Source organism: Psychrobacter sp. L7 (assembly GCF_002810365.1).
GTDB lineage: Bacteria > Pseudomonadota > Gammaproteobacteria > Pseudomonadales > Moraxellaceae > Psychrobacter > Psychrobacter celer.
The window spans coordinates 288,358-403,700 of record NZ_NEXR01000010.1; the positions used below are offsets into that span (position 1 = coordinate 288,358).

General features: G+C 48.1%; 102 protein-coding genes, 1 tRNA gene and 1 pseudogene (1 of these 104 running past the window's edge). 51 read left to right on the forward strand and 53 right to left on the reverse strand.

What is annotated here, in order from left to right:
* Positions 1 to 196 precede the first annotated feature (196 nt).
* The 3 genes from nadR (at position 197) to CAP50_RS10930 (ending at position 3,030) form a co-directional block, all read left to right on the forward strand.
* A complete protein-coding gene (gene nadR, locus CAP50_RS10920) occupies positions 197 to 1,243 on the forward strand; it encodes a multifunctional transcriptional regulator/nicotinamide-nucleotide adenylyltransferase/ribosylnicotinamide kinase NadR (RefSeq protein WP_100750007.1) in 1,047 nt (348 codons plus the stop codon).
* Between the two features lie 342 nt (positions 1,244 to 1,585).
* Positions 1,586 to 2,317, forward strand: coding sequence for a nicotinamide riboside transporter PnuC (pnuC, locus tag CAP50_RS10925; RefSeq protein ID WP_075100428.1), 732 nt, complete (start codon positions 1,586 to 1,588; stop codon positions 2,315 to 2,317).
* Between the two features lie 266 nt (positions 2,318 to 2,583).
* A complete protein-coding gene (locus CAP50_RS10930; protein ID WP_172953124.1) occupies positions 2,584 to 3,030 on the forward strand; it encodes an Mpo1 family 2-hydroxy fatty acid dioxygenase in 447 nt (148 codons plus the stop codon).
* Between the two features lie 205 nt (positions 3,031 to 3,235).
* Here CAP50_RS10930 and CAP50_RS10935 read toward each other — a convergent pair whose 3' ends face one another.
* From CAP50_RS10935 to CAP50_RS10950, 4 genes are all read right to left on the reverse strand, one after another.
* The gene (locus CAP50_RS10935; RefSeq protein ID WP_100750009.1) at positions 3,236 to 3,847 is read right to left on the reverse strand and encodes a nitroreductase family protein; all 612 of its coding nucleotides are present in this window, start codon (positions 3,845 to 3,847) and stop codon (positions 3,236 to 3,238) included.
* Between the two features lie 200 nt (positions 3,848 to 4,047).
* Entirely contained in the window at positions 4,048 to 4,986 is a 939-nt protein-coding gene (locus tag CAP50_RS10940) for a pirin family protein (protein WP_100750010.1), read from the reverse strand.
* An 88-nt stretch (positions 4,987 to 5,074) separates the two neighbouring features.
* Positions 5,075 to 5,788: a pirin family protein gene (locus tag CAP50_RS10945; protein WP_100750011.1), complete on the reverse strand. Its 714-nt coding sequence runs from the start codon at positions 5,786 to 5,788 to the stop codon at positions 5,075 to 5,077.
* 285 nt (positions 5,789 to 6,073) lie between these two features.
* Entirely contained in the window at positions 6,074 to 6,661 is a 588-nt protein-coding gene (locus CAP50_RS10950; RefSeq protein WP_100750012.1) for a YoaK family protein, read from the reverse strand.
* A 223-nt stretch (positions 6,662 to 6,884) separates the two neighbouring features.
* Between CAP50_RS10950 and CAP50_RS10955 the strand changes: the two genes are divergently transcribed.
* The 4 genes from CAP50_RS10955 to CAP50_RS10970 all read left to right on the forward strand — a co-directional run bounded on the left by CAP50_RS10955 (position 6,885) and on the right by CAP50_RS10970 (position 10,819).
* Positions 6,885 to 7,493, forward strand: a complete 609-nt coding sequence (locus CAP50_RS10955) for a YceI family protein (protein ID WP_241900749.1) — start codon at positions 6,885 to 6,887, stop codon at positions 7,491 to 7,493.
* A 391-nt stretch (positions 7,494 to 7,884) separates the two neighbouring features.
* The gene (locus tag CAP50_RS10960; protein ID WP_100750013.1) at positions 7,885 to 8,811 is read left to right on the forward strand and encodes a LysR family transcriptional regulator; all 927 of its coding nucleotides are present in this window, start codon (positions 7,885 to 7,887) and stop codon (positions 8,809 to 8,811) included.
* 83 nt (positions 8,812 to 8,894) lie between these two features.
* A complete protein-coding gene (locus CAP50_RS10965; RefSeq protein WP_100750014.1) occupies positions 8,895 to 10,016 on the forward strand; it encodes a hypothetical protein in 1,122 nt (373 codons plus the stop codon).
* Positions 10,016 to 10,819, forward strand: a complete 804-nt coding sequence (locus tag CAP50_RS10970) for an SDR family NAD(P)-dependent oxidoreductase (protein ID WP_100750015.1) — start codon at positions 10,016 to 10,018, stop codon at positions 10,817 to 10,819. The genes CAP50_RS10965 and CAP50_RS10970 overlap by 1 nt, the downstream gene beginning before the upstream one ends.
* Before the next feature lie 118 nt (positions 10,820 to 10,937).
* On the opposite strand, the gene CAP50_RS10975 is transcribed toward CAP50_RS10970, so the two are convergent.
* Together CAP50_RS10975 and CAP50_RS10980 are read right to left on the reverse strand one after the other, a co-directional pair.
* Positions 10,938 to 11,729: a glucose 1-dehydrogenase gene (locus tag CAP50_RS10975; protein ID WP_100750016.1), complete on the reverse strand. Its 792-nt coding sequence runs from the start codon at positions 11,727 to 11,729 to the stop codon at positions 10,938 to 10,940.
* A gap of 204 nt (positions 11,730 to 11,933) precedes the next feature.
* A tRNA-Gly gene (locus CAP50_RS10980) sits at positions 11,934 to 12,008 on the reverse strand.
* Positions 12,009 to 12,646: 638 nt separating this feature from the next.
* On the opposite strand from CAP50_RS10980, the gene CAP50_RS10985 reads away from it, so the two are divergent.
* The 4 genes from CAP50_RS10985 to CAP50_RS11000 all read left to right on the forward strand — a co-directional run bounded on the left by CAP50_RS10985 (position 12,647) and on the right by CAP50_RS11000 (position 15,102).
* Positions 12,647 to 13,459, forward strand: a complete 813-nt coding sequence (locus CAP50_RS10985; protein WP_100750017.1) for a M48 family metallopeptidase — start codon at positions 12,647 to 12,649, stop codon at positions 13,457 to 13,459.
* A 251-nt stretch (positions 13,460 to 13,710) separates the two neighbouring features.
* Entirely contained in the window at positions 13,711 to 14,031 is a 321-nt protein-coding gene (locus CAP50_RS10990) for a BolA family protein (RefSeq protein ID WP_172953125.1), read from the forward strand.
* A gap of 95 nt (positions 14,032 to 14,126) precedes the next feature.
* A complete protein-coding gene (locus CAP50_RS10995; RefSeq protein ID WP_100750019.1) occupies positions 14,127 to 14,486 on the forward strand; it encodes a SirB2 family protein in 360 nt (119 codons plus the stop codon).
* A 214-nt stretch (positions 14,487 to 14,700) separates the two neighbouring features.
* Complete coding sequence (locus CAP50_RS11000) at positions 14,701 to 15,102, forward strand: hypothetical protein (protein ID WP_100750020.1); 402 nt, start codon at positions 14,701 to 14,703, stop codon at positions 15,100 to 15,102.
* 125 nt (positions 15,103 to 15,227) lie between these two features.
* Here the strand turns inward: CAP50_RS11000 and trxC are convergent, their stop codons facing one another.
* Both trxC and CAP50_RS11010 read right to left on the reverse strand, forming a co-directional pair.
* On the reverse strand, positions 15,228 to 15,665 hold the full coding sequence (gene trxC, locus CAP50_RS11005; RefSeq protein WP_075100416.1) for a thioredoxin TrxC: 438 nt from the start codon (positions 15,663 to 15,665) through the stop codon (positions 15,228 to 15,230).
* A gap of 85 nt (positions 15,666 to 15,750) precedes the next feature.
* Positions 15,751 to 16,620, reverse strand: coding sequence for an MBL fold metallo-hydrolase (locus CAP50_RS11010; protein ID WP_100750100.1), 870 nt, complete (start codon positions 16,618 to 16,620; stop codon positions 15,751 to 15,753).
* 235 nt (positions 16,621 to 16,855) lie between these two features.
* Here CAP50_RS11010 and CAP50_RS11015 point away from each other — a divergent pair, with 235 nt between their 5' ends.
* The 4 genes from CAP50_RS11015 to CAP50_RS11030 all read left to right on the forward strand — a co-directional run bounded on the left by CAP50_RS11015 (position 16,856) and on the right by CAP50_RS11030 (position 20,198).
* Positions 16,856 to 17,269 (forward strand): ArsR/SmtB family transcription factor, encoded by a 414-nt coding sequence (locus CAP50_RS11015; RefSeq protein ID WP_424108359.1) that lies wholly within the window; start codon positions 16,856 to 16,858, stop codon positions 17,267 to 17,269.
* A 102-nt stretch (positions 17,270 to 17,371) separates the two neighbouring features.
* Positions 17,372 to 19,081, forward strand: coding sequence for a SulP family inorganic anion transporter (locus tag CAP50_RS11020; protein WP_100750022.1), 1,710 nt, complete (start codon positions 17,372 to 17,374; stop codon positions 19,079 to 19,081).
* 258 nt (positions 19,082 to 19,339) lie between these two features.
* Complete coding sequence (locus CAP50_RS11025; RefSeq protein ID WP_100750023.1) at positions 19,340 to 19,666, forward strand: beta-lactamase hydrolase domain-containing protein; 327 nt, start codon at positions 19,340 to 19,342, stop codon at positions 19,664 to 19,666.
* Between the two features lie 199 nt (positions 19,667 to 19,865).
* Entirely contained in the window at positions 19,866 to 20,198 is a 333-nt protein-coding gene (locus tag CAP50_RS11030) for a TIGR01244 family sulfur transferase (protein WP_100750024.1), read from the forward strand.
* A 176-nt stretch (positions 20,199 to 20,374) separates the two neighbouring features.
* Here CAP50_RS11030 and ahpF read toward each other — a convergent pair whose 3' ends face one another.
* A complete protein-coding gene (ahpF, locus tag CAP50_RS11035; RefSeq protein ID WP_100750025.1) occupies positions 20,375 to 21,952 on the reverse strand; it encodes an alkyl hydroperoxide reductase subunit F in 1,578 nt (525 codons plus the stop codon).
* Between the two features lie 411 nt (positions 21,953 to 22,363).
* Here ahpF and CAP50_RS11040 point away from each other — a divergent pair, with 411 nt between their 5' ends.
* Positions 22,364 to 22,612: a YdcH family protein gene (locus CAP50_RS11040; protein ID WP_075100410.1), complete on the forward strand. Its 249-nt coding sequence runs from the start codon at positions 22,364 to 22,366 to the stop codon at positions 22,610 to 22,612.
* Between the two features lie 538 nt (positions 22,613 to 23,150).
* On the opposite strand, the gene ahpC is transcribed toward CAP50_RS11040, so the two are convergent.
* A complete protein-coding gene (gene ahpC / locus CAP50_RS11045; protein WP_075100409.1) occupies positions 23,151 to 23,717 on the reverse strand; it encodes an alkyl hydroperoxide reductase subunit C in 567 nt (188 codons plus the stop codon).
* 293 nt (positions 23,718 to 24,010) lie between these two features.
* On the opposite strand from ahpC, the gene CAP50_RS11050 reads away from it, so the two are divergent.
* Entirely contained in the window at positions 24,011 to 24,919 is a 909-nt protein-coding gene (locus CAP50_RS11050; protein WP_075100408.1) for a hydrogen peroxide-inducible genes activator, read from the forward strand.
* 54 nt (positions 24,920 to 24,973) lie between these two features.
* The gene (locus CAP50_RS11055) at positions 24,974 to 25,642 is read left to right on the forward strand and encodes an HD domain-containing protein (protein WP_100750026.1); all 669 of its coding nucleotides are present in this window, start codon (positions 24,974 to 24,976) and stop codon (positions 25,640 to 25,642) included.
* Here the strand turns inward: CAP50_RS11055 and CAP50_RS11060 are convergent.
* From CAP50_RS11060 to CAP50_RS11090, 7 genes are all read right to left on the reverse strand, one after another.
* Complete coding sequence (locus CAP50_RS11060) at positions 25,623 to 26,225, reverse strand: methyltransferase domain-containing protein (protein ID WP_100750027.1); 603 nt, start codon at positions 26,223 to 26,225, stop codon at positions 25,623 to 25,625. The genes CAP50_RS11055 and CAP50_RS11060 overlap by 20 nt on opposite strands.
* Before the next feature lie 114 nt (positions 26,226 to 26,339).
* Positions 26,340 to 26,966 carry a M48 family metallopeptidase gene (locus CAP50_RS11065; RefSeq protein WP_241900750.1) on the reverse strand — a complete coding sequence of 209 codons (627 nt, stop codon included), beginning with the start codon at positions 26,964 to 26,966 and terminating at the stop codon, positions 26,340 to 26,342.
* Positions 26,967 to 27,028: 62 nt separating this feature from the next.
* Positions 27,029 to 28,657, reverse strand: a complete 1,629-nt coding sequence (locus tag CAP50_RS11070) for a DUF1513 domain-containing protein (RefSeq protein ID WP_100750028.1) — start codon at positions 28,655 to 28,657, stop codon at positions 27,029 to 27,031.
* Positions 28,658 to 28,660: 3 nt separating this feature from the next.
* The gene (locus tag CAP50_RS11075; protein ID WP_100750029.1) at positions 28,661 to 29,809 is read right to left on the reverse strand and encodes an imelysin family protein; all 1,149 of its coding nucleotides are present in this window, start codon (positions 29,807 to 29,809) and stop codon (positions 28,661 to 28,663) included.
* Between the two features lie 95 nt (positions 29,810 to 29,904).
* Positions 29,905 to 31,566: a di-heme oxidoreductase family protein gene (locus CAP50_RS11080; RefSeq protein WP_100750030.1), complete on the reverse strand. Its 1,662-nt coding sequence runs from the start codon at positions 31,564 to 31,566 to the stop codon at positions 29,905 to 29,907.
* A 272-nt stretch (positions 31,567 to 31,838) separates the two neighbouring features.
* Positions 31,839 to 33,299, reverse strand: coding sequence for an imelysin family protein (locus tag CAP50_RS11085; RefSeq protein ID WP_100750031.1), 1,461 nt, complete (start codon positions 33,297 to 33,299; stop codon positions 31,839 to 31,841).
* Between the two features lie 304 nt (positions 33,300 to 33,603).
* Positions 33,604 to 34,260, reverse strand: coding sequence for an OmpA family protein (locus CAP50_RS11090; protein WP_075100400.1), 657 nt, complete (start codon positions 34,258 to 34,260; stop codon positions 33,604 to 33,606).
* 456 nt (positions 34,261 to 34,716) lie between these two features.
* Here CAP50_RS11090 and CAP50_RS11095 point away from each other — a divergent pair, with 456 nt between their 5' ends.
* The 5 genes from CAP50_RS11095 to minE all read left to right on the forward strand — a co-directional run bounded on the left by CAP50_RS11095 (position 34,717) and on the right by minE (position 39,702).
* Entirely contained in the window at positions 34,717 to 35,682 is a 966-nt protein-coding gene (locus tag CAP50_RS11095; RefSeq protein WP_075100399.1) for an acyltransferase, read from the forward strand.
* Between the two features lie 321 nt (positions 35,683 to 36,003).
* A complete protein-coding gene (locus CAP50_RS11100; protein WP_100750032.1) occupies positions 36,004 to 37,101 on the forward strand; it encodes a hypothetical protein in 1,098 nt (365 codons plus the stop codon).
* A gap of 135 nt (positions 37,102 to 37,236) precedes the next feature.
* Positions 37,237 to 38,073 carry a septum site-determining protein MinC gene (gene minC, locus CAP50_RS11105; RefSeq protein WP_075100397.1) on the forward strand — a complete coding sequence of 279 codons (837 nt, stop codon included), beginning with the start codon at positions 37,237 to 37,239 and terminating at the stop codon, positions 38,071 to 38,073.
* A gap of 523 nt (positions 38,074 to 38,596) precedes the next feature.
* On the forward strand, positions 38,597 to 39,409 hold the full coding sequence (gene minD / locus CAP50_RS11110) for a septum site-determining protein MinD (RefSeq protein WP_075100396.1): 813 nt from the start codon (positions 38,597 to 38,599) through the stop codon (positions 39,407 to 39,409).
* Between the two features lie 2 nt (positions 39,410 to 39,411).
* The gene (minE, locus tag CAP50_RS11115; protein WP_075100395.1) at positions 39,412 to 39,702 is read left to right on the forward strand and encodes a cell division topological specificity factor MinE; all 291 of its coding nucleotides are present in this window, start codon (positions 39,412 to 39,414) and stop codon (positions 39,700 to 39,702) included.
* 210 nt (positions 39,703 to 39,912) lie between these two features.
* Here the strand turns inward: minE and CAP50_RS11120 are convergent, their stop codons facing one another.
* The 9 genes and pseudogenes from CAP50_RS11120 to pilG all read right to left on the reverse strand — a co-directional run bounded on the left by CAP50_RS11120 (position 39,913) and on the right by pilG (position 53,245).
* The gene (locus tag CAP50_RS11120; protein WP_100750033.1) at positions 39,913 to 40,440 is read right to left on the reverse strand and encodes a cytochrome b; all 528 of its coding nucleotides are present in this window, start codon (positions 40,438 to 40,440) and stop codon (positions 39,913 to 39,915) included.
* A gap of 121 nt (positions 40,441 to 40,561) precedes the next feature.
* Positions 40,562 to 41,068 carry a hypothetical protein gene (locus tag CAP50_RS11125; RefSeq protein ID WP_075100393.1) on the reverse strand — a complete coding sequence of 169 codons (507 nt, stop codon included), beginning with the start codon at positions 41,066 to 41,068 and terminating at the stop codon, positions 40,562 to 40,564.
* Positions 41,069 to 41,085: 17 nt separating this feature from the next.
* On the reverse strand, positions 41,086 to 42,087 hold the full coding sequence (locus CAP50_RS11130; RefSeq protein ID WP_075100392.1) for a chemotaxis protein CheB: 1,002 nt from the start codon (positions 42,085 to 42,087) through the stop codon (positions 41,086 to 41,088).
* Positions 42,077 to 49,042, reverse strand: a complete 6,966-nt coding sequence (locus CAP50_RS11135) for an Hpt domain-containing protein (protein ID WP_100750034.1) — start codon at positions 49,040 to 49,042, stop codon at positions 42,077 to 42,079. The genes CAP50_RS11130 and CAP50_RS11135 overlap by 11 nt, the downstream gene beginning before the upstream one ends.
* Positions 49,043 to 49,097: 55 nt before the next feature.
* On the reverse strand, positions 49,098 to 50,063 hold the full coding sequence (locus CAP50_RS11140; protein ID WP_241900751.1) for a CheR family methyltransferase: 966 nt from the start codon (positions 50,061 to 50,063) through the stop codon (positions 49,098 to 49,100).
* 72 nt (positions 50,064 to 50,135) lie between these two features.
* Positions 50,136 to 51,209, reverse strand: a pseudogene (locus CAP50_RS11145) (methyl-accepting chemotaxis protein); the annotation flags it as partial.
* 516 nt (positions 51,210 to 51,725) lie between these two features.
* Positions 51,726 to 52,256, reverse strand: a complete 531-nt coding sequence (locus CAP50_RS11150; protein WP_100750037.1) for a chemotaxis protein CheW — start codon at positions 52,254 to 52,256, stop codon at positions 51,726 to 51,728.
* Positions 52,257 to 52,259: 3 nt separating this feature from the next.
* The gene (locus CAP50_RS11155; protein WP_100750038.1) at positions 52,260 to 52,622 is read right to left on the reverse strand and encodes a response regulator; all 363 of its coding nucleotides are present in this window, start codon (positions 52,620 to 52,622) and stop codon (positions 52,260 to 52,262) included.
* A 245-nt stretch (positions 52,623 to 52,867) separates the two neighbouring features.
* On the reverse strand, positions 52,868 to 53,245 hold the full coding sequence (gene pilG, locus CAP50_RS11160) for a twitching motility response regulator PilG (RefSeq protein ID WP_075100386.1): 378 nt from the start codon (positions 53,243 to 53,245) through the stop codon (positions 52,868 to 52,870).
* A gap of 747 nt (positions 53,246 to 53,992) precedes the next feature.
* Between pilG and CAP50_RS11165 the strand changes: the two genes are divergently transcribed.
* The 7 genes from CAP50_RS11165 to CAP50_RS11195 all read left to right on the forward strand — a co-directional run bounded on the left by CAP50_RS11165 (position 53,993) and on the right by CAP50_RS11195 (position 62,969).
* Entirely contained in the window at positions 53,993 to 55,294 is a 1,302-nt protein-coding gene (locus CAP50_RS11165) for an efflux RND transporter periplasmic adaptor subunit (RefSeq protein WP_100750039.1), read from the forward strand.
* A gap of 317 nt (positions 55,295 to 55,611) precedes the next feature.
* Positions 55,612 to 56,334: a response regulator transcription factor gene (locus CAP50_RS11170; protein ID WP_100750040.1), complete on the forward strand. Its 723-nt coding sequence runs from the start codon at positions 55,612 to 55,614 to the stop codon at positions 56,332 to 56,334.
* Positions 56,335 to 56,432: 98 nt separating this feature from the next.
* Positions 56,433 to 58,718, forward strand: a complete 2,286-nt coding sequence (locus tag CAP50_RS11175) for a HAMP domain-containing sensor histidine kinase (protein ID WP_100750041.1) — start codon at positions 56,433 to 56,435, stop codon at positions 58,716 to 58,718.
* A 287-nt stretch (positions 58,719 to 59,005) separates the two neighbouring features.
* Positions 59,006 to 59,776 (forward strand): methionine ABC transporter ATP-binding protein, encoded by a 771-nt coding sequence (locus tag CAP50_RS11180; RefSeq protein WP_172953126.1) that lies wholly within the window; start codon positions 59,006 to 59,008, stop codon positions 59,774 to 59,776.
* An 18-nt stretch (positions 59,777 to 59,794) separates the two neighbouring features.
* Complete coding sequence (locus CAP50_RS11185) at positions 59,795 to 60,481, forward strand: methionine ABC transporter permease (protein ID WP_100750042.1); 687 nt, start codon at positions 59,795 to 59,797, stop codon at positions 60,479 to 60,481.
* Between the two features lie 168 nt (positions 60,482 to 60,649).
* Positions 60,650 to 61,609: a MetQ/NlpA family ABC transporter substrate-binding protein gene (locus CAP50_RS11190; RefSeq protein WP_100750043.1), complete on the forward strand. Its 960-nt coding sequence runs from the start codon at positions 60,650 to 60,652 to the stop codon at positions 61,607 to 61,609.
* 511 nt (positions 61,610 to 62,120) lie between these two features.
* Complete coding sequence (locus CAP50_RS11195; protein WP_100750044.1) at positions 62,121 to 62,969, forward strand: aldo/keto reductase; 849 nt, start codon at positions 62,121 to 62,123, stop codon at positions 62,967 to 62,969.
* A 256-nt stretch (positions 62,970 to 63,225) separates the two neighbouring features.
* Here the strand turns inward: CAP50_RS11195 and ccmE are convergent, their stop codons facing one another.
* The 5 genes from ccmE to ccmA all read right to left on the reverse strand — a co-directional run bounded on the left by ccmE (position 63,226) and on the right by ccmA (position 66,738).
* A complete protein-coding gene (gene ccmE / locus CAP50_RS11200; RefSeq protein WP_075100381.1) occupies positions 63,226 to 63,726 on the reverse strand; it encodes a cytochrome c maturation protein CcmE in 501 nt (166 codons plus the stop codon).
* Positions 63,727 to 64,118: 392 nt separating this feature from the next.
* The gene (ccmD, locus tag CAP50_RS11205; RefSeq protein ID WP_075100380.1) at positions 64,119 to 64,331 is read right to left on the reverse strand and encodes a heme exporter protein CcmD; all 213 of its coding nucleotides are present in this window, start codon (positions 64,329 to 64,331) and stop codon (positions 64,119 to 64,121) included.
* A 16-nt stretch (positions 64,332 to 64,347) separates the two neighbouring features.
* Positions 64,348 to 65,136 carry a heme ABC transporter permease CcmC gene (ccmC, locus tag CAP50_RS11210; protein WP_100750045.1) on the reverse strand — a complete coding sequence of 263 codons (789 nt, stop codon included), beginning with the start codon at positions 65,134 to 65,136 and terminating at the stop codon, positions 64,348 to 64,350.
* A gap of 198 nt (positions 65,137 to 65,334) precedes the next feature.
* Positions 65,335 to 66,048 carry a heme exporter protein CcmB gene (locus CAP50_RS11215; RefSeq protein WP_446737512.1) on the reverse strand — a complete coding sequence of 238 codons (714 nt, stop codon included), beginning with the start codon at positions 66,046 to 66,048 and terminating at the stop codon, positions 65,335 to 65,337.
* A gap of 60 nt (positions 66,049 to 66,108) precedes the next feature.
* A complete protein-coding gene (ccmA, locus tag CAP50_RS11220) occupies positions 66,109 to 66,738 on the reverse strand; it encodes a heme ABC exporter ATP-binding protein CcmA (protein ID WP_100750046.1) in 630 nt (209 codons plus the stop codon).
* Between the two features lie 212 nt (positions 66,739 to 66,950).
* Here ccmA and CAP50_RS11225 point away from each other — a divergent pair, with 212 nt between their 5' ends.
* The 4 genes from CAP50_RS11225 (at position 66,951) to CAP50_RS11240 (ending at position 70,333) form a co-directional block, all read left to right on the forward strand.
* Positions 66,951 to 68,078: a hypothetical protein gene (locus tag CAP50_RS11225; RefSeq protein ID WP_241900753.1), complete on the forward strand. Its 1,128-nt coding sequence runs from the start codon at positions 66,951 to 66,953 to the stop codon at positions 68,076 to 68,078.
* A 142-nt stretch (positions 68,079 to 68,220) separates the two neighbouring features.
* Positions 68,221 to 69,033: a YbjN domain-containing protein gene (locus CAP50_RS11230; protein ID WP_100750047.1), complete on the forward strand. Its 813-nt coding sequence runs from the start codon at positions 68,221 to 68,223 to the stop codon at positions 69,031 to 69,033.
* Positions 69,034 to 69,152: 119 nt separating this feature from the next.
* Positions 69,153 to 70,070 (forward strand): histone deacetylase family protein, encoded by a 918-nt coding sequence (locus CAP50_RS11235; protein ID WP_100750048.1) that lies wholly within the window; start codon positions 69,153 to 69,155, stop codon positions 70,068 to 70,070.
* A gap of 56 nt (positions 70,071 to 70,126) precedes the next feature.
* The gene (locus tag CAP50_RS11240) at positions 70,127 to 70,333 is read left to right on the forward strand and encodes a DUF2905 domain-containing protein (protein ID WP_075100375.1); all 207 of its coding nucleotides are present in this window, start codon (positions 70,127 to 70,129) and stop codon (positions 70,331 to 70,333) included.
* 149 nt (positions 70,334 to 70,482) lie between these two features.
* On the opposite strand, the gene CAP50_RS11245 is transcribed toward CAP50_RS11240, so the two are convergent.
* Both CAP50_RS11245 and coaBC read right to left on the reverse strand, forming a co-directional pair.
* Complete coding sequence (locus tag CAP50_RS11245; RefSeq protein ID WP_100750049.1) at positions 70,483 to 71,256, reverse strand: sulfite exporter TauE/SafE family protein; 774 nt, start codon at positions 71,254 to 71,256, stop codon at positions 70,483 to 70,485.
* A 107-nt stretch (positions 71,257 to 71,363) separates the two neighbouring features.
* Complete coding sequence (coaBC, locus tag CAP50_RS11250; RefSeq protein ID WP_100750104.1) at positions 71,364 to 72,761, reverse strand: bifunctional phosphopantothenoylcysteine decarboxylase/phosphopantothenate--cysteine ligase CoaBC; 1,398 nt, start codon at positions 72,759 to 72,761, stop codon at positions 71,364 to 71,366.
* Between the two features lie 141 nt (positions 72,762 to 72,902).
* On the opposite strand from coaBC, the gene radC reads away from it, so the two are divergent.
* The 3 genes from radC (at position 72,903) to CAP50_RS11265 (ending at position 78,972) form a co-directional block, all read left to right on the forward strand.
* Positions 72,903 to 73,586 (forward strand): RadC family protein, encoded by a 684-nt coding sequence (gene radC, locus CAP50_RS11255; RefSeq protein ID WP_100750050.1) that lies wholly within the window; start codon positions 72,903 to 72,905, stop codon positions 73,584 to 73,586.
* 292 nt (positions 73,587 to 73,878) lie between these two features.
* Positions 73,879 to 76,959 (forward strand): acyl-CoA dehydrogenase, encoded by a 3,081-nt coding sequence (locus CAP50_RS11260; RefSeq protein WP_100750051.1) that lies wholly within the window; start codon positions 73,879 to 73,881, stop codon positions 76,957 to 76,959.
* Positions 76,960 to 77,595: 636 nt separating this feature from the next.
* Complete coding sequence (locus tag CAP50_RS11265; protein WP_100750052.1) at positions 77,596 to 78,972, forward strand: dicarboxylate/amino acid:cation symporter; 1,377 nt, start codon at positions 77,596 to 77,598, stop codon at positions 78,970 to 78,972.
* A 79-nt stretch (positions 78,973 to 79,051) separates the two neighbouring features.
* On the opposite strand, the gene CAP50_RS11270 is transcribed toward CAP50_RS11265, so the two are convergent.
* The 3 genes from CAP50_RS11270 to CAP50_RS11280 form a co-directional block, all read right to left on the reverse strand.
* On the reverse strand, positions 79,052 to 79,978 hold the full coding sequence (locus CAP50_RS11270; RefSeq protein ID WP_153045446.1) for an IS3 family transposase: 927 nt from the start codon (positions 79,976 to 79,978) through the stop codon (positions 79,052 to 79,054).
* Entirely contained in the window at positions 79,879 to 80,400 is a 522-nt protein-coding gene (locus CAP50_RS11275; protein ID WP_100750054.1) for a helix-turn-helix domain-containing protein, read from the reverse strand. Before CAP50_RS11275 ends, CAP50_RS11270 begins: the two co-directional genes overlap by 100 nt.
* 268 nt (positions 80,401 to 80,668) lie before the next feature.
* Positions 80,669 to 81,424, reverse strand: a complete 756-nt coding sequence (locus tag CAP50_RS11280) for a TSUP family transporter (protein WP_075100371.1) — start codon at positions 81,422 to 81,424, stop codon at positions 80,669 to 80,671.
* Between the two features lie 498 nt (positions 81,425 to 81,922).
* Here CAP50_RS11280 and nhaA point away from each other — a divergent pair, with 498 nt between their 5' ends.
* The 3 genes from nhaA (at position 81,923) to CAP50_RS11295 (ending at position 85,327) form a co-directional block, all read left to right on the forward strand.
* Positions 81,923 to 83,128, forward strand: coding sequence for a Na+/H+ antiporter NhaA (gene nhaA, locus CAP50_RS11285; protein WP_075100370.1), 1,206 nt, complete (start codon positions 81,923 to 81,925; stop codon positions 83,126 to 83,128).
* Positions 83,129 to 83,346: 218 nt separating this feature from the next.
* Positions 83,347 to 83,928, forward strand: coding sequence for a DUF2799 domain-containing protein (locus CAP50_RS11290; protein ID WP_172953127.1), 582 nt, complete (start codon positions 83,347 to 83,349; stop codon positions 83,926 to 83,928).
* 40 nt (positions 83,929 to 83,968) lie between these two features.
* Entirely contained in the window at positions 83,969 to 85,327 is a 1,359-nt protein-coding gene (locus CAP50_RS11295) for an oxygenase MpaB family protein (protein ID WP_100750055.1), read from the forward strand.
* Positions 85,328 to 85,359: 32 nt separating this feature from the next.
* Here CAP50_RS11295 and CAP50_RS11300 read toward each other — a convergent pair whose 3' ends face one another.
* Positions 85,360 to 86,097 (reverse strand): NUDIX hydrolase, encoded by a 738-nt coding sequence (locus CAP50_RS11300; protein ID WP_100750056.1) that lies wholly within the window; start codon positions 86,095 to 86,097, stop codon positions 85,360 to 85,362.
* A 528-nt stretch (positions 86,098 to 86,625) separates the two neighbouring features.
* Here CAP50_RS11300 and CAP50_RS11305 point away from each other — a divergent pair.
* Positions 86,626 to 87,189, forward strand: a complete 564-nt coding sequence (locus CAP50_RS11305) for an NUDIX hydrolase (RefSeq protein WP_075100367.1) — start codon at positions 86,626 to 86,628, stop codon at positions 87,187 to 87,189.
* A 126-nt stretch (positions 87,190 to 87,315) separates the two neighbouring features.
* Here the strand turns inward: CAP50_RS11305 and CAP50_RS11310 are convergent, their stop codons facing one another.
* The gene (locus CAP50_RS11310) at positions 87,316 to 90,393 is read right to left on the reverse strand and encodes an insulinase family protein (protein ID WP_100750057.1); all 3,078 of its coding nucleotides are present in this window, start codon (positions 90,391 to 90,393) and stop codon (positions 87,316 to 87,318) included.
* A gap of 304 nt (positions 90,394 to 90,697) precedes the next feature.
* Between CAP50_RS11310 and CAP50_RS11315 the strand changes: the two genes are divergently transcribed.
* Together CAP50_RS11315 and CAP50_RS11320 are read left to right on the forward strand one after the other, a co-directional pair.
* Entirely contained in the window at positions 90,698 to 91,159 is a 462-nt protein-coding gene (locus tag CAP50_RS11315) for a universal stress protein (protein WP_075100365.1), read from the forward strand.
* A 99-nt stretch (positions 91,160 to 91,258) separates the two neighbouring features.
* A complete protein-coding gene (locus CAP50_RS11320) occupies positions 91,259 to 91,720 on the forward strand; it encodes a universal stress protein (RefSeq protein WP_075100364.1) in 462 nt (153 codons plus the stop codon).
* 131 nt (positions 91,721 to 91,851) lie between these two features.
* On the opposite strand, the gene CAP50_RS11325 is transcribed toward CAP50_RS11320, so the two are convergent.
* Positions 91,852 to 92,787, reverse strand: coding sequence for a LysR substrate-binding domain-containing protein (locus CAP50_RS11325; protein ID WP_075100363.1), 936 nt, complete (start codon positions 92,785 to 92,787; stop codon positions 91,852 to 91,854).
* Between the two features lie 283 nt (positions 92,788 to 93,070).
* Between CAP50_RS11325 and CAP50_RS11330 the strand changes: the two genes are divergently transcribed.
* A complete protein-coding gene (locus CAP50_RS11330) occupies positions 93,071 to 94,156 on the forward strand; it encodes a YeiH family protein (RefSeq protein WP_100750058.1) in 1,086 nt (361 codons plus the stop codon).
* Between the two features lie 206 nt (positions 94,157 to 94,362).
* On the opposite strand, the gene cspE is transcribed toward CAP50_RS11330, so the two are convergent.
* The 4 genes from cspE to CAP50_RS11350 all read right to left on the reverse strand — a co-directional run bounded on the left by cspE (position 94,363) and on the right by CAP50_RS11350 (position 99,184).
* Positions 94,363 to 94,572, reverse strand: coding sequence for a transcription antiterminator/RNA stability regulator CspE (cspE, locus tag CAP50_RS11335; RefSeq protein WP_025644841.1), 210 nt, complete (start codon positions 94,570 to 94,572; stop codon positions 94,363 to 94,365).
* Positions 94,573 to 94,805: 233 nt separating this feature from the next.
* Complete coding sequence (locus CAP50_RS11340) at positions 94,806 to 95,228, reverse strand: YbaN family protein (RefSeq protein WP_100750059.1); 423 nt, start codon at positions 95,226 to 95,228, stop codon at positions 94,806 to 94,808.
* A gap of 310 nt (positions 95,229 to 95,538) precedes the next feature.
* Entirely contained in the window at positions 95,539 to 96,021 is a 483-nt protein-coding gene (locus CAP50_RS11345) for a hypothetical protein (protein WP_100750060.1), read from the reverse strand.
* Positions 96,022 to 96,226: 205 nt separating this feature from the next.
* Positions 96,227 to 99,184: a valine--tRNA ligase gene (locus tag CAP50_RS11350; protein ID WP_100750061.1), complete on the reverse strand. Its 2,958-nt coding sequence runs from the start codon at positions 99,182 to 99,184 to the stop codon at positions 96,227 to 96,229.
* Between the two features lie 295 nt (positions 99,185 to 99,479).
* Here CAP50_RS11350 and CAP50_RS11355 point away from each other — a divergent pair, with 295 nt between their 5' ends.
* Positions 99,480 to 100,526: a formate/nitrite transporter family protein gene (locus tag CAP50_RS11355; RefSeq protein ID WP_100750062.1), complete on the forward strand. Its 1,047-nt coding sequence runs from the start codon at positions 99,480 to 99,482 to the stop codon at positions 100,524 to 100,526.
* A gap of 178 nt (positions 100,527 to 100,704) precedes the next feature.
* Here CAP50_RS11355 and CAP50_RS11360 read toward each other — a convergent pair whose 3' ends face one another.
* The 6 genes from CAP50_RS11360 to CAP50_RS11385 all read right to left on the reverse strand — a co-directional run bounded on the left by CAP50_RS11360 (position 100,705) and on the right by CAP50_RS11385 (position 105,796).
* Positions 100,705 to 101,628 (reverse strand): bile acid:sodium symporter family protein, encoded by a 924-nt coding sequence (locus CAP50_RS11360; RefSeq protein ID WP_100750105.1) that lies wholly within the window; start codon positions 101,626 to 101,628, stop codon positions 100,705 to 100,707.
* A gap of 300 nt (positions 101,629 to 101,928) precedes the next feature.
* Complete coding sequence (locus CAP50_RS11365; RefSeq protein WP_100750063.1) at positions 101,929 to 102,402, reverse strand: YbjQ family protein; 474 nt, start codon at positions 102,400 to 102,402, stop codon at positions 101,929 to 101,931.
* A 44-nt stretch (positions 102,403 to 102,446) separates the two neighbouring features.
* Positions 102,447 to 102,893, reverse strand: a complete 447-nt coding sequence (locus CAP50_RS11370) for a YbjQ family protein (protein WP_075100355.1) — start codon at positions 102,891 to 102,893, stop codon at positions 102,447 to 102,449.
* Positions 102,894 to 102,988: 95 nt separating this feature from the next.
* Positions 102,989 to 103,546 (reverse strand): YecA/YgfB family protein, encoded by a 558-nt coding sequence (locus CAP50_RS11375; protein WP_075100354.1) that lies wholly within the window; start codon positions 103,544 to 103,546, stop codon positions 102,989 to 102,991.
* 264 nt (positions 103,547 to 103,810) lie between these two features.
* Positions 103,811 to 104,047 (reverse strand): PA3496 family putative envelope integrity protein, encoded by a 237-nt coding sequence (locus CAP50_RS11380; RefSeq protein WP_075100353.1) that lies wholly within the window; start codon positions 104,045 to 104,047, stop codon positions 103,811 to 103,813.
* 204 nt (positions 104,048 to 104,251) lie between these two features.
* Positions 104,252 to 105,796 (reverse strand): hypothetical protein, encoded by a 1,545-nt coding sequence (locus tag CAP50_RS11385; RefSeq protein WP_075100352.1) that lies wholly within the window; start codon positions 105,794 to 105,796, stop codon positions 104,252 to 104,254.
* 349 nt (positions 105,797 to 106,145) lie between these two features.
* Here CAP50_RS11385 and serB point away from each other — a divergent pair, with 349 nt between their 5' ends.
* The 6 genes from serB to hemJ all read left to right on the forward strand — a co-directional run bounded on the left by serB (position 106,146) and on the right by hemJ (position 111,814).
* Complete coding sequence (serB, locus tag CAP50_RS11390; protein ID WP_075100351.1) at positions 106,146 to 107,342, forward strand: phosphoserine phosphatase SerB; 1,197 nt, start codon at positions 106,146 to 106,148, stop codon at positions 107,340 to 107,342.
* 319 nt (positions 107,343 to 107,661) lie between these two features.
* A complete protein-coding gene (locus CAP50_RS11395) occupies positions 107,662 to 108,618 on the forward strand; it encodes a DUF368 domain-containing protein (RefSeq protein WP_100750064.1) in 957 nt (318 codons plus the stop codon).
* Positions 108,619 to 108,783: 165 nt separating this feature from the next.
* Positions 108,784 to 109,176 carry an AciT family ciprofloxacin tolerance protein gene (aciT, locus tag CAP50_RS11400; protein WP_241900754.1) on the forward strand — a complete coding sequence of 131 codons (393 nt, stop codon included), beginning with the start codon at positions 108,784 to 108,786 and terminating at the stop codon, positions 109,174 to 109,176.
* 148 nt (positions 109,177 to 109,324) lie between these two features.
* Positions 109,325 to 109,834 carry an SCP2 sterol-binding domain-containing protein gene (locus tag CAP50_RS11405; protein WP_227697328.1) on the forward strand — a complete coding sequence of 170 codons (510 nt, stop codon included), beginning with the start codon at positions 109,325 to 109,327 and terminating at the stop codon, positions 109,832 to 109,834.
* Between the two features lie 244 nt (positions 109,835 to 110,078).
* Positions 110,079 to 111,227: a biotin synthase BioB gene (gene bioB, locus CAP50_RS11410; RefSeq protein ID WP_100750066.1), complete on the forward strand. Its 1,149-nt coding sequence runs from the start codon at positions 110,079 to 110,081 to the stop codon at positions 111,225 to 111,227.
* A 152-nt stretch (positions 111,228 to 111,379) separates the two neighbouring features.
* Entirely contained in the window at positions 111,380 to 111,814 is a 435-nt protein-coding gene (gene hemJ / locus CAP50_RS11415) for a protoporphyrinogen oxidase HemJ (protein WP_100750067.1), read from the forward strand.
* A gap of 168 nt (positions 111,815 to 111,982) precedes the next feature.
* Here the strand turns inward: hemJ and CAP50_RS11420 are convergent, their stop codons facing one another.
* From CAP50_RS11420 to CAP50_RS11435, 4 genes are all read right to left on the reverse strand, one after another.
* Complete coding sequence (locus tag CAP50_RS11420; RefSeq protein ID WP_172953128.1) at positions 111,983 to 112,759, reverse strand: hypothetical protein; 777 nt, start codon at positions 112,757 to 112,759, stop codon at positions 111,983 to 111,985.
* Positions 112,760 to 112,979: 220 nt separating this feature from the next.
* Positions 112,980 to 113,483: a hypothetical protein gene (locus CAP50_RS11425; RefSeq protein WP_100750068.1), complete on the reverse strand. Its 504-nt coding sequence runs from the start codon at positions 113,481 to 113,483 to the stop codon at positions 112,980 to 112,982.
* Positions 113,484 to 113,559: 76 nt separating this feature from the next.
* The gene (gene rph, locus CAP50_RS11430; protein ID WP_100750069.1) at positions 113,560 to 114,276 is read right to left on the reverse strand and encodes a ribonuclease PH; all 717 of its coding nucleotides are present in this window, start codon (positions 114,274 to 114,276) and stop codon (positions 113,560 to 113,562) included.
* Positions 114,277 to 114,479: 203 nt separating this feature from the next.
* A protein-coding gene (locus CAP50_RS11435; protein ID WP_100750070.1) for an AMP-binding protein crosses the window boundary here: on the reverse strand, positions 114,480 to 115,343 show its final stretch. Its footprint extends 927 nt past the window's final position; only the last 864 of its 1,791 coding nucleotides appear in the window; its start codon lies beyond the right edge, outside the window; its stop codon occupies positions 114,480 to 114,482.

A 115,343-nucleotide genomic window follows, 5' to 3' on the forward strand; every position in this document is an offset into this window, starting at 1 on the left:
GAGCGTATCGATTTTATTTTAAACTGACGATACCCTAGCCATATTGTTTTATCACCGCTTAACGCCTGTTTAATAAAAACAACCTTTATCAGCGCTTGTTTACAATAACCTACCTGCAAATCGACCAAAACCTTTATACCATGCAGATTGTCTTACTTTTATAAAAACGCTTACTAAAAAACCAACAAGGATTGCTATGTACGATACGGGGTTGATGATTGGTCATTTTGAGCCACTACATTTGGGGCAAATGCGCAGTATTTTGGAGGCCGCAGGGCAAGCTAAAATACTGCATATCGTCATCACAGCACACCCGACGCCGCATCCAGACTTTAGTATTACGCTACAAGATAAGGCACGCTGGCTACAGATGGCCTGTGCTGACCTGCCTTTTATTCATATTCATACCACCCATGAGATTGCCCTGCCGCTTCATGATAGCTTTGATGAAGTGCACATCGACATCCCAGCCAGCAATGCCAAGCTGCATCGTCTGAGCCAAGCGCTCGCGTTGCCTGCAGAAGCGGTGCTGTTTGTGGCACAAAACCATCCTTTAGCCCAACCCCATATCACAGAACACCTGCAGATGCCCGTGGTGACGACGGCGCTACAGCCCGCGTTTGACTCATATGCCATCGCTCGCGATCCTATCGCCCATTGGTCAGCGATTCACCCTCAAGCGCGCAGTGATTACACAAAGACGGTCGCGATCGTCGGCGGTGAAAGCTCAGGGAAAACAACCTTGGTACATAAGCTTGCCAACTATTATGGCGCAAGCTTTGCGTTAGAGATGGGACGTTTATACGTCGGTACGGACTTGGGTGGTAGCGAGATTGGGCTGCAGTACAGTGACTATGGCCCCATCGCCCTCAATCATGCTCAGGCGATTCGAGAGGCCGCAGCCGTAGCGACTGCCCCTGTGACCATTGTCGATACTGATTTTGTGACCACGCAGGCGTTTTGTGAAGAGTACGAAGGTCGTAGCCACCCGTTTGTGGCCGCATGTATCGATGAGTTTCGCTTGGACCATACCATCATGCTAGACAACAATACGCCATGGGTAGATGACGGCATGCGCTCACTGGGCACCCCTGAGGCGCGCGGGCGCTTTGAGCAGCGGCTGGTCGATATCTTTACCCGCCATGGTATCGAGCCGCATTTGATCGATGCGCCTGATTATGATGCTCGCTATCGGCAAGCGTTACGTTTTATCGATCGATATGTCTATAACAAAAACCAATAAACAAAGCGCGGTGAGTCAACGCCAAATAAAAAACAGATAAAGTAAAAGACAGATAAAGTAAAAGACAGATGAAGTAAAAGACAGATAAAGTAAAAGACAGATGAAGTAAAAGACAGATGAAGTAAAAGACAGATGAAGTAAAAGACAGATGAAGTAAAAGACAGATGAAGTAAAAGACAGATGAAGTAAAAGACAGATGAAGTAAAAGACAGATGAAGTAAAAGACAAGCAAAGTAAAAATACAGAATAAAAACAGCATATTATAAAAGAAGTGGCTTGTAAAAGAGTCAAAACCACAACAGTCAAACAAGCCGCTCCCAACATTTATTTTAGGAAAAACCTATGCGTATTCAGCTATTAGACAATATCACTGGTAAGTGGGCCATGCAGTGGATCATCACTTGGTTTATCTGCGGCGTGATTGCTTTATCAGCAGGCTTTTGGTTGACCACCGATCATACTACCCTAGATTGGTTTTATTTGGCGGTGTCCTTTATCGGCTTGATTTGTGTGGTATCGCTATCATTTCGCAAAAACGTCTTGGGCAATGGCTTTGGCATGGCCGCTACTGCAGGTGAAGTGGTGGTGCAGGCAACCTCGGGCGCGGTGGGTTTGATGCTGGCGCCTCTGTTTAACTTTTTTACCCATGTCTATGGTATTTTTTATTGGTCAAAGCACACCGACCCTGACGGCGACATGATACCCAAGTCTGCCAGCAAAGCCGTTTGGCTGATTACAATTGCCTTTATTGTGATTGGGCTGGCGCTATTTCCTACCGTCAACGACCTTTTAGCCAGCTATGGTTATGCGGTGGTTGAAGACGACAACAGTCTATTTTTAGGCTTTATTTCTTTTTTTTGGATCAATGTCCTCGCCTTTGTGCTCTCGATCACCGCCCAAGCCGCCATGATTTTGCGCTATTCGTTTAACTGGTGGCTGTGGATTATCGTCAATTTTGTTTGGCTCATTGTCAATCTTATGTCTGGCAACTACATTTTTGCCATTCAGACCATGATCTATCAAGTCAACTCCTTTATCGGTCTGTATGAATGGCATCGTAGCGAGAGAAGCTAATATACTGAAATAATAGGGCTCAGATGACTTAGATATATGGCTTAGACGCTTTTGATAAACCCTATCGCATCTAGGATAAAGCTGACAGACCTGACAGACTAAAGAACCGCCATAGTAAAGCCAAAAGTGAGAGAAATGCTCAGCGCTGACTGAACCGTCTATCAGATACTATGGTAGAGAAGCCCAATTAGTGCTACAAATGATACTAGAGACGCTCTGATGTGGGAGAGGAGTGTCGTATCTTAATGACTAACAAGGAGGTTAGTATGTCTCGTCGTCCACCCCGCATGTCAAAACGCACACTTGAGCAGTGGCTCAGTGAGTACTCTGTCAGCCACCAAAACCTAATCAACAAAAAAATACATTGGCTCTGCGTGCCGACCATCTTTGTCAGTTTACTTGGGATGGGTATGTCGCTATCCGTTTGGTTTACCTTAGTGCTTAGTGCCTTGGTCTTGCTGTTCTACATGCGTTTGTCCACGCCGTTATTTTTGGCGATGGGCATGTTTATCCTTATCTGCCTGTCTGTCATGACCTTACTACCGTGGGGCTTTAAGGTCTGGGCAGGTGTCTTTGTTGTGGCTTGGATTGGGCAGTTTATCGGTCATAAAATCGAAGGCAAAAAACCCTCATTTTTTGAAGATTTACAGTTTTTATTAATTGGGCCTGCATGGGTGGCCAATAGCCTGATGGGTGACAAAACCAGTAGCTAACTCTCCGGTGGAGCGCGTTATGTGCTCAGGGTTGGTGTTCTGACGGTTTTTATACCGGTTATTTTCGTTTATATGGCTTTATCCTTACTCTAGCCATGCTGTACGACGATAAATCACTTGATTTCTTCACCCTAAAAAAGCGCCACCCATGAGCTGGATGGCGCTTTTTTGGTTTTTTATCTCTTACACTACCGAGCTTTGGTGCTTATTTACCAAACACCTTCATACGCTCTTCTACTGGCTTAAACTCTTTGTCACCAGCTGGCTGCTCGATGGCACCAAATACCATCTGCGCGTTTAGTTCCCAATCATCAGCGATATTCCAAGTATTGGCAACTTGCTGGTCAATCACTGGATTATAATGCTGCAAGTTGGCGCCAACATCGATGCTTGCCAATGCCGTCCAAATCACATACTGATGCATGGCGCTGGTCTGATGTGCCCAGATTGGGAATTTGTCCGCATATAAAGGGGCCGCTTCTTGCATGCTTCTGACTACACCTTTGTCTTCAAAAAACAATATCGTACCAGCACCGGCTTTAAAGCCTGCGATTTTATCTTTTGTACCTTGAAATTTCTCGTCGTCACCCACGATGACCTTCAATGTCTCTTCGGTGATGTCCCACAGTTTTTGATGATCCTCATCGAACAAGACAACGATACGAGCTGACTGAGAGTTGAAGGAGGAAGGCGTGTGTAAAATAGCGTGCTCTACCAATTTTACAATCTCATCCTTAGAGACTGGTAGTTGATCGCTCAAGGCATAGATAGAGCGGCGTTTTTCGGCAAGATTTTGTAAGGTGGTTAGGTCTGACATAATAAGACTCCGTCGGGTTAAATATTTAGGTTGTATATAAAGTATGTGTTTTAAAATGAGTCGATAGTAAAAATATTAAAACTTGCTTAATCATCATTTGATTGTAAAAGCCACACCGAGCGATCTATATTCAAATTTTGTAAAAAATCTTCACAATAACGTGAACTATAAAAGATAAATTAACAATTCGTATTGTCAAATCATCCTTTAAAACCGTCAGGCAGCGCTGGGGCGGGCAGACGTTTCATATCAGAGTCGACATTACCAAAGCGCTCGTGGCCGTTGTTCCAATCGATGATAGACTGCTCAATCTCTTCTTTATTATCAGCGACAAAGTTCCACCACAGCAGCACTTGATTGTTTAATGGCTCACCGCCGATAAACATTACCCGTGTGCCTTTTTTGGCGACCAGCTTGATGCTTTCGTTATTTTCGACATCACTATCGTGGAAGCGAAATAGCTGATCTTGCTCACAGATTTTGCCTTCAGACTCAATCTGCCCTTCGCTGACCAAGATACCGTATTCAAAACCAGGCTCTAGCGTTAGGGTGACCTCGCCATCCTCTAGCCAGTACACATCGATACCGACCATTTTGGAGTACTGTATCGTTGGCGCTTCGTAGCGCTCGCCTGTGACGCTGGTGTAGTTGCCCGTGGTCAATATCATCTCTACATTATTTTCCGTCCACATCGGTAGCTCTGGATAGTGATGAAAGCCGCGCTCGATTTTTTGGTCTGTCGGTAGAGCAATCCACAGCTGCACCATACTCAGCGCACGCGCCGCATCTGGCGAGCCGCCCGTATCAGGAAAGACACTTTGCTCGGTATGACTGATGCCTTGCGTTAAACCGGTACCTGCGGTCATGACGTTGACTTGGTTTTTGGTAATTACTTGCTCGTTGCCCAAGCTGTCTTTATGCAGCACTTCGCCATCTAACATCCAGCTAAAGGTTTGCAAATTGGTATGCGGATGACGACCCACTTGCATGCCAGCCTCACCGTCCTCAAACTCAGCAGGGCCTGCGTGATCCAAAAAGCACCACGCACCGATCGGTTTTTTGCCAGTATTAGGTAACAGACGGGCGATAGGAATACCGCCAACATCGGCCAAACGCGGCTCTAGGGTTTTAATACTCATGACTCACCTCTTATTATCAATTTATCAATGATGTGTGTTAGCTGGTGTCAAAGATGATGACCATAGCGCCGCCACCTTTTTAAAGCTTCTAAAAGCTCATAGGTACTTCCATGACAAGGACTTTAGCGTCTTCAGCGACATCCATCGTAAAACTTTTAGTATCCCAAACACCAAGGCCATCGCGGGTATCTAAAGTGTTACTGTTTACCACAACCTGACCACTAATGACAAAGACATACACGCCGTTGTTAGGGTCTTTTAAGTCATAGGTCTGTGTCACACCTTTGTCAAAGTCGCCGATGCTAAACCACGCATTTTGATGAATCCACACGCCAGCATCGTCGGCATTGGGTGACAGCACTTGGTTAAACTCATTTGGCTGCAGGATGTCATCCATGCGCAACTGCTGATAGCGCGGCGTGACATTCATTTTGTTTGGAATGACCCAAATCTGTAAAAACTTCACAGGCTCATTGGCATCGCCGTTCATCTCACTATGAGTGATACCCGTGCCTGCCGACATCACTTGGATTTCGCCTGTTTCGATGATGCCTTCGTTGCCGATATTGTCGCCATGACCGAGCTTGCCCGATAATGGGATGCTGATGATTTCCATACCACGATGTGAGTGTCTGCCAAAACCTTGACCACCGATGACAAAATCATCGTTGATGACACGTAGCGCGCCAAAACCCATACGCGCTGGATTATGATAGTTGGCAAAGCTAAACGTGTGACGGCTTTTGAGCCAGCCGTGGTCGGCATCGCCGCGAGAGTCTGCTGCATGATAGATAGTTTGCATAACAAAGCCTTATATCGTCGTACGTTAACTGGTTCAATACTGCTCATTAACGCGCTTGTCTAAGTAATGATTTTATTATAATTGTTGTCTTATAATAGATAAACAAAGCTAATTGCAAATCACTATTCTTATATTTAGAACAATAAAAGCTACTAATACTGACCTTAATACGAACCTATTAGAAACGTTAGCAGAAGTTGTTATAGTCGATTTTAAATAAAAGAGTCAGGCGTTTTTTTAAGGTGCGGTAGCGCGGAGTGCCAAGTGAATTTGACGCTTAGAGTCTTAGCCTATATTTTGTAAAAAGCTTTTGTCACGAGCCAGCCATGCTAAATACAGCACAGGCAATACAAATAGACCGACAGCCCAGTAGCTTAATTTGACATAAAGCAGTGCACCCAATAATGCGCCAATGACAAAACTGCTCACTAGCGCTGAGCTATGCGCAAGTTTTTTGGCGTTATCGAGTGTTCTATTGGCAAGATAGTCTGATAAATTAATGCCTAACTGAGTGGTATTACCCGTCATCAGCACCGTTGGACTCATGTGCTTGATGACAGTTTTGCTGGCTGTATTGCGAATCGCCAAGGCCGTCAGACCCAAGCCGCCGGTAATCGCAACGGTGATACTATTGCCATCAGTAAACGGCTGGAAGGACAATCCTGCTATCATAAACGCGGTGAGAAACACCGCCTCTGCCAATAGCAAATGAGTCAGTATCAGCCGCTGCTGGCGACTGTTATCGATATAGATTTTGGTCACAACAACCGTCAAAACAAACAGCGGCACAGAAGCCAGCTTGATCCACAGGCCGTCCTCGCCTTTGACCAAACCACTGCCTGCCAATACCAAGTTGCCGATATAATTCGGCATAACGATGGTAGCGGCCTTCTCTATTTATACAGCATGCAAGCGTTACAAAAAGCAACGAAGAGACACATTTATAATAGACAGTGGCACTCAAATGTCCTGTTTTCTTGCTAAACTTAACCATGACACCTATAAGCACTACTTAACGGAAATAAATGAAAAAACGTTAAGCCAATGCGCTCTTTTCTCTACCATAATTCTCGATCACAAATAAGGATAATGAACCATGATGCTCCCCTCTCTCAAACAAGCCAATCGTGCCTTCGCCTTCGCTGCTATCAGCGCCCTTGGCATGATGAGCACTGTCGGTCAGGCAGCGACCTATGAGCTGGACCCTAAGCATACCGCGGTGCGCTTTTTTGTCGATCATTTTGGCACCTCGACCAATACTGGTGGCTTTTATAACCTCTCAGGCATTCTGGAGTACGCACCCAAAGAGCAAAAAGGCTTTATCGGCATCACCATTCCGATGGGCAGCTTGAGCACAGGTATCAAAGAGTTTGATGGTCATTTAAAATCTGCGGATTTCTTTAATGTCAAAGAGCATCCAACCGCTTATTTTAAATCTACCAATTGGCAGTTTGATGGTAATAAAGTCAAATCAGTCACAGGCGACTTAACACTACTGGGTCAGACGCATCCTGTGACACTGACAGCCACTAAGTTTAACTGCTATGACAGCCCAATGCTAAACGCTGAAGTGTGCGGCGGCGATTTTGAAACCACCATCGACAGAACCAAGTGGGGTATCGATACTTATACCGAGGGCGGTATGATGAAAAACATCAAACTGGTCGTTCAAGTAGAAGGCAGTAAAAAGGCCGATCTCAAGTAACGACCGCTTGTCTTATAAAGATCATATAGTCGATTAGAGATAAAACAGATACACGATATATACTACAATTAAGCTGAGTTTTTAACTCAGCTTTTTTGACGGTATAAAGATTTTAATGAGCGCTGTTGGCGTTTGTATATAGTGAGTTCAGTATAAAAACGATACAGTGGGACTGGGATAAATTTTACGCAGCATCGAGCGGCGCAGGCACAGCACGCAAGGAAAATTTATACCAGTTCCACGTTGATATATAATGTATCTGTTTTATTTAGAATCAACTATAGTCGAATCCAAATAATTCAGATACCTAACTATCCTGCCGCTCAATGTATCGTTGTTTTCTTGGAATGGCCATAAAACGGTGCGTCAAAACAACAAGAGGACAATTAGGATGGGACAGCTAGAAGATATGGCAATGTTTGTACGCATTGTCGAAGCGGGCAGTATCACCAAAGCTGCCGAGCAGCTCAATATTGCCAAATCAGCCGTCAGCCGCCGCTTAAAGGAGTTAGAAACTCGCCTCGGCAGTCAGCTGATCAGCCGCACCACGCGCCAGTCCAATTTGACGCAAGCAGGTGAGCAGTATTATCAGCAGGTGATGCATATACTCAGTGAAGTAGATGCGCTCAATGGGCAAACCAGCGGCGCGCCCACTCGCATCGAGGGCACCTTAAAAATGACGGCACCGCTGTCCTTTGGCTTGATGCACCTCAACGCGGTGATTGATGATTATGCCAATCTACATCCCAACCTAAGTTTTGAGCTGGATTTTTCTGATCGGCATGTCGACTTGATCGAAGAAGGCTATGAGCTGGCCATCCGTATCAGAGAGCTACAAGACTCGAGTTATCAGGCCAAGCGTCTGGCGCTGATTCGTTACGCCCTCTGCGCCAGCCCTGACTATCTGAGCAAAACGGGCACACCTAAGACTTTGGCTGACTTGGCGACCCATGAGTTTTTACAATACGGTCTGAGTAAAACCAGTCATTTAGAGCTGACGGACGCTCAAGGCAAAAAACACACCCATACTATCGATGCCAAAATAAAAGCCACCAATGGCGAGTTTTTGGTCGATTTGGCAGTAAAGGGTCATGGCATTGTGTTTATGCCGACTTTTATCGCCTATCAAAGGCTGGCTCGCGGCGAGCTGGTGCCGATCCTACCACAGTATCAACTGCCGACACTCAGCGCTTATGCCGTGTATCCAAAAAACCGTTTTTTATCACAGCGCTGTCGCTATTTGATTGACTTCATTGCCGAGCGGTTCGGTGATGACCCGTATTGGGATAATTTTTCTGAAAGGCTTACACAAACTTAGCCGTCTAGCAAAGCTGCTATAAACCTTAAAACAATACTGCTAGTATTATCTAACGATATCCATCCGTCATAAGGAGATGCATTATGGATTTATCATCGTTAGGTATCAAGGCCGTCCACGAGTTTGATGGTATTCATCAAAGCCCATTACCACAAGAGCGCCTAAAGGCCGCGCGCAAACAAGCAAGCGCGTTTCGAGAGCGCTTGATGTCTGAGCCACCGGTGCAGTTTTATCAAAGCGCCGATATGGTCAGAGTGCCCTATCCCACGTGGTACGCCTACAGCGGTGTCTATACCCAAAGCACGTATAAATTCCCCTATATCCATATCTTAAACCGTATTTTTATCATTCAGTATCATGACTTTTTGGGTGAGCTAAAGACCCTGCTGTTCTCTCCTTCTGATATCGAAGCGGATCGTGAGACGCCTTTTTTTAAGCGTTTGACGGATAAAATGCCGAATTGGTCACCGCTTGAAAATGTGGTCGCGCCTGTTATTCGTGATGTGGCAGGTGCCCTCGCAGAGGTGGGTCTCATGCCCGAAGACGTGGATTATATCAGCTATGATCATCTACACACCCAAGACATCCGCCGCTGGCTCGGTACGAAAGGCTCGAAAAAAGACCAAGCCGCCTACTTTCCTAATGCAAAGATTTTGGTGCATGAGCGTGAGTGGCAAAGCGCCAGTGCTTTATTGCCCGTACAAGCAGACTGGTATTGCCCTAATGGTATCGATGGCATCGACCCTGACAAGGTGATTCGATTTACCGGTAGTATCCAATTGGGTGAAGGTCTGGCGCTGGTACATACCCCAGGCCATACTGAGGGCAACCACTCACTCGTCGCCCGCGTGCCCGATGGCATCAGAGTCACCTCAGAAAACGGCGTGGGCGCAGACGCTTATGCGCCAATGTACTCGACCGTCGACGCCATCCGCCGTTATGCAAAAGAGACCGGTATGGAGGTTATCTTAAACGGCAACACCCTAGAAGGCAGTAACGAGCAATATATCTCCATGGTCATCGAAAAGACCATCGCAGGCCCCTCCCAAAACCCCGACTTCCCTAACTGTGCCTCGAGCAGTGAAGCGACGCCTTATTGGCTAATTCCTGGTCATAAAGTCAGTCACCTGATCGGTGAGGCCACCTTTGGTACACTACAAGCGGGCTCGATGAAACATAACGCCGCACAAAAGGCAGGTGCCTGATGCGTTATTTCTCCGACAAGACCATATATATCACTGGCGCTGCTTCTGGTATCGGCTTTGAGAGTGCCAAGCAGCTCATCAAGCAAGGCGCGCACTTAGTATTGTTTGATGTGCAGCCGCTTGATGATGCCTTATCGGCGTTACAAGGGCTAAATAAGCACAATGCCTCAATCAGCACCTATGAGCTGGATGTCACTGATGCTGAGATGACCTGTACAAAAATTGCTACCGCAGCGGCTCAGTGCCCGCCAGATATTTTGATGCATTTTGTGGGTATCACAGGTCCATGGACGTTTGATAAGATGAGTCAAGCACAGTTTGAGCGCGTGATGCACATCAACTTATTTGGCACGCGCAACGTCCTTGCGGCGGTGCGGCCGTTTTTGGAGCGTGGCGATCAGGTCATGGTCACCGCTTCTATGTCGTCGTTTACAGGCAGTTATGGCTATAGCTCTTATAGTGCTTCTAAATTTGCCATTTGGGGCATGATGCAGTCATTAAACTACGAATGGAAACCGCTAGGCATTGATATCACGGTCTTTGCACCGCCGCCGATTGACACACCGCTGACCCAGTCTGAGGTCGGCGTCATGGATGCAGCAGGCGTCGGTATGAAAAAACTGGCAGGCGAATTAAATATCGAAGAGGCAGTCAAATCCATGCTAAAGGGTGTGGAAAACCGATCGTTTTTGGTGGTGCCAGGCGTGATGGCAAACCTCATCAGACTGCAGCTGCGTTTTTTTCCAGTCAGCTGGGTCAATTGGATAGGCAACAAGGCCGCGGCGTTTTCGGCCAAAAAATAATGGCTAAGTAAAAAGAATACAGCTATGCAGCCTGATAATGAGTTCTGAGTAATAAAAAGCGTCATCCAGTGGTTGGATGACGCTTTTTTATCTTGAACAATTACGTGCTAGGCGCCCGTTAATCTAAGGTTTGTACGCCGCCGCCATTGACAAACAACGTCTGACCACTTACCCACTCAGAGATAGGTGAGGCAAAATACAGCATGGCGCCTGCGATATCATCTGCCTCGCCCAAACGCTTGATGGGTGTGTGCGACAGCATGCGCGCTTCGATCTCAGGCGTCAGCACACTCTGCAATGCCGCTGTACGCGTAGCACCTGGGCCAACCGCGTTGATACGCACCTCAGGACCAAAATCGTGCGCCAGATTTGCCACCATGTGATTGACTGCCGCTTTTGATGCAGCGTAGCCACTCATGTCAGGGCTCTTATTGATACTCGACATCGAGGTGGTGATGACGATTGAGCCGTAGCCGGATTTTTTCATGTGCGGCACACACAGCTGACACAGACGCCAAGCGCTAAAGACATTTAGCTCAAAATCACGGCGAAAATCATCCACTGAGATTTTAGACGGATCTTCTTGCCCGCCGCCACCGCCGCCAGCGTTGCTGATCAATATGTTGACCGTGCCAAAAGTTGCCACCGTTTTATCGACCATGGCCACCAAATCATCGTCTTTTAAAATATTACACTCTACGGCCAAAGCCTTGACCCCAAAGCTTTCGACTTCTTTGGCCGCCGACTTGGCATCTTCTATCTTCAGATCGGCGATGACGATGTTGGCGCCAGCTTGTGCCAGTCGCAGCGCAGTGGCTTTACCAATACCATTGGCACCGCCAGTGACGATGGCAGTTTTACCTGTCAAATCAAACAATGCCGAAAAGGCTTTGGGTTGAAACGCTTGCATACTCATTCCTTATCATTGTTATTTATGATGTCTCGTGTGTTACCTCGTATGTTACTTAGTATGCGCGCTTACTCTAAAATACGTGTATCAATTCATCCGTATTTTGTAATCGTTTATGCGTAAGATTTGACCAGCTACCAGATTTCACCCATAAAAAAAGCCTCACAATAATGTGAGGCTTTAGTGCTCTAACAGAGCCATATTTGGAGCGGGATAAGAGATTCGAACTCTCGACCCCAACCTTGGCAAGGTTATGCTCTACCACTGAGCTAATCCCGCTAAACATCGAATCGCGTTATTGTTAACAACAACTCCGTCTCGATAGGCTGGCTATTTTAGCAAAAATTCTAAGCCTGTCAACACCTTTTTCTGCATTTTTTGCAAATATTTTCGCTGACAGCCTTTATTTACCAGCGATTCTGCTATAAGCGTTTGATTTTACAATGAGTATTATCGGCCAGTTTTTCTAAAATATTTTAGCAAATCAAGGGCTGTATTTGCTGGGCTCACGGCTATGCATGTCTATCACTGTGTTTGGGCGCGCTGTTTACTTACAATCATAGGGTGTACTGTTACTTTTTCTGTCTTGGTTTTGGCTTATTAACATTATTATACTTATGCTAAACCATGGTTCGGGTAAAATCTTAAGCAGTATGGCTCGGTTCGATACTAGGGCATGTCCTCAATCAAGCGATTGTATCTCAATGGGCTAAACCCGTTGTCCATCAGCCAAGCTTTGCGGTTTTAAATAACTATAGTCCATTTAAGACAAAACGGTTATAAAGTTTAAACGCGCTATGTTCTGTTTAAAATGCATTGACCATGACTATAGCCTGTACCATTTTAGCGCCAATACCTGACCAATAACGCAACACTTTGTGCAACTTTATTTATTATTTACAGTGAGGATGTTTATTATGAAAAAATTACTGACCACAACTGTCATGGCCGCGTCTTTATCGGCGCTGACACTGACTGGCTGTAGTAGCACCACCAATACTGGCGCGGTGGGCGTTGATCGTCAGCAGTTGCTCTTGGTCTCTAATGAGCAGGTGTTACAATTATCAGCGCAAAGCTATGCAAAGACCTTGCAAGAAGCAAAAGCTCGCGGCTTGCTCGATACCAATAGAGCCCAGCTCAATCGCCTCAAAAACATCTCCAATCGTCTAATCGGGCAAGTCGGCGTCTATCGTCCTGATGCGGCAAAATGGCCATGGGAAGTACACACGATCAAATCAAATCAGCTCAACGCTTTTGTGATGCCAGGTGGCAAAATCATGTTTTATTCAGGCATCATCGATCGCCTCAATCTGACCGACGATGAAATCGCCGCCATCATGGGACATGAGATGTCTCACGCATTGCGTGAGCACTCACGCGAGCGTATCTCCCGCCAATACGCTACTCAAACGGGCATTGGCGTCGCCGCTAGCATCTTTGGTCTCTCGCAAGGTCAGGCGGAGCTGGCCAATGTCGCCGGTGACCTAGGCCTGAGTCGTCCGCACGGCCGTACTCAAGAAGCAGAAGCCGACCAGATTGGCCTTGAGCTAATGGCTCGCGCAGGCTACAACCCGCAGGCCGCGATTAGCTTATGGCAAAAAATGCAGCGCGCCAGCCAAGGCGAGCCGCCGCAGTTTTTGAGCACTCACCCAAGCAGCAGCAATCGCATTGCCCAGTTGCAGTCATTGATGCCCAAAGTCATGCCGCTTTACCAAAAAGCACGCCGCTAATCATCATTTAGCATGACTGATTAGATTGACTGTCAAGCAGAGTACAGACCACGGTTTGTATTCTGCTTTTTTATAAAAGTGGCCATACTCCATTGTCTGCTGAATGATAAGGCTTGCGCATCAGTGTCTGCTATAATCGGCGTCTGCTATAATAACCTCAAGCATCGCTGCAAGACGCTAGTACGTCATCGGTGCCCATACCTCATTAAACACCACCTTATCAAACAATATCGCGTAAAAGGATGCTATCCATGAGTACCACGCCTACCGCTGATGCCCTCTATGCTGAGCTACAGAGCTTGCAGCCGCAGCATATCGAGCTGATTAACGAATCGATGAATCATGCAGGCTACTTTGATGACAAAGAAAGCCATTTTAAGCTCACTATCGTAAGCGATGCCTTCGAGAGCAAGCGTTTGGTCGCTCGCCATCAACTGGTTTACGGCTTGGTAGTGCCCCTACTGACCTCGCAAGGAGGCTCGGTGCATGCCTTAGCCATACATGCCTATACGCCAACAGAATGGCAAGGGCAAAGCCCAGATAGCCCCTTGTGTGCTGGTCAAAACAGCTAAGCCATCGACAGAATAATCAACCATGACTGCGCGTCGTATGAACGTTGTGACGGTAGCGCTGCGTGATTGGATCACCTCAGAGGGAAGGATATTTAATGAAACATTTACATATGCTGATGGCCGTCCTGACCATCGTTCTGTTTTTATATCAAAGCTATCTGGTATTGAGTGCCAATAGACGCGCCCCAAAGGCGGTGAAGATAGCCACTCACATCATTTATGCGCTTGTCATCGGCTCAGGTGCCATCATGTTGATGCAGCTAATGAGTGCCAACGCCCCTGTGCAGTGGGTGTTTGCCAAGATTATTTTGCTAGTCGCTGCCATCAGTGCCAGCATAAAAGCCTTTAACAACCATGCAACGCTCGGCCAAAGGAAAACGGGGATTTTGATCTCGGCGATCGCCTATGCAGGTATCGTGATACTTGCTGTGGTCAAACCAGCCAACTTATTTTAAGGCGCTGTTTACGGAGGCTGCGAAAAACTCATCCCAGTAGCGCTTTGGAACTTATGACAGTTTTGTTTGCAACTGACTATAGCCGGCATATTTCATAAATGACATATTTTTCAATATCTTAATCTGTTTATTTTTGCTATCTTAAATATAAACAACGGCGTTTATAGCAGATATTGCTGTTTATATGACCCCCATCTTGCCTTATGGAGCCACTATGAAAACTCTATTTTCCGCGACATTACTGGCCTCAGCAGGCATTTTTGCGCTTGCAGGCTGCGCCTCGACTGGCAATATCACTCCGCAGTATGTGCCGCCCAGCACCTACCAAAACTATGACTGCCAAGCGCTGAGCCAAGAGTACAACCGTATCAATCGTTATGTCGAGACTGCGCGCAATCAGCAGTCGACCATCGCTGCCTCTGGCGTGGGGGTCGGCGTCTCAGCGGGCCGCTGGGGTATCTCACCCAATATCAGCTTTGGCGTGGGAAAAAGCAACAACACCAAAGCCCGCGATGCCAAGCTATCACGGCTCTACGGCGAGCGTGATGCCGTTGTTCAGTCCGCGCGCATCCAGCGCTGCAGCTTTGCCAGTGGCATCAAGATATATGGCGAATAGATAAACAAACAAACTATGGTGAGTTGATAGAGGTCAAATCGATAAAATACCATCGTTGCTCGTACGACCATAAAAAAGCCAATACGCGATCAACGTATTGGCTTTTTGATGAGAACATCTAGTGGTTATGATTGCAGGCTTTGTACCCACTGCACGATTTGCTGACTGGGCAACGCGCCTGACTGCCGCGCAATCTCTTTACCACCTCTAAACGCCACCATCGTCGGTAAGCTGCGTATACGATAAGGCGCGGCGGCTTGTTCGTACTTATCGGTTTGCAATTTGGCAAAGACCACTTGTGGCAATTGACTGGCAGCCTCTTTAAACTGCGGCGCCATCATGAGACACGGCTGACACCAGCTCGCCCAAAAATCCACGATGGTCAATACCTCATTTTTTTGAATGACTTTATTGACGGTGTGTGCGCTCAGCTCATGCGCGCTGCCTGTCAATAATGGCTGACGACAGCGACCACAGTTTGGCGCAGCAGTCAGCCGCGCTGCTGGTATACGGTTGGTCGCTTGGCAGTGTGGGCAGACCAGATGCAGGTTTTGTTCATTCATCATCAGACTCCTTTTTTAGCCCTTATGATTTTTGTGGCGTATGTGTTTGTTACTTTTAAATATAGCATAACTTTACATGCTGCCATTATCCCAGCGCATTGATGGGTACTTTAAGATAACGGGTACCATTGGCTTCTGGTTGCGGAAAATTCCCTGCATCGATATTGACCTGAACAGCCGGAATAATCAGACGCGGCATCGAAAGCGTGGCATCGCGCCGCTCACGCATATGCACAAACTCTGCCTCGTTGATACCGTCTTTGACATGGATATTGCCCATTTTTTGGGCGGCGACCGTGGTCGTGGGGCAGTGTTTGCGTCCTTTGCTCGGATAGTCATGACACAGATACATGATGGTATCTTCGGGAAGCGCCAGCAACTTTTGGATAGAGTGATACAGCATCTTGGCATCACCACCTGGGAAGTCACAACGCGCCGTGCCGACATCGGGGGCAAACAACGTGTCTCCGACAAACACCACGGTTTTTTCGGCATCGGCTGCCAGATAGGCCATATCTGCACGCGTATGACCTGGCACATACATCGCTGTGATGGTGATGTCGCCAAGCGCTAAGGTATCGCCGTCGTCTGTCAAAATATCGAACTGACTGGCATCGGTGCGAAAACTCATGTCAAAGTTAAAAATTTGCTTAAATATTTTTTGCACTTCCGTGATGTGCTGACCGATGACGAGCTGCCCGCCGAGTGTTTCTTTGACATGAATGGCCGCCGATATATGATCGGCATGGGCGTGGGTTTCGATGATATACACCAGCTCCCAGCCCTGCTCGCGGACAAAGGCGAGGACCTCATCGACGCTACTGGTAGCGGTGTGACCAGACTTGGCATCAAAATCCAATACAGGATCGATGATGGCACATAGCTTGTGTTGGACATCAGCCAGTACGTGCGTATAGGTCTCAGTATCGCTATGTAAGAAAGAATGAACTTGCATGGCAGCCTCGCTATCAGAATATTTCATCTATAAATATTTTTAACCTATAAATAATAGTTAAGTATGATATTGAGTCGTATATAATATTTACTCAGTTGCCGACTCGTTTATGGTGTTAATATAGCAACTCCCATATATTTTATCAATTTATATAATGTAATTAATGATAACTTGCTATCATTGATGATATCATTGATAATTAACCATATATTTATTGATGTCACCGAGACAGTTATTGCTATTTTATAAGGAGCTCACTCTGACTACTTCTACTTCAGCATCGAGTGCATCCATTCAGAGTACGAATGAGGATGCATCCACATATCCAGCAGACTTTGTCCCCGCCGATCTGGCCAAGCAGATGCAACAAGCCTCTATGCAAGCCAGCCAACTATTGAAGTCGCTCTCGCATCCTGATCGCTTGCTGCTGCTGTGTCAGCTCACCCAAGGTGAATACTGCGTCAGTGAGCTTGAAGGTTTGGTCGGCGTTGGACAGCCCAGCTTGTCGCAGCAGCTCGGTATTTTGCGCAAAGATGAGCTGGTCACGACCCGCCGCGAAGGCAAACAGATCTACTATCGTATCGCAAGTGAGGATGCGCTGGCAGTCTTAAATCTGCTGTACCAACGTTTTTGTGCCAAAACCGACTAGCCACAGTCAGTCAATAGCCGTTCACAGACGCGGACGGCCACTATCACTTGATGGCGCTGCTATTTTTTGTTGTCAAAATATTTTTTAAGATGATGTGCTGATATGTCTTCTATCGCTGCTCGCCTGATTCCCACATGGCTACGCCAATACCAGCTAGCTACCTTGCCAACTGACGTCATCGCCGGATTGGTCGTGGGCGTGCTTGTCATTCCGCAGAGTCTCGGCTACGCAGTACTGGCAGGATTACCACCTGTGTATGGCCTGTATGCGGCGATTGTGCCAGTCATTGTCTATGCTTGGCTGGGCTCGAGCAATGTCCAAGCGGTCGGTCCTGTCGCCATCACGGCTATTATGACGGCAAGTAGCTTGCTGCCCTATGCCGATAAAGGCGCTGAGCAGTACGCCTTGATGGCGAGCCTATTGGCGTTTATGGTAGGAGCGCTGCTCTGGGTAGCCGGACGTCTCAAGCTCGGCTGGATCATGCAGTTCATCAGCCGCGGGGTCTCGGCAGGCTTTGTCAGCGGTGCAGCGGTGCTTATTTTTGTCAGTCAGCTGAAGTATTTGACTGCGATTCCAGTCGCGGGTAGTAGCTTGATTGGCTATCTGTCTAGCCTGCAAATGTACATGCGCCAGCTGCATCCTCTGACCTTGCTTATCGGTGTCATCGCCTTTGCCCTTTTGGTAGCGAACCGCTACGCCAACAAGTGGGTCTGGCGTACATGGCTGGCAGCGTCATCGGCTAAATGGGCCGAGCGCTTATTTCCCCTGATTTTGCTCGGTGTGGCTATCATACTGAGTATGGCGCTGCATTGGGGCGCGCTGGGGGTTGCGACCATCGGCAGTATCCCGCAAGGGCTGCCAAGCTTCACACTACCGCATCTGCCCGATGTGCAAGAAGCGCTCAAGCTTTTGCCCACTGCAGGACTGATGGCACTGATTGTCTTTGTGTCCAGTAGCTCTGTGGCGAGCACTTATGCACGCTTGCGCGGTGAGCGTTTCGATGCCAACCATGAGCTAACTGGTCTTGGGCTAGCCAACTTATCTGGCGGTCTGTTTCAGAGCTTTGCGGTCGCTGGCGGGTTTTCGCGTACCGCCATCAACGTCGACTCAGGGGCCAAAACGCCAATGGCCAGCCTCGTCACTGTAGTGGTGATGATCGCCGCGCTGATCGCTTTTGGTAATGCACTCGCGCCGCTACCCTATGCGCTGCTAGGAGCGACCATCATGGCCTCTATCATTGGGCTTATCGATATCGATACCCTAAAGTCGGCGTGGCAGCGAGATCGTTTGGATGCCGCCAGCTTTATCGCAGCGTTTGCAGGCGTACTGATATTTGGTCTAAATACAGGACTGGTCATCGGTCTGATGGTGTCTTTTGCCAGCCTTATCTGGCAATCGAGTAAACCGCACGTGGCGATCGTCGGTCAGTTGGGCGGCACTGGTCACTTTCGCAATATCAATCGTCATGATGTGGTGACTTTTGATAATTTGTTGCTACTGCGTATCGATGAAAGCTTGTTTTTTGGCAACAGTGAATCGGTGCACCTGCGCATTTTAAAGGCATTACAACAATACCCCGAGGCGCGCGAGCTTATCTTAATCATGTCTGCTGTCAACCATATCGACCTGACCGCCCAAGAGATGCTCAGTACGCTCAACAAAGAGCTGGCACAACAACATAAACGTCTGCACTTTAGCTTTGTGAAGGGGCCTGTCATGGATGTCATCGGTCACACGCCGCTCATCACCGAGCTATCAGGGCAGGTCTATCTCAGTACACTAGACGCGGTCAATGCGTTGACAGCGCGCTAGCAGGCGGTTGGCATAATGGCTTTATGGTTGCAAGCTGATGTTTGCCGCTTTGTTTTTACGACATCGCATCAATCACTGGTGTCACTGGCAATAAAATATCGTTATGATAGGATATAAAGCAGGCTGTTTTTTGTATAGACAAATAAATTAAAATAGTAGGCTGTCATCTCCCGCTCACGGAGGGTGCCTGACGCTTTACCGTCTGATGACAGACCGACTGCCCTATCCCATTTTTCACATATTTAATCGAAGCTATTTATGACCGATGACATAACGATTTATAAGCAAATTTATCCCAGCCAGTGTATCAAACTTGCCGAGCTGGGCTATCGCTCTGTGCTCAACATTCGACCTGATGCAGAAGTGGAGTCACAGCCCAATAATGGCGAGTTTGCCGATGCTACCGAGCAGGCAAACCTAAGCTATCATCATCTGCCTTTTGATGATGAGCGTTTGAGTATGCTGACCGTCGAGCAGTTTGCCGCCCTTTATCACACGCTGCCCAAACCCATCTTGATGTTTTGTGGTACTGGAGCGCGTGCCAAGCTCTTGTATCAAAGCGCCTTAATGCAGGGTTTGTTGTAAGCCTATATAGCCGAGTGCCGCTGGCGGTATTACCCTGCGCTCTATGACTGTATGGCTTTATGAATACACGCTATAAGCTATAAGCGACAAGCAGCCATCTCTGATTTTTGGCTGATAAGCCATGATAGAGCCCAACAGCTCTATACACGTAAAATGCTGGCGCAAAAACCAGCCCACACAACTAAAAATAGGAAGATTTATGAGTCATCAAGTTCGTATCACAGGGCAAATCACCCCTGACCAAGTCCCTATGCTCGCCGAAAATGGTTTTAAAACCATCATCAATAACCGTCCTGATGGCGAAGAGCCAGGACAGCCAACCAGCGCAGAGATTGAAGCGGCAGCGACCGAGGCAGGCTTGGCTTACAAAGAAGTGTCTTTTGCCGGTAGTGAGCTCAGCCAACACCACGTCGAAGAATTCGCAGATTTTTTTAATCAAGCCGAACAGCCCATGCTGATCTTTTGCCGTACGGGCAACCGCTCAACCGGTATCTACGAAGCGGCCAAACGCATGGATTTGTTAGACGACTAGCCTATCATTAAGTCAGGCACCCGCCAGATACCTCATGGTAATAACAATAAGTGCCAGTGCTAATGACATTAACAATGCTCAAAACGCATGGCATAAACGATGAACCATAAAAACCCCTGAAGCCTATATAGGCTTCAGGGGTTTGTTTTATAAAAGATAAGTAGTTAAGTAAGAGCTTACTGCATAACCAAGTATTCAAATGCTGATAATGCCGCTTTACTGCCCTCACCCATCGCGATATTGATCTGCTTAAAAGGGACTGTGGTCACGTCACCACAAGCAAAGATACCTTTGCGATCGGTACGGCAGCGCTCATCAATCTCAATCTCACCAAAGCGGTTTAGATCGACAAAGCCTTTGACAAAATCCGTGTTTGGCATCAGACCAATCTGGACAAACACCCCTGACAAATCGCGCTCATGGGTCTCACCAGTGCTGCGATCTTGATAAACGATAGACGTTACCTTATTGTCAGTCGCTTTGATCTCTTGAGTGGCCGCATTGGTGATAAACTCGATATTGTCTTTTTCTTTGGCTTTATTAATCAGCACCTGATCGGCTTTGAGGTCGTCTGCAAACTCAAGCACCGTCACATGATTGACAATACCCGCTAAGTCCAGTGCTGCCTCGACACCTGAGTTACCACCACCGATGACGGCGATGTCTTTACCTTTAAAGAACGGGCCATCACAGTGAGCACAGTAAGCCACGCCTTGACCGATGTTTTCTTCTTCGCCTGGCACACCAAGCTTACGCCACTGGGCACCGGTCGCAAGGATAATGCTGCGCGTCTCAAAGCTCTCACCGGTGTTTAGATGAATGCTGTAGTTTTCCTCGGCCGTCTCACCGATTTCTTTGACACTGACGTGCTCTTTTAGGGTGATGTTGTACTCGCGCAAGTGTTTTTCAAAGTTGGCTGACAACTCGTTACCCGTGGTCAACGGTACAGAGATCAGGTTTTCAATGTCTTGCGTGTCTTTTACTTGTCCGCCAATACGGTCAGCGACCATGGTGACTTTGAGGCCTTTACGCGCGGTATAAATCGCAGCGGCAACCCCAGCAGGACCAGCACCGATGATGGTGACATCTTGCTGCTCTAATTGGTCTTCGTCAGCGCCTGCCTCTGCTAGCAAATCAGGGAACTGCTCTTGCATTTTTTCGATGAGCTTTGCCGTATCGATCAGACCGTTGGCAAATGGCTTACCGTTTAAGAAAACCGCTGGCACGCCTTGAATATTGTTTGCCTCGACCTGCTCTTGGAACAACGCACCATCGATCATCTCGTTGCTGATATCATCGTTGAGTATCGCAAATTGGTTAAGCGCTTGCACCACTTCTGGGCAGCTGTGGCAAGACAATGAGACATAAGTCTGGAACTGCAACGGCTTATTAAAGCGTTTGATCAGTTTTTGAATACCCTCATCTAACTTCAGCGTATGACCGCCCGCTTGCAAGATTGCTAAAACCAGCGAGGTAAACTCATGGCCACCTGGGATACCGCTAAAGACGATACCCGTATCACTTAGCGCACCATCGATATGGCTATAAATCGCAAAGCTGATCGCGCTTGGCAGACTGTCGTCAGTGGCTTGTGCATCGAAATTGATCTTATCAGTCGTGCCTGCGATTTTACTCAAAAACTCAATCAACTCACTGCGTTTTTCGTGCTCACCGCTACCCAATACAAAGGTAATCGGACGAGTCATGTTTTCGCTATAGCTTTTGATCGCATCTAATAAATTTTGATCTATCATGTTTGTTCCTCATCATTATTGGATATGTAACGGCAACTGTCGCATTGCCTGTTCAAATACGGTTTTTTTGTGACTGTTTCTGTTATAAAAAAGCGGTTGGGCATTTGGTTTATGCCCTTTGATGTCTCTATTATCATAGGTTTAGGCATGTTGGGCAAGCTGAGAAACTCAAACCTTACGTTTTATAAAACCAATCGTAAACGATTAAATATGATTAATACTAAAACCACCCTTGACGGATTGCCATGGTATCAAGGCTGTTTTTTCGCTACAATCAAATAAGACGAATGGGAAGGGTTCTTATTTGTCTGCATCAACCTCAAGTCTCACCATTACAGCAATCTTAACGATCATGCGCTCATACTTGCTGGTGTTTGTGGCAAGCTGGCGCTTCATAACAAGGATGACAATATGAGAAAGACTGATACATGGCAAGATAACCGAGAGATCATCAGCGAGCTAAAACAAAAAGACAGTCACTTTGCCAGCATTTTTGATGAGCACACCATGCTGGATCAGCAAATCAATCAGCTGGAAAAAGACACAGTCAAACATACCAGCCGCGAAGACGAAATCGAGCAAATGAAACGACGAAAGCTGCATTTAAAAGATGAAATTTATCAAATCATCGATAAAAACAAACTACAGTCTCAGGCTTAGTACCACACGCCCTAGGGCAAAAACACAAACATTTTTTAATCATATAAACCCCCATCAATCTTTGCTGATGGGGGTTTTGTTTCATAATATAACTAGGGCGTGTCTTCAATTCGATTGATCGCGACTTTGCCAGCCAGCTTGCCATCTGGATAGTCGCGCGGTAGTACCTCAGGGCTTGGGTGCTGTTGTTTTAGCGAGCCTAGCAAAGACTGCTGCTGCTAAGGAAAGTTTTTATTTTTTGATTGATGACTTATGATTTTACTCTTTTATTATCATATTCATTCTTATAATGGTTGTGATTAAATCATCGATGATAAAACAAGCTGTTGAATAATCTACTGCCGCTTATCATTTAAAGCCTGTAATCAGCACAAATAACCGAAAATAGAATTTGGTAAAATCTGGTGTCAACCTGTGGACGAGATGTAAAAAAAGACCCTATCAACATCTGCTGATAGGGTCTTTGTCTATATGATACTGGCTCTAAACATAGTTAGTCGTCAGTGCCATAAAGTTACCTAAGAGGTCTATCGACTACTTAGATTTTACCAACCAAATCAAGGCTTGGTTTTAGCGTTGCTTGACCTTGCTCCCAAGCGGCTGGGCAAACTTCGCCGTCGTTGTCACGAACGTACTGAGCGGCTTTTACTTTGCGAACCACGTCTTTTGCGCTACGGCCGATGCCTAGGTCATGGATTTCAGCTACTTTGATGAGGCCGTCTGGGTCGACGATGAAAGTACCGCGAAGGGCAGCGTTGTCTTCTTCGATCATGATGTTAAAACCACGAGTGATTTTACCAGTGCCATCACCTAGCATTGGGAAAGTGACTTTACCAATCGCTTCTGAAGAGTCGTGCCATGCTTTGTGCACAAAATGCGTGTCAGTTGATACTGAGTACACTTCTACGCCTAAGTCTTTTAGCTCTTGGTAATGGTTTGCCATGTCTTCAAGCTCAGTTGGGCAAACAAAAGTAAAGTCATGTGGGTAAAACATAAACACAGCCCAGCTGCCTTTTACGTCTTCTGAAGTGATGGTTTTGAACTCACCGTTTACAAACGCTTCTGTTGAGAATTCTGGGATTTCTTGATTGATAATAGCTGCCATGATTGGCTCCTTTTTTGATTACAGTGTTTTAAGTTGCATTGTGATGATAGAGTTGGCTGTTTTTACCAAGCCTTTAACTCTCTGGGTTACATGACAAACTATACGCGAATTTCATGGTTAATCCAGTTAAAAGTTTTTAATGTGATGTTTTGTTTTATTAAACTTGTTAAACTATTATCTCTAGTTTTTATCATCAGTGCTGTACGCGTGTATGCTGGCCTGATAGTAAGCAAGTATCTTACATCAATCATCTGACAAGATAGCATTAAAAAGCCCATAAATAGAGAGGTTTTATGATTACTTTACGTCAACTTGAGTTTGCCTTAGCCGTCGCCAAACACCGCCATTTTAAGCGCGCGGCCGAAGAGTGCAATATTTCACAGTCTGCGCTGAGTCTCGGTATCGCTGAGCTCGAAAAACAGCTAGATACGCAGATTTTTGAGCGTAATAATAAGCAAGTGCTGATCACCCCGATTGGGCAAGATATCTTGACACGCGCTCAGCGGGTGTTTTCTGAAGTGCGGGATTTGACCACCCGCGCCCACAGTCACAAGACCCCGCTTGCATATCCGATGACAGTCGGTATCATTCCAACGATTGCCCCGTACTTACTGCCTAAAGTACTGCCCGCGCTGCGCGAGCATTATCCTGAGTTTCGCATGACCATCATCGAGCAGCAAACCGAACGCCTACTCGAGCAGGTGCGCTACGGCCATATCGATACTGCTATTATTGCGTTGCCTTATGCCGTCGATGGGCTACACAGTTTTGAGTTTTGGAGTGAGGACTTTTTTGCCGTATTCCCCAAAGACGATGTGCACGCCAAACTTGAGACCATCAATGCTGATGAGCTGGCGACAGCCAATTTGATGCTCCTCGGTGAAGGGCACTGCTTGACCGATCAAACCTTATCGGTCTGTCACTTCGATCGCGCGCAGATGAAATCGAGCTTTTCTGATGCCAGTCTCAATACTTTGATTCAGATGGCACTTGCCAACATGGGGACGACGCTGGTGCCAGAGATGGCCTTAGATCAGCTGCATTTGCAAAACCGCAATGCTGTCGCCGTACCACTGGCAGAAGACGGCCCGCATCGTCATATCGCCTTTGTCACGCGTTTAAACTATGCGCGAGTCGATGATGTCAACTTGCTGGGTAAAGTATTTAAGCAGGCCTTTGAAGACGCGGCAAACAAGTCCTAAGCTGCAGGACTTAGCCGTAATGAGTAGTCATAAGCAAAGCAACTTAGGTGAGTTATGCGCCAATTTTCGCAAATAGCTCTTAATTCTGGTCATTACCTTGCCCGGCACTTATCTGCGATAAATAGCGATATCAAGCCGGCGACAGTCCATGCGTTGTGGCAAGATATCGCTACTCGCTATAACGAAAAACAGCGCGCTTATCATACCTTACGTCACTTGCAGCAATTGTTTGGACAGTTTGAGCAAATAAAGCATAAGCTTAATGAGCCTCATATTGTCGCATTAGCCCTGTTTTATCATGATGTGGTATACGATCCGCTGCGTACAGACAATGAGCAAAAAAGCGCCGAGTATGCAGCAAAGACGTTACGCCCGTATCTGAGCGCTGAGCAGTGCGAGTATCTCTATGCGCTGATCATGATGACCGCCAACCATCAACTTACGGGGCTATCCGACCCTGACAAAGTCAATGATGCCGCTTATCTATTGGATATGGATTTAAGCATTTTGGCTGCGCCTTGGCCACAGTACGAGCGCTATGCGCAAGCGGTGCGCCAAGAGTATGGCCATGTGCCATTAGCCGAATATCGTACAGGACGAATGGCAGTATTAAACAGACTATTGGCGCATCCAAAACTTTATCTGACTCCTTATTACTATGAGCGGCTTGAGACGCCAGCGCGAGCGAACATCCAACGCGAGCTTACTTTGCTTGCAGCTTAATAAATAGCTCGCTGCCTTGCCGTGCCGGATGTGAGTTATAGCAGCGCTCCATAATATCGATATCAAAATGGCTGGCAAAATGCTGCTGATACGCTTCTTTTGTACCACCAAAGGGCGGCTCATCACGGCCAAAATCGACATCAAACAACACACCAACCAGCTTACTTTGTGGTTTGAGCAGTGAGGCCATTTTTTTGACATAGTCGTCGCGGCGTGAAGGGTCAATGGCACAAAAAAACGTCTGCTCAAGTACCCAATCAAACTGATACTGTGCAGGCGATAACTCAAAAAAGTCGGCACAAACTAAATGCTCAGATGGAAAGTCAGGATAGCGCTCGGCAAAGTCATTGATGGGCGCTGGAGCAAAGTCCACCAGCGTCACATTGGTAAAGCCTTGCTCATACAAATAGCCTACCTCGTAAGCATTCCCCGCTCCTGGCACCAAGATAGCCTGCGCCTTAGCAGATTCAGGCAACTGATCTATATAGGCTTTGAGCGGTGGCGACACTTGTCCCATATCCCAACCGATACTGTCTTGCTCGTAGCGCTGCTGCCAAAACTCGGCTTGACTGACATTTCCCATATTATATTTATCCTTGATTGCTTATTTTAAATAATACGTTTTGTACTGTTATAGATTATCATATCAGTATTATATAGGTTACTTGGCGTTATTATTGATATAGTCGATGCACTCTTAATCCAACTGCCCTGTCTTGCCTGCTAGCATATCGTGCCAATACCGGTAGTCTGGCATCGCGGTCGCCACCGTTTGCCAAAACTCATGGCTATGGTTGGCATGATGCAGGTGACACAGCTCATGGACGATGACATATTCGGTGCATTCAAGCGGATAGGCAGGCAGATATACAGATAGCCAAATACGACGCGCGCGCGTGTTGCAGCTGCCCCAGCGCGTGTGCATCTTTTTTAGGCGTATCTCATTGGCATAGGCACCGACCACAGGTTGCCATTTGTCAAACAATGACGGCATGGTAGCCGCAAGCTGCTCACGGTAATAGGCCAGTTTTTTATCACGGCTGAGGGTCAGGGATTGCTCGGCACCCCAAAGTAAAATAGGGCTGTCGGCCGTTGAAGAGTCCGCTAAAGGACGGTGTTTACGCTGGTGCTGCTCTAAGACCTGTGCGTGATTGTCGATTGCCCAAGACACACGCTTGGCAATGGCTTGCTCGATTTGCGCGGTACTGATAAAAGCCGGTGCGGAGACCATCAATGTGTAAGGCTTTAAGCGAAAATTGATGTTTTTGACGCGCTTTTTATGGACTTGCAGCTCTATCCCTGCCTGCGCAAGATGTTGTCTCACCGCATGTAAACTGATGGCCTGTCTCCTTACATTCTTGCTTTATTATTTAGCATTCACCGCCGTTACAGCGCTTGTAAATGATTGTCAAAAGACATTTTATGCCACTTGCTATCGCTCCTCACTTGCCAAGCGTTATCTAATGATGTGCTGGCGGCTAACGCTGCTGTCGGTGCCGACTTCACCTCTAATGTCGTTAGCCGTCCTTGCCCATCACTCACGATAAAGCCTGCTTTTTTCTCATCAGCCAACACCGACGCGCCCGCACAATCTGGCAAACTGACATCGTTGATTAGCTGCCGCGTATTTAGATCATAAATCGCCGCACAGCCGCCAATCGGGGTGGTGACGCATAGTAAGTCATGCACGCTGTCGACGGCGACGCTGGCGATATACTGATGAAAGCGCTGCCACTCATCATCAGGCATAGTGAGCGGCTCGAAGTCAGCTTCGCCGCGCTGATGCGTCAGTACCAAGGGCACATTGATATGCTTATCTCCTTGAAACTGAATACCAATCATCACCGTGCCATCGTCATGCATGGCGAGATGACGCACGCTCATCTGGTTGTGCGCTGGGACGACCTGCTCCAGCAACGCGCCCGTATGACGATTGAGATACACCAATGATGGACGCATACTATCGAGATTTAGCTCTTCGCGTGAGGCGCGCTCGGTTTTGATACCGCCATTGGCGATCACCAGTGTGTCGCCATTAGGATGCATCACCAGCTCATGCGGGCCGATACCAAAAGTATCAAATTCTGCGATTTTCTGATAGCCATTAGTCGCATCATAGACACCGATTTTGCCATCGAGGCTCACCGTATCGTTTTCGGTCACATACAAACGCTGGGCATCTAAGCTATAGCAGGCATGGCCATAAAAATGTCGATGGCTTGGCGCTTGAATGGCTGTCTTGACCTGTCCTGTGGCAGTATCAAGCACCCAAAACCTCTCACTAGGACGACGTCCCATCACCACAACATCACGGCGCTGCTGATGATTGGTTTTATGGTATTGCATATCGTACTGGGTATCTGTATCAAACACTCCATCGACAGACGGCTGTACGACGATATCATGGACACGCTCAGGCATGGTGGTCTGCCAAACGATCTGTCTATCAGCGTCAATACCGACGACGCCAAAATCATTATCAGACTGGCCATCAGGGTGGTCAGTGACGGTGAGATTTTTTGGCATAGACGCCACCCCACTTACCCAGCACACGGGGCGTGCCATCATGGTGGTGGTATGCACAGCAGCCAAATCAGATATAACGTTGTTATCAGTGTTATCAGTGTTATCAGTGTTATCAGTGTTATCAGTGTTATCAGTGTTATCTGAATAAGGCTGCTGATAGGCTCGCTGCCATGTCACCGCCGCCTGCTGGCAAGCATGGCGAAAGCGTGATAGCTTTGACCACTTAGGCTGCTCCGACGGCTGTGGCACTGAACTACTGCTCAACTGCCATGTTTGCCACTGCGCGCGGACACCGATCACGTAATCTTGCAAGCTTGCATCGGGCTGCCGGCGTTTACGATAATGATGATGGACAGCGATCAGCACCGCCGTACCTGTGACGCTAGCGAGCGTCGTCGTGACAGCGGACGTCAGTCGCTCGTGGCGAGACTGATTGCCTTCGTGCAGCAGTAAAGCTCGGGTATGGGTATCATCGTCACGCTTACGCATTATTTAATCGCCATCGGTACTATTAAAGCCCACACGGATACCGAGTGTCGGTATCAGCTGGCGCTTGATAATACGGGTAATGGAGGTTAGATGGTCATACAATTCTTGCTGCGTTGCTTTATCAGCCGTGGCGATATCCTCTGGCATCTGTGCCAATAGCGTGGTGGCATCTGCTAAGGCAGTCGATAGCGTATCAGCGACGTTGTTTTCATTATTACTGCCGAGGATTGCCGTCAGGACAGGGTCGGTCAGCGCCTCATTTAACGTGGCTAATTTGGCATTGATAATGGCGCGGCTTTGGCCAGCAGTGGCGGCTGGCACATGACCTTTGGCTTTGCCGGTCAGTCCCAAAGGCTGGTCAATGGCGTTAGACTTCATGGTCTCAACCAATGACAATAACGAATTGAACCATTGGTTTAAGCCTTGATCGCTATCAGCTGTTTTATCAATCGCCAACAGTGTTGTCGCGTTTTTTTGCCAGTCTTGTTCGATGTTTTGTAGGCGCGTACTCAAGGCATCACTGGCGCTTAGCACATAAGCACACTGCCCCGCATCCAAGCGATCATTGGCGTACAGAGCTTCTTCTAGCCCTGGCACCCCTTGCACAATAGCACTCTCATCAGCGAGCTGCGCTGCGGTGAGCTTTGGATTGGCTGCGATCAAATCAGCCACACCGCTATGCACCAGCCCGCGCTCATCAGGATAGTAGTTGATATATAGGTTGCTCATGCTAGCGGTGGCAGGCCCAAAGTTGATCATCTCAGCGCGCGCCCACGCTTGTGCCAGCACCAGCCACTGATCCCGCAGCGCTTGCAGCTCATCACCGCTGACTGCGTCTGACTGACAGTGCTTTTGTGCCAGCTCATGCAGCAGCTCACTTTGGCGCGCTGCATCGGCATAGGCAGGAATGACGAGATCATCTGCCACATGGGTCAGATAAGTCTTTTCTGTCTCAGCGCTGATATCGACAGCAGCGATACGCTCTGTCCTGTTATTTTTATCATCTACAGACGGCGTAGCGGCGCTATCTTGCGTGACTTCTTGACCCTCAGAGTCTAGCGCTTTGTTTTCATCTGCAGGTTTGACGCAGCTGATCAGCAGGCCCGCGCTCAAAGCAGACAGTGCCATTGCTACAGCAGGGTTTATTTTCATAATTTTCTCGGTATTTGTATGAGTGATTTTATCAATTGTTTATTGGTCGTTTGCTAAGAGCGCACCCTTTGCCCACAAGCCTTTTGTCACGCAATTTATAGCGACTGCAAGAACGCTGTCAATTCAGCCCGTCCTTGCTTGTCTAACTGTAGGACTTTTTGTTTTTGTTTTTCGGCCTCGCCACCGTGCCATAGTACCGCTTCCATCAAGGTGCGTGCACGGCCGTCATGCAAAAACGTCGCTTGCGGATCGACCGTTTGGGCAAGACCAATACCCCATAAAGCCGGCGTTCGCCATTCATAAGAGTTGGCCAAAAACTCTACTTGCGCGTCTTTGGGCGGCAGCTTACCAGCGATCGTCCGATCAGCAAGCTCGTCGCCCATATCATGCAATAGTAAATCAGTATAAGGATAAATCACTTGTCCGTGCTGCTCAAGATGGTCATCGTCGGTTTTTGGCAACTGATAGCGCGGGGTATGACAGCTTTGGCAGCCCATATCATAAAAGCGTTTTTTGCCAGCGAGCACCAGCTTATCCTCAGCATTGCGGCGATGCGGGACAGCCAGATTGCGCGTATAAAACTCCACAAACTTGGCCACCTCGTCATTGACCTCCACCGGCGGCTTACCACCGCCTTGCTCATCAGCGCCCGTAGTTGCATTGACACACGCCGTTTGCGCAGGCATGCAGGACTCATGAGGGCGGATATTTGAGGTCAGCCCCATGTCTTCATTAAAGGCACTTTGGTTTTGTGTCAAAAGCTTGGTTTGTCCTGCTTTCCAGCCAAAGCGTCCCAACGCGGTTTTGCCCGTCTGTGGATCCATGACCCAGTTAAACTTACCACTGATATCAGCGCTGTCATTATCGACGGCTTGTTTTTTGATATCGTCATCGGGTATTTGTTCCAACAGCCCAAGCCCAATCATCGGCAAGGCCACGCGCGGCGATACCATCATCTCATCATCAAACGCGCCATAGCCAGGGCTAGTCAGATGAAAGGTGGGCGCGCGCAGGGTTTCGACGTGACCATCAGCGAAAGTGACGGACTTGTCTGTCCACTGTACCGCGATTCTTGCTTCAGCAGGTACGCCCTGAATACCGCGATCTTGTAGCTGGCCACCATACATCGGATGCACGACTTTTTCGATTAGTGAGTTTTGCAGCTGCGCTCGCTCCTCATCGGTGGTCGCTGGCATCGCCAAACGAATCAGCAAGCTGTCGGCATCGTCCTCACTACTCATCGGTGCGTGGCCACGGCCATCTTTGATATGGCAAGATTGACAAGCCGCGACGTTAAATAATGCCCCCAGACCATCACGGCTATCGGTACTGGCAGGTGCGACCACCCACGGCTGACGAAAAAACGCATTACCAATAAAAAAACTGCCCTTACGCGAGGCCGACAGATTGGATGAGGGTTTGGAGTAACTCTCGCTACTGGTAATGCTAATACCCGTGTCGCCGCCTTGTTTGATCTCTTGCGGGTCAAATGTCATCAGCTGCTGCATCGGCACGCCAGCCAGCGATTCCACGGTTTGCGTACGTTTGGGCGTCAAAGCGGACGCGCCTTCACCACTTGCAACGGCAGTGTCATTGGTGTTTTTATTGGTCGATGCGCTGTCTGACATGCTATCCGTGGGCTGACAAGCGCTGATGGCGATTGCACCTACGATGTTAAGCGCAAGTTTAAACGATGTACCTTGTAAGCTTGAAGAAAAGAAAGGGAAAGCAGAGGGTTTGGCAGGAATGACGCTCATAGAAGTTGCCTTAGTTCTCAAGTAGAACCATTAAAATGGCTGGCTATAACAGTATTTTTTCTTATCAATATAGGGGTATAAAAATACATCGACGCTATAAATTAACGTCTGACCTATTTTATTACACGTAAAAATACGTTGCTAACGGTCGTTAACAACGCATGTATTATATATAACTTGCACTTTTACAAACATATCTTTCGTCAGCTTTTCATGACTTGTAAAACATAATCGACATCATGAAATTATTCGATGTGAGAGAAGTCAATCGCTTAAAACTGTGAGCCAGCGTCCGCGTCTAAGTTATCGATACCGACTGCTTTTGCCGCATTTTCGATACCATCTGTCAGCGCTTGCAGACTTGTGATACCCGCCTCGATCCAGCCGCGGCGTTTGTTTTGCTCTTCTGCTGAGATGTCATGCTTGCTCGCTTGACCGACTGTTGCAATCATCTGATCGACCTTGATGCCTTCTTTTTCGCCTTTTTCTACGATGACATTAAAAGCGTCTTCGACCTTTTTGAAGTCAGCAGCCAGCTTATCAGCCGCTTCTTGATGACCACTATCGATCAGATAGTTTTTGACACCGTAGCCACCGATGGTTTTGCCAGCGACAGTCTTATAGCTGCCATTAAAGACATTTTGGATGCCGCGTGCGTTATTGGCATAGCTTAGGTGAGTTAAGTCACTAAAGCACTCGTGCTCATCTTCAGTAGAGCCCGTCACAAACGCGACCTGCATGCGCTCAGAGGCCAGCTCACCTAAGGCCAAGCTGCCCATTTGATACATGATTTGACGTAGGCCATTGTCGTATTTACGCGCCATCAGATCGCTACGTAGAGTGTTTTCGCTCTCAGGCTGCCACTCGGCTTCCATCGCTGTGAGGTCGTCTACCAGCAACTGCGCTGCCGCTTTTAAGAACTCGCCGCGACGCTCACAGATACTGGCGTCTTCATTGACCGTATCACCACTGGTACATTGTCCAGCTTCGGTGACATAATCAGTCACAGGGCGCTCGCCTGCCCCTGCGCTGACGCCGTTGGTGTCTTGGCCCCATAGCATAAACTCAATCGCATGATAGCCTGTGGTGACATTGGCTTCACTACCGCCGATCTCATTCATATCTGCCAGTAGCTCAGGTGTAATACTGCTGGTGTCTTGTTTGATACTACCGACCGTGATGCTGTCGCTATTGATGATATTGTCTTGGCTGTTGTACTCGCCTTCGTAACTATCGCTGACATAGTCGATCAAAGCTTCATCAAGTGGCCACGCATTGACCTGACCTTCCCAGCCATCGACGCTACCGATGGCGCGCTTATCATTGGCCGTCACAAACCCTTCATCAAAACGGAAAACTTCTGTCTGAGAGTATGGCTGACGCGCCGTTTTGTAAGCTGCTTTTGCCGCCTCTAGATTGGCCTCAGTGGGCGTGTCTACATAGGTTTCTACCGCTTTTTGTAACGCTTTAGCCGTCTCAAGTGAGTCTTTGTAGGCGGCATGAGCCATATTGGCATAGCTGATTACCAGTCTGTCAGTATGTGCCTGATCGGTCGCCGATAGCTCGCCGCTGTCCGCTGACTCTGCGCTTTGTACTTCTGTTTGACTCTCTGCACTTGTCTCAGCATTTTCGTCGGTTTGTTTAGTACAACCCGACACCATTAATAACCCTGCCAGCGCAGCAGCCAAAGCAGTGGGGAAAATCTTACGGCTCGTTCCTGTGGTAATCGTCATACACATCCTCAAAGATATTACAAAAGAAAAATCGTCGTCAGTGTCACAGCGCGTACTGACTTTATCTATATATCATAATGTAGATAAAGTCAGTATCGGTTATTGCGCTTATGTTACGGCACTTATCTAAAACCTCTATGAATTATAGGGTTATTGATAATCATTATCAATATTTAATTTTACATCAGCATTCACGGCAATGGCGATAGTCTGATATTAGGCATAAAAAAAGCCAGCAATTCGCTGACTCTTTTATGATCGATCTACATATTATAGCTATTTTACTTATCGATAGAACGATAAATTAGTTAACGCTCTGTGGCGAGTTGATGGTCAACTCAACGCGGCGGTTTTGCTGGCGACCATAGTCGGTGCTGTTGTCCGCAACTGGGCGGGACTCGCCGTAAGCCACTACATTGATACGGTTAGAAGACACGCCGCGTGCTGTTAGGTAGTTGGCTACTGAATAAGCGCGGTCACGTGATAGACCCATGTTATAAGAAGCTGAACCGCGGCTGTCTGTATGACCTGCGATGTTTACCGTGGTCTTGTTGTACTGGTTCATGGTAGAGGCCAGCTTATCAAGTGTTGGCTTGAAAGATGAGCTTAGGGTCGCATCATCAAAAGCAAAGGTGATGTTGCCTGGCATGACAAGGTCGATGTTACCTGTATTTGGGTTTTGCTCAACCGTTACGCCTGTACCTGCCATTTGCTGCTCAAGCTGTTTGGCTTGACGCTCCATGTAGTAACCGACGCCAGCACCCAATGCAGCACCGATAGCCGCATCACGGCCAGTCTTATCGCCGCCAGTCGCTTTCGATACTACCGCGCCGCCCGCTGCACCCGCTAGCGTACCTAGAGCGGTTTTGTTTAGACGCTGTTGTCCAGTGTTAGGGTCAGTGGTACAACCGCTTAATGCCAAGCCTGAAGCCACTGCCGCAATCATTAGTTTGTTACGCATAATATTTCCTCTTAAGTTTAAACCATTAAAATGACAAATAAATTGTGCTTTTTATAAAGATTTTTCCATTAATCTCATTTAGGTGCTTGTATACACTCATCATTATTATGGCAATTACAATCTCATTATGTGTAATATTTTGTCACACCTATGTATGAGAAATGCAGAATATACTATTAAAAAAGACAGGGTTTTGCGCGGTTTTCTTCCGCTGCGATATTTTTTACTCATGAGCACTGATAATCATAAAAAAGACTCTTTACCGACAAAATCATTCACTCTCACGCCGACTATCAGCCTCATCTCAAAACTTGTTATCGCAAGTCACGTTTACACTCGTACACTATGAGTGCTTTCTGCTAAAATCACTTCGTATATGAACTTACTTCACCACACCTTTTGTCTTAAGCGGTGGACCATAAATATCCCAACAATACCGATTGAAAAGGATTTAGCATGCGACTGACATCTACTATCAAAAAAATACATAAGCGTAGCCCTAAGCTCGGAAAAGCGGTCTCGCTTGCGACGGCGACGGGCGTCATTGCAGCCAACAGCTTTGGTGGTAGTATTCCTTTGTGGTTAATGGGCGTGGGCAAAATCATCACCGGCGCGCCGATCGCCGATAAAACCGTCATCAAAATCGCCAACCACTGGATCAGTAGCAATAATGCCTTGATTGATAACATGTTGCCGCGTAAGGACTGGCGGATCAGCCTGCCCGACGACGTCAATACTGAGGGCAAATATCTGCTCATTAGCAACCATCAGTCTTGGGTCGATACCAGCATTGTCCAATACATCAGCGAAAAACGCTTGCCGCTCACACGGTTTTTTACCAAGTTTGAGCTGATTTATATCCCAATCGTGGGTCAGGCGTTTTACTTTTTGGATTTCCCAATGATGCGCCGACATTCAAAAGAAGCAGTGGCAAAAAACCCCGCCCTAAAAGGCCAAGATATCGAGGAAGCCAAACGTGCCTGCGCGTTGTTAAAAGACAAGCCCTTCACGTTGTTAAATTACCTAGAGGGCACGCGCTTTACCCAAGCCAAACACGAACAGCAAAAATCTCCTTATACACATTTGCTCAAGCCACGCGCCGGCGGACTTTCTTTAGCCATCAATGCACTGGGCAGTGAGATGGATGGCCTGCTGGATATGACCATCGTGTATCCTGATGGCGTCCCTACCTACAGCGATCTGTGGAAAGGCAATATCAAACGCTTAGGCGTTGACGTCAGATACCTAGACATCCCAGCTGAGCTGTTTGCTGGGATTAAACGCGGCGGCTACGAAAACGATGAGCAAGTAAAAGCACAAATGTTTGCGTGGATTGAGCAAGTCTGGCGCGACAAAGATCAGCGCATCAGCGACATGTTAGCAGATTTTGAGCACAACCCTGCCGCTGACCATACTTCATAATACTTGAGTACTTCATAATACTTGAGTACTTCATAATACTTGAGTACTTCATAATACTTGAATGCTGCATGATGGCTAAATAGCAGTCAAATCACTAGTGGCTGGTCTTGCGCGGCGAGCCACACTATCGGCATTCACGTATCGTTTTTATTGCAAGCGACCGATATCATAAAAGATGGGTTGTTTTTTAGTCCTATTCATTGATAATGTGAGTCATGATCCGCTGATGGTGTGATGACGGTGAGGATGTATGTATCGTACGCCGTCTATCTCACTTATGCTTTGTACCATTTATCATTTTATCATTAATAAGGTCTGACTGTGCCCGCCTCATCTACTCCTAGCTCGCAGCTGAACGCAGCCCCTGTGCCCAATCAGTCAACTCGGCTACCTGACCATCCGCCGCCTAGTCGCCCCAATCGGCCGAAGCCAAACCGCGCAAAGCTGGCTTATGATATTGTGATGATCGTGGCCATCAGTATTGATCTGTTGCTGATCAGTATCGATGCGATTTTGATGAGCAATTTTAGCAGTCATGTCGCAGAGTGGCTGCGCATCAGTGAGGCGCTGCTTTGGTATCAAAACACCTTACACGACCCCTTGCGTACCGCTGGTGGCTTTTTTACGATATTTTTGATCGCAGAGCTGTTGCTACGCTGGGCGATTGCAATCAAAGACAACGTATATTATCGCTGGTTCTTTTTTCCTTTTGTGCATTGGTATGAAGTGCTTGGCTGTTTTCCGCAGCTGCGCGCGCTGCGCTTGTTTCGTGCTGTCATCATTGGTCGCCGTCTGTATCAGCTTGGCTATCAAGTACTGCCGCAGCCTTGGATCAATCGCATCAAGTTTTATATCGACCTCTTATTAGAAGAGCTGTCTGATCGCGTGATACTGACTACCATCCAAAACTTTCGGCAGCAGCTAACCAATCCTGAAACACACAAATCCTTTATCGAGTCCACGATAGCACGCAATCGTCGTGAGATAGAAGCTGCGGTACTCTCCGTCCTGCGCACAGAGCTGGTGCCCAAACTACAGGCACTAACTGCAGCCTCAGGCGGCGGCAGCATTCTCGCCCGTGAGATGGGCGGCGCTATAGAAGAAGGCTTGGCCAATACGCCTGAGCTGCGTCGTTATCTGCGCATGATACCCATCGCTGGCAGCCTGATTGAGTCACAGCTACAGCATGTCGGGCACAATATTGGGGAAAACGTCGTGTACGCCCTAAATAAACGTCTGCTAGACCCTGAGCGCTTAGATGAGTTGATGGTGGCCATTGCCAGTGGTATTGCGCAAATAGACACCGACAACAGCGCACTGGACACTTTAGTCTCTAGTATTATCGACGATAGTTTGACGGAGTTTGAAGCACAGGTAAAAGTACAGCAGTGGAAACATCAAGACATGCTCAACCTTTGAGCGATACATTTGACCATCAGCCCAATGCCAGATAACGACTGGTACCACACAGCATCACTGAGTCATACAGCGTATGACACGACAATACATAGTACGGTAAAGACAGCGACAAGATTATCTCTTGAGGATTGATATATGACAGTTTTAGATAATGGCACCCAAGGCCCAAGCGCCGCACCAGCGTTGGCGTTTTATGGCAAGATGCTGACCTTTTCGCGTTTGCAGTTTGGCACAGATGATCTCAGTGCTATCGACGCTCAGCTTGCAGCCACACTCAGCGGTAAATCAAGCAATATCCCAGTCCTTATCGATAGCGAGGTCGAGCAGGATCTCTCTGCTTTGGTAGAGCTGCTATGGTCGTGGGGACTACAGCCCATCGGTGTCGTCACAGGTTTGCTAGACGCACAGGCGCGTGAGCTGCGTTTGGCCATTTTTCCTGCTGATGGCAAGCGTATTGAGCGCATTTTACCGACCAAAAAACCAGCGACCCAGCGTCAGCAAGTCACCGCAGACCAACCTGCTGAATCAAGCGCGGCCAGCAGTCCAGAAGACAACGCCGCGACAGATAGCACCGCTACCACTGAGACAACGCTCGCTGATGTTGCCGCTGAGACATTGGTCAGCGCTGAGCAAATCACCAGCCTTATTTATGACCAAATGCTACGCTCAGGCCAAAGCCTCAATCATGTGGGCGGCGATTTGATTTTGACCAATAGCGTCAATAGCGGCGCTGAAGCCATCACTGACAACAGCCTACACGTATATGGGCGTGCGCAAGGCCGTCTGGTAGCAGGTGCCACCGGCGACAAAGACGCGCGTATCTTCTGTCAAGTCTTTAACCCCTCATTGGTATCGGTCGCTGGCACTTACTGCCTGCGCGACAACCTACCTGAGCACGTGATCGACAAATCAGTACAAGTGCGGTTTGTCGAAGGAGAAGGTTTAGTATTTACAGTTATGGACGATGTATAGCGCTAGTAGACAAAAATGCCAGCCGCAATACCAGCAGCTCTGGCTTGTAAACGTCTGTGCAAATAAAAACATGGCTGGCGACAAATAATGCTACGATATTGGCAGTCTCGCTATAGATAATGACCGCTTTAATAGTACTGTAAGTTTATTTAACAAAACTGCTCTATGATGAATTGCTGGCTCTGCCACTATTTACCCTATTCATCAGCGCTCGCTATATCATCTATTAAGGCGTTTATGTTACGCCGGTCTATAGGCTATAAAGAGGTGCCATAGCACAAGTTATGCTGGTATTGATGTTGGTATTGAACTCGGTATCGTCGTTTAGATATAAATACACTGGCATCTGATGGTGTGCAGGGCGACTGATACAGATTGTTTACTGCCGTATAGACTTGCTATAAATTTTTGTTTATTTATGCTAGGCTACTTTCGCAGGTAGTGCTTATATTTACAGTGAACGATATAAGCGTGCGCTATTTTTTATAATAGATATCCCATTGATTCATAGGAGTGTGCCATTGTGGCGAAGATAGTTGTCATCACTTCAGGTAAAGGCGGCGTGGGCAAAACCACGACAAGTGCCTCTTTTGCCGCCGGTTTAGCATTGCGTGGTTATAAGACGGTCGTTATCGATTTTGATGTAGGTCTACGTAATCTAGACTTAATCATGGGTTGCGAAAATCGAATCGTGTACGACTTTGTCGATGTGATCAACGGCAATGCTCGTTTGTCGCAAGCGCTTGTCAAAGACAAACAGCTTGAAAACTTGTATATCCTTCCTGCCAGTCAAACGCGTGATAAAGACGCTTTGACAGATGAGGGCGTGAGCGAGGTCATGTCTGAGCTGTCTAAGCAGTTTGACTATATCATCTGCGACTCGCCTGCTGGTATCGAGCGCGGCGCGCAGCTGGCCATGTATCATGCTGATGAAGCCATCATCGTCACCAACCCTGAGATTTCCTCGGTTCGTGACTCAGATCGCATTATTGGTATTTTACAAAGTCAAACAAAAAAAGTTGCAGAAAACCAAGGCTCTGTCCGCGAGCATTTGGTCATCACGCGCTACAATCCTGAACGTGCAGCAGCAAATGAGATGATGGACATTGACACCATCTCTAATGATATTTTAAAAGTACCATTGCTCGGTGTGGTGCCCGAAAGCCACTCTGTCCTAGAAGCCTCTAACCATGGTGAGCCTGTGATTCATTATGGCGATTCGGTTGCTGGTCAATGTTATGATGACATCGTCGCCCGCTTTTTGGGTGAAGAGCGTCCGCTGCGTCATATCGATGTGAAGAAAAAGAGTCTACTACAGCGCTGGTTTGGGAGTTAATAATGAGTAAGAAAAAAGGATTTTGGAGTAGCCTATTTGGTACTGATGACAGCAGTAGTGCTGGTAGCGCCAACTTAGCCACTGAGCGTCTTAAGGTCATCGTTGCAAGCGAAAACCGCCTAAACAGTCGTCTCACCGTCGATCGCATCGAAAAAATGAAGCGTGAAATACTAGAGGTGGTCAATAAATACGTCAATGGTGTACAGATTGATGATGTCAATATCAATCATCGCTCCGAAGACAGCTTAGACGTCTTAGAAATGAACATCAATTTGCCTGAGCACAAAAGATAAGTCTGGCAGTACAGCGCCTCTTATCAGCGATTTTGTGACGCATACGAAAAAGCCCTAAGCATCTTACTTAGGGCTTTTCTATGTGGCAATCTGACGGGTGACTTTTAGCAAGTGATATGACATTACTCATATGAGACGATCTTCTGTTATACCTCGTTGCGTCAGTCCATCACCTACGCTGCATACGCTTAATATCGATGCTCAGTGTGCTTATTTCATACGAGCGAGCAGGTTGTCTTTTTTGACAAACTGATGATACAACGCTGCAGCGATATGTAGCAATGTAAAGGCGATAATCATCGGCCAAATGATATCGGTATGCATGTCATTAAAAAAACGCGCCAAGCTTCTATCTGGTGTGACAAACACCGGAATCTGAAACAAACCAAAAATATCCACCGGTCTGCCACCATATACAGACATCAACAAACCCGCCAACGGCATCGCGATCAATGTGGCATACAAGGCAAAGTGCGACAATTTAGAGACCCACAACTGCCAAGCTGGCATGGGCAGTGCTGGCGGCGCTTTGGTAAAGACACGGTTAATCACCCGCGCAATCATCCAAAACAATAAACTGACCCCAAACGCCTTATGCAAGCCGATATAAAGACTGCTATCGAGGTTTTCGTATAACAATATCAGAAGCCAAGTGATTAGCAATAAAACCGCACTAATCCAATGAAACACGCGACTAGTGACTGACCACTTGGACATATTTGACTGTGTGTTATTCATGAGCTGCTCTATTACCCTTATCGCTATTTATGACAGTGATTGGTTGGCAATGCACACAAGAAAAACGAATAGCCGTAGGTTTGTACCTATTTTAAAACCGATTAACGATACCAACCGAACGCTAGCTGTCCATCTCAACCAACTGATGCGCGATTTTTTCTAAATCAGGCACCACATAAACGGTGTCCTCAATCATCACCGTTTGAAAAAGGTAGGATAGCATACCCTCTGCCGTAAAGCGTCCCTCAGCGTTAATTTTATCCGCGCTGTCAGAGTCGGCAAAATACGCCTGCCTATCTGTATCTCTCACATCAGAGATACCCACTTGGCGCTGATACAACTGACCTGACGTCTGGAGCGCCATGCGGTGCTCTATGGTGTTACCTTCTAGTATAATCATCTTATCAGGCGTTTGTTCTTGCGTGAGCAGATCAAACACAGGCAATACTTGCTGCTGCCAATAATAGCTGGAGGCGCGCTCATGAGTGTCCTCAATGCTCAAAATCAGACCGCTTGGAATAATCCAATCAGGCTGATTAAAAGCGGGAACAAAAGTGACATCCAGCATACCGTGGTTTGTGGTCAGCAAGCTGACTGCTTCAAACGAGTGTCGTAAAATTTGTTTCATACATCGCTCACAGTAAGTTAACGCAAAGAGGCCGTCGCCTTTTCACCAATATAGTCGGTAAGTTTTTGTGCCAATTGAACAGGGCTGCCGACAAAACCACAATAACCTGAATCAATGATGGCCTGCGGTTGGCTCGGACAAGCACTCAAGCTTGGCTCTTGTGCCCATAATTGGCTGTCATTGTCTTGAATAAGATCCAAGTATTGCGAGCCATCATCACCCATACCTGAAAATATGATGTTGATAAGCTCACTGCCGTACACATCGCTGGTGTTTTTTAAAATCTGGCCAATAGCTGGTTTGTATTCACCATCCCAAGGCTGCTCTAGCAGTATCACCCGCCCAGTAGAGTCACAGACTATCTGCTTGTCTATAGGGGCTATCAGACATTGACCAGCTCGCAGACGCTGCGATGAGGTGATGACCTGACAGCGCCACTCGTTGTGGCGATTTAAAATACGTGGCAGCGTACCAATCATAGTTTGGTTAAAATGATGCGCGAGTAAAATACAAATCGGTAGCGTGGGCGATAAGTTATCCAAAAACTCTTTTACCGCGCTCGGCCCACCCATAGAGGCACCCAAAAACACCACATAATGCCAGTCATTATCAGTATCATCGCTTTTATAGACAGGCGTATGCACCAACACGGGCAATGCCAGCATCTGCGCCAGCTTACGCTTTAGTTTACGCTGCCATTTAGCATACAGCTGCGCTTCATTGAGATAAGGGGCTTGACTAAATCCCACCAGCACGGCGGCAGGTTTGGAAGCAGCCGTCACCGTCGCCATATCATCATCATAGTCGCTATCGATCAGCCAAATGTCTATTTCGGCCTCAAAAAGTGCGGTTTTTTTTTGCAATTGCGCGCGCGATACACAGTCTATTAGCGCAAAACCGCAGCTACGAACCGTGTCTGAAAACGCCATGCGCTGATGATGGTCTTCGGCCACCACCAGCACCTTTATATTTGCTTTTGTCTTCCCTGTTAGTGCCAAAACACCTGCATTATCCTTCATAAGTTAAGCTGACCTCATCGCCCAGCAGTCTCTGGATTTTGTTAAGCAGCTGTTTTTCTTGAAACGGTTTGCCCATATAGTCATTTACCCCAATCTCTAAGGCGCGCTGACGATGCTTTTCACCAGTACGCGAGGTGATCATAATGATTGGAATATGCTGTAAGCGCTGGTTGTTTCTGACTTGTGTTGCCACCTCAAAGCCATCCATCCGCGGCATCTCAATATCGAGCAATATCATATCTGGCGTGGTTTCTTGTAGTATTTCGATAGCATCGATACCATCTTTGGCAAGTGCTACATTGAAACCTTGACGCTCTAAGAAGCGAGAGGTCACTTTACGTACCGTGACTGAGTCATCCACCACCAGTACCGTCGGTTTTGACTGAGTGCCGCTAGGCTTGGTCACGTTTTTGACCCTTGGGGCATTTCGCATTAGGGCAATCAAGTCCAAAATCGGCATGACCGAGCCATCACCCATGATGGTCGCCGCCGAAACGCCTGAGAGGTTGGATAGCTGCTGTCCCAGTGGTTTGACGACCACTTCAATACGCGAGCCTGCAATCTGATCGACCTGTAAGGCGATGTTTTGTCCCGTGCGGTTTTTGATGATAATCAGGGGTAGGCTAGTGTTGGTATTGACCATCAGCTCGTTGAGCTTATTACCCGAGAGAATCTCGTTGAGATAACGCACGCGGTAATCATTCCCTTCAAACGCTAACGTGGCGTCGTTGGACTGATAATACTCATAAAGTTTTTCTGGGTTGATACGCACCACACGCTCGATCTGTACCAGTGGAATGGCATAGTAGCGATCGGCGGCACGCACGACCAGCGCATCAGACACGGCAACTGTCAGTGGTAAGCGCATGGTAAAGCGTGACCCTTTGCCCAGCTCCGACACCACGGTGACCGCCCCGCCCAACTGGCGAATCTCACTGATCACCACATCCATACCAACGCCGCGGCCTGAGATTTGCGTCACTTGCTTACTGGTACTCAAGCCGGCATTAAAGATATATTGCATGATATCGACATCAGTCAGGCTATGGTCATTGGCATCGATAAGGCCTTGAGAAATGGCTTTGTTGCGTACGGCTTCTACATCGATACCGCGGCCATCATCCGATAACTGAATAACGACCTCACTCCCTTCACGGTGCACCTCTAAAGTGATATGCCCGCTACGCTCTTTGCCTGCTTTGAGTCGAGCCGAGGTGTTTTCGATACCGTGGTCGACAGCGTTACGCAGCATGTGCTCAAGCGGTGAGGTAATCCGCTCCAAAATGGTTCTATCCATCTCGTCATCAGCATTGATAATGGTCAATTCTACAGATTTATTAAGCTCGTTTGCAGTCTGACGGACGACACGCTCCAGACGCGGGGTCAAGCGCGTGAACGGCACCATACGCGAGTTCATCAAACCGTCCTGTAGCTCGGTTTGTGTACGTGCCAGCTGCAGCAGCAAGCTTTCGCTATCACGGGTTTTTTCTAATAAAGTGTGGTTAATATCGACCAAATCCGAGGCCGACTCTGACAATGATTTGGACAACTGATTGAGTGACGAGTACTGATCCATCTCCAATGGGTCAAAGCCTTCATTGTTAATCAGCTCGTCATCGATTTGCGACAAGATCTGCGCTTCAAGCTCCGTCTCCATACGGCGCAGCTGATCGGCCAAGCGCTGTACGGTAATGCCCATCTCTTCGATACTGTTGGTCAAGCTGCTCATACCCATATCGATACGAGCACGGTTGATCGCAGACTCACCCGATAGGTTGATCATATGCTCAATCAAGCCACCTGAGATACGAATCATCTCATTGCTGCTGGTGCTCTGCTCTTCCTCATCAGTCTCTGCAAACATCGATGGCATCTGACTGATGTCTTTTTCTAGATATTGTGAATCTTGTGCTTCTTTTGCCAGCAAGATCGCAGTACGCTGTGCTTGCAGCGACTCTTTTGGTACTTGTTTTAGGCCATTAGGGTTTTTACCAAACTGCTGTAGCGCTTCAATCAGTAGCGTCGGCGTTGGCGGGTTGACCTGTAGGCTTAGCATAAATACCGCATCTGCCAGCCAATCGTGACACGCAACGATCAATGCCTGAGCTTTTTCGGTTGCAGGACGGCGACGGCTGGCAAAGTTTTTATACGTCGCTTCTAGCTCATAAGCCAAGTCAGCGATGCCGCTGGCGCCGACCATTTTGGCACCACCTGTGATGGTATGCAGATCACGCTGTAGCGACTGTAACGCCACGGTATCTTCGGCATCTTGTAAAAACACTTGCAAGTGTCGGTTTTGGTTGGTCAGCTCTTCTGCTTCTTCTAAAAACACCGCCAGAAGATCAGGATCAGGTAAGCCATTGGCCCATGATTGCTTGATCATGGTATCTAAGCTGACCGTGTCTGCTACTTCATGGCTCTGCTGGGTATTGTCAGCCTGTGACTGGGTGTCGGCGTCGAAGTGGTTGGTCGGTGCTGGTATGATCAGCTCAACCACCGCTGGCAATGTGTCTGCTTTTTCAAACTGTTGTAACTGTTCAATCAGTTCTGTAGCAAAAAACGACTGCTGATGACGAACGATATGCATGACTTGCAATGACATGGTGTCCTGCACCATTTGCATAATCTTTAGCCACTGTGCGGTTGGTGTTTTCCTGTTTTCTACAAAGGCTTCATAAATGCTCTCTGCCTCGTGGGTCAGGTCGCCAATACTGCTAATGCCCGCCATTCTTGCGCCACCTTTGATGGTGTGTAGGTGACGCTGCAATACTTTAAGCGCATTGATATTGGTGATATCGGCACGCCACTTATTAAAGCTTTCATCCAGTGCGTCATCTAGCTCTTGCGCTTCTTCTAAGAAAATCTCAAGCAGCTCTACATCGGTATCGATCGACTCAAGCTGCAGCTTGGGTGCAGCAACCGTGCGAACCATCGACTCAGCATCATCGCCATCATCGAAGCCAGCAAGCGCCTGCAACTCATGTAGCACTTGCGGATCGACTTTTAATGAAGTGCTGCCAGCGAGTGCATCAAACAATCCGACCAATTGCGCGTGGCCAGCGAGTAATACCGCCTGCACCTCTGCTTGTTTTGCCGATTCCGGATGCCGCTGTAGATAAGCATAAGCGTGCGCCAAACCGCCAAGGATAGCAGTGAATTTTGGAAATTCTTGGGCTTTATTGGTGAGGTATTTGATTTGGCGAATTTGCTGCTCTATATAGCGCTGAGCCTGCGAGATATCCCCCTGACTTAGCGCCTCCTCTAGCTCCCACTCAGCGTCTAATAACTCATCAATATTGTCATCCAACAACTGCTCAATCGTTGGCTTATTGTCGGAGGCCGTCTGATCGTCATGGATGAGATACTGCTCACCAAGCATGGCTTGCAATGACGCAATATCTTGCTGGCTTTGGGCATCTTCCACCGAGACATCAGATTGTTGAACGTTTTGCTTATAATTCGTTAGATAGCCATTGATCAGCATAGCTGACCGTGCCAACGCCTCTAAATGCAGCGGCGTCATCGCGGTGTCTTGCTGTTGTAGCAGCTCTAAACTATGCTCTATCGTCGCACTCACGTCACTGATCGCCGCTAACGCACTAGAGCCTGATGCGCCGCGCAGCGTATGAAAGGCTCGCACAATCTCATCGGTCACCTCAATCTGAGGCTGATCTCGATGCGTGGCAACAAACTGCTCAATGTCTTGTAATAACGCTTCGGCTTCATCGATGAAAATCTCACAGAAGGCTTGCTCTTCTTCGCTCTGCGGCGTCAAAATCACCGGTGCTTCTGCCATCATTTCATTGACAGAGGTAAGCGATTGCAAAGTACTATCTATCTCTATGGCCGCTACAGCGTCCCTTACCTCGCTGTCATCACTGTCATGACTGTCATCACCATCTTCATAGTCGCTCGCAGCCTCAATCTCATCGGCATCAGTCTCATCCCACCGCTCTGAAGCTAAGGCCAAGTCGTCTTTGTGAATATCAGACGCAGGCGTACTGCCCGTTTGCGCCAGTAAGGCTGGGTAACTAAATTCCTGAGATTTTTGTTTGCTATAGGCGTTGGCACAGGCAATCCATAACGGTATTAATGCTGGATACTCTTGACCACCTTGCTCAAAGGTAGCGAGCATCGCTGGGTAAGCGGCTAATACGTCAGCCATTAGCTGAGTGATATCTGCTGTCACCTCAATACTGCGATCTAGCACACGATTGAGCATATTTTCAATGGCCCAAGCCAGCTCAGCGCTATAGTTGGCCCCGACCATACGGCCTGAGCCTTTTAGGGTATGGAAGCCGCGGCGAATATCTGTCAAGGCATCTAGGTCAGTAGGAGACATGCACCAGTTTTCATACAAAGGCACGATTTCGCTCAATACCTCATCGGCCTCTTCGATAAATATCTCTTTAATATCAGGGTCTGCATCATTGGCATCGGCTGGTAGCTGCTCCGTATCTGGCATAAAGGGCGCAAGCACTGCTGGAACCTCAAGATCAAACAAAGATACCGTTTCGCCGCGCGCTTCGGTATCGGCTATATCCATACCGATCTCATCAGACGCAGCGGCATCATTACTCTGTGATGCAGCGACGTCAGCTGCCGCGCGCGCTTCATCAGCCAGCATTTCCGTCTCAGTCACTGACTCGGTGTCAGAGATGGCCAATCCAGCGTCGACAGGTTGTCCGGTCAATAGATTACGGCTTTGCAGTATTGTGATAGCAGGATCCACACTTGGCGGCCGTTTGGCTTGAAAGTCGGCGACCAGAGTGGGCAGATGCGTTGTGGTTTGCGTGACCAGAGTTACCACGTCTTCGGTGACGGGCAAGGTTTTGTCCAACAATCGATTCAGCAAGTTTTCGATAGACCAAGCCATCTCACTGATGCTAAAAGCCCCCACCATGCGCCCTGAGCCTTTTAGAGTATGAAAACCTCTGCGCACTTCTGTCAAGGGTGTCAAATCCTGTGAGTCTTGCTGCCAAATAGGCAAAAAGTCTTTTAAATCAGCGATCACTTCTGTGACTTCTTCGATAAATATCTCGCGGATATCGGCATCTGCCTCAAAGCTATCAGGCTGCAGCTGCGTACGAGCCTCGGCCAATGCCTCACTATCCTTATGCGTAGCGCTGTCATCGTGCACGTTGTCATCACGCACGTTGTCATCCTCTGGCGCATCATCGGATGGCTGAGCAGATAGATCATGACTGGCAGGAGCAATCTCACCGCTGTCATCATAGCGCAGCACGTCAGTTGCGGCAGGTGTCTGGGTATGAAAAGTATCACTAACCATCTCTGGTGCCTCAATATAAGCATCAAGCAGTGCTTCTGCTCTGGCCGTATGCTCACTTGCGAGCGTTAATAGTTGCTGATCAAAAACCTGCTGAGCCAGATAATCTAACAACAGCTCAATTGACGTCAGTGCTTCCGCCAAGGCTTGCGTCACATCCCAGCTCAGCGCATCAATCTCATGCATTTTTAGCTGGCTAAAGATATGCGCGATCTGATCGGTGGTTTGGCAGATCGTTGGCAACCCCATATCATCAAAGGCTTGACCGATTTTTGCAAAGTCAGCAGTCGTCGGTAGCAGCTGCACTTCTTGACGCTGTATATACTCATTAAAGTTTTGTTTGACGTCTTCGACAGCGATGCGCAGCTCACGCAGCTCTTCACCCGCCGACACAGCATCAGCACTTGTGACGGGTTGCTCGTTGGCACTGGCAAGTACATCAGAAAAAGGAACAAACGCGGCGGCCTCACCAATCTTTTGCGAGATTACTTGCTCCGTATTGTAAATGGCGCTATATAGCTCTTGCAGCTTTTGTTCAATTTGCCATTGTACTTGGGTCAGCGCCGCCTCAGACGCCAGCGCTTGCTCTATCTCGGTCAGTATTTCTACCACTTGTGCGGCATAATATGTCCAACCACGCCCCGCCAGCTGGGTTTGTATCTTTTGCAGCGGATATAACAGTGTGGTTGGCTTGTCTAAATGAAAAACCAAAGTCTCAAGCTCACTCAATATACGCGGTAAAAAACGCGACTCTACCGCCGAGCTTTGGGGCAAGTTGCTCAGTAGCGACTGCGTATTGTCACTGCTTTGGTCGAGACCACTTAGCTCGATATAAATATTGGTTATAAGGCTTTTGATGACACTTGGCACAGGCGGTGTTTGCTGCACAAAAGCGTCAATGATCTGCTCAAGCTCGCTTAACAGAGGGGCATACTGCTTAGGCAACGGAGCGGTGTTTTGCGCAAGCTCACTAAACCACAACTCGGTCAAGTACCAAAGCCGCTGCAAGTCTTCATCTTGGCTCGTCTGCCGCAGGTATTGGCTGACTTTTTCTAGCGGGGTTAATAACGGCGGCTGATTACTATTAGCACTTAACAGCACCTGTACTTGTTGTCGCCAGACGAGCAATAACTGCTGGTATTGCTGCTCGTCTAGATGCTCGGTGACGTCATCTGTTCGCACAGGTACGGCCAGCTCAAACCCATCCACAGCCGCATCTGTGTCAGTTTTTTGATGCAATTCGCCCTGCTGAATAGCGCTGGATGCCAATGATGACCCACTAGCCGCTCCCAATTGCGTTAGCACCTCAAGCAGTTGCTCCGCGGCAGCCGTGATTGGGGCGACATGGTGACTGCCAATGCGAGCATACTGATTTAGCGCTCGCTGCAACAATCGGTGCGCAAGCTGACCCACGCGGCGCGCCTCGCTAGCTAGGCCATCGCGGCCACCAACTTCTGCTAATGCGCTGAGCTTGTATGCCAGATCAGCCAATGCCGGCAGATTGCTCATGATGAGTGCGCCACCGAGCTGATGATAGGGCGCGACCATGTGCTCATAATTGATGGGATCAGCGTCTAATTGCCAGCCATCCGATACCTGTGATAATTGCTGATTAAACAGAGGGAGCAACCACTCAAGCGTCACTATGTCATTGGGCTGGTTTTTCATAGGGTCATCCTAACTCGTCTAGGCACTAATTTTGCCACTCATGAAGGCACGGGGTTTAAGTGTTGGTCTTTTGCCACACATTAACCTGTGGGTGCGCAATACGGCGCATATTTGCAGGACGCCAAAACAGCGCCTCACCCGGAGCCAATACAATGTATCCACCGGGAGCACACTGCGCTGACAGCCGCGCCAAAATATCACGCTGATCAAATTTGCGAAAATACAGCAGCATGTTTTGGCAAATAATCACCTGCTGCAGATGTGGCGTGGGTGGTTGCTGCTCGATAATATTATGTAAAGCAAAGCTTACGTGTGATTGCAGCGTTGGGGCAACTTGCCATGATGTCTGTAGCGCTGTAGCGGGCATCGCGGTATCTGCCAAGCTCGATGTAGGCGTTGGGCGGTTTGTTGACAACGGATACACATATGGCTGACAGTGCTGCGGAATCAAGGCCTGCTGACGTTTGTCATATTGCGCCAACCGTGCGTTTACCAGTGCTTGTTCACTAACGTCAGTGCCTAATATCGCAAACCTCGTCATCTGCTGCGCCGCCAGACTCATGGCCAGCGACCACGCTTCTTGCCCACCGGCGCAGCCCACACTCCAAATACGAAACAACTTATCTACGCCGCTTATTCCATCAGCGCTTACCCTATCAGCTTTTAAGACTCGGCGCTGATGCTCGGCGGCGCACTGGGTCACAAAATCTATCGAAGGCTGATGTCGAAAAAAACGGCTTTCGTGGATAAGTACTTTGTCCAGCAGCTGTTGACGCAGCGCATTGCTTCTGGGCAGCTGATACCATAGCTGCTTGGCGCTTAAGCCCTGCGACTGGGCGGTATGGTCAATCGCATTTTTTAACCATTTTAGCTGGGCAGCTGGTAGTACAAAGCCCGTTTCGTGCTCTATATACCGCTGCCATTGCTGCGCATCAAAATGATCGTTTTGCATTACCGTCTTACCCAGCGCAGCGCTGCTTGCTTTAACAAAGCTGCGGGTTGGTTGATTAAAATCGTCCACATGACCTGCTATCATTGTTATGCACCGTTACTGCACCTGTTTGCCGACTCAGGCTCTGGCACCAAATACTTATCAGACGCTCTCTGATAAGGCCTCTTCAGACTCTAGCATATCAGCGTCCAACAACTCATCGTCATTTGAGATTTTAAACCCAGTGACAGACTCTTGTAGTGCGGCTGCCATCTCACTCAACTCGCCGATAGAGCGTGCGGTCGCCATGGTACCTGATGAGGTCTGTGACGTGATGTCTTGAATGACGTTCATGGTATGTGAGATATGCCCTGCAGATTCAGCTTGCTGCAATGCCGCGTTTGAGATGTTTTGGATCAAATCAGCGAGCGTGTTTGAAACACTTTGCACTTCTTCTAGTGCCTCACCGGCGTCTTTTGCCAGACGTGCACCGCGTACGACTTCAGAGGTCGTTGATTCCATCGAAACGACCGCCTCATTTGTATCTGCCTGAATGGTTTTTACCAGTGTTTCGATCTGCTTGGTCGCATTGGCTGAACGCTCAGCGAGACGCTGAACCTCGTCAGCAACGACCGCAAAGCCTCGGCCTGCCTCACCTGCCATCGACGCCTGAATGGCCGCGTTCAAGGCCAAAACGTTGGTCTGATCGGCAATATCATTAATCAAGCTAACGATATCGCCAATCTCTTGTGACGACTCACCCAAGCGCTTGATACGCTTTGAGGTTTCTTGAATCTGATCACGAATCACATTCATACCTTCGATAGAGCGCTGTACCACCTCGGCTCCGTTATAGGCAATGGCAACTGAGCGCTGGGCAACGGTCGCTGACTCTGAGGCGTTATTCGAGACTTGGTCAATCGACACCGTCATCTCATTAATCGCCGCCGACACGCCAGCGATCTCTTGTGCTTGGTGCTCAGAGGCTTCGGCCAGCTCTACAGCGTTCATCTGTGTTTGCTCTGATGATTGCGAGACGCGCTCAGCGGTACTGTTAATGACCAGTACCAACTGACGCAGCTGGTCGATGGCAAAGTTTACTGAGTCGGCAATCGCCCCTGTAAAATCTTCTGATACAGTCGCATTGACGGTCAAGTCCCCTTCTGCCAAATCGCCTAGCTCATCGAGTAGACGCAAAATAGCGATCTGGTTACGCTCGTTTTCCTCTTGGATTTGACGAGCACGCTCAGACTCCGCCTCGGCTTCTTGACGGCGACGTAGGGTCTCTTTTTCGATCAAGATACGCTCTGAGCCGCCCCGTTGTTTTAAGATTTTATATAAGGCAAAGAAAATACCTAGCATGCCTATGATCAACACCACCACAGGCAGAATGACCGATTGATTAAAGTCAGAGAAGTACTGACTCACTGACGATACAGAGTTGCCTAGCCAAATCAAACAAGCCACGCTTATCGCCACAAACAGAACCAGCAATAAATTCCATTCACTATAGGCATTTTTGCCATCCGCTGTGGTTTTGGGCGTACCAGCTACAGGTTTTTTTATAACATCACTCATCTTACGTATTCCTTTCAAACAATCGTCAAAGTCTTATCGTGACTGACTTTGACAATCTTATTGTTATCAAAACAATGATCAACAAAGCCTGTATGAATGCTGACATCCAACCGCGTCATGTCAGTCGCTAATCCTCTGTCTTTATGGATGAGACAGATTCTGTATTATCGACAGTTATATTGCCGCATCGCTATACTGCAAATCCTGCGCTAGTAAGCTTGGCATGAAGACATACCAATCTTGCTCATTTTTATAAAACTTACCGTGATTATAAGGCGCAAATGGTGAGCTTGGCTCGATGGCCTCGGCGCGATATTGGTCACTGGTAAACTGTTCGATACCGATCACCTGATCGACGAGCAAACCTGAAAACAGGTTGTCGTGATCGATGACAATGACCTTACGCTGACTCATTTGCGCCACACGGCTAGGTACTTGTAAAAACTGTGACAAATCCGTGAGCGGTAATAAACGACCACGGATATTGGCAATACCTAGCATCCAAGGCTTCACTAAGGGTAAGCTGGTATATTCTGGCATGGCCAACACCTCCGATACCTGACCCATTGGCGCCACCAAACGCTGTCCGCCAATCTCAAATACCACACCTTGCCAGTCATATTCTTGCCCACTGCGGCGACCACTTTTGCGCGCGCGTGCCAGATCTGCTAGACGCAGAAGCTCAATAAACCCTTTGGAAGCCACAAGCTACTCCATTACTCGACGAATGATATTGACCAAGCTGCTCTCATCAATCGGTTTGGTCATATACTCTTTAGCGCCTTGACGCTTACCCCACACACGGTCTGTTTCTTGGTTTTTGGTACTGATCATGATCACTGGGATATGGGCGGTGGTTTTGCCGCGAGTAATCTTGCGGGTCGCCTGAAAACCATTCATCTCTGGCATCACCACATCCATCAAGATCACATCTGGCAGATGATCTGTTGCCATCTGACAGCCCTGCTCCCCATTGGTCGCCTCCAACACTTGAAAGTTGTTTTTGGAGAGCATGTCGCGAAATTTCGCCATTTCAGATGGCGAGTCGTCAATGACTAAGACGGTAGTCATAGGATTTTCCTTTATTTACGAAGATATCCATTTGGATATACAAATATATTATAAAGACCAACTGCTAAAGCCTGTGCTCCAAATACTCATGGTCACACGCCTCTCACCGCAGTGGTTACTCGTTGTCAAGCGGCTAGCAACAGCCGTATGTGATATCAAAACCTGCACAAAATGTCTGCGAAAAACGTCTGTACAAAATATGCCATGCTCAAAGACTGTCTGGCACGTTTATCTTGACCCTTTGTCTAGCGATATTGGTTGATCGCGTCAAACAGCTCGTCTTTACTAAATGGCTTGGTCAGATACTCATCAGAGCCCACGATACGGCCGCGTGCTTTATCAAATAAACCGTCTTTAGATGACAACATGATTACAGGCTTGTCGGCATAATCAGGGTTGTTTTTGATCAAAGCACAGGTTTGATAACCATCTAAACGTGGCATCATAATATCCACAAAAATAATATCGGGATTGTTATCGACAATCTTTGCAAGTGCATCAAAGCCATCAATAGCAGTTACAACTTCACAGCCAGCCTTTTGTAACAAGGTTTCTGCAGTACGGCGAATGGTTTTGGAATCATCAATCACCATCACTTTTAAGCCATCAAAATTATTTTCCATTCTCATTGTCCTATGAACGACTATGGGTTTGTCACGCGATCTATCAACACAGCTGTTAGGGTATTCTCAATTGATCATTTATTGATTATGGGCTTAAGACCACCCCTGCCATCTATCTATATCGTAGCGGACCTATCTTTTCTTTTATGAGTATCTGGCTTTTATCAGTCCTGAGCAAAAGTAGCCCCGCCATCTGGGTCATGATAGGCAGTTTATGATGGCTGAATCGATTGACGTTCAATCCTACACTCTCTCGACCACTGTGCTTAGCATATCGCCAGATAAAGGTATCTTAATGCATAAAAAACATTAAAGCACTTTGCCACAAACTACCGTCATCCTACTTTTTGATAAAAACAGGGCTAAAAATCCATCAACTTCATGATATTTCTGCATTATATAGAATCAATTCCCATATTGCTGGATAATTTTCGATTGTGATAAAAATGTATCAATATATTTTGTTATGTTTGTTTTAGCACAGTTGTTCATGCATTTCCAGTGATTGACAAATTAATGTTCAGACTGGCCAGTATCCTAGCTCAGAACTTAAAGATCTACCTATAGTCATACTCCAGTCATGCTTCTATCAGCAGGTTGTTGTCAGCTTGTATGGCTTAGCATTTGGCAGTCATGATTGCATGACGACCGGCAATGTTTGGTCACTGCACAATCAGCTAGCGTACAATCGTTTCACCTCATAGGATTTCACTATATAATAAAACGACGATTATAACGGTGACTGCTATGACAGCTTTTCAATGGTTAAAAAAAAGCCCGTACTTACTTAGCATTTTGCTTTTGCTGGCTTGTCAGCCCTCCCCGCCTACCGATGAGCCTGTCACAGCAGAAAACAGTGAGACAGTAGATAACCCACTGATCATCAGTGATAGCACGGTGACGATGACGCCAGACCATATTCTAAGTATCAAACCATCGCGCTATCAACCCAGCCTCGGACTACAGGGCAATATACAGCCGATCAAACAAAGTCAGTTTGTCGCCGCCCAGCCGCTGTATGTCGAACAGGTGCTGGTCAGTGAAGGTCAGCAGGTCGAAAAAGACGCGCCTTTGCTTATCGTCCGACGGCTGGACATGACCAATAAGACACCTCCCAAACGCTCAGATGAGATAAAGACAGAGCCCGATGGCAATGCAGCGCCGCAAGCCGAGAATGCAGCACCGCAAACCGAAAGTTCAGTAAAAGACCCAGCTATTGAAAAAACCTCACCTCGTCCGGATCAGACAAAACAAGCCACCATAGAGGACGCGGCCGCCGAGCCATCGGCCATCGATGGCAAGTCTACCTCTGCTAGCAAAGCCACCTCCGACAACAACCCTGCCTCAGCCAAGCTGCCGCGCCAAAACGACACGGATGCAGACGCTGCGACAGACACATTGGACGACGACGCCTCAGAGCATTCGTCATACCAACTTATCACGGTGCGTGCCAGCTTCGCTGGGCGGGTCGCGCAGTTAAACGCCGCCGCAGGACAGCAGCTCGCTGCACGTACGCCCTTATTGCAGATCGCTGATGAGACCAAGCTATACTTTGTCGCAACCGTGCCTATTCAGGCAAAGCCGCAGCTATCGGTAGGACAAACGGTTAATTTTACAACCGCTGAGCTGACAGATCAGTTCACCGGTCAAGTCAGCAAACTGGTCGAAGCCCCGCACCCCAAAAAGCTGCTGGTCCATGTCAATGTGATCGATAATGAGAGCAGTCGCAAAAAACTGCTGCCTAAGATGCAGGTCACAGGGCGGGTCAACTATGGACAAATCGATGTCGGCACTATCGTGCCTAGACGCGCCTTACATGATGTGAACTTGACAGAATTGCATTCACCACCATATAAACCTCTAAGGCCATTGGCGGCAAATGTGTGGATCATCGGACAAGATCAGCGTCTGACGCGCCAGCCTGTAGAAGTGGTCGAGTTTAACCCCACCACTCAGCAGTATCTGATCGCAGGCATCAGTAATGATAGCCTGATTTGCTTGGCCGATTTACCGCTTGATTCTAAAGGCAAAAAAGTCATTGTGTCTTAATGGCTTATGCTGGCAGTTACATTATGTAGAAACATTAACAAAGCTTGTCTTGTTTTGTCACAGCAAAATTAGGCACTATGTCTTTATTATTAGCGGTCTTTATTATTAGCGCGTTTACAGCAAGCATACGTATTTAAGCGTATGCATATTTACAAGATAGCACCTTTAAATAGTGCCTTTAAATAATGTCTTTAAATAGCACATAACACATTCAGACGTTTGGCATAACAGCGGTCGCATCTGATGTATTTATCAGAATGACTGTACAGAGCCGTATAAACGCCTGACCCATGATAACAACAACTAGAGGATAACCCATGAGTAAACAGATCTTATTAATAGAAGATGATCCAGATTTAGCAGAATTGATCAGCGACTATCTGACCATGAATTATTACGACGTGCATCACGCAGGGCTTGGTCAAGAAGGTCTTGACTTACTAGATACCAAAGAGCGTGATATCGATTTGGTGGTGCTTGATTTGATGCTGCCCGATATGGATGGTATGCAGGTCTGTCAAAAAATCCGTGGCAATAAAAACAACATGACCAATAAGGTACCTATTATCATGTTGACGGCCAAAGGCGATACCACAGATCGCGTGTTGGGCCTTGAGATGGGTGCCGATGATTATATCGCCAAGCCTTTTGAGCCGCGTGAGCTATTGGCTCGTATCCGCGCTGTGATTCGCCGCCATGAGCAGCCAAACCAAGCAGACAGCCAGTCAGATAGCTTGACCTTTGGCCGCTTAAGCGTATTTCCTGACAGTCACGAGGTGACGATTGATGATGAGCCGGTACGTTTGACCACGCATCAGTTTCAATTACTACACTACTTTGCCACGCATTCTGGTAAAGTGCTCAATCGTGAGCAGCTCTGGCAGGCGATGCCAAATGATGACAGCTCAGACAATATCGACCGCGCCATTGATGTGCATATTTCACGTCTGCGCGCCTTGATTGAAGACAACCCTCGTCAGCCCAAACGTATCATCACCGTACGCGGCGTCGGTTATCAATTTGCCACCGATCAGGCCTGATTTTTTGCTCATATTATGAGCGGCAGCACACTATAAACGGTAGACTATATAGTCACCGTTTTGAATCGTTATAAACGTCTGATAATAGAGATGGTTTAATGCAGCACTTGGGTTTTCGCTCTTTATTTGCCAAGCTATTTGCCAGTGTGATGCTGGCGCTTATCTTATTTGCAGTGGCGATGGTGCTGTTGACCCAGCTGGTACATGATAAAGATGCGGGAATTCGCTCCGAGGTATTGGCCACTCAGATATTAGGGCAAATCGATCCTTTTTTGCATGAGCTAAATACTGCCATTAGCAAAGACAACCGTTTGCAGTCGCGGTTTATGCTGGCGGTCGTCAAAAAAAGCTTTGATATTTTTGACGAGTCTTTACAGGCCAAGATGGGTCTGTATGATAGCGATGGTCATTTGCTGATGCAAACCGACCACAGCGATTTGCCATTAGAGCTGCCGCCTACCCCATCTTTGTTATCACGCGTTTTCCCTTCTTTTTCTGATACCGCCACGACCCAGCAAGCACAAGTATATAGCAGCACAGGCTATACGCTGCTGTACGAATCGCGTTTACCGCCCAAAAAACCAGCCCTTTCTGCAGCATTGAATCTATTTACCGGCACCTTATTGCTGCTGCTTATCATGGCAGGGGTTTTGTGGATTATTGCTCGCACCATGACGTGGCGTATCAATCAGATGAGCCAGCAGATGACGCAGCTGGGTGATGGTGATTTTACCGTGCGAGTCAATGCGCGCGGTAATGATGAAATTGCTTCCTTGGCTCGCGGGTTTAACCAAGCAGCACAAAAAATCGAACATTTGGTCGATGCCAATAACTTACTGCTGGCGCACGCCTCTCATGAGCTGCGCACACCCATCACGCGTATTCGCTTGCAGATTGAGATGATGGACATGCTGGCAGGCGCGCTGCCCTCTGATACCAAAGAGAAGTTTGATAAACGCGCCCAAGCCATCAATCGCGATTTGTCTGGGCTCAATGACTTGGTAGAAAGCATCTTGCTGGTCAGCCGCTTGGATGCAGGTCATGCGTTGCAGCAAGTAGAGCGCCTAGATCTATATGATCTCATCAATCAAGAGCGCCAACATTACCCTGAGGCGACGTTGATCGGCGAGCACATCATCATCGATGGGCAGGCCTCTATGCTAACCCATTTGATTCGCAATCTATTGACCAATGCGATGCTACATGGGGTGCCGCCAGTGACCGTACTGCTATATGGCGTACAGACCATTGACGAGGCCGATAGCATCCCAGACTATCTGCTGCAAACCCTCATTTGCAGTAGTTTCGCCGATTATAATAGCTCAGACTTTGACTCCTATGATGAGACCGCGGCACCAAACCGAGAGGATGGGCGGGCGGCATCAACGCAAGGTGACGATACCGCGCTCACAGATACCGCCGCAGATGAAGCAGACATGACAGAGACGGTCATAGCGCTGCCTGCACCGCCTATCTACAAAAACGGCGAAACGCTCGTTGACGAGGCCGCTGTCGTTAATGAAGCAGATAATGCTGATGCCACTCATACTGCGGTCGACACGGCAAACGACAACGCTGCTGATCGTCCTAACCACGATGCAACGCCAAGCAGCGAGACGCATCAGATTAAGACATCTGCAGTAGGGGTGGATGACACGCTTGCAACGGAGACGGATGATAACGCTCTCGCTTCGGCCAACGACCATACCGCTCTTAAAACAAAAGACGCGCGCGCATCGCTATCTGTGATGACAGACTATCAGCGCTTTACCTCTGAGTTTTCGGACAAAGTCAAAAAAGTCACTTGGCGTGCGGTACCTGAGAGCGCGGTGCAGGCTGATAGTAACCAGTCCCCTCTCCTTGACGCGGCAGCGGCGGATAGTGACCTTACAGTACAGAAAACCAAAGACAGTCTGATGAGCAAAGGTATCAATGCGCTAAAAAATGGCCACAGCCAAAAAAGCGCCATCGCCGATGGTTCAGCCACTAGCGATGATAGCAAAAAGCCAAAAGACCAAAAAATTAGTAGCAAAAACGCGACGCAGCTTGACGGGGAAGCTATGGACGCGCCGCGCAAAGAAGGCTTGTTTACCAAGCATCTCAAAAAAACCAAAACAGAGCCTGAACGCCCTCTGCCCAAATACGCGGTACTGGCCGTCATCGACGAAGGAGCTGGCATCCCTGAAGAAAAGCGCGAAGACGTGTTTAGCCCATTTGTGCGTTTGCAACAAAAAAACAAAGGCTCAGGGCTGGGGTTATCACTGGTATCACAAATCGTCACCGCGCATCAGGGCCGTATCATCACTGATACCATCAATGGCCATACAAGGTTTTTGGTCATACTGCCAGTCAAGCATAATCCGCACTATCATCCAAATGGCTAAGACGTGTTCTTATCTTGCTTGCGCAAACCCTTCTATTAAGTGCGCCTATCTAGTCTTCTTGTCAAAAACTGCTCTTATTATCTGCCTCTTTTCCTCGCCTCCCCCGCCTAATCGCTATTCATCATAAGCGGGTCGCGGATGCGCATATCCAAAGTACCCGATAATATGCTATATTAGCGCCCCTTATTATAGGGTTATGAACGGTTGTTTTTTTGCCTCTTAGATGACGATAGAGGCAAAACAAGGCGTTTGTGACATTAAAAAAACCATTGAATTTTGAGCCCTCCATGAATGACATGATTGTCTTAAACGATGTGACCAAAAGTTTTTTAAGTGACCGCTCAATCAAAGACAAAGATGGCAAGCCCCACTGGTTTACTGCTGTCGAGCCGACGTCACTGTCCATCCAGCAAGGTGAAATCTTTGGCCTAATGGGCTATTCAGGTGCCGGTAAATCCACCTTGTTACGCCTGATCAATATGCTCGAGCGTCCAGATTCAGGTCAGGTCATCATCGATGGCACTGATTTGACCACCTTATCAGCCAGCGACCTACGAGTGGCACGCCACAATATCGGTATGATATTTCAGCAGTTTAACCTCATGTCCAATCGCACTGTCTTTGACAACGTAGCCTTTAACCTGATGGTCGCAGGCTATCCGCGTCGTGATATTCATCAGCGTGTCATGGACTGCCTAGAGATTGTCGATCTGACTGATCGCGCCGGTCACTATCCAGCGCAGCTCTCAGGCGGCCAAAAGCAGCGCGTTGGTATCGCCCGCGCGATAGCGCCTAGTCCAAAGGTGCTACTGGCCGATGAGCCGACCAGTGCCCTCGATCCTGCGACAACTCGTAGCTTGCTCACCTGTCTGCGTGATATCAACGAGCAGCTAGGCGTGACCATCGTCATCGTCACCCACGAGATGAGTGTGATTCGCAGGCTTTGCGACCGCGCCGCCTTATTACACCAAGGCAAGCTGCTTGAGGTTGCAGACGTAAGAGATGGTCTGATTCAGGCCACCACCCCGATTGGCCAAGGCTTAGTCGTTGAGGACTAATGAGGTAGGAGAAATAATATGTTAACTGGTACGGAACTATCCGCCTCGATCGACAAGCTGTTTGCGCTGCGTAAAGAGATTGTGACTGCGTTTATTGATACCTTTATCATGCTGGGTATCTCAACGGCGGTTGCCATTTTGATCGGTGGGCTATTTGGAATATTCTTATTCTTATCCAGCGATAGACAGTTTTTGCAAAATAAAACACTATATGGCGTGTTAGGCGGCATCACCAACTTTATGCGCGCCTTCCCGTTTGTGATTTTAATGATTGCGATGAGTCCATTTACTAAAGCCATCGTCGGTACAGGTATCGGACCGATTGCCGCCTCCTTGGTGCTTGCGATTGCCGGCTCGTTTTATTTTGCCCGTTTGGTCGAGCAAAACCTGCGTGAAGTCCCGCGCGGTATCATCGAGGCCACCGAGTCGATGGGCGCTCGCCCCTTTACTATTATCAAAGTCTTGCTCAACGAGGCGCGCTCAGGGCTGGTGCTGTCGGTGACTATCTTGTGTATCAGCTTGCTGTCATACTCTGCGGCGGCTGGTATGATCGGCGGCGGCGGTTTGGGCGATTTGGCCATTCGTTATGGTTATTATCGTTACCAAACTGAGGTGATGATTTTTATCGTGATTATGCTATCGATTATGGTCATCGCTATCCAAGCGTCTGGTAACTGGCTGGCCAACCGCCTAGACAAACGTTAAGCCGCTTTGGCAAATACTTGACATTGCCAGCGACTCGGTTTATTTTTGGCAGTAATGAATCCTCTTAGCTCTTATCATAAAAAGCAGCATTACTATGTAGAATGTTGCTTTTTTAATGCTCAGGCGCGACTCACATAACCCAATCCCATGTACGAATAAGGAAATTTTATGAAATTAACAGATATCAGCCGTCAGTTGGCCACTGCCTTTGCAACCGTTGGTATGACAGGGCTCGTATTGGTGGGCTGTAACAACTCATCAGCGCCAGAAGCCAACAAAGAAGCGGCGACTGAAAACACCACAGCCCAAACGGCGGACAGCGATATCGATCCTGAGCACAGCAAAATCGTCATCGGTACCACTGAAGGTGACTTTGCCGACATGGTACGTAACCAAGTCAAAGGCGCGCTAGAAGAACAAGGTTATGACGTTGAGCTCATCGCATTTACCGACTATGTGCGTCCTAACTTGGCGCTGGCTGAAGGCGACTTGGATATCAATATCTTTCAGCATAAGCCTTATCTTGATACCTTTAAAAAAGAAAACAATCTAGATTTGGTTGAGGTATTCCAAGTACCGACCGCCCCGCTTGGTATTTATTCAGGTAAAAAGACCAGCCTTGATGAAGCCTACAAAGGCATGAGTGTCTCAGCACCAAACGATCCAAGCAACTTTGCGCGCGCCCTTGTGATGATGGACGACCTTGGCTGGATCACGCTAAAAGACAATATCGATCCGTTGACAGCCTCAAAGACTGATATCGCGGATAACAGCAAATACGACATCAATATCATTGAATTAGAAGCCGCACAGCTGCCACGTGCCCGTGATGAAGTTGATTTTGCAGTGATTAATGGTAACTATGCCACCGACTCTGGTATCAAATTGACCGAAGCACTGTTTCAAGAGCCAAGCTTTGCTTATGTCAACTGGTCAGCGATCAAGTCTGCCGATACTGGCAAAAAATGGGTAGAAGACGTCACCAACGCCTATAACTCAGAAGCCTTCAAAAAGTACGCGCATGAGACATTCCCTGGCTACAAATACCCAAAAATCTGGGATGAAAACACCGCCGACGCGACCAAAGCCCCTGAAAACGCGGCTGTAGAGACCGAAGCGGCGCAGTAATTTATAACCGTGCTTCCGCGTCTATAGAAGCGTCCAATATCAATCGATATTGGGCGCTTTTTTTGCTTATCTCTCATCCGTCCGCTACGCTTCTTACGCCTTAACTCTACTGTCTTTTCTGACTCTCGTGATTACACTGACAACGTTTATCCATAAGTCAGACAGCTTTAGAGCGTGTCTTCACCTCAAAAACAGGGATAAAAATGACGTTACAGCCTGTTTGTCCTTTGTAGGAAAGCGTCAACCGACCTTTTACTTTATTCTATTTTTTTCTATAGTAGCTGGGTTGCCGCGTTGTTCTGTTAGGACAAGTTTTACAATCAACACTATGATACGACTGTTATTTATTCAGGTTTAAAAGCTTCTCACTCAGGTAGTGACATTGATAGGTAGTGGCATTGATAAGTAGTGACACTGAATTTAGTTATTACTTGTTTAGAGAACAGTTATATAAAGAACACTTATATAAACAGCCATAGAACCACACTCAACACATAATAAGGATAATAATATGAGCAAGAAAACTTATAATATTCGTACCGCAGGCCAAGCCAATATTCCTGTGCTAGGGCTAGGTACTTGGCAATCGACAGGCCAAGACTGTATCGATGTCGTCGGCCAAGCGTTAAAAATGGGCTACGAGCACATTGATACCGCGCAAGCTTATGACAATGAAAAAGAGGTGGGAGAAGGTATCAAGCAATCAGGCGTGGCGCGTGATAAGTTCTTTTTGACCACCAAGATTTTCCCAGATGATATGAAGTTTGAGCCAGAAAAGCTGATAGCAGCCGCTAAGCGCTCATTAGAAAACCTAGATACCGATTATGTCGATCTGCTATTACTGCATTGGCCCGATGATCGCGTGCCATTGTCTGAGACCATTCCTGCGCTGTGTGAACTACAAAAACAAGGGCTAACGCGTCATATTGGGGTTTCTAACTTTAATATCGCTCATATCATCGAAGCCAAAAAACACGCTGATGTGCCTATTGTCGTCAACCAAGTAGAGTTTCATCCGTTTATCAAACAAAACACCCTGCAGACTTTTTTGAATAACCATCATATTTTATTAGAAGCCTATTCGCCACTGGCGCGCGGTGATGTGTTTGACAATGAGGTCATCAAAGAGATTGCGGATAAGCATGGCGTGACACCTGCACAAATATCACTGGCTTGGATATTATCGGACAGAGACCGTGTGGCCATTCCCAAGACGTCCAATCCCGACCATCTACAAGGCAACTTGGATGCCATCGATGTCCAGCTTAGCGCCGATGAGTTAGAAAAAATTGGCAACTTGGCCCGTAGCGATGGCCGTAAGATAGAGCATCCTGACTATACGCCTGAATGGGATGACTAGGGCGTATCCTCGATTCAATCGATAGCCATCTAAATGGGCTAAAAATGGCTAAATCTGACCAAACGGCGTCAAATAGCTGACTACTATCTCGATAGTATCTGCGCTATTTTCCTTGTTTACCGGCGATTTATCTCACTTTTATCGCCATTTTTGAAATGAGGACACGCCCTAATGTTTTTATCAAAACCCACATAAAAAAGCGCCGCTAATCAAATATTAGCGGCGCTTTTGCGGTCAGTGTGGCTATTTTTGAATGCTACTGCTGCAGCGTTTGGGTCTCATGGATTGGCTCTGCTGGATTGTACTGCTCAGAAGGCGGCGTCAATCCATTGCGATTGTTTTCTTTCATAGATTTGGCAACCTCAGGCGGCATGTAGTTTTCGTCATGCTTGGCCAGCACTTCCCCTGCGACAAAGGTCTCGCCCTGCATTTTACCTGTGGCAACCACGCCTGAGTTTTCAGCAAACAAATCTGGCAAGATACCTTGATAAGTCACAGGCACCGTCGATTCAAAATCGGTAATCGCAAACTCCACACTCAGCGGATCATTTGGTGCTCGCTGCACGCTGCCAGCGACGACCATACCACCTGCACGGATACGCTTATTTTGCGGCGCTTCCCCTTGGGCGATGGCCGTTGCATCAAAATAGTAGTCAGTCTGCTGCCCAATGGCATAGATGACCAACGCCACGGCTATCGCGGCTCCTGCCAGCGTAAACATCACCCACATCAGTTTTTTGCGACGAACTGCGTTCATACCACTACCTCATTGATGAGTCACTGTCTTATAGTCAAACCATTCTAAAAATAATATAGTGCCATTGGGATAAATGTTGCGAGCATCGAACGATAACAGCACGCAAGTAAAATTTATACCAGTAGCGCGTTTAAATCTAAAACGATTTTACTTTGAACGGACCATATCAGTCATATCCAATGCCATATAAACCTATAAAACAGAAAATATTAAAGAAACCACCATTAGAAAAACCTTTTTTAAATATTTTTCTAATCGTACTTTCTAGTGGCTATATAGTAGCATTTTTTGCATCAATCAATAAGCCCCCAAGCCTTCATATCGCCATATAATGACGATATAGACACCCTAGTCTTGCGGGCTAAATTGATGATATTCAGATGGTTTTTTGACTACTTAGTTGTAGGATTGGAGGTGTTGGCGGTACGCTGTGCTTGCCGCGCTTGCTGGATGGTCAGCTGCTTAATCAGCGCTTGGCGCTGCCTTCTGCTATAAAAAATAAAAGCCAGCACCACACCCACGGTAATCGCCCAACACGACCAGACAAACACGCCATGCTTACCCATGGCGATAAACTCAGACACGCTGTAAAAATAAGGCTGCATCATCATCTCCTAGCCGTTATTTGTTTTGTCCACGAATATATTCTTTGACCCAAGCCTTGCCTTGATCACGGTACAAAATCAAAGTATTGGTGCGATAAATCGCCAAGGTCGCCACCAGTAAATAACTGCCGATGACCATGAGCAGCAGCGGCATCCACATATCGGCTGACATTTTTGGTGCGGCGGTCAAGGTAAAAGTTGAGCCTTGGTGCAAGGTATTCCACCACTGTACCGAGTATTTGATAATCGGCAGGTTGACCGCACCGACGATAGACAAGATAGCTGCCGCTTTGCCGCGGTTGGCGGTATGCTCAAAGGCGGCAAACAGCGCCATGACGCCCGCGTACAAAAACGCCAAAATCAGCATCGAGGTCAAACGCGCGTCCCAGACCCAATACGTCCCCCAAGTGGGTTTTGCCCAAATAGAGCCGGTGATTAAGCTGATCACACAAAGCAAAAACCCCAGCGGCGCGAGCGCTTGCGCCACTAAACTAGCCGTCTTGATTTTCCAAACCAAAAAGATAACCCCCAACACTGCAAGGGCAAAATAGATGGAGATGGCCAGACTGGCTGCCGGTACGTGGATAAATATAATACGATAGCTGTTGCCTTGTAAGTAGTCAGGCGGCGCAAATGCCAGCCCCCAGACACTACCGATCGCAAGACAAATACTGGCAAGTATGGCAAGCCACTTGACCCAAGGCGCAAAAATGCGAAAAAACTGCTTGGTACCAACAGTGGTCAAAAAGCCTTGCCAAATGCGCTGCCACAGGCTAGGAGATGAGACATTATTCAGGTTGGGCATGGGGATAAACCTATTTACACAGCATAGTGGTTTGACAGATATGGCATCATGGGCGCTACGACATCATGATTGCTACTATCCGCTAACCTGCCGGCGTTAAACACTGGATAGAATCTACAAGTGACTTGTTTGTATCGTTAATTGGCTATTATAGCAAAGTTGCCCGTTTTCAACATGCTGTTGATATAAAGGTTTTTTTTAATTGAGCCACGCCATCTTTAAGGTCACGGCAATCACCCATGGCATCACCAGCACAGAGATGATGCTGCCAGCTAATAACAGCGCTAGTATCGGCAAACCATTGAGACCGGTGGCAAACACATCCACCGCCCCTGTGGCAAAAATCAGTACCGGCAGCTGCATGGGCAAAGCTATCAGCGGCACCAGCACGGCACCGTTTTTTAATGACAGTGTCAAACTACTGGCAACGGCAGAGAGCATCAGCAGCATCGGACTGCCAGTGACGATAGAGGCCAGCAATATCCACGCCTCAAACCAGCTAAGCTGAAATAGCGGCACCGCCAATAAGCTGAGCACCGCCACAATACCGCTACTAAAGATCCAGTGTATGACTAAGCGGACGAGCACCCAAAGCGGTAGCGATGCTCTGGCAACCACCAACTGCGCCAGCGTGCCATTATCGAGCGCGGGTTTAAACAGCCCATCAACCCCCATCACCAGTGACAAGAGCGCGGCAATCCACACAGCAGACACGCCTAAACGCTGTAACAGCGCAGGCTCACTACCGACGGCCAGCGGAAACAAGGTAATAATCACTAAAAACAGTACGAGCGGATATAACCACTGTACCGCTCCTTGCTGCTTGACCTGCCATTCGCGTCGCCAGAGCTGCCCAAAGCTAATACCGCGCGTACCGTCGGAGGTATTTGAGCGCGGCTTTGCTGCTTGCATTGGTGCAGACTGTACTGGGCTATCTGTCATGATCCATCCTTTTACTGAGACTCATCGCCCTTATACCATATAATCTGACAAATCGAGCACTTGATTGGCCACAGCTACTGCCTGATGACTGGTCATCAATATCGCGCCGCCCGCGCTGGCAAAGTCGCACAGCCTATCCTCCATTCGTGCCACCATATCGACATCCAGCGCGGTAAATGGCTCATCAAGTAGCCATAACGGTGTCACCGCAGGCGTCAATAAATACAATCTGGCAAGAGTAATGCGCCGCGTTTGTCCAGCGGATAGATGGCTTGAGCTTACGGTCTCAAAGCCTTGTAATCCTACCCAAGTGAGAGCGGCATCAATGTTAGCGGTGCTTGGCGAAATACCATATAGATTGAGCAAAAACGTCAAGTTTTGTGCGACTGTCAGATTGGGATGGATACCCAGCTGATGCGAGACATATAACGGCTGTACAGGTAGACTCTCGGCACCTTGGTAGCGCACGGTACCTGTCAGCACCGGCAGTAGTCCTGCCAGCTGCATCAGTAGCGTCGTCTTACCCGTACCATTGGCACCGATGAGATGGCAGATATCCCCTGCAGACAGTGTGAGCGCGACCTTTTCGCATAGGGGAGTCTCACCGCGCTGGACGGTCAGCTCAGCGAGCGCAAGTAAAGAAGCATCTACAGCGGTCATCCACATCTCTCATTATTTATTAAGCGTTAGCAATATTCATCACAACAAAACACCGCGTTCGTGACATAATAGTTGATGCGCTTACCATTCACAAAAACTTGTCCGCGCTCCCTAAATAAATAAGGCTGACACCGACAATCGTATTTTTTAGGGTTGATATTACCCCAGCCACACAGTATAACAAATTGTCCATCACTATGACCTCAAAACCTATGCCGACTTCACAAGATAACCCTAGTTTAGAAACCCACCCTGCCCTCTCTCAGAGGCAAAAAGCAGATGTCCAGCCAAACACTCAGCCAAATAGCCAGTCAAACACTAGCGCTGGCACGCCTCTCAGTCTTGATAGTATCATCGAGGCACAAGTTGGCTTTATGCAGCAATGGCTTAGGGCACAGGCGGATACCTTGAGTGTGCAGGCATGTCAGTGGTTTGGCGAGCAGCCACTATGCCAGTACCTACAGGCTGATGATTTAAAGCGCCTCATCAATGACGGCTTATTACAGCAGCCAATGAGCGACGTCATGCGCACCGATATCCGTGATATCCTGCATACCGTTATCTACCATCCGATCAATGACAATGTCCCATTTTCTGAGCTGATAGACGACACCCAGGTCGAGACCCTTGCTAGCTATATCGGCCGTCACGACGAGCAGCGCAACGCTCTTATTCATACGCTCATCGGCAACGAGACCTTTGCTGACCTACTCACCCAGACGCTTTATCACGCTATCAATGATTTTATGGAAAATACGCTCGATAAAGCAGGTGGCGTGGGCAAACTGATGAAGCTTGGCCGTAGCTCATTTGAAAAAGCCACCAATAAAAACCTAGATGAGAAGCTGCAAACTTATTTGCACCGCAACATTAAAGACTTGACGCAGCGCGCAGAGACCAATGCTCAAACGCACTTGTCTAACGATGAGGTCGCGCGGCTGTTGGTCATGGGCTGGTCACGTATCAAAGACCTACCGATCAGCGAGATACAGACATACCTAAATGACGAGGCCGATAATAACAGTATCGAGCATATCGAAGCCAGCATTCAGCAAAGCTATAACCGCTTGCGTTTATCGCCCTATCTGCGCAGTCTAGTAGCAGCCAGCATCGACACGTGGTACAGCAATCATCAGTCAGACACCATTGCGGCAGTGGCGGCAAGCCTACCTATCGATACCTCGCTTGCCTCACCACTGAGCACAGCATTACGACCGATCATACAAGACGCGCTTGACAGTCCATGGTTTACCGCTCATATTCGTGAGATGCTACAAGCTTTTTATGCGCAGCCTACTATCAAAGCTTCGTTTGTAGGGCACGGCGATAAGCTCCGCTAATCACCCAGCGCGGTAGATGATAGGGGCGGCGTAGCAAACAGTATGGTCATCGGCAAAGTGACATTATTGTCTTTACGGTATTATCTTTACTGTATTGCCTTTACTGTAACGCCCTTACTTCTCTATCGGTCATGGCAATCTTATGAGTCAACGTAACAAACTCAGCTTATGGCAACGACTCAAGCGGCTGCTGACAGAGGCCGCGCCGCCTGCTGTCGTCGATGACGATAATGACGACTTGCGGCAAACCACGATCGATGATGAGCTCAATGGCAGGCCGTTATCTAGCGACAGATCTGCCATCCGTCTAGACAGCAATTCAAACAGCCATATAGACGCCTCTGATAATGACAGCAAGCCTGTCGGTACCGCCCCTCCTCAACCTACGTCAGATAGCGCTCATCAGTCGCCCGATCCTACCGACACTCATATCGATATTGTCGAGTGCTTAAAACAATACTTTGAGCAAAAACAATGGCACTATGTCTACTATCGCCCAAGCAAAGGCGATCAGCGGCAGTCGCATCATTTGTCGCTAAAGATGCAACATAAGCAGCTAAGCTGTGGCTATTTGTTTCGTGTGCCAGCAGAAAACAAACTGCTGGCCGTATATGGCATATTACCTTTTTTGATTCCAGAGAGTCACCAAAGCGCGGCGATGTTATTGATTACCCAAATCAACTATGACATGCTGATTGGCAATCTAGAGATGGATATCAACGATGGCGAGATACGCTATAAATATGCTATCGACGTCGAAGCCGTCGGTATCAATGACCATATCATCGAGCATGCCTTACAAAGCGTCATTGCCATGACCACAGTCGCCCATGAGCTGTTTTATGATTTGATCAATCAGCAATACCCTGCCGAAGACATCCAGACACTGCTGGCAGAGCTGCGTCAACAAGCAGATTCGCGCACCTTCTTTTTGCCAACTCAGTATGTTCAGTAATCCACTGATTCTGATGGCTATCCGTAGCTTTTACAATTCCTCACTAACCCCTTATTTTCAAAGCGTTTAAACTTATCTATCCTTAAAAACACTTTTCAAAAAAGACATGCTTTAACACTATGCTAAAAATTGCCTATTCTGACGTGTTTCGTTATAGCGTGCCTGACAAGCACCGCTTCCCTATGCAAAAGTACATCATGATTCCTGAGCGCTTGCTTGAAGAAGGCACCATCACCCATGATAACTTTTTTGCGCCAAAACGTCTGACAGAAGAAGAAATCTTAACCACGCATACGGCGGACTACTGGCATAAGCTCAAAACCCAAACGCTACCTCGTAAAGAAGCGCGACCTATCGGTTTTGAGATGACCGAGGCTTTGGTTGATCGGGGTCGTCATATCGCTCACGCCACGTATGAATGTGCATTATATGCTCAGAAATACGGTGTGGCGATGAATGTCGCAGGCGGCACCCATCATGCGTTTGCCGATCATGGCGAGGGGTTTTGCGTGTTTAATGATGTGTGTATCGCCAGTAATCTACTGCTTAATCGCAGGCAGGCGCAAAAGATTTTAATCGTGGATTTGGATGTGCATCAAGGCAATGGCAACGCCAGTATCATGGCGGATGAGCCGCGTGTTTTTGTCTTTAGTATGCACGGCGCTAAGAACTATCCATTTCGTAAAGAAATATCCGACTTAGATATTGAGCTGGATAACGATACGGGTGATGCAGAATATTTACAGATATTAAAAGACACTTTGCCGCGTTTGATCAGTGAGGTTGCACCCGATATGATTTTTTATCAGTCGGCGGTCGATGTGCTGGCAACTGATAAGCTGGGTAAACTTGGCTTAACGCAAGATGGTTGTAAGGCACGCGATGAGTACGTGTTGCAGCAAGCGAAAGCCGCTAACATTCCAGTTGCTATCGTCATGGGCGGTGGTTATTCAGAAGATATTGAAGATGTGGTCGAGGCGCACTGCAATACCTTTCGCATCGCCCAGCAGCTGTATTTTGGTGAAATGGCTGGTTAAGGTTCAGCGCATGTATGGTCGATACAAAAGAGTAAAATAAGATTAGCGAGGCTTATATGGCAAAGATATTGATTATTATAGGGGCTGTACTGGTCATTATCGGGGTTATTTGGCTGCTGTTTCCTAGCGCATTTTCTTGGATAGGTAATCTGCCAGGCGATATTAAGCACACCTCAGGCAATACTCGGGTTTATTTTCCAGTGGTCACTATGATAGTCATCAGTGTTATCGCAACCATCGTGTTAAATTTATTCAATCGCTAACCTGAAAAGCACTCCCTATAGTCAACTTACTTTAAACCGAGTCAGTGCTATTGGGAGGTCTTTTGCGCAGCATCGAACGATAGCAGCACCCAAGCAAAATTTATACCAGTAGCGCATCATTATTGATGGTGCGATTTTATTCGTATTGACTACAAAAACGCCATCACCCCCTGCCAGCCCACACGCAGCCCCAATACAGTGAGAATCACTAAAATAAGCTGACGAAAGCGTGCTTGCGGCAAATAACGACGCAGGCGGATACCAACCAGCAGCATCGCTATAGACAGGATGCTAAGGATCGCTATCAGCTGCCACTCACCACGGCCAAGCGCCATGATTGGCTCACGCAATACGATGATTTGAGCGATTTTACCTAAGAAATAACACATATTGCCGACTTTGGCGATGGTGTTTTTATCATTGCTGGCAGAGAGCAAATACATCATCAGGATGGTCGACATCGCGTTGGTCGCACCGCCAATAACGCCTGCACTAAAACCTACGATAATCAGTACTGGCTTGGTATCAGGCAGGCGGATTTGCTTACCGAGTAAGCTACTGACCACATAATAGCCAATGACCGCCGCCAGCAGTACTAAGATGTACGCGCTATCGACCCACAGTAGTAGCTTTGCACCCAAAATACTGCCAAGCAGACTGGTCAACGCCAGCAGCCAGTAGCGTCTGCCATAATAGATAAAGTTTTGCCAAATACTACGGCCACCGCCCGCCAGCCACGTCAGCGCGTTGAGCAGTAATGATGGAAAAATAATCAGTACAATGGCGTATGGCAGCGGGTACATGCTCGCAAGCGCAGTGGTGGTGACCAAGGTGACGCCCAGCCCACTGATACCATGCAGCAGTGATGCTAGCGCAAAGATAGCCATCAGTAATACGGTCTGGGTACTTGTATCATCCATCATACTTACCACACCGCCTTAGCGCCCGATTTGACCCAACTGATCTGCATCACTATTCTGACATCACCATATAGCTGTGCCTCGATAGCTGTGCCGTGATTGAGCTATGACTAAGCATCGTACCGCTGCCAGAGGGTCTCACCGATAATACGGGTCAACTGCTCAGCGATTTTATCCTTGCTTGCTTTTTCTAACGTGACACTGTCATGCTCATAACGCTCGGAAAAAAACACTTGCATGGCGTTATCATCACTGGCAAACCCAATATCCGCGCGAGACACATCATTGCAAGCAATCAAATCCAAGTCTTTGGAGACAAGCTTACCGCGTGCATAACGCTCGACATCTTGCGTTTCTGCTGCAAAACCCACGACGAACAGCTCAGGATGCGCAAGCGAGATAGTCGCTAAGATATCAGGGTTTTTTACCAAGTCTAGTGTCATCGACTCTTGGGTTTTTTTGATTTTTTGCGGCGCCGCGTCTCGGGTACGATAGTCAGCGACAGCCGCAGTGGCGATAAAGATATCAGCGACTCTAGGCTCGTCATCAGTGACATGGTCGTGCATATGAGTGTGAGTGTGATCATCTTCGTGCTCATGCGTCTCACCGCAGCCACAGTCATCGTGATGTTCGTGCGAATGGTCATGAGAATGCTCAGAATGGTGTTCATGCTCCTCTTCGGGCACATACTGCAGTGCCGCATGCGTACCTGCCACACACTGCTGAGCCGTCAGCAACATCTCTTCGGCAGACAGCACATCGATACGCGTGACATTGAGCGGCGTCGGTAAACCCACCTTGCCACCTGCTATCAAGACCACCTCGGCACCGGCAGCCACGCAAGCGCGCGCTAACGCAAAGCCCATCTTCCCTGAAGAATGATTGGACAAGTAGCGCACTGGATCGATCGCCTCGACCGTCGGCCCTGCAGTAATGACCACTCTTTTACCAGCCAAGAGCTGCGGCGTGGTTTGCATGGCATTGAACAATAACACCTCGGCCAACAGCGCCTCAGGCTCAGGTAAGCGGCCGGCTCCCACATCACCGCACGCTTGCTCACCGCTGGCAGGGGTGATGATTTGATAGTTCATATCACGTAGGGTTTGTACATTGAGATTGACCGCAGGGTGTGCCCACATCTGCTGGTTCATCGCTGGCGCAATCAGCACCGGCGCGCTCGTCGCCAGACAGACTGTGGTGAGCAAATCGTCCGCCATACCCATCGCTAGGCGTGCCAAAGTATTGGCAGACGCCGGCGCAATGACGACCAAATCTGCCCATTTTGCCAGCTCGATATGCCCCATACCCGCCTCCGCTCGCTCATCGAGCAAAGAGATATGCACCTCGTTACCCGTCAGCGCCTGCAAGGTCAGGGGCGTGATAAAGGCTTGCGCGCCGCTGGTCATGATGACGCGCACATCAAAGCCTACTTTGACAAGCAAGCGAGCAAAAATAGCGGATTTATAAGCGGCGATACCGCCGGTGATAGCGAGCACAATATTGGACATAAGCATGGCATCAATAAAAAAGTGGAAAGATAAATTGCGCTTATAGTAACAATTATGAGATAAATTGGGTAAAAATTTACGTATTTCGCCCATTTATCGATACGGGCGTGTTTATTAAAATAGCACTTTTAGGAAATAATAATGGCAATCAAGGACTGGCACGAAGACGACCGACCGCGTGAGAGACTACTCAAACACGGGGCAGCAAGCTTGTCTGACGCTGAGATTTTGGCGATATTTTTACGTACGGGTACTCAGTCACAGTCGGCAATCGAGCTGGCGCGGCATCTTATCGACCAATTCGGCAGCCTCGCTGAGCTGTTGGCCGCCCCGCAAGACACCGTCCTCGCCTGCCATGGCATCGGCCCTGCCAAGTACGCCCAGATACTGGCCTCGCTTGAGATGGGGACACGCTACTTGGACAGTCAGCTAAAAACAGGGCAAGCGCTTGGACGCTCTCAAGTGGTCAAAGACTATATCAGCACCCAGCTTCGCGGCGAGCACCGCGAGGTCTTTGCCGTACTGTGCTTGGACAACGCACTCAATTTATTAAATTTTGAGATACTGTTTACAGGCGGTATCTCCTCCTGCTCTGTTTGTATCAAACATGTCCTGCGCCATGCGCTGAGTCATGCAGCCAATCAGCTTATCATCGCCCACAATCATCCGCACACCGATGCGACCCCATCGACTGCCGACGATGTGCTTACCTATGAGCTAAAAAAAGCCTGCGACCTAATCGACTTGTCATTGGTGGATCATATCATCGTGGGGCGCAACAACACGTTGTCTTATGCCGAAAACGGCTTTGCACCTTTTTCTTAAATGATAAAAATAGCGATAGTCATCCCATAATCGCCATACCTAGCGTCTTATGATACATATTTTCGACATAGCGTAGCACTTTCGCTATTGATAGTCATCGACAACTGTTTCATATTGATGGCTAACTGTGTCTTTTGTAGAGATTTGACTCTCAGTATTTTGACTCTCAGTACTTTGACACACGGCCATAAATAACACTTAAAGACCCACGTCAGAAAAACCATAACTATATGTATCTGACCTGCATTCACACATTTTTACGCTATTGTTTGGCGTTATAAAGGAGACAGTCATGGCAATTGGCTTATTTATTTTGGCAATATTCATTCAATTAGCCATGGTCTTGGCCATCTTTTTGATGTCCTTATCACGTGTCACAGGCAGTATCGTCGCCCTTGCCACCGTTATCATCACTGCTGTTATCAGCCCGTGGTCGCTTGTTTTGGGTATTCCAATCGCGGTGTTGTGCTTGATACTGCTTATCTCGCCGTTGCGGCAGTCCCTTATCACCAAGCCGGTCTATAAGACGCTGGGCGGTGCGATGCCCAGCATGAGCGATACTGAGCGAGAGGCGCTGGATGCTGGCACCAGCTGGTGGGAAAAAGAGCTGTTTATGGGTGCGCCCAATTGGGACACTTTTGCCAAATATCCTTATCCAGAGCTGTCAGATGAAGAGCAAAGCTTCATCGATAACGAAGTAGAGACGCTGTGCGCCATGCTTGATGAATGGAAAATTCAGCATGAGGATAAAGAGCTTTCGGCTGAGGCATGGCGATTTATCAAAGACAATGGCTTTTTGGGTTTGATTATTCCAAAAGAATTTGGCGGCCGAGCGTTTAGCTCTTATGCCCAAAGTCGGGTGATGAGCAAAATCGCCTCACGCTCGCCGACAGCAGCAGTGAGCTGCATGGTGCCAAACTCACTTGGCCCAGGCGAGCTGCTCATGCATTATGGTACCGATGAGCAAAAACAGCGCTGGCTACCGGGACTGGCAAGCGGTGATGAAGTGCCTTGCTTTGGTTTGACAGGGCCTGAAGCAGGCTCTGATGCAGGCGCGATACCGGATACTGGTGTGGTGTGTTATGGCAGGCATGAAGGCGAGCACGTGCTCGGCCTACGGATGAATTTCTCAAAACGCTGGATTACTTTGGCTCCTATTGCGACAGTCGTGGGCTTAGCCTTTAAGATGCACGATCCAGAAGGCTTGCTTGGAGATGCTAAAAAGACCGACTACGGCATCACTTGTGCGCTGATTCCCGCCGATCACGAGGGCGTGGTCATCGGGCCTCGTCACAATCCTATTGGCTCGCCCTTTATGAATGGTACGGTCGATGGCAAGGATGTCTTTATTCCGCTGGACTATATCATCGGTGGCGTCGAAAACGCGGGGCGCGGCTGGCGTATGCTGATGGAGTGCTTGGGCGTCGGCCGTGGCATCTCTTTGCCTGCTCTGTCCACGTCGGCCAGTGAGATGACCTATCTGTCTGTCGGTGCCTTTGCCAAAGTCCGCGAGCAGTTCAAAATCTCTGTCGGTAAGTTTGAAGGAGTACAAGACGCCACCAGCCGTATGGCCAGTCATACTTATATGTTGGAGGCGTTTCGTCATCTCGTCACCTGTGGTCTCAACCAAGGGGGCACACCATCAGTCATGACGGCCATGGCAAAATACTACGCCACCGAAACCATGCGTGAAGTGGTCAATGACGGTATGGATGTGGTCGGTGGCCGTGCGGTACAGATGGGGCCACGCAACTTTTTGGCGACACCTTATCAGGCAATCCCTGTCTCTATCACTGTTGAGGGTGCCAATATCTTGACGCGCTCACTGATGATATTTGGTCAAGGAGCGATGCGCTGCCACCCTTATCTGTTTGATGAGCTACAACTGCTACAAAGCGAAGACAAACACCGCGCTATCCGCGAGTTTGATACTCTATTCTTTAAGCATTTGGGTTATACCTTTAACCGCGGGGCAAAAGCCTTTGTCGCAGGCTATGTCGGCGGCAGCAATCATGTGCCAAGCTTTGCCGATCGCTTTACCCGCCCTTACTATAAGCACATCAACCGCTTGAGCGCCAGCTTTGCCTTGACTGCCGATATGGCGTTGGGGCTGCTCGCAGGTGATCTAAAGCGTAAAGAGATGCTCTCTGGGCGTCTGGCTGATATTCATAGTCATTTATTTATCGCGACGGCCATCTTGCAGTTTTATGAGTATGGCAGCAAGTCTGAAGCGGAGCGTTTGCATGCCGAAGTCGCTTTACAAAATAGCCTGTTCACCATCCAAGAAGCGTTTGAGTCATTTTTTGAAAACTTCCCGAATCGCTTTGCCGCAGCGTTGGTTGGATTTGTGACTTTCCCCAGTGGCCGCATTTTTACGCCGCCAAGCGACGAGCTAAAACGTCAGCTCGGTGATACCTTTATGGAAGACTTTGAGGCCAATCCTTTTCGCGATTACCTCAAGACCATGGTCTATTACAACACCGATGAAGACGATGTGACGGGCCGTATGGAAAACGCCTATCAGACCTTATTGGGAATCGAACCGCTATGGCAAAAATTTAAAAAGGCAGAGCACAAAGACAGTTTTGCCGGTCTGAGCTTTGAAGACCATGTGGTCTATGCCAGCCAAAACGAAGATATCACCGAAGAAGAAGCCGAAGTGCTTATCCAATACAATGCCATACGTTTTGATTCGCTATTGACCGATGTCTTTGACAAGCATCTATCACAAGCGCAGCCACGCTTTAACCCTCATACGCTCGAAAACGCGGTCAATCAGTTGACTGACTATGCTGAGCGCAAACGGGCGGCGCAAGCTCAGAGTGACGCCGCGCCTGATGATGAGTCTGCTACCGACACGGTCACTGACACAGCAGCCAATAACATAGCAGCGGGCGCAGCAGAAGGCTTGCAGGCCTCAGCAGATGAACCAACAGGCGATGATAATCCCAATCATGGCTATGAGCCTGATGGTGAGGTAGAAATGGTCGCAGAGCAAGACTCTCAAAAGGAAAGACAAGCTCAGACTGACTTTGATGACTCTCATCCTGAGATTGAGGCATTGGATGCACGTCACCGTGACGCCGCCTCGCACCTCAATGAGCGTATGGGCAACAATCATCGTAGCACAGCCTCAGAGCGCGCTGAGCCAGACAGCACTCAACTGCATGGCTCCCAGCTAACGGACAATGCCGACCAGATAGATACTGACCATGCCAATACTGATGACATCAGTCATGACGAAATCAGTCATGACGAAATCAATCAAAAAGACAGGGCGCAAAAAACGCAGTCTATCGACGAGCACCTAGACGAGCTAGGCGATAGTGAGCCATGGCAAGACAAACACCGCCGCGAGGAAACCAAAAACTAAGCAATGGACTATTTAGAAAGCGTCCTTTTAAAAGCGCCTGTTTAAATCACTGTTGCTTATTAGCGCATGTCCTTATTTAGAGAGCTATCGATAGAATTAAGAATACACCTAGCCTCTCATCTTAATAGACTTATGTTTTATAGTGAGGTGATTCTTACCAGTGGCCTGAGACTTAACCATTGATATATTACTGTCATTTTAAGAAAAGACTGCCGCGGTTAGGCGGTCTTTTTTTTGTCCGAGTGTTTTTGGTCATCGCACCCTTTTGATGACGACATTTAACAAAAATGCGTTGGTGCTGGCTTAAATGTCGATATTTTAGCGACGTTAGCCTAATGATTGTGGTGCTTTTGGCGATTTATAGCATCAGATCTATTTTTTGTTAAGTGATTATCTCAACCAATTTTTTGACAAAAAAGCTTAAACCGCCTTTAATCAGTTATAGATTATTATTTAAGTCATAAAAAAATCTTGCAGTAACCTTAACAATTATTTTATATTGTCGAATAGCCTGACATGAAATGACAGACAAAATTTTGCAGATGCAACACCATCAGGCGTAAGGATGGCAATCATAAACGCATTGGTTTAGTAGCACCCTTGATACTGAATGTTGCGGATAAAAGGATAGAGTTTATGTGGAAAAATATGGGACTAACGGGCAAGATCATCGTTGCCATGGTGCTCGGTATCATACTGGGATTATTTATCAACTATTCAGGGCTGAACGCTGAGGGCGGTTTTGTTAGTACATATATCACCAACGGGTTTTTAGCCATCATCGGCAAGCTATTCGTCAACTCCCTCAAAATGCTGGTCGTGCCTTTGGTACTTATCTCGCTGATTTGCGGGGTGTGCGGTATTGGTGATATTCGTTTGCTTGGGCGCATAGGTACCAAGACTTTTCTAATCTATATGATGACGACCGCACTTGCCATTGCAACTGCTATCGGACTTGGGTTTTTATTTGGTATCGGTAAAGGCATGGAGGTTGAGACAGAAGCGGCATTTGAAGCCAAGTCTGCGCCACCTCTACTCGATGTTTTTTCAAATATCATTCCGTCGAACCCCATCAGTGCGATGGCAAATGGCGACATGCTGTCGATTATCTTCTTTGCCATCTTGATCGGTATCAGTATTTTGATGGTCGGCAAACCTGCCAAAGGGTTGGTACAAAGCTTGGAGCTGATTAATGAAGTCATCTTAAAGATGGTGACCATCATTATGAATCTTGCGCCTTATGGGGTTTTTGCACTATTGACCAAAGCCATGGCGGAGCTGGGCTTAGATCTGATTTGGTCATTGCTCGGTTATGTTGCGGTACTGATTGGCTCACTGGCTTTCCACTTTTTTATCACTATGATGATCGTGCTAAAGCTGTTTTCTGGTCTGTCGATTAAGACGTTTTTGGCAAAAATGCGCGAAGTACAGATTTTTGCTTTTAGTACCTCAAGCTCGAACGCCACCATTCCAATCACGCTGCGTACCGTCACCAAACGTATGGGTGTCAACAACTCAGTAGCCTCGTTTACCGTGCCTTTTGGGGCGACCATCAACATGGATGGTACGGCCATCATGCAAGGTACGGCGACCATCTTTATTGCCAATATTTATGGTATTGATTTGGGTGTGACTGAGTATCTGACAGTTATCTTGATGTCGGTGCTGGCCTCTGTCGGTACCGCAGGCGTTCCTGGTGTGGGCTTGATCATGCTGTCTATGGTGTTTGCTCAAGTCGGTCTGCCTATCGAAGGTATTGGGCTGATCTTGGGTGTGGATCGTATCCTTGATATGCTGCGTACGGCGGTCAACGTCGGCGGCGATGCAGCAGTGACAGCAATCGTGGCAAAATCTGAAGAAAAAATGGACATCGCCATCTACAACGATCCTGCGGCAGGCACCAAAGACGTCTTTGATGGTCACATCGATGAAGACAATGAGCGTGAGTTCTCTCAAGTATTTAGTGATGGCATTATGGGTAGTGAATACGATGATATTGATCGTCGCCGCTAATCGATAAAGCATTTATTTATTCAATCATAAAAACCTCAGCCGAAAGATGAACTGACCCCCAAATATTGGACGGTTTAGTTTAAAACAAGGACTGAGTTCTGTACTTAACAGGACTCAGTCCTTTTAATTTGAGTTGAATACGCTCATTATTGTAATAATGCATATACTCATGAATCTGTTGTTCTAACTGCTCAATCGATTTTGGTTTCTCAATATAGATCGTCTCGCACTTAAGCGTTCCGAAAAACCCCTCCATTAATGCATTATCCAAGCAGTTGCCTTTTCTGCTCATGCTTTGCTTAATACCGTGCTGTTTAAGCGCCTTACTAAACGGTCTCATCTGATAATGCCAGCCTTGATCTGAATGCAGTATTAAACGGTTGTTCTGGTGCGTATCTATCTTATCTAACGCCTTATCTAGCATCTTGCTCACTAAATCATAAGTCGGCCGCTTGGAGAGCGTATAGCTGATGATCTCATTGTTATAACAATCAAGTATCGGTGATAAATACAGCTTATCATCACCTACCTTAAACTCAGTAATATCAGTAAGCCAGCGTATGTTCGGTCGATCTGTATGAAACTGGCGCTTTAAGTAGTTCTTTGCAATCTTACCTTGTACGCCTTTATAAGAGCGATACCTTTGTCGTCGAATCCGTGCGCTTAAGTTTAAATGACGCATAAGCTTAGCGATGAGCTTGTGGTTATGATGACTGCCTAACTGCTTTAGCGCTGCCGTTATCCTGCGATAGCCGTACCTGCCTTTATGCTGGTGATACAACTTAGTAATACGCTGTTTTAAGTCAGCATGCTTGTCTTTATCACCAAGCTTTGCTCTATGATAGTAAAAGACGCTTTTAGGCATACCAGCAGCTTTAAGTAGGGCTGTTAAACTGTACTTATTCCTCAACTCTTCGATGAGCCTTGCTTTCTCAAAGCTTGTTTCCTCTTCTGTTTGAGCAAGGCATCCAGCTTTTTTAGGTAGGCGTTCTCCGCACGTAGGTATTCATTCTCACGCTTAAGCTCTGCTAAGCTCTTTTCTTCATCTAGCTTGTCTGTGATAAAGGGTTTACTCATGGCGATTCTACCTTTAGGTTTAGATGTTAATCCAGACATGCCTTGTTGCCGATATGCTTTGTGCCAATGACTAATTAAAGCCGGTGAGCTGATGTTAAATCTCAGTGCTACCTCAGATTGACTCAAGCCTTGGCTAAGCATCGTTGTAAGCACTTTGTGTTTAAACTCGCGACTATAGTAGGCTTTGCTGGTCTTTGGTTTGATAGCATCGATACCACCGCTTTGATATTGCTTAACCCATTTGATGACTATCTTATTATCTAGGTTAAATTCCTCAGCTGTAGCACGACCAGTATGTCCTTGCATATAGTATGCGATGACTTGAAGCTTAAAGTCTAGATTATAACGCATAAAAATACCCCATAAGTTGTGTCCAACTTATGGGGGTCAGTTCAAAGATGGGCTGAGGTTTTTTTATGGCTGCACTGCCTATAAACAGGCTGCATCGATACTCAATAAATCATATAGTCAGTTGAAAACAAAACTGTCATAAGTTCCAAAGCGCTACTGGGATGCTGTTTTTAAACGTAGGCTGCGCAGCCTCTGTGTATACAGCACGCAAGGAAATTTATACCAGTAGCGCTATAACATTTTTAAATTAAATCTACTATAGCTTGCGTTAGCCAATCACATACTTGGTAATCATAGCAAGGCAGACCAGCACGATGACAGGACGAATCAGCTTGCTTCCCCCTTTGACCACCATATGCGAGCCAAAATACGCCCCTATCGTTTGTCCGACCATCATTGCCAGACCGACTTTCCACAACACATTACCGCCCAAAATAAAAAAAATCAGCGAGCCAATATTGGTCGATAAGTTCAAAACCTTAGCCGCGCCTGTTGCCTCGATGATCTGCCGACCACGTAGCGCCACATTACCCAGCGCAAAAAACATGCCCGTCCCTGGCCCGATATACCCATCATAAAACCCAATCAATGGCGCCACAATTTTTTGCCACTTGCCCTCTGAGATACGCGGCGCCGCTTCCACCTCGCCAAGCTTAGGCGCAAACAAAGTATAAATCCCAATAGCGGCAATCAAAAACGGAATCAGCTTTTCGAGTAGATCCGGCGGCGACATCTGTACAGCGATGGTACCGATGACTGAGCCAATAAAAGCCCCGACAATCGCCACCTTTATACTTTTAGGATTGATGACGCCTTTTTTTATCATCGTAATCGAGGCCGCTAGCGCACCCGAGGCGGCTTGTAGCTTGTTGGTGCCAAGCGTGAGCACTGGCGGGATATTGGCAAGTAGCATGGCTGGTATGGTGAGTAGTCCACCGCCGCCTGCAATGGCATCGATAAAACCGGCTATTGCGGCCACCGCCGTAAGCATTAAGATGATCTCGATAGAGAGGGATAAGTCCATGACGCTGACCTGCAAAATTGATAAGAAAAATCAGCCTCGATATTGAGGCTGTATGTACCGCTACCTGTCAGCAGATACACTGACCTGCTGACACATTTATAACCGTAAGTGGCACTGTAGAGTGACGCTCATTATAAAGATAAAAACGTAAAAAAAGCCAAAAACGTAAAAAAGTCTGCTAGATTTGTCTAAGACATGCCCTCGATTCAATCGATAGTCATTTAGATGGGCTAAAGATAGTGACGCTCGCTGGATAGTCAGTAACGACTTATCACTATATTTACCAGTGTTATCATCGTTATAATATCGCTATTGTGGATATAGCAAGATGTGCTTATGACTTTGGGTTGACGTATTTTGTTGTCTATATGAATCAGAGTATGAGAAACTGTTGCTGTCTGTTTGTATGGCGCGCTAAGCGGCCGCATCGATATTTGAGGTTATTGAATTGTTTGGCAATTCGTTTTTAGTAATTTGTATTTAGGAAATGAGGGTAATATGGCAATACGAAGGATTAAGGCATTTTTTGAATTTGAGGCAGCAGGCGGCATCGTGTTAGCACTGGCTGCCATTGCTGCAATGATCATTGCCAACTCCCCTTTGAGTACGTGGTATGAAGGCTTTATCCATGCCCCTGTTGCCATTCAAATCGGTGATTTTGCGATTGCCAAAGACGCCCATCATTGGATCAATGACGGCCTGATGGCGATTTTCTTTTTTTTGGTCGGCCTTGAGCTCAAGCGTGAAGTGCTCATCGGTGAGCTGTCCAATGTCAAACAAATCATTTTGCCAGCAGGCGCGGCCATCGGCGGGATGATCATGCCCGCTGCAGTCTATCTGCTCTTTAACTATAGCGAGCCTGAGTTTTGGAAAGGTTGGGCCATTCCTGCCGCCACAGATATTGCTTTTGCCCTCGGTATCTTAAGCCTACTTGGCAGTCGCGTCCCAAACTCCCTCAAAGTATTTTTGGTATCGATTGCTATTTTTGATGATATCGGCGCGATTTTGATCATTGCCTTGTTTTATACCAGCGAACTATCCCTTGAGTCATTGGCCTTTGCAGGGCTATGCTTGCCATTTTTGTATTTGCTAAACCGTCGCAACGTGACCAGTATCACCCCCTACCTGCTCATCGGCGTCATCATGTGGATTGCCGTCCTTAAGTCGGGTATCCATGCGACATTAGCAGGCGTGGTGTTGGCGTTGTTTATTCCTATGTTTGATCGCACTGACCCTGAGCACTCCCCTGTCGAAGAGCTAGAGCACGACCTACACAATACCGTGGCTTTTGGTATTTTGCCTCTATTTGCCTTTGCCAACTCAGGCATCTCACTCAAAGGCGCAGGTTTTGCAGAGCTGTTTCACTCTGTACCGCTGGGGATTGCCGCCGGTCTATTTATCGGTAAGCAGTTGGGTGTCATGGCGATGTGCTGGTTAATCTTTAAGCTGGGTATCTCAACCATGCCAAAGGGCATGAATTATAAGCAAATTTATGGTGCTGCGTTGCTTTGCGGTGTGGGTTTTACCATGAGCTTATTTATCGGGGGCCTTGCTTTTGCAGGCGACACCGCGTTATTTGATGAGCGTCTAGGCATCATCATGGGCTCTATCGTCTCTGGGATTGCAGGTTACCTAATGCTAAAAGTTAGCCTAAAAGATAACGTCAGTGGCACCTCAGTCGATTTGACACGGCCTCAGCCATAATCCATCATCAGAAGAAGGCGAGCTATTTTGCGGTTATTTAGCCAACAAATAGCTCACTGCTTTCTTCTTTAAGCCTTAACAGTAAAAAACAATAACCTTAGAAAAACCAGCACAACAAGCCATGTTTGGATAAAGGCAGTAAGCGCAATGACACCTCGCCTCGTGACATCTAGATGCACACTGGGCGCAACTGATATCAGCAGTTTTAGGAGATGACCATGCAAGGACTTATCAGACCTATATCGCTTAGTCTGCCTATCCTTGGCAGTATGTTTTTACTATCATGCGCGACTCTCTCCAAACAACAATGCCTGATCGGTGATTGGCAAACGATAGGCTATAACGATGGCGTGGCAGGCTACTCCTCAGAGCGCCTCGCCTCACACAGCAAAGCCTGTGCCAAAGCGCATGTGACCCCTGATTATCTTGCGTGGGAGCGCGGCCGCAAGCTTGGTCTGCAGCAATACTGTACGAGCACCAATGCTTACAATGTCGGTCGCCGCGGGCGCAGGTTAAACAACGTCTGCCCTGCTGCTATGGTAAACCACCTTCAACAGGCCAATCAGCACGGCCTAGCCTACTATCGTCTAGACAACCAGCTCGACACAGACAGACGCCTATTAGATGAGTATCAAGCAGAGTTTGATCAGCTTGAGAGCGGCGCGATGCTAGACTTTGCCAACGAAAAAGACGCTCGCAAACGGCTGTTGTTTTTGGCCGATGAGCTTGGGTCGATCAAACGTCGCCTCGATGACACACAAAGGCAGCTCGATATGCTCAACCACACGTCTAAATATTAGGCCATAATAAAAAGCCTACCAATAAAGGCATTTGCTACCTATGGATCCAAACAACACAGCGCAGACACAGCCAGCGCGCGCGTCCAAACCGAGCCAACCTACCTTTGCATCGTATCAGCGTCATGGGCGTACCACAGCGATTGATGATCATCATGATGACCTACAGGTCTTAAAGCGGATCAAACGCTATTTGCTGCCCAAAGATTTTGTCATCTCGCAAGATTTATTAGAGGAGATGGTCGCAGGCTACGACATCGGCGACCCCCTGACAGATACGCTCGCAGCTGACGGCCTGCGTTTTGCCAAACCCTTACAGCAGCTTATCCTCGATAACAAAACCGACAGTAAACTCGCAGCTCATCCGTCCTTTTGTGCACTGGCTGAGCAGTTTAGCGATCATCCTACTTGGTTTGACCCACAGCTTGCACAGACTGGGGCCGTCGCCTATCGGCGCTATCCGCTGATGCTGATTTGGCTGCTACGAAATGTGGCATTGATGGCAGGTTATAGCATCCCTGCCCTATCGCTGCCACTGATCCAAACCGGCGCGTTGATGCACGATGCCCTGCCAAGACTCATGCGCACTTATGCTTATATTTTGGCTGTCTCTGAGCATCCATTATTGCCCAAAACAAGCACACGTATGCCGCGCGCACGAGTGCCTATCGATAGCATTTTGGCGATCGGCTCTGAGGGTTGGCGTCAGTCTATTCAGGTGCGGCAGATTCACACGCTCGTACGGCAAAACTTGCTCAGCGGCAAAAACAACGCGGCAAAAGGCGTCGTCACAGAGGCCGATCAGCATCGCAACCCCGATGGCAGCTGGAACACTGCTTATTGGGGTGTACCGATCAACCAAACTGATATGATTGCCACTCATCTGCAGTTCTCGTTACTGATTATGCGCGGGCTACGGCTGCTTGGCGCGCGTATCAGTAGCGAGGAGGCCGAGGGGATTTTGCATTTATGGAATCTTGCCAGTTACTGGATGGGTGTGGACTTAGAGCGCCTGCCAAAGGATGAGGCCGCCTGCTGGGAGTGGCTCTACACTTACTTGTCCATTCAACAGCTAGACTTTGAGATGGGACGACCTTTAGCAAAAGCCCTACACGATCTGCCGCGGCAACTGATGGGCGAAGACAATCGCCGCGGACGTTTTGTAGAGATGGTCAATGCCAGTGTGACACGTACTCTGGTCGGTGATGATATCGGGGACGGCTTAGCGCTACCAAAATCGAAGCTTCGGTTTGGTGTCTTATCTTCCGTGCCTATTTTGTTTGCGCTCGATACCGCCCGTCAGCACAACCAAACGGTAGCCGCCAAACTAGAAGCCTTTCGCGCCAAACGTCAAGACAATATGAACTGGTGGCTCAAGAAAAACGACGCCTATTATCAATGACGCAGCAGCTGTCGGCTCAGCTCATTACAATCTTACAATCGGCTGTCTTGCACGCGGTAATACCATTCTAACTGCCGATCAAAAGCTGTCTCTAATAAGCTGGCAATGACGCGGCCTGTCAGCCCCCAGACCGTCTCGCCATCGACCTGCCAGCTGGGCGTAAGTATCGTCGCCACCTGATCTTGCATGGCATATTCTATCGCATACTCAACGGTAGGCTGCGTGAGTAACGCCTCAAAATCTGCCCAAAAAATACGTGATATCTCACCGATTTCAGGTACCAGTACCAAATCAGGCGCAATCAAAGCCACGATTGGGCGCACGCTCATGCCGCTTTTGGAGGTCTGAATGGGTAGCTGACCGATTAACTGCACCTTGTTGGGCGGGAGTGCCGTCTCTTCACAGGCCTCACGTAGCGCTGTGACGACATTATTACCATCCCCTATCTCGTATTTACCGCCAGCGCAAGAGACTTCGCCTGCATGGCTATTCATGTGCGCGGCGCGGCGCGTCAAAAGCAGCTTGGGATGGCGCTCATGGGTGATGGCCACCAGTATCGAAGCATCGGCAATGGGCGTCTGGTATAGACTGTCTAAGACACGCGCGCTGCGAGAGCTTTGCTGCGCGGTATGCAGCGCTGAATCGGCCAACGCATTTAACGTCTCTTGCTGAACCCGCTCGGTCAATTGCCTGAGTGTCGGATAGCGAATAAAAGGTGGTATAGCAACTGACTGCTCATCTAACTGCACAGTCTGGGAAGGGAGTAACATGATCTTGCCCTATGTTTTTATCAATATGTGGCGTGACTAGCTGTAGACTAGCGTACTCTTCATGCAGCTGCATGCTATTTGTGTGACTGTTCATTTGTCAGGAGGTATTCGTCATGAGGTGTTTGCCATGAACGTCTCAAATCGTATCGACAGACAGGCGCCGCGTATTGTTTTTATAAGTCAATGTGTTTTATGGGTTAGCGTGACCGCTTATGACAAACGGCAATGATGGCTTGCCACGATGCCACGATACCACGGGCTTTGCTGTCATTTATCAGACTATGACCCGCCAGCGATATGCAGCGTTACTGTTATCATGCTGCGCTACGAGCAAAATGTGTGCTATCTTAAGGCGGTGCTTGCTTATTAGAATAACATCTTGCAGCACCGCTTTACCGGTATCCTGATAGCACACACAAAAACCAACGTATGAAGAGCGTGCGCGCCTGACCATGACGGGGTGTTTTTGCCATTAGGAATACTGACTCTTTATCTCTTACGCTTACTACATTTATAAAGGCAGTTGATATGCGCTATTGTCTCCAATGCGGTCATCAAGCAGAACGAAAAATACCAGCCACGGATAATATGCCGCGTTTGGTATGCCCAAATTGCAACTATATTCACTACGAAAACCCAAAAGTCATCTGTGGGTCGCTGGTCGTACATAAAGACAGAGTGCTGCTATGCCGCCGCGCGATAGAGCCGCAATACGGTCTTTGGACGATACCGGCAGGCTTTATGGAAAATGGGGAAACCATGGCAGAGGGCGCCGCGCGTGAGAGCTACGAAGAAGCGGATGCGGTGGTGTTAAACCCTCATCTGTACTGTATCTATGATCTGCCAGACATCGGACAGATATACTCGATTTATTTGGCCGATCTCAAAGACGGTGCGTATGGTGTCGGCTCTGAAAGCCTTGACTGTGCGCTGTTTAGCGAAGAAGACATCCCGTGGGATAGTCTCGCCTTTGAAGCGGTGCGCCGCACTTTACGAAGCTACTTTGCCGATCGCCAGCAGTTCAGTCAATTGTCTGAGTTTCCTATTCATCAGGATATGATTGGCAAAGACTTGAGTATCAAACGTTTTTAAACGCCTTTAAACGTTGGCTCAACCATCAGTCTTTTTACCACAAACTATAAAAGCAGACAATAACCTAGTATTGTCTGCTTCATAAATGCTTACAGTGACAGATTGGTCTTTATTCAAAAAATACCATTAGCTCTTTATTTTGCAAACGTTAAAGCCGAGGTTTCGCACGGCTTCTTCTTTATCATAAGGCGCTAGTACTGCACGTACATGCTGTTGCCCTTGCAGGTATTGCTTGGCCACACGCTGTAGGTCCGCCACCGTCACATCCAATATGGCAGCGCGCATCTTACGTTGCCAGTCAGCACCGCGATGGTGCAGATCAGCAAAGCAGGCTTTGACCGCCTCGCCAGCTGGAGAGCCTGGCTTATCCATACCCGAGATGATACCTAAGATGGCTTCTTCTAGCTGCTCATCGGTCTGCGGCTCATTTAGTAGCCACTCAATACTGGCCTCAAAATGCGCAAAAGTCTCAGCACACTGCGGGTCGCGGTAGCTAAAGAATTTAAAAGCGCAGGCATTGGCGTCATAGCCTGCGCCGCCGCCGTAAGCACCGCCGCGCTCACGGATGGCGCTGTGTAAGTAGCCATTGCGCAGATATGGCGCTAATACCATCAAAGCGGCGGTATCAGGATGATCGGCCGCTGGCACACGATAAGCGCTGGCATTATGATAGACGTTGGTCGGTACCAGCCATGCCAAGTCCTCAACATCGAGCATGGTGCCGCTCTCTCGTGTCTTAATGGCGTCTGTCTCGCCATTTAACGCTGCCGCAAGGTGCAGCTCGGCAAACTCACTTGGGATAGTGTCTTCGATAGTCGCATCAGAGTCATTTAATTGCGCAGCAAGCGCTGGCGCTTGGCTGTTTTTCCAGCTATCAACGATTAAGTTACTTAAGCGCTCGGTTTGCTCAGCTTCACAAATGATCACGGAATGCTTGGGCAAGCTGATCACACGCTGGTGCAAGTCCATCAGGCTGGTTGCCAATTTATCCCACTGCGTGTCATCATCACTGGCATGCGCCAAAAAGTCTTTTAGCGCGTTTAGTGCAGGCAAGCCACTACGCACATACTCAAGCTGCGCTTGACGGCTCATACCGCGGCTGGCGGTTTGCATGGCATAAGAATGCCCAGAGCCAGCCAAATTCGACTGCCAGCCCGCTTGACGCTGCTGCAAAATCTCTTTGATACGGTCATGCTCGCTAAAGACGCTATGCTCCATGACCTCTTTGAGCAAATCAATCGCCTCAGGCTTGCGGTTGAGCGCACGGGTCGCCACCACAAAATAACTGCTGATCGTTTGGCTATCATCGATACTGGTACGCTGGCTTATACGCGCCGTCACACCAGAAGAATGCGCCGCTTGCTTGGCCTGCATCTCATGAGCACTCATCGAGTCAGTACCCAGCTCTGATAGTAGGCTTAAATAAATCGGTAACAGTGGATGATTGATCACCTCGTTCACAGGCAGGCTGCTGGTGTCCTGATTGCCAATGGCATCGGTCAACGGCACAATCACTTGGTAATAATACAAGCCGTTGGTGCCCGCTTCATATTCAAATAGCGTACTGTCTTGCCCGCTTAGGCGCACTTGTTTTTGCGTGCCTTGCTTAAAGCTGATATCGGTCGGGACATCCTCCAGTCCGACTTTTGGCAACAGACTTAAATCATCAGGCGCTGCTTGCCGCGCTGCCAAATCAAGGGCTTGCTGTTTTAAGATGGCTTTATCATCAGCGCTCAAGTCCATCGCGATGGTATCGAGACGGGTCTGCTCTGCTGCAGCAAGGCGCGCTGATTTTTCGCTATCTGGCGTTAGCGTCACGCGCACACGGTGCTGATTGTCGAGCAGATGGGTTTTGATAAGGTTTGGTAGCCACTGCGCGTCTTTTACTTGCTCACGCAGCCACTGCAAATGCTCATCCACTTCCCAGACGTCAATCGGATTGCCATCATGAATGGCCGTGCTAAAGCCTTCGAGCATCAAATTTAAACCATAAGGGATACTATCGCCGCCGATATGGCGCTGATCGATCTCGATCTGATGCAAAATGGTCTCAATCGTATCATCATCGATCGGTTTACTGGCCACTTCAGTCAGTAAATCCATAATACCCTGCTCTACTGCCTCGGCATGCTCAGGGTTGGAGCCACGTAGACCGGTATAAAATACCATCTCATAATGGCTGTCATCGAGTCCCAATAGCGGACTTGGCGCTTTGCCAAGCGGATGACTGTCGAGATACGCACGTAATGGCGAGCCAGCATGCTCGACCAACACGCCTTCTAGCAGACGCAAAGCCAGACGCTGCTTGGGATCGGTGATCGATGGCAGCAGCCACGCCACCACATGATGGGTTTGGTCAGGGCCCGCTTCGTCAGCCGTATAAGTGTCGACCGCGCTGATCGGCGCAGGCAGGCGCTGCTCTGGACATGAGACGTGTTTTTTACCCGCTTCAAACTGGCTCAAAGCATCGTTATGGATTTTCGCTTGGGTCTCGGCGACCGAAATATTACCAAAGCTCATAATCACGCTGTTTGATGGATGATAATGGCTTTGATGGAACTCAACGAGCTCGGCGTGGGTCAAATCAGGAATGTCCGCAGGATCACCGCCCGAGTTATAATGATAAGTGGTCGTTGGGAATAAATGATGAGCGACCGTATGATAGAGCTGGTCGATCTCGCCGCTCATCGCACCTTTCATCTCATTAAAGACAATACCCTTAAACTGCGGTTTATCATTTTCGTCCAATTCTACGCGGATACCTTCTTGAGCAAAATCAAGCGGATGAATATTGGGGAAAAACGACGCATCAAGATACACCGCCAGCAAATTGAAGTAATCGTTTTTATTTTGTGTGGCATACGGATACGCTGTCCAGTCGGCCGCGGTCATGGCGTTCATAAAGGTATTTAATGAGCGCTTAATCATCGAAAAAAACGGATCACGAACCGGAAACCTTGCCGAGCCGCACAGTGCCACATGCTCCAAGATATGTGCCTCACCCTTTGAGTCCATCGGCTGAGTACGAAAGCCCACCAAAAAGGCGTTTTCATCACTTGGGTGCGCCAAATGATAATGCATCGCGCCGGTTTTGACATGCTGACTGATCAGCACGTCCATTGACAACGCCTCGATATGGCGATGCTCAATCAACTCAAACGCTGGATGGAGCGTTAGATCGGCGATAAATGGCGTGTCAGTCATAGTGATCCTTATCAAATTATAATACATAGGGTGCCGTAGTAGATGGGGCTGCTGTTTTGATAAGTCAAGCGATCTGAGCGTTAATATTCTACGTCGCCCCTTCTCTTTATGAGTCGATTGACAGGTCGTTTTGTCAGTCGCTTGATCAACAAAGCCTCATGGGCTGTCTGTTAAATGCTAAATGACTTAGGAGATTATAAAGATTGTCTATCTGGGAATATCCATAATAAAATAATGGATTTAACCCTTAACAAACACCGCCACCACTGCTACTATAAAATAAACGTCTTAATAGGAGCGGATGATGGGCTATCAACATATTTTACTGGTTACCGACTTGTTGTCTGATGCAGATGCCGTCGCACTCAAGGCCAAACGTATCCTTGCAGGCTCTCCTGAAGCGAGGCTGTCTGTATTGCATATCGTCGAGGACGACATGGTGCGCTTTGGCTTTGAGCTGGTGCCAGCCTCCAGCCTATCAGGCGATGTCGATGGCGAGCACTGGCAAGAAGCACGAGAAAAACTGGCGCAGTTTTTGGCGCGTAATGAGCTGCATGCGGTCAACTCTGAGGTGACATCTGCCATCTCAAACAGTAAGGGCATCGTCAATTATTGCCGCGACCATCAAGTCGACTTGCTCATCATCGGCCGCCATGAGCGTCATGGTATCGCCGCATGGTTGGCCAAAGCGACGGCCGACAGTATCTTGCCAAACATTCCTTGCGACAGCTTGGTGGTCAAGCTCGACCAGCCCTTTGCAGAGTAATACGCCGCCTGCGTCATCTGTGTGATGACACCTGATGACGACTTAACAGCGCTCTGTAGTAGTGCTATAGTAAATACTATCTGACATGAGGAAGACGCTATGAGTTACGAACACATACTACTGGTCACCGACTTACTCTCTGATGCCGATATCGTCGCACAAAAGGCCAAACGTATCGTCGATAACCGCCCGGGCGCTAAGCTATCCGTACTGCATATCGTCAAAGACACCATGGTCGGTTTTGGTTATGAGTTGGTCCCCGCCTCGAGCTTATACGATGAGATTGATGATGAGCGCTGCCAAGAAGCACGGGCAAAGCTGGCGCAGTTTTTGGCGCGTAATGAGCTAGACGCCGTCAACTCGCAAGTGACCACCGCCATCTCTAGCAGCGAAGGCATCGTCAATTATTGCCACAAACACGACGTCGATCTCTTGGTCATCGGTCGGCACAAACGCACAGGCATCGCCGCGTGGATCAGCGGTGCTACGGCGGACAATATCCTGCCCAACGTCCCATGCGACAGTTTGGTCGTAAGACTCGACAAACCCGTATCCAAGTAGCGCCAATAACACGTTACTTAATGGTGCTCAAACAATAGCGCTCAAACCGTAACGCGCAAATAGTCACGCTCAAAACCTCAAACGCTAAAAAAGCGCGGTGTATCTAGGACGCCGCGCTTTTTTGTATTTGCTCAATCGTCTTGTATCATATCTATAAAAGTCTGCCAAATCGGGTTTTGATGGCGGGCTTTGTGCCAGACCAACCACCACGTCCGTGACAGATCGATACCTGCGACTTTTACTTGTACCAGCTTTCCTGCTGCCAGCTCCGCCTCGATGACATGCTGAGATAGGCAGCCAAGACCGATATCGGCACTGACCATATGCTTGATGGCCTCTGACTGCTGAATCGCCATGATCACCTCGGCCTCTGGCAGATGTTTGAGTAGCTGCTCATCGATGATCTGCCGCGTGCCCGACCCCGCCTCTCGCACCAGTAGCGGCAGTTTGGCCAACTGCGTAAGAGTCATATGATACAGACGTTCAGTCTCTTGATAATCTGCAAGACCTGCCAGCCATCTGCTATCGCGTTTGGCAAATACCATCAAAGTATCTGTCCGCCATGCGCGCTGCTCGATGGCCTTAATATCTGTGGGGCGCGGCATGCCCTCTACCAACGCGATATCGATATTTAACTGCTCAACCTCCGCCACCACCTCTTGCGTATTGGCGATATACATATCGACACGAGCGTCTGGCAGCACCTGATACAGCTTGGCCAGCAGCGGCGGCAAGGCATAATTACCGATGGTGGTGCTGGCGCCAATATGAATCTGACCGGCTTGATACTTATGATAATGCTCCAGCGTCAACGACTGCTCTAAGATCGCTTGCGCTTGTATATAAATAGGATGGGCATTGGGGTGCTGGTTGAGCCTGCGTCCGACCCGCTCAAATAATGGCATCTGCAGACGCGCCTCCAGCTCACTCAGCGCACTACTGACGGCCGACTGCGAGAGATGTAGCGCTTCACTGGCGCGGCTGGTGCTGCCAGTTTGATAAATACTCACAAACACTGCCAGTTGCTTTAGGGTAATCTTCGGTAGCGTTTGCATGGCTTTTTTCATTGTCTCGCTTGCCTTATATCCGTCTGTAAATGCATGTCACACGACCTATATTTTTTAATACACAGCAGATTTAACAATCTGTCTTTTACTAAGCTTGTTTTAACAACGCCTTCGTCACAGCTGACACCTCTGCTTTTAATAAAGGTGTTTTTCACGCCACTCTTACCTATATTTTCGATAATTTCTATCTTATTAATCTGTTTTTATTATAAGTTGGCTTGTCTTATACTGTCTACTCATAAGCTTATGCTTATTTTGATTATAGCCATGAGGACGACGAGCCATGTATGCTTTTACACAGTCAATGAATCACTATCGCCCGCGCAACCGCCACTTAGCAGGGCTGCTGGTGGTGTTCTTTGGTAGTTTGCTGTGCTTGTGGTTGGATGCCAGCATCGATAGTTGGTCAAATGGCCGTATCGTTGGCCTCTCTCCGTTGACGCTGGCGATATTGCTTGGCATGGTACTGGGCAATACCGTCTACCCGCAGTTCGCGGAGCGCTTACAGATGGGCGTGGCCTTTGCTAAGGGGCAAATATTGCGTCTGGCCATTATCTTTTATGGCTTTAAGCTGACCTTGACACAAGTCTCCAGCGTTGGAATGCCAGCGATCATGACCGACGCTCTGGTCTTGACCTCGACATTTCTATTGACTTACTGGCTCGGTACCAGATGGCTAAAGGTCGATAAGCAAACGACACTACTGATCGGCTCAGGGGCTAGCATTTGCGGAGCGGCGGCAATCATCGCTGCAGAGCCTGTGGTCAAGGCCGAAGCGCACAAGGTGACGATCGCTGTGGCGACGGTAGTAGTATTTGGCACCATCGCTATGCTGCTTTATCCATTTTTATACCATCTTGGCTGGCTGCAACCGTGGCTCGACGCTCAGCAATACGGTATTTATACCGGCTCCACCATTCATGAGGTGGCGCAAGTGGTGGTCGCGGGTAACGCGGTGAGCACCGAGGTCGGCAATACCGCTGTCGTCACCAAAATGATACGGGTCATGATGCTCGCGCCATTTTTGCTTATTTTATCCTTTGCCTTGACCTCATCTGGTAGCGGCCAAGCTGAAAAACCTTCCCTAATGAGCCGTGTGCGACAAGTGAATGTCCCTTGGTTTGCTTTTATCTTTATCTTGGTGGTGCTGTTGCACACTTGGATACCGATGTCCGATGGCTTTGAGCAAAGTATGGTGATGCTAGATGATGTGATGCTGACGATGGCGATGTTTGCGTTAGGCTTAACCACACATATGAGCGCCATCAAACAAGCTGGCGTCAAGCCGCTGATTTTAGGAGCAGTGATGTTTGCTTGGTTGCTGCTCGGCGGCGGAGTAATCAATATCGCTATCAGCTCATTCGGTTAACTTACAGCTCATTTACCTAAAACTAGAGATGCCAACGATAGTGAAGTCATTGGTCTTTTTTATTGCTCGTCTGCATAAGCGATAATAACCATCATAAATGACAACTATCTATGACCCCATAACTTACGATCCTTAACTACAGACGAAAAAAAACGAACCAAAAGGTTCGTTTTTTTATCTTGCTTTATTTATCTATAAAAGACAAATTAGATAGCAACGATGTTGTGTGCTTGTGGGCCTTTTTGGCCTTGAGTTACAGTGAACTCAACTTCTTGGCCTTCAGCCAAAGTTTTGAAGCCTGAGCCTGAGATTTCGCTGTAATGAGCGAAAACGTCTGCGCCGTTTTCTGGAGCGATGAAACCAAAACCTTTAGCTTCGTTGAACCACTTAACTGTACCTTTTTGAACGTCTGACATAGTCATAACCCTGATATTTAATTTATTTGTGGTCTAATAGACCGATAACGCTTGCAAATAGCTACTGAACGATAAATATTAAAACGAAGGATTATAACTAATACTACGAGGTAATGATTTGGTGCAGAACTGCTCTTAAGCTTGGATGTATTATAAGGGGAACATCCTAGTATCGCAAGCCTTATCTCAGGTTTTATGTAACTGGACTTAACTATTGCCCTATATTGGCGACTTTATTTGGCATTTGGTAGACGAAACAAATAGACGATAACCCCGCTACAGACCAGTGCTACCAGCCATGCCGCCCATGTCATATCAGCGGGCAGACGATAAAACAACATGGCAGTCGATATCGCCATCATGATGGTCGCAAGCCACTTAGCATAAAGCGGTACTGCATGATTTTCTTCCCAATCACGGACGTATTTGCCAAAGTATTTGTGATTGATTAGCCAAAAATGAAAGCGCCGCGAGCTACGCGCCCAGCACCCTGCCGCCAGTAATATAAAAGGCGCAGTCGGCATCACGGGTAGCAAGATGCCGATAATACCCAGCACAAAAAACAACCAGCCTAATATGACAAATGTCCAACGCACTGTCGGGCTGTGGTGCTGATTGGTCTTTGGGCGGTAGTAGAAGTGCTTTTTTTGGCTCATAAAGGGTGTCGTTGGATAATGGATATCGTTGGATAGTGTCAGATAGTCAGGTTTTGGCCGGCAAATTTATGACAAAGACGGCGGCTTATAGAACTCACTAAGGATGCCGTATCAGGAGATATGCTACAAGACTATTTTTATGAGGGTTTTGCTATCAATCGGTATGTTTGGTTAGTGATTGGGTAAATTGAGTCTATCTCCCTATCGCAAATAAATCAAAAAGACCGCTGCCTTATTGATAGCGGTCTTTAACACATGTGTCATATAAATGGATTAACCATCTATCTACTTAGCAATATCTATAGCGTCATTACAATAAGCACACTGGCTCTAAGGTTGGCTTGTAGGTGTAAGTGAACTCTTGACCATTTGGATAGGCTTGCTGCAACTCGGGGTCGCTAAAGCTTTGGTTTAGTACCAGCGTTTGTTTGGGTGTCAGCTTTATGACCTTAACTTGGGAGAAAACTGGCTCGTTTTCGTATTGTAGCCCTACTGCGGTACGGTTGGGCTTTAGGTTATATTTTTCTACGGCCGCTTGCTGATAGCTACCGTCGGTATAGCATTTAAAGCGATAGTTGTAACTTGTGCCATCTCGGCGAAAGTTGACTACAGCAGCTTGACCTCCCATCCCTGCTGTCATCGCCCAATAGCCGTCGTAGATCTGTTGTGGCAACTGGTAGGTATTATTGACCTGATCGTTTGGGTGTGATGGCGACATGCCAGTACTGGCACAGCCGGATAAAAACAACGCGCCGCCTAGCATGGCAGCGGTAATCTTAAGATAATGGCTCATGGCTCGTCCTTTAGTTATGAGTGAGTTGATGGGTTATAAAAGTTATATAAATGGTTTACCTTAGCACTTTAAGACAGATAGCATATCACTCTTTAATCATGGCACATTGGTCGAAACATGAGAATGAGCATTAACAATATTCACAAAAAAAACGCCATCACAATTGTGACAGCGTTCTTTATTACTATAGATATTTATGAATTATTTACAACGCCTTTAACTGTGCCATCTGCGCTGTCATCGTTTTAAGCTGCCCTTCTAGCTCAGCCAGTTTTGCTTTCTCCGCATCGACCACTTGCGCCGGTGCTTTACTCACAAAGCCTTCATTAGAGAGCTTACGCGCGATGCCGTCGGCCTGCTTTTGTAGCTTCTCATGCGCCTTGTCCAGACGTGCCAGCTCAGCCGTTGGATCAATTAGACCTTTCATCGGTACCAGCACGCGTAGCTGACCGACCATACTTGATGATGATAATGGTACCTCATCACCTTCTTTGACGATCTCTAAGCTCTCGACTTTGGCCAGTGCTTTAAACTGGTTTTTGATACGTGATAGCCGCGCTTCTTCCTCATCTGAGATATTTTGTAGCAATACTGGCAGGCGTACGGCGTTACCCAGCTTCATCTCACCGCGGATATTACGGATACTGGCGATCAGCTCTTGTAGCCATGCCATGTCCGCCTCCACCTGCTCACTGATCTGCGCATTATCCGCTTGAGGATAGGCTGCGACGACGATGCTGTCAGTATCTTTACGGTTCAGCAGTGGCGCGACAGTCTGCCAAATCTCTTCGGTCAGATACGGCATGATCGGATGGCTAAAGCGCAGCGCCGTCTCGAGCACATGCAGCAGCACGTAGCGGATTTGCGCTTTACGCTCGTCTGTCACCGAGTCGTCATTGAGGCTGGCTTTGGCAAGCTCGACATACCAGTCGCAGTATTCGTTCCAGATAAACTCATAAATGTCATGGCTGACCATATCGAGGCGATACTGGGCAAAGTGCTGATGGATATTGCTAATCGTCGAGTTGAGACGGCTCATGATCCATTTTTCTGGTAATTCCCAAACATCTATGTTGGCCGCTTGGTCGATAGGTTTGGCGTTACCGTCATTATCGATACAGTTCATCAGTACAAAGCGGCTGGCGTTCCAGATTTTATTACAGAAGTTACGATAGCCCTCAACGCGCTTGAGATCAAAGTTGATGTCGCGGCCAGTACTGGCAAGAGAGGTGAAGGTAAAGCGCAGCGCATCGGTACCGTAGGCTGGGATACCCTCTGGGAACTCTTTACGCGTTTGCTTCTCAATCTTCGCCGCGTCTTTGGGGTTCATCATATTGCTGGTGCGTTTTTCGACCAGCGCTTCTAGATCGATACCGTCAATCAAATCAATCGGATCTAAGACATTACCTTTCGACTTAGACATTTTTTGACCATTGCCATCGCGTACTAGGCCATGGACATAGACGGTCTTAAACGGTACTTGCGGCGTACCATCTTCGTTTTTGACAAAATGCATGGTCATCATGATCATGCGCGCCACCCAAAAGAAGATAATATCAAAACCGGTCACCAGCACACTGGTCGGGTGAAAAGTCTGCATCACACGCGGATCGGCCTTAGGGTCTGCCCAATCTAATGTACTAAAGGTCCATAACCCTGAGCTAAACCACGTATCAAGTACATCATCATCTTGGCGCAATTTAACATCGTCGCTTAGATTGTATTTAGTGCGAACCTCCGCCTCGCTACGTGCGACATACACCTCACCTGCCGCGTCGTCGTACCACGCTGGGATACGGTGACCCCACCACAGCTGACGGCTGATACACCAGTCCTGCAGGTCTGTCATCCATGCCATATACATGTTTTTGTACTGTGCAGGGACAAATTCAATACGACCATCTTCGACCGCATCAATCGCTGGTCCCGCCAGCTTATTGACGGCGACATACCACTGATCAGTCAGCCACGGCTCGACGATGGTACCACCGCGCTCGGCACGCGGCGCTTTTAGCGCGTAGTCTTCGATGTCTTCTAGCCAGCCTTCGCTACTTGCTTGCTCGACCAGCTGTTTGCGCGCCGCAAACCGCTCAAGCCCAGCGTATTCGCTCGGCGTGGTCTCAAGCGATGGCTCGCGCGTTTGCAGATCAGCATAGACCTCCATCTCAGGCAAAATGTTGGCACGCTCATCTAAGATGTTAATCAGTGGCAAGCTGTGACGACGACCCAGCTCATAGTCATTAAAGTCATGGGCAGGGGTGATTTTTACGCAGCCTGTACCAAAGTCGCTTTCGACATAATCATCGGCCACGATCGGCACCACGCGGCCCGTGATTGGCAAAGTAATGGTCTTGCCGATCAAATGCGCATAGCGCTCATCGCTTGGGTTGACGGCCACAGCGGTATCACCCAATAACGTCTCAGGACGGGTGGTGGCGACCACCAGATAGTTTTTGCCGTCTTGGGTGGTGATGTCTGTATCGGTAAAATAGTAACGGAAATGCCACAAGCTGCCTTTTTCATCGACGTTTTCTACTTCTAAATCAGACAGCGCGGTTTGGAACTTAGGATCCCAGTTGACCAAGCGCTTACCGCGGTAAATAAGACCTTCATCAAACAGACGCACAAACACTTCTTTGACCGCATTGGATAAGCCATCATCCATGGTAAAGCGCTCACGCGACCAATCCACCGAGCTACCAAGGCGGCGAATCTGACGGGTGATGTTGCCGCCCGACTCTTCTTTCCACTCCCAGACTTTATCGATAAAGTCTTCGCGCGTCATATCACGGCGGCGGATGCCTTGCGCCTCTAGGCGGCGCTCAACGACCATCTGGGTTGCGATACCAGCGTGATCGGTGCCCGGTTGCCAAAGCGTATTGTCGCCGTCCATACGGTGATAGCGGGTCAGCGCATCCATGATGGCATTATTAAAGCCGTGCCCCATGTGCAGCGAGCCTGTGACGTTCGGCGGCGGCAAGGCGATAGAAAACGACTCATCCTTATCAAAAGTCGGGGCAAAATAACCGCTCTCCTCCCAGCCTTGATACATGCCCGCTTCGACATCCTTTGGGTTGTAAGCGTTTTCTAATTGGCTCAAGGCGGCTTGAATAGACTCGGTCAAGTTGGTTGTGCTGTTGGTATGATTCTCAGGATTGCTCATAATAGAATAATCTTTTATTAATAATGAATGAATTCGGTCAAACAAATAACATGAAACGTAAGCGATGGGATTGATAGAGTGATTTTAACGCAGATGGCCAGATTTTGTTAGATGCTAAGGCAATTTATCGGCTTTGGGGCGCATTCATTAAACAATTAACGAACAGCAATCCCCCCTCTGGCAAATATAATACGTTATAGTCATGCTATAGCATATAACGTCTGTCTATATATTGGCCGTGACCTTCTGCCAGTCGGTAGCGCCCCATCATTGTCCCATAACCAGCGAGTTTACTGTGCCCAAAGATACCGAAAATAACAACGCCTACCAAGCCGACCCATCACGCAATAAGCCTACCGCAAAGGATATCGCGCGCCCTGACAATACGTCAGACAATGACGCCGCCGCAGACCACTACCCGCCAGACGACAGCGAGGTACAAGCGACTAAGACCCTAAAAGATGAAGACCTACCCAAAGAAATCAGCGATGAAGACAAAGAAACCATCAAAAAAGTCGCAGGCGATGACAATCTAAGCCAAGCAAAAAGCTATGCCAGTATCTTGGTGGAGCAAGTAATACATGCCAAAGAAACCTTTGAGCGCTCTTTGGGCTCATTATTTACCAGCGCCTTTACCGCAGGGTTTGAGATTGGCATCAGCTTTTTTATGATTTTATCAGCCTTTGCGCTACTGAGCGCCGTCATACCTAGCGAGTATGCCATCGTCCTCGCCTCCTTGCTGTATCCGGTGGGCTTTATCATCGTTGTCATCGGCCAGTCGCTATTATTTACCGAGCAGACCTCCCTCTTAAGCCTGCCTGTCTTAAACAAAATCGAACCCTTGCACAAGTTGCTAAGGCTATGGGGCATCGTTATCGCAGGCAATATCGTCGGCGGCTGCCTGTTTGCCGCCTTGATGATTGGCCTTGGCCTGAATATGCAGCTGTTTGGCGCCAGTGATATCGATGCTTATGCTGAGCATATTTTGGGGTTTAGATGGTGGGTCATCTTTGGCAGTGCCGTACTGGCAGGCTGGATGATGGGCATTGCGGCATGGCTTGTGACCTCAGCGCGCGATACCATTAGCCGTATTGTCTTGGTAACGCTAATCACCGGTAGTATTGGTTTTTTGGGACTGCATCATAGCATCGTCGGCAACATCGAGATTTTCTCTGCCCTGCTATATGGCAATACCGTCAGTCTGTGGCGCTATTTGCTGTTTTTGATAGTGGTGCTGGCTGGCAATACGGTGGGCGGCGTGGTCTTTGTCGCGATACTAAAAAACCGCGCTTTTTTATTTGAAGTGGAGCGTGTCAAAGAGCAGACCGACGACAAAATATAGTCAGTCCGATATAACATTGGCACACTTTGTGTCATATGCCACTGGTATGTATTTTGCGCAGCATCGAGCAGCATCGAGCAGCATCGAGCAGCATCGACACAGCGCACAAGGAAAATCAACACCCTATAAAACCAATACAAGTCGACACAGGGCGACTCGGATCGCTTTGAGTAGCCAGTTATAAGCGGCGCGCAGCTAAGACGCTCATCTCCACCTCTGAGCGCTTTACCTGACGATATTTAGCGCCAAATACTCTGACCAAGATACCAGCAGTCAAAAACATGATGAGGGTATAAATCGCAGGCGTCATCGACATTTTATAATTGGCCAATAGGGTCAATGCCATAAAGATAGATAACGTGCTGTTTTGTAGGCCGACTTCTAAGGTTACCGACGTTCTTTGTGCCAAGTTTAGGCCAAACCATTTACTGCTATAGTAGCCAAGCGCCATGGTCGAGAGGTTAAGAAGCAACGATACAGGACCTGTCGCGAGTAGCGCCTCGACGAGGATATCACGCTGGACATAGCTTAAAAACACCACCAAAAACGTCAAAAATATCACCCCAAATCTCGACACATAGACCTGAGAGTTATCAGCGATACGCGGCGCATAGCGTTTGATCAGCATACCGAGGCTGATAGGCACGATGGTCAACACCACCAAAGTCAGCACGGTTTTTAGGACAGGTAACTCAAACGCACTACCAGCACCCATAAAGTAAACCAGCGAAAAGCTCAGCACCACAGGAATGCTAAAGACTGTGATGACACTGGCAATCGCCGTCATCGTCACTGACAACGCCACATCGCCTTTGGCCAGATAGGTAAATAAATTGGAAGTGGTGCCTCCTGGGCACAGCACCAGCAGCATGACACCGACGGCGTATTCAGGCTCTAGAGGCATGGTATTGGCCAATGCAAAGCCGATGAGCGGTAATAGCAACAGCTGATTGGTCAAGCCGATACCAACTGCCTTGGGATATGTTAAAACGCGTTTAAAATCATTGGCGACGAGAGTGAGACCCATACCCATCATAATCAAAAACAAACAAATGGGGATGATAACTGAGTTGACTAAGGTGACAATTTCCAGACCTTCCATAACCACATCCTTGTAGATACTACCCGCCCAAAAACCCACACCAGCCGCCCGCAAAGCGTCAGCACCTGTGCTATTGTTTTTGACCAGATATAAGACCCTGCGTGGGCCGGTGTATGACAGCATTCCATGCCATCGTGTCTATACGCCCCCTCATGGAGCGGTATAACAAAGTATATCGTTGTAAAAGCGGCTTTATCTGTTTTATTCAACGACTCATCAGTCAGATGTGGTGGTCAAAGAAAGGAGAGCCAACCTAGGAAGGCAAATCAGGAAGGAAAATAGAGCGCAACAGCAAGACAATTAGGGCGTGTCATCGATACTATGCACCGCTGTGCCATAAGCAATGGCCTCCACCATACTACCGAGCTGGTTGACATTGGTCACCTCAAGGCGTAAACCATAGATGTGATTGTAGCCTTTGGCATGTGCCTGAGTACGCATACGTACGATGGCCTCGCGGCGCGCGCGATCCAGCAGTGTCTCATAAGTGGTTAGGTTTTTGCCAAAGATGCTCAGCACCCGCGCGACGATCATTTTAAAATAATCTTGCGCGATCACGACGCTACCGAGCACCAGCTCACCTTGCGTGTCCGCCGCCAGTTTGGGACGATAAAACCGCTCGCTTGAGACCACGATATGACCCAGCGTTTGCTCAGCTTGGCGTAGCTGCGCTAGATGCTGACGCTCATGACGGGTGCCAAAAAACCACCCCACCACAAACAATATAAGGAGCGGCGCATAGTTGATAAGCATTTGGGTGAATGACTGGTTCATGACACGTCTCTTCTTATAAAAAAGCGGATAGGCTTTTTAGGTGGTTAACCAAAAGGGTTGAAACGTGGTAAGTCATCAGCTGGCACTGCGCTTGGCTGGGTGGGCGCGGCTTGCGGCGGGCGTGATGAATCATCGTGACGATGGGAAGGCTGAGACGCTGGATCCGGCATCGGTACGGCCTTGACCGCCGTACCATAGACAAACAGCTCGGAGGCCCCTTGAGCGATACTAGAGGTCGAAAAGCGCAAGCCCACCACCGCATCTGCGCCCAGTGCTTCGGCCTTGACCACCATACGATCGATTGCCTCTTGGCGCGATTCTTCTAACAGCTCGGTATAGGCGGTCAGCTCGCCGCCGACGATGTTTTTTAGCCCAGCAAACAAGTCTTTGCCGACGTGTTTTGAGCGTACCGTACTGCCATAGACCACATCCAAACGCTCAGTGATCTGATACCCTGGTAGATGCTCAAGATTGGAGAGTTGCAAAGCCATGATATTACCTTATGCATACAAAATAACAGCGGCGACTGTCTGTTAAAACAGTTGCTACTTAAAAAACCGACGCGCGGGACGATCTAGGTACGGTATCAGTCGTTGGTATGAAACAACAAAAACAGCTCGGTCAGATTGCCTTCGATACTATTGGCCATCTGTGCCAGCTTGTCTTCATCACGGCGCATGGCGGCCAGCTCAGGATCTTCATCATCGATACCACTGAGCACAATCATCGGTAGCGTCAATACCGCCACATCCTCGCTGGTTTCTTCATCTTCAAACCAATCACTGGCTTCCTCGCCATACATCGCATCGACAAAACCAATCGACCAAGCGACGATGTCTGACTCATCGGAGAAATCTACCGCCACTTCCTCATCACCAGCGTCTTCGTTGAAAGGCAACTCGATGGGTGTCTCGTTTTTTAGCTCAGCCATGATAGCGGCACGCCAGCGCTTGATACCATCGACGACGTTTTCTGGAATCTCGCTCACATGACCTTCAAAAAATGCATCCAACCAATTAGGCAGCGGGCGACCGATGACGGTAGCGGTCAAAAAACCATGGGCGGCGACACTATCGAGGACGTAGGGGTTTTCTTGGGTGTCTAAGTAGTCTAGTAATTCGTCAAAGCTTAATGGATCACTCATGAGTTAAAATCCTTAAATGAAGGGTGTCAATCGCAAAACGATCGAAGATAGGCATGATGGAGGGGACAAGAAGGTGACTGTTAAAAGTTACGAACCCAAACCGTCATGATAAAAAATAAAAGCAGGCAACGCTAAATCTCGATAGAAAGATAAAGCGCTGCTGTAGAGCGGTCATTAAAAGGCTTTAGTTGACAAACATACGGCGCTAGAGCGACAAACGAATGCTGCTGACAGAAAAAAATACCGGCACTATGACGTAGCCGCTCAGATATCGTCGTCGTCCCAATCATCGTCATCTTCATCGAAATCGTCGAGATCATCGAGATCGTCTTTTAGTTCTCTTGCCAAACGCTTTTCTTCGAGCAAGTTATCGATCAATCGACGCTTTTCGAGGCTACTTAAGCGTGTGCGCACACTTGTCTCAGCCTCTTCTACCATCTTTGCGTCATCATCATCGACAAAGTCATCATCAAAATCGTCGTCAATATCAGCGTCACTCATGACAAACTCCTATCAGTTTTAGCAAAGGTATAAAAAATACATCAATATATATATGCCTTATAAAGTCTCTGTTGAGAGTTGTCAATCCTTTTTGTCAATATGGCATATTTCCCAATCGCGGCCAAACCTCTTTGCCAAGCAGTACTATAGGCAATTGTACAGACTACATCGGTACAAGACAGCGCTCTTGATGAACACCTATGCTTAAGAAGCCTCTTGATTGTCGACCATCAATACCGCATTACGCACATCCGCCAACCGCTGAATCATCGCATCATTGCCCCCATCAAATATCGCACACTCACGCTCATAGACGGTCGTTGGGCGCATGACGCTCTGTACCTGTACATGGTGGCTGATTTGTTTGAGGCCCGCATTGGGCAATAAGATCAGCATTTGCTCTTTTTTGCCGATACCGTGCAGCAGATGCGTCATGGCTTCACTTTGCGCATCATCACTGACACCTGCTTTGGCAGGTAACGCAAAACGCGACAGCTCGATATGCTTATCATGGATGATTTTGTTGAGCATCAAATACAGCTTGCCCAGCATCACGCCTGCCAGCGCCACTTTGGCATGGCTGTTGTCAGCTTTTAGAAGCACGCTAGCCCCTTTATCATCAAAACTTGGCTCATTTATCATGCTGACACCGAGCAGTAGCGGCTGTTTTAGTAGCTCGGTCGTCGCTTGGTTGAGCAGCTGTGTACATAGCGCCAGATATGGTAGGCGCTGGGCGGGCGCTAGACGCTCAAGCATATTAAACTCATCATGAAAGACGATTTGTACCCTGACACTATCAAACGTACGCGTGGCTGATAGGCGTGCGCTGCCACGAGCCGCTTTGCCTATGCTTTGGTCATGGCTTGTTTCTGATGGCCTATCCTCTGTATGATGGGCTGAGTCTGCTTTGGACGTCGCATCAACATCGTCCTTCATACCAGCACTGATATCTGCATTTATATCCGCACTTATATCCAAGTCATGCTCGCTATTAGTCCGAGTATCAGCATCTGCAGACGTTGCGCCTTGCTGCCCTCTGATATAGCTATTGACTGCGCCATGAATGTTTAGCGTACGTACCGCAGCGCTGGCATCGGCGGTGGTTGTATTGTCAACTGTGCTCTGTGTCGCCTCAACGTCTGCGGCGCGGCGGTCGTCCTCATAGCTGCTACGATCATAATCGCGCTCAGAGCCTCGCTGATCGAGCTGCCTAAACTGCTCGCGGTGTAGCTCTGAAATATCACGGCTGATGGCGTTGATTTGCTCTTTGGTCGGGCGTGCAAGATAACCATAAATCAGCCATAGCAATAGATGCAGAAGCAGCATACCAATGACAAACGGCCACTGCATGGCGATAATCTCGCCCTTGCTGATATCTTTTAGCGTCAGCGCCACACTACCGATGACCGCATCGCCTTTGGTAGCGATTTGACGGATGGTATCGCCCTGCTGCATCGGTGCGTTGCCTACTGGTACCAAGATATCATCGTTGTTGTCTTTGATCAAAATACGCGTCACGTCCTGCTCACTGGTGTAGCGATTGGCGATGACACTGAGGCTGACACGGTCTTTGTTTTCTAGCGATAGCCTCGCTTCATCTATCAGTTGTGCGACCATCTGTTCGCCTTTTAACGCACGACTTTTGCTCAACTGCTGATCAGTACTGATGACCAGTAGCAGTGTCTGCAAACAAAAACTAACCAGAAGAATAATGGCAAACAACCCTTGCCGCGGCGCTAAATACGTCATGATATGGTAAACTTTTTTGGATAAATGAAATTAAAAAACGAGACTGTCGCTCATTTTTTGGCTAATTTTAAAAAATCGTCGGTCTTGTCTGTTGTGCTTGCTATCTTACTTACACACAGCTGTGTTTACATACCGCTATCGCTCTTATCACCCAGACCAAGCGGGCGCGCTTATCATAGCTACTATAGCACCATAATAAACCTTATAGCGTTAGCAGTTTTAGAAATTTATGTGGTCAACGCAGCCGTTTTTTGCAGACCATAATACTTTGCGCGCCATCTATAGGCGCTGACCTGTAAAACTGTTATTATTCCTAATCTTATATGAGCATACAAGGGACAATTGAGTCATGCCAAAAAATACCTCTTATTCGTTACCAAAAGACAGCAAAGCATGGCAACAAGCCGTGGATTCTGTTGCATCGCTACTACCCAACAATACGAATTTGCAAGATTTTGACGCATTGCAGTCCCTTCCTGTTTTTGCCCTCATCGTCGTCCTGCCAACTCATGTATCAGCGCTGGACATTCATCAGTATGTACAGTCTTGGGTCGATGAGCAGCCAAACTGGCATTTGGTCACCGTAGCAGAAGACGCCGATGCCAGCTTTGTCAATATCACGGTGTCTGATACCGAGCCTACAGCAGGTGATGCGCAGCGCTTGCCATTTACCCCCGTGCAGGTCTATCGCTATTTGTTGGTGCCTGTGACCGACACCTTGATGCACCCTGCCAAAAAGACGGCAGCCGCCCACATCATCGACGATCAGCTTACCACCCGCTTACGTCACGACTTGACCAAAGCCTATAACAATACAAGCCGTACAGACAGCGGTGAGCAGCTAGATGTGGTTGATTGTCATATCCTCTCCATCGGTCATATGCTGCGTACGCACAAGCTTGCCTGCTTTGATATGGACTCGACGTTGATCGAACAAGAAGTCATCGTCGAGCTGGCCAAAACCGCTGGTATCGGCGAAAAAGTCGAAGCCATCACCGAGGCGGCGATGCGCGGAGAAATCGATTTTGATGAGTCTTTTGCCCAGCGCGTGGCGCTACTCAAAGGCATCTCAACTGATGTCCTTGATGATATCTGCCGTGGTTTGACCTTATCGACAGGCGCGCGCACCACGATCAGTGCGCTCAAAGCACTGGGTTATCATACGGTACTGGTATCAGGGGGCTTTACCTATTTTGCCAACTATATCGCCGAGCAGTTAGGTATCGATGAAGTACACGCCAACGCCTTAGATATCGACGAAGGCGAAGTGACCGGTCATGTGCAGCTCCCTATCGTCAATGGTGCCAAAAAAGCCACCATCGCCGAGCAGACCGCCGAGCGCTTAGGTATTGATATGTCACAAGTGGTCTGTGTCGGCGACGGTGCCAATGACTTACCGATGATGGCCGTTGCTGACTTGGGCGTCGCTTACCGCGCCAAACCCATCGTTCAAGCGCGTGCTGACTCTGCCATCAATGTCACAGGGCTTGAGGGCGCGCTTTATGCCTTGGGTTATCCAGCGCTCGCCCCGACCAAGTCATGGTAAAACACACTATAGCCAATCCCCCATAAAACTGGCCGGCAAGATACTATGTACCACTGAGTACAACGTGCTACTGGTGTTTATTTTGTGCAGCATCTATCGGCGCAGGCACAGCACGCAAAGAAAGTGAATAGCCGTCACGCCGTACCTGTTTTAAAGTGGAGTAACCATGCGCTCACAAAAGCTAGGTTGATACCTTGTCATCGACCTAGCTTTTATGTTTATCTCATTGCGTTTTTTCTTTACTAGCTTTGCTTTACTATTAGCTTTGTTTCACTCGATACTTTACCCCATCACGTATTTTTGTATAAAGGATGTACCCATGACGGCACCTCAATCACCGCGGCCAAGCGAGTCGTCAGTAGCGGATAACCAACCAAAGTCGCTAGCAGCCACTTATATCAAGGGCATGGCGATGGGCGCCGCTGATATTGTCCCTGGCGTCTCTGGCGGCACCATTGCTTTGATTGCCGGCATCTATGAGCGCCTGATCAATGCGCTTGGCAGTATTGGCCCCAGCTTGTGGCAGGTGTTTCGCGCAGAGGGCGGTTTACGAGGTTTGCTTGCGGTCTGGCGACAAGTCGATGCCACGTTTTTGTTGTTTTTGTTGCTGGGTATTGCCAGTAGTTTTGCCACATTGGCAGGTATGATCAAGCACCTTTTAGACCATCAACCGCTACTGATTTGGTCGTTCTTTTTTGGTCTGGTCGTCGCCACGGTATTTTTATTACTGGCAGAGATTAAACGCTGGAATATCGGCCGCATGCTACTGTTTTTGGTAGGGCTTATCAGCGCTGTGGTGATTAGCAGCCTACCAATCATGACTACCACGCCAAGCTTGCCTTATTTGTTTTTTGCAGGGGCAGTGGCTATTTGTGCGATGATATTGCCTGGGGTATCAGGGTCTTTTATTTTGCTGTTATTGGGCGCTTATGACGCTGTGTTAGAAGCGGTCGATACCATGAACCTTAGCATCCTTTTGACCGTGATCGCTGGTATGGCAACGGGGCTGTTGTTATTCACGCGGGCGCTCAAATGGTTACTAGCGCACTATTACCAAGCCACGCTCGCCCTACTGACCGGCTTTATCGCCGGCTCCTTGGTCAAAGTATGGCCGTGGAAGGTCGATGCGTTGGGGACGCACGACAGCGACGCCATTTACAACGTCATGCCATGGCAGTATCCGGCAGGCGCGCAGTGGGCGACCACGATAGGGCTGATGCTACTTGGCGCTGTATTGGTCTCCTTGCTCTCGTGGTGGGGTAATCGCCACGCTTGAGGCCGGTTATCGGCTTTGTGATTGGCGCTTAGCATTTTAAAAAACCAAACGTCAACGGTTGTCGCAAAGTCGCCTCTACCCTCTTTAGCTTTACTCAGCAAGCTTTCATAATAGTCGCATTGTTATAAGAAATTCACCTTATCAATAGCGAGATGAATGATGTTAATGACTGTTTTTTCCTTTATCGGTATAGATAGCTTGAGTGGTACGGCACTGTTTGCGTATGGGCTACTGGCAGGTTTGGTGCTGGCGTTGGCGTTTTCATCACAGCGCTGGCTGCTATGGTATCTGTTTGGCGGTATGGCCTATTGGCTAGCAGTCGAGGCCGTCCAAAGCCTATTGATCAGTCGGCCGGCCCTGCTAGCGCTATCAGAATGGCATAGCTATGTCATCGCCATGGGTATCAGCTGGTTGCCGCTGGCAGGCTGGGTGCTGTATCGAGCCATACGCTACGATGATGTCAGTCAGTCAGTACAGCAGCAGCGCGAGTTGCAAGCCGCGCGCTATATCGAGCATACGCCAGTGTATGACGACGACTATCAGCCGCGTTTTTATTGATGATGGCTAATGTTACAAGATACTAAACGCTCTCTACTTAACTACTAAAGAATTGATAGTATTTGATGGTTTATACTCTAATTATATATTTGTCGCAAAAATTCATATAAAGTACGCTATATTTTTTGTCTTATTCTTTAGGAGTTTTATGATGTTTACGCTACCTGTATTAGATATCAAGTCTGACCCATTAGATGTATTGCTGGCAGTGATTGGCTATCGCCTCTCTATGCTAGCCGATAGTGATAATGAAGACGTACAAAAGCTGCTTGCGGATCGTGATGTGACCATCGAGCTTGCCAGCACTGAGTCTGGTATTGCACGTTATTATCGCTTTGATAATGGTCAGTTTAGTCAGCAAAGTGGCCATGCAACAGAAGCCGATTTGACCATTACTTTTAAAGACTCGATGACGGGCGTAAAGCTGCTAACCAAAGGCGATTTGCCAAGCTTTATGACGGCGGTACAAGAAGGCAACTTAAGTATCGAAGGTGACTACAGCTTGATGATGTGGTTCAATAAACTTGCCAAGCACATCGTGCCTGCCATCCCAGAAGAGTACAAACCTTATATCCAAAAGGCCAAGCCTTATGCTTATAAAGCGCAGCAGTTTGCCAACCATTGGATCGGCGTTGCCAAGCATAAACTGGGTAAGTAATCACCGACTTGCCAAAGTGTCCTTTATAACTCTATAGCCCTTTATAGTTATATATTCCTTTATAATTCTACAAAGGCTAGACTTATCAAGTCGTTGTCATTGGTGTTTTGATGGTATCGATTGTCGGTACGCTTTGGCAGCATTCTGACTTTCTAAAAAGGTTGCGGTATACTATATCGCAGCCTTTTTTATCATATAAAATCATAACCTACCCTCTTCATCGTATTATAAAAGGATTTACCTTATGGCAGGATTGCTTAATATCTCAGAGCCCAGCAGCCAGCAAAACACAAAAAACAACGGCTTGGAGCCTGACTTTTTGACCGACATAAAGACCGAAGCGACGGCGCAGCCCACCTCTCATAGCAGCTATAGCCGTGATGATATCGCGCGGTTGTTTGACTTGCCATTGATGGATTTGCTGATGCAAGCACAGACTGTGCATCGTCAGCATTTTACAGCCAACGAAGTACAGATTAGCACCTTATTGTCTATCAAAACTGGCAACTGCCCTGAAGACTGTGGCTACTGCTCACAATCAGGCCATCACCGCGACACCACCAAACTGCAGGCAGAAAAACGTATCGAAGTCGATAAGGTCATCGCCGCCGCCAAGCGCGCCAAAGCCACGGGTTCGTCGCGCTTTTGTATGGGTGCGGCTTGGAAACACCCAAGCGCCAAAGACATGCCGTATGTGGTCGAGCTGATCAAAGAAGTCAAAGCATTGGGGCTTGAGACCTGCATGACCCTAGGTATGCTAGATGACCAGCAGGCCGCGCAGCTGGCTGATGCAGGGCTTGATTATTACAATCATAATCTAGATACCTCGCGGCGCTATTATGAGCAAGTGGTCAGCACCCGCAGTTATGACGAGCGCCTAGACACTCTCGCTCATGTCCGTAACTCTGGTATCAATGTCTGTAGTGGCAATATCGTAGGGATGGGTGAGAGCCGTGACGACCGTATCGACTGGGTACACGAGCTGCTAAAAATGCCCAAAGCGCCTGAGTCTATTCCGGTCAATCTATTGGTGCCCATTCAAGGTACACCGATCGGTGATAAAGTCTTAGCAGAAGGCCAGCTCTCTGTGCTGGAGTGGGTACGTACCATTGCGGTGACGCGTATCTGTTGTCCGACCAGCTACGTGCGCTTATCTGCTGGCCGCGAGAGCCTCTCTGATGCCGAGCAAGCTTTGGCCTTTATGGCAGGTGCCAACTCGTTTTTTTATGGTGACAAACTATTGACCACAGGTAACGCCAGTCAATCGAGTGACAATAGACTGATGCGTGAGCTCGGTCTCACTGCTCAGTTTGCCGCTCCTCGTGCGCCAAAGCAGGTGCCTGTGCTGGATGCGATGAGTGGGCATCAATCACAGGTCGTGTTGGCACAATAGCCCTTTGTATGCCATTGATTGATAGTCACGTTGGTAGTTGCGTTGACAGTCATATTGGTAATCACACTGTTAGTTGCGCTACTAATGAGCAATATGTGCTAAGCTTGCCGACATGATAGAGCCTACCGGACCAAACAGTAAGAGAGAGGATAATGGCAGAGTATTTTAATTGGATCAAAGCGGCGCATATTATTTCTATGGTTTGCTGGTTTGCTGCGATATTTTATTTACCGCGCTTGTTCGTCTATCATGCGATGAGTGAGGACACCATCAGCCACGAGCGTTTTGCTGTCATGGAGCGCAAGTTGTATCGCGGCATCATGACGCCATCGATGATAGCGACATGGGTATTTGGCTTATGGATGTTGGGACTGGGCTGGGAGGTTTACAAAACCCAAGGCTGGCTACATGCCAAGCTACTGCTGGTGGTACTGCTCTCAGCCTACCACGGTGCTTGCGGTTTTTATCGCAAAAAGCTGATCGACAACCCACATTACAAAACCCATAAGTTTTGGCGCTGGTTTAATGAGATACCTGTTTTTGCCTTGATATTTATCGTGATTTTGGTGGTGGTCAAACCGTTTTAAAGAGTGCGACACGAGCTAGACTTATCAAACCAAAACGCCCGTCATCTCTTTAGATAACGGGCGTTTTTTATAAATCTTGCAAGGTTGCTGTACCTACGCCGCTTGCTGCTGCGCAAAACTCATCTTCGTCTCGCTGTAGTGTTTTGATCCTGAGCCTATTTATCACGCTTAAACACTTGGGCGCATGATTTGATAGACATTGCTCAAATCGTACACGCGATAACGCGCAGGCTCTCGGCGGTTTTCGCCTGCATAGCTGAGAATCAGTGCTTGCTTGGCACGCTCATCTACCCAGCCGACAAACAAGCCACTATGCTCGACGCCATTGTAGCCGTGATTGATATAATACAGCCAGTCACCTGCTTCTATTTGACTGCTATGAGCATAAGGCCCTTGGCGGTATGTGCCTTTATGTACTGTATCGCGCGTCACCCCTGCTCGCTTAAACACCGCATCTAAATAATCCCAGCAGCCGCCTTGAATGATTGTACGCTCATTGAGCGCCATTTTACGTGCTGTACTAATGACTTCACGCGCCGCCATACTGCTTTGGCGCTCTGCGCTGCTCAGTATCGGTAAATACTCACTATCGATATTGTCATAGCTACCAGACAAAAATGCGGGCAGCACAGATGGCGCTTGATAGGCGCGCTCAGGATAGCGATATGCCGTGCTCCCCACTGGCGCGGTAACTGCCGTGTCGGCGCGATAGCTATCGGCGCGCTGAATACGAGAGCGCGTACTGATCTTAGCAGAAGGGACGGCTGAGTATGATGAGTTATAACGGGCGCTCAGATCTGACTGAGCTGATTTTTGCGCGATAAGCGCACTCATACTATCGGCATGAGAGGATGTCATGCCACCTACAAGCAGCAATAACACGCTACATGACGCTGTAATCGGCGACGATACAGACAGTGACATAGACGATGACAAACGCGACATGACTGACTCCTTGTCAAAGGTACCATTGACAACAAAAAAGCAAAATACCAGTTTTCAGTCTTACTTATAAACCATTTGGGCATAAATCTGCAAGCACTATAGTTCATTCACTATAAACACGATACCAGGTAACTGGTATGAGCGTATCGATTTTATTTCGAATTGACTATAGTGTCGCTTAAAGAAAGGAAATAAGGTTTAAAAAAGGTAGATAGAAAAACTAAGAGGGAGGCGGGTTGTCATTCATCTTAATATTGACATGGCGTTTGCCAAATGTCTGGCCTTGTAATATCGCTTGGGCGGCTTTGGCCTCTTGCACACTCTCAAAGCCGCTGATCTGGCACTTACAGCTACCATCGACATCCGTGATCTGTAGCTGCTCACCCATCAGTGTGACATTATCATTAGCGATAAGGGTGATGTGTTGACGCTTGCCTTGATGGTCATGCACCAGCTCACCACTACGCACCCACAGCACACCACTACTGATATTTTTGCTCACAGCTTGTCTTTGCTGCTGGCGTTTTTTATTAAAAATAAAACTACCAACGATGAGCAAAGCCAGCGCGCCAATAGCAAGGCGCTCAGGAAACAGACTCATGGCCATCGCGACCGCCACGGCACCCACGAGCAAGGCGGTGCCAAACCAAAACATACCATTGTCAGCCGCTGGCGCTTGATTTTGCAAGGTGATTTTGGCGCCGTCATCGGTCAGCTTGAGCATGTATCGTTACCTATTGCCGAGTATTTACTGCAAAATTAATGCGTTGTTAGAGGACGATAAGACCAAAAAATGTCGCTTACCAGCCCAGCGCCGTCTGCTGCATGGTAATGAGCTCCGCAATGCCTTTTTCGGCCAGCGCTAGCATATCGTCTGCTTGGGCGCGAGTAAATGGCTTTTCTTCAGCAGTGCCTTGTAGCTCAATGAACTCACCCTTTTGGGTCATGACGACGTTTAAATCGGTATCACAGCTGGCGTCTTCTTCGTAATTGAGGTCCAAGTACGCTTTGCCATCTTTCATACCTACAGAGACCGCCGCCACCAGGCCAATCAATGGATCGGCTTTGAGCTTTTTGGTTTTTTGTAGGCTCTCTAACGCATCGATAAGCGCGATGGCCGCTCCTGTGATACTGGCGGTGCGCGTACCACCATCAGCTTGTAGTACATCACAATCAAGGTAAATGGTGTTTTCACCAAGCTTGCTAAGATCAATCATAGCACGCAGGCTACGACCGATGAGGCGCTGAATCTCTTGCGTACGACCTGACTGCTTACCGCGCGCCGCTTCGCGTTGGTTACGGGTATTGGTCGCACGTGGCAACATACCGTATTCGGCCGTGATCCACCCTTTACCCTTACCCTTTAGCCAGCGCGGTACGCCAGACTCAACACTAGCGGTACACAGGACTTTGGTATCGCCAAAGCTGACTAACACGGAGCCTTCAGCATGCTTAGTATAATGGCGCTCAAAGCTGATCGAGCGAAGTTGGTCAAGCTCACGATTGTCAATACGCATAAAAATTCCTAGTACTTGTTTTAAAGCAGTGTTGTAAAATAAGTGTTGTCAATAAAAGGTAGCACGCGCAAAGCGGCATGAACCACAAACTCTCAGCCAGCCAATGTCTGAGCCGATGCCCGTATGACGATATCCTAACGTGGCAGCGGCGCAATAGCAAGATTCACTCCAGCCATTACGCCGCTGCAAAAAAGACGCTGGTGTTATTCTAGACCTTCCATCTTACGCAATTCTTTACGCAAAATCTTACCGACGTTTGACTTTGGTAATTCATCGACAAACTGTATATGACGCGGACGCTTATAGCCTGTCAGTTGCTTTTTACCAAAATCAAGCAACTCTTGCTCGGTAACCTCGCCTTTTTTGACCACAAACAGCTTAGGCTCTTCGCCGCGCTGCTCGTTTGGCACACCAATAGCGCCGCACTCCACCACGGCTGGATGCTCGCTCATGGCTTCTTCGATTTCATTTGGATAGACATTAAACCCTGACACCAAAATCATGTCTTTTTTGCGATCAACGATTTTGATAAAGCCTTTTTCGTCCATGATACCGATGTCGCCTGTTTTTAGGTATCCATTGCTGGTAAAGGTCTCGGCGGTTTCTTTTGGACGGTTTTGATAGCCGATCATCACCTGTGGACCTTTGACACAAATCTCGCCGCGATCGCCTAATGCCACTTCGTTTTCGTCCTCATCGATGAGTATCACATCGGTGCTCGAGGCTGGAATACCAATCTTGCCAGTAAACTCAGAGATGGTCATTGGATTAAAGGCCACCACAGGCGAGGTCTCAGACAGACCATAGCCTTCAACGATAGGCAATCCTGTGATTTTATGCCACTCTTTTGCCACGCTTGGCAACACCGACATCCCGCCGCCGATAGAGGCTTTTAGATTAGAAAAGTCCAAGTCGGCAAAGCTTTCTTTGTGTACCAAACCATTAAACAAGGTATTGACCGCTGGGATAAACGAGGGCTTGTATTTGCCCATCTCTTTAATCAAACCATCCAAATCGCGTGGGTTTGGAATCAGCAGCCCTGCATAGCCTTGATACATGCCGTACAT

Coding starts and splice junctions, on each gene's coding strand:
- nadR (WP_100750007.1), top strand. CDS start 197: ATGTACGATACGGGGTTGATGATTGGTCATTTTGAGCCACTACATTTG.
- pnuC (WP_075100428.1), top strand. CDS start 1,586: ATGCGTATTCAGCTATTAGACAATATCACTGGTAAGTGGGCCATGCAG.
- CAP50_RS10930 (WP_172953124.1), top strand. CDS start 2,584: ATGTCTCGTCGTCCACCCCGCATGTCAAAACGCACACTTGAGCAGTGG.
- CAP50_RS10935 (WP_100750009.1), bottom strand. CDS start 3,847: ATGTCAGACCTAACCACCTTACAAAATCTTGCCGAAAAACGCCGCTCT.
- CAP50_RS10940 (WP_100750010.1), bottom strand. CDS start 4,986: ATGAGTATTAAAACCCTAGAGCCGCGTTTGGCCGATGTTGGCGGTATT.
- CAP50_RS10945 (WP_100750011.1), bottom strand. CDS start 5,788: ATGCAAACTATCTATCATGCAGCAGACTCTCGCGGCGATGCCGACCAC.
- CAP50_RS10950 (WP_100750012.1), bottom strand. CDS start 6,661: ATGCCGAATTATATCGGCAACTTGGTATTGGCAGGCAGTGGTTTGGTC.
- CAP50_RS10955 (WP_241900749.1), top strand. CDS start 6,885: ATGATGCTCCCCTCTCTCAAACAAGCCAATCGTGCCTTCGCCTTCGCT.
- CAP50_RS10960 (WP_100750013.1), top strand. CDS start 7,885: ATGGGACAGCTAGAAGATATGGCAATGTTTGTACGCATTGTCGAAGCG.
- CAP50_RS10965 (WP_100750014.1), top strand. CDS start 8,895: ATGGATTTATCATCGTTAGGTATCAAGGCCGTCCACGAGTTTGATGGT.
- CAP50_RS10970 (WP_100750015.1), top strand. CDS start 10,016: ATGCGTTATTTCTCCGACAAGACCATATATATCACTGGCGCTGCTTCT.
- CAP50_RS10975 (WP_100750016.1), bottom strand. CDS start 11,729: ATGCAAGCGTTTCAACCCAAAGCCTTTTCGGCATTGTTTGATTTGACA.
- CAP50_RS10985 (WP_100750017.1), top strand. CDS start 12,647: ATGAAAAAATTACTGACCACAACTGTCATGGCCGCGTCTTTATCGGCG.
- CAP50_RS10990 (WP_172953125.1), top strand. CDS start 13,711: ATGAGTACCACGCCTACCGCTGATGCCCTCTATGCTGAGCTACAGAGC.
- CAP50_RS10995 (WP_100750019.1), top strand. CDS start 14,127: ATGAAACATTTACATATGCTGATGGCCGTCCTGACCATCGTTCTGTTT.
- CAP50_RS11000 (WP_100750020.1), top strand. CDS start 14,701: ATGAAAACTCTATTTTCCGCGACATTACTGGCCTCAGCAGGCATTTTT.
- trxC (WP_075100416.1), bottom strand. CDS start 15,665: ATGAATGAACAAAACCTGCATCTGGTCTGCCCACACTGCCAAGCGACC.
- CAP50_RS11010 (WP_100750100.1), bottom strand. CDS start 16,620: ATGCAAGTTCATTCTTTCTTACATAGCGATACTGAGACCTATACGCAC.
- CAP50_RS11020 (WP_100750022.1), top strand. CDS start 17,372: ATGTCTTCTATCGCTGCTCGCCTGATTCCCACATGGCTACGCCAATAC.
- CAP50_RS11025 (WP_100750023.1), top strand. CDS start 19,340: ATGACCGATGACATAACGATTTATAAGCAAATTTATCCCAGCCAGTGT.
- CAP50_RS11030 (WP_100750024.1), top strand. CDS start 19,866: ATGAGTCATCAAGTTCGTATCACAGGGCAAATCACCCCTGACCAAGTC.
- ahpF (WP_100750025.1), bottom strand. CDS start 21,952: ATGATAGATCAAAATTTATTAGATGCGATCAAAAGCTATAGCGAAAAC.
- CAP50_RS11040 (WP_075100410.1), top strand. CDS start 22,364: ATGAGAAAGACTGATACATGGCAAGATAACCGAGAGATCATCAGCGAG.
- ahpC (WP_075100409.1), bottom strand. CDS start 23,717: ATGGCAGCTATTATCAATCAAGAAATCCCAGAATTCTCAACAGAAGCG.
- CAP50_RS11050 (WP_075100408.1), top strand. CDS start 24,011: ATGATTACTTTACGTCAACTTGAGTTTGCCTTAGCCGTCGCCAAACAC.
- CAP50_RS11055 (WP_100750026.1), top strand. CDS start 24,974: ATGCGCCAATTTTCGCAAATAGCTCTTAATTCTGGTCATTACCTTGCC.
- CAP50_RS11060 (WP_100750027.1), bottom strand. CDS start 26,225: ATGGGAAATGTCAGTCAAGCCGAGTTTTGGCAGCAGCGCTACGAGCAA.
- CAP50_RS11070 (WP_100750028.1), bottom strand. CDS start 28,657: ATGCGTAAGCGTGACGATGATACCCATACCCGAGCTTTACTGCTGCAC.
- CAP50_RS11075 (WP_100750029.1), bottom strand. CDS start 29,809: ATGAAAATAAACCCTGCTGTAGCAATGGCACTGTCTGCTTTGAGCGCG.
- CAP50_RS11080 (WP_100750030.1), bottom strand. CDS start 31,566: ATGAGCGTCATTCCTGCCAAACCCTCTGCTTTCCCTTTCTTTTCTTCA.
- CAP50_RS11085 (WP_100750031.1), bottom strand. CDS start 33,299: ATGACGATTACCACAGGAACGAGCCGTAAGATTTTCCCCACTGCTTTG.
- CAP50_RS11090 (WP_075100400.1), bottom strand. CDS start 34,260: ATGCGTAACAAACTAATGATTGCGGCAGTGGCTTCAGGCTTGGCATTA.
- CAP50_RS11095 (WP_075100399.1), top strand. CDS start 34,717: ATGCGACTGACATCTACTATCAAAAAAATACATAAGCGTAGCCCTAAG.
- minC (WP_075100397.1), top strand. CDS start 37,237: ATGACAGTTTTAGATAATGGCACCCAAGGCCCAAGCGCCGCACCAGCG.
- minE (WP_075100395.1), top strand. CDS start 39,412: ATGAGTAAGAAAAAAGGATTTTGGAGTAGCCTATTTGGTACTGATGAC.
- CAP50_RS11120 (WP_100750033.1), bottom strand. CDS start 40,440: ATGAATAACACACAGTCAAATATGTCCAAGTGGTCAGTCACTAGTCGC.
- CAP50_RS11125 (WP_075100393.1), bottom strand. CDS start 41,068: ATGAAACAAATTTTACGACACTCGTTTGAAGCAGTCAGCTTGCTGACC.
- CAP50_RS11130 (WP_075100392.1), bottom strand. CDS start 42,087: ATGAAGGATAATGCAGGTGTTTTGGCACTAACAGGGAAGACAAAAGCA.
- CAP50_RS11135 (WP_100750034.1), bottom strand. CDS start 49,042: ATGAAAAACCAGCCCAATGACATAGTGACGCTTGAGTGGTTGCTCCCT.
- CAP50_RS11155 (WP_100750038.1), bottom strand. CDS start 52,622: ATGACTACCGTCTTAGTCATTGACGACTCGCCATCTGAAATGGCGAAA.
- pilG (WP_075100386.1), bottom strand. CDS start 53,245: ATGGAAAATAATTTTGATGGCTTAAAAGTGATGGTGATTGATGATTCC.
- CAP50_RS11165 (WP_100750039.1), top strand. CDS start 53,993: ATGACAGCTTTTCAATGGTTAAAAAAAAGCCCGTACTTACTTAGCATT.
- CAP50_RS11170 (WP_100750040.1), top strand. CDS start 55,612: ATGAGTAAACAGATCTTATTAATAGAAGATGATCCAGATTTAGCAGAA.
- CAP50_RS11175 (WP_100750041.1), top strand. CDS start 56,433: ATGCAGCACTTGGGTTTTCGCTCTTTATTTGCCAAGCTATTTGCCAGT.
- CAP50_RS11180 (WP_172953126.1), top strand. CDS start 59,006: ATGAATGACATGATTGTCTTAAACGATGTGACCAAAAGTTTTTTAAGT.
- CAP50_RS11185 (WP_100750042.1), top strand. CDS start 59,795: ATGTTAACTGGTACGGAACTATCCGCCTCGATCGACAAGCTGTTTGCG.
- CAP50_RS11190 (WP_100750043.1), top strand. CDS start 60,650: ATGAAATTAACAGATATCAGCCGTCAGTTGGCCACTGCCTTTGCAACC.
- CAP50_RS11195 (WP_100750044.1), top strand. CDS start 62,121: ATGAGCAAGAAAACTTATAATATTCGTACCGCAGGCCAAGCCAATATT.
- ccmE (WP_075100381.1), bottom strand. CDS start 63,726: ATGAACGCAGTTCGTCGCAAAAAACTGATGTGGGTGATGTTTACGCTG.
- ccmD (WP_075100380.1), bottom strand. CDS start 64,331: ATGCAGCCTTATTTTTACAGCGTGTCTGAGTTTATCGCCATGGGTAAG.
- ccmC (WP_100750045.1), bottom strand. CDS start 65,136: ATGCCCAACCTGAATAATGTCTCATCTCCTAGCCTGTGGCAGCGCATT.
- CAP50_RS11215 (WP_446737512.1), bottom strand. CDS start 66,048: ATGCAAGCAGCAAAGCCGCGCTCAAATACCTCCGACGGTACGCGCGGT.
- ccmA (WP_100750046.1), bottom strand. CDS start 66,738: ATGACCGCTGTAGATGCTTCTTTACTTGCGCTCGCTGAGCTGACCGTC.
- CAP50_RS11225 (WP_241900753.1), top strand. CDS start 66,951: ATGCCGACTTCACAAGATAACCCTAGTTTAGAAACCCACCCTGCCCTC.
- CAP50_RS11230 (WP_100750047.1), top strand. CDS start 68,221: ATGAGTCAACGTAACAAACTCAGCTTATGGCAACGACTCAAGCGGCTG.
- CAP50_RS11235 (WP_100750048.1), top strand. CDS start 69,153: ATGCTAAAAATTGCCTATTCTGACGTGTTTCGTTATAGCGTGCCTGAC.
- CAP50_RS11240 (WP_075100375.1), top strand. CDS start 70,127: ATGGCAAAGATATTGATTATTATAGGGGCTGTACTGGTCATTATCGGG.
- CAP50_RS11245 (WP_100750049.1), bottom strand. CDS start 71,256: ATGATGGATGATACAAGTACCCAGACCGTATTACTGATGGCTATCTTT.
- coaBC (WP_100750104.1), bottom strand. CDS start 72,761: ATGTCCAATATTGTGCTCGCTATCACCGGCGGTATCGCCGCTTATAAA.
- radC (WP_100750050.1), top strand. CDS start 72,903: ATGGCAATCAAGGACTGGCACGAAGACGACCGACCGCGTGAGAGACTA.
- CAP50_RS11260 (WP_100750051.1), top strand. CDS start 73,879: ATGGCAATTGGCTTATTTATTTTGGCAATATTCATTCAATTAGCCATG.
- CAP50_RS11265 (WP_100750052.1), top strand. CDS start 77,596: ATGTGGAAAAATATGGGACTAACGGGCAAGATCATCGTTGCCATGGTG.
- CAP50_RS11275 (WP_100750054.1), bottom strand. CDS start 80,400: ATGCGTTATAATCTAGACTTTAAGCTTCAAGTCATCGCATACTATATG.
- CAP50_RS11280 (WP_075100371.1), bottom strand. CDS start 81,424: ATGGACTTATCCCTCTCTATCGAGATCATCTTAATGCTTACGGCGGTG.
- nhaA (WP_075100370.1), top strand. CDS start 81,923: ATGGCAATACGAAGGATTAAGGCATTTTTTGAATTTGAGGCAGCAGGC.
- CAP50_RS11290 (WP_172953127.1), top strand. CDS start 83,347: ATGCAAGGACTTATCAGACCTATATCGCTTAGTCTGCCTATCCTTGGC.
- CAP50_RS11295 (WP_100750055.1), top strand. CDS start 83,969: ATGGATCCAAACAACACAGCGCAGACACAGCCAGCGCGCGCGTCCAAA.
- CAP50_RS11300 (WP_100750056.1), bottom strand. CDS start 86,097: ATGTTACTCCCTTCCCAGACTGTGCAGTTAGATGAGCAGTCAGTTGCT.
- CAP50_RS11305 (WP_075100367.1), top strand. CDS start 86,626: ATGCGCTATTGTCTCCAATGCGGTCATCAAGCAGAACGAAAAATACCA.
- CAP50_RS11310 (WP_100750057.1), bottom strand. CDS start 90,393: ATGACTGACACGCCATTTATCGCCGATCTAACGCTCCATCCAGCGTTT.
- CAP50_RS11315 (WP_075100365.1), top strand. CDS start 90,698: ATGGGCTATCAACATATTTTACTGGTTACCGACTTGTTGTCTGATGCA.
- CAP50_RS11320 (WP_075100364.1), top strand. CDS start 91,259: ATGAGTTACGAACACATACTACTGGTCACCGACTTACTCTCTGATGCC.
- CAP50_RS11325 (WP_075100363.1), bottom strand. CDS start 92,787: ATGAAAAAAGCCATGCAAACGCTACCGAAGATTACCCTAAAGCAACTG.
- CAP50_RS11330 (WP_100750058.1), top strand. CDS start 93,071: ATGTATGCTTTTACACAGTCAATGAATCACTATCGCCCGCGCAACCGC.
- cspE (WP_025644841.1), bottom strand. CDS start 94,572: ATGTCAGACGTTCAAAAAGGTACAGTTAAGTGGTTCAACGAAGCTAAA.
- CAP50_RS11340 (WP_100750059.1), bottom strand. CDS start 95,228: ATGAGCCAAAAAAAGCACTTCTACTACCGCCCAAAGACCAATCAGCAC.
- CAP50_RS11345 (WP_100750060.1), bottom strand. CDS start 96,021: ATGAGCCATTATCTTAAGATTACCGCTGCCATGCTAGGCGGCGCGTTG.
- CAP50_RS11350 (WP_100750061.1), bottom strand. CDS start 99,184: ATGAGCAATCCTGAGAATCATACCAACAGCACAACCAACTTGACCGAG.
- CAP50_RS11360 (WP_100750105.1), bottom strand. CDS start 101,628: ATGGAAGGTCTGGAAATTGTCACCTTAGTCAACTCAGTTATCATCCCC.
- CAP50_RS11365 (WP_100750063.1), bottom strand. CDS start 102,402: ATGAACCAGTCATTCACCCAAATGCTTATCAACTATGCGCCGCTCCTT.
- CAP50_RS11370 (WP_075100355.1), bottom strand. CDS start 102,893: ATGGCTTTGCAACTCTCCAATCTTGAGCATCTACCAGGGTATCAGATC.
- CAP50_RS11375 (WP_075100354.1), bottom strand. CDS start 103,546: ATGAGTGATCCATTAAGCTTTGACGAATTACTAGACTACTTAGACACC.
- CAP50_RS11380 (WP_075100353.1), bottom strand. CDS start 104,047: ATGAGTGACGCTGATATTGACGACGATTTTGATGATGACTTTGTCGAT.
- CAP50_RS11385 (WP_075100352.1), bottom strand. CDS start 105,796: ATGACGTATTTAGCGCCGCGGCAAGGGTTGTTTGCCATTATTCTTCTG.
- serB (WP_075100351.1), top strand. CDS start 106,146: ATGCCAAAAAATACCTCTTATTCGTTACCAAAAGACAGCAAAGCATGG.
- CAP50_RS11395 (WP_100750064.1), top strand. CDS start 107,662: ATGACGGCACCTCAATCACCGCGGCCAAGCGAGTCGTCAGTAGCGGAT.
- aciT (WP_241900754.1), top strand. CDS start 108,784: ATGACTGTTTTTTCCTTTATCGGTATAGATAGCTTGAGTGGTACGGCA.
- CAP50_RS11405 (WP_227697328.1), top strand. CDS start 109,325: ATGATGTTTACGCTACCTGTATTAGATATCAAGTCTGACCCATTAGAT.
- bioB (WP_100750066.1), top strand. CDS start 110,079: ATGGCAGGATTGCTTAATATCTCAGAGCCCAGCAGCCAGCAAAACACA.
- hemJ (WP_100750067.1), top strand. CDS start 111,380: ATGGCAGAGTATTTTAATTGGATCAAAGCGGCGCATATTATTTCTATG.
- CAP50_RS11420 (WP_172953128.1), bottom strand. CDS start 112,759: ATGTCGCGTTTGTCATCGTCTATGTCACTGTCTGTATCGTCGCCGATT.
- CAP50_RS11425 (WP_100750068.1), bottom strand. CDS start 113,483: ATGCTCAAGCTGACCGATGACGGCGCCAAAATCACCTTGCAAAATCAA.
- rph (WP_100750069.1), bottom strand. CDS start 114,276: ATGCGTATTGACAATCGTGAGCTTGACCAACTTCGCTCGATCAGCTTT.